Raw genomic sequence first — 89,965 nt, 5'->3', positions numbered from 1 at the left:
ATGTTGCGACAGATCTTGCATTAAGACGGTTCATAAGAGCCATTTTTAGTCCTTTCTTGTATAAATTTTACCCACACACCAGCCCCGCTTTTGATGTGCGAGCAAGTGATATGAATTGATTCAATCTGAGAGGGTTTAGAATAAGAAAATCTTACTATATTCGGGACTCTCATTCAATATGCAAAACAGTGAATTATCATTATAAATCAATGCGTTGCCTTGTGCATGCGCCTCTTCATGGGGTTTTTGATTTACTGAAAGCAGCATTGAAAACAGAGCTTGATGGTTCACTGAAAGATTTAGAGAAGCGCTTAGAGGCGTTAAGCGAAGAGCTTGAAGATTTGAAAGAGTGTTCATTGGATGAAGCCCTCTGAATGAAGGAATAAAACAGATGAAGATACCCGATCATGAACATGAATATTTGATACCTGTTGCAACGAAAGAGGAAATCAGAGAAGGGACTTCGCAAGACAGCGTTGTTGTTCCGAAGCTTTTAGGGACGGCCTCTTTGTATTCGTATGAAACCTTTGCGCCGTTAGAGCAGGTTGTTAATGCACGTCAAGAAGCAGAAAAAGCCATGTCGCGTGCGAATGGTGCGCAACAGGTTGCAGAAGAATCGAAGAGGGTTTCGGAACAAGCGCTTAGCGAAGTGACGAAAACAGTTCAAACAGCGACAACAGCGCTTACGACGTCTCATGAAGCGAAGGAAGAAGCTAAAGCAGCGACGACAACGGCTAGCTTTGCGAAAGAGACAGCGGATACAGCCAATGGCTTAGCAGAAGAAGCCAAGAATACTTCTGATGCAGCGAAGCGCATGGCAGAAGAGACAAAAGCAGCAGTCGATAGAGCCTCAGGGGAAATCAATAGTACGAAAGGTTCATTGGCTACGGCATTACAACGTTTTGAAGAGGTCAAACAGAGCAGTGAGAATGCTGTTAATTTATCGACCGAAGCCAAGAGGTTAGCCGATGAATCGAAGACCATTGCAACGCGTGCAGAACAAACAGCAAGAGAAGCTTCACAAACAGCAACAGAGACGACGCAAGTAGCAGCGACGGCGGTAGCAACGTGTCATGAAGTTAAGACTGTAGCCATGCAAGCAAGTCTAAAGGCAGATGGAGCCAAACAGGCAGCCGATGATGCCAAGGATATTGCAGAACAAGCAAAAGAGTTATCAGAAGGTGCGACATCTTCTGTTACAGAACTCACAAAAACAGCCTCACAAGTACAAGCGGGAGTAGAGACAGCATTAACAGCTTCAAGAGAAGCCAAATCACAATCAGAGGCAGCTGTAAGCACGTCAGAAGAGGCGAAAGGTTTAGCGGAAAAAGCGAATACGGCATCTACAGAGGCGCAAAAGGCATCAGAACAGGCATTAAGAGAAGCGACTTCTGCGAAAACAACAGCGGGCGGGGCATCTAGTATAGCCAATGATGCGAAAGGGAGTGCTGAGGCAGCTAAAACATTATCAGAAGAAGCAAAACGGTTGGCAGCAGCATCACAGGAGACAGCAGAAACAGCAAAGGCTAAAGCCGAAAGTGTAGAGGCAGTTGCGAATGAAGCAAAATCTACAGCGACTACAGCATTAACAGAAGCAAGAGAAGCTAAGAGTACGGCATCTGAGGCGAAGGGTTTGGCGGAGGAAGCGAAAAGCGCCGTTGATAAGGCGACAGCGAAAGTAGAGCAAGCTGTAAAAGAGGCTAGCGATGCGAAATCTAAAGCAGAAAATTTAGAGACTGTTGCGACTGAAGCGAAATCCACGAGTGAACAAGCAAGTCAAACCGCCTCTAGTGCAAAAAGCTTATCAGAAGAAGCAAAAGAAGAAGCAAGGAGCGCCAAAGCGACAGCCTTAGAAGCCAAAAGTGCGTTGGATAGTGCACAGACGAAAGCCGATCAAGCGCAACAGAGTGCAACAGAAGCAACACGAATAGCCAACGAAGCGAAGGTAGCAGCAGAAGCATCGGTGCGTTCAGGAGAAACGGCAGGTGAAGCGAGTGTGGAGGCGTTGAAGGGTATAGCTACAGCAGCAAAGAGTAAAGCGGAAGCAGCAGAGAAGGTAGCAGAAGAAACGAAAGGTGCTTTGGATGGTCTAAAACAAGTAGCAGGTAGTGCGAAGTCTATAGCCGAAGAGGCAAAGAAGGTAGCTGATGGAGCACAAAAGAAGGCATCACAGGTAGAGACAGTAGCGGGTGAAGCTGAAAAGATAGCAAAAGAAGCCAAACAGACAGCAGGTTATGCCAAACATGATGCGGAGCAAGCGCGTAGTGAGGTGGAAAAGGCAAAAAGTACAGCTCATGAAGGATGGAGTAATGCCAATAAAGCGCAGGAAGTAGCAGGTGACGCTAAGACTATAGCAAGTTTAGCGCGGATGTATTCAGACGAAGCCAAGAAAAAAGCCGAAGCAGCAGACAACAAAGCTCATGAAGCGTGGAGTAATTCCCACAGCGCGAATGAAACAGCGAAGGACGCCAAGGTTATAGCAAGATTAGCGGAAACAGCAGGTGAAGAAGCCAAGAAAATAGCGGAGAAAGCCAATAACTACGCGTATGAAGCTAAGGGTGAAGTAGAGAAAGCCAAGGAAATAGCTAATAGTGCAAAATATACAGCAGAACAAGCACAGAAAGCGGCAGAAACAGCGGGTAAAAAAGCCGCGTCTTTAGAAGCAGCCGCAGAAGAAGCACAAAAAATAGCAAAAGAAGCCAAACAGACAGCAGGTTATGCTAACCATGATGCGGAGCAAGCGCGTAGTGAGGTGGAAAAAGTAAAAAGCACAGCGAATGAAGCGTGGAGTAAAGCTTACGACGCGAATGAAGCAGCCAATAACGCTAAGACTATAGCCAGATTAGCAGAAATGGCAGGTGAAGAAGCCAAGAAAATAGCAGAGAAAGCCGATGACCGAGCGTATGAAGCCAAGAATGAAGTAGAAAAAGCCAAGGAAATAGCGAGTAATGCAAAATATATAGCAGGAGAGGCGCAGAGGGCAGCCGAAACAGCGGGTAAGAAAGCCGCGTCTTTAGAAGAAGAAGCGGAAGAGGCACAAAAAATAGCCAAGGAAGCCAAGGAGTCTGCTGGTTATGCAAGACATGATGCGACGCAAGCGCGTAGTGAGGTGGAAAATGCAAAAAGCACAGCGAATGCAGCGTGGAATAAAGCCCACAAAGCGAATGAAACAGCAGATAGTGCTAAGCTTACAGCAAGTTTAGCAGAAACGGCAGGCGAAGAAGCCAAGAAAAAAGCCGCGTCGGCAGATTCACAAGCCTATCAAGCCAAGAGCGAAGCCGAAAAAGCCAAAGAAGTAGCCGATAGAGCGAAAAGGACAGCAGAAGAAGCCAAAAAAACAGCCGATACGACGAAACAAGAGCTTGGAGGTATCAAGAGTTCCCTAGCAACGGCAACAACAGCCCATACAGTAGCTTCACAGGCAAAAGCGCTAGCGGAAGAGGTAAACAATTTACTGAAACAGTCCAATTTAACGGTTTTTTCAATTTCCACACCGTTTCTTGTAGCGACAGGGAAAAAACAACTCACATTGAAGAAAGGAACGCGTATAACCTTGGCATTAGGCAATGATACTTTGGTTGCAAGTTATACGGCAGATACAATAATAAACGTTTCTTCTATTTCGGCGGGGAAGGATTATTATGTTTATTTGGTTTCTGATGGAGGACAGTCTCATAAATTTGTTTTATCAGAAAACTCTACGTATCCAAGGAATTACACAGTGAGTAATTCGCGAAAGATAGGAGGGTTCCATACGCTCTGTGCGGATGTTGGTACGATTTCCGGTCATTCATTGTCTGGTTATAGAGCAGGGGATATTTTACCCAATTCAGTTTGGTGTCTCAATCACCGTCCGCATAGTTCACCAGAAGGTATGGTTTATGATCCTTTGCAAGATCTTTGGGTTGATATTTATCTTCAATCAGGGACGGGTGAAAATACGAAATCAATGTATCGTACCAATATAACAACAAACCGTAATTATACCGAACATGTAACAGATATGGCGCGTGTTAAAAAATCTTTACTGAGTGATGAAGCGTTTGCTTCTGCTATGTATGGAAGCAATGAAAAGACACATATTGTTGGCAAGAAAGAACCAACCTCTAAGGTTTCAGGTGGATATAAGGATACGGCGAATCGTCGAATGATCTCGCATATCGGTTGTGAGGATGGTTGCGGTTATGTTTGGCAATTTTTATCGGGCACGTTTCCTATACCCATAAGCCTTACGCAAAATACGTTTGAAATGAGAGCATTGTTAGGGGGTGGTAGCTGGAGTAATACAACGGATAATGGGCGTTTTACTCGAGCCACCATGATCGTCAATGGTGGAAATGAACAAGTTGCGGCGCGTGGATGTAGCCATACGCGTCATTTTGTTTAGGAGGGAGAGATGATAGAATATCCAGAACATTTAAATAGCAAAGAAGATTATCTGAACATGCTTTCTTTTGACAAAGTTGAAACAGTAAGAAGGCTAGAGATGCTTTTGACAACGCGTTTTTATTGGTTTTTTGTCAAAGAACTCAGTGAAGGGGAAGAGGGGGTAGAAGATGATACGCATAAGGTTTGTCGAACAACAGAAATACCGTTTGATTCAAATGGTGATTTTGTAGAAAAGCGTTGTCAGTATGAATTACAGGAAAGCGACTATGCGCCGCTCTTTCAACTTGGCTTTCGTGTTGAAGAAGTCGAGCAGCTGATCAAAGAGCATAGTCAATAGAGATCATAAGAAAACATTTTTATCCGGCTCCACTTTTGTGGGGCTTTTTTTATGGAGCGTCAGATGAGAAAGATATCGCAAGAAGGATTAGAGCTTATCAAACAATGGGAAGGATTGCGTTTAGAGGCATATAGAGACACGGCATGTATCTGGACGATTGGTTATGGTCACACCAGCAATGCGGGTCACCCCCTTGTCAAAAAAGGCATGCGTATTACGCAAAAGCAAGCGGAAGAAATCCTTTGTGAAGACTTAAAGCAATTTGAGAAGACGGTAGAGGAATCGGTGACGGTTTCGTTAACGGATTGCCAATTCGCGGCATTGGTCTCATTTTGCTATAATGTAGGAACAGCAGCTTTTTGCAAGTCAACCTTGTTGAAGAAGCTTAATCAAGGGGATTATGAAGCCGTACCCTTAGAATTACAGAAATGGAATAAGGTCGGTGGGAAGCCTCTTGCGGGTTTAGCCAACCGTCGAGCAGCAGAAGCGGGATTATGGGTAAAAGGGGCTTATGTTTCTTCGAATTATCAAAGGGTAGAAACGAAAACAGCAAGCGGTCTTTTAAAGATAGAAGCGCTTGCCCCGATTATAGGGTCTTGTTCTGGTTTTGGTGGCTTGTTAGCAGGCAATGGTCCGGTGCAATGGGCATTAGCAGGCATCATGGTTTTAGCGGCTGTAACGGGCATAGTGATTGTCGCCAAGCGTTTTCGGGAGCAACGCTTATGATTTTTTGGCTAAAGAAATATTCTCTTATGTTTACAGCGGCTTTAGCCGTTTTTTTTATGGCTTTAGCCAAGGCGTTTCAGCTTGGCAAGCAAAGCGAACGGCAAAAGCAAACAGAGAATGCTTTAAAGACAGCAACAACCCGTCTTGAGGTAGAAAATGAAGTTAATCGAAAAAGTGATGGTGGTGTGCGCTCTGAACTTTCTCGTTGGGTGCGCGGCAAATAGGTCTGTTTCTTGTGGTGGCTGGTTGCCCATTTATTTGGATAATCAGGATGTTGAGGTCATCAGTTCCAACCTTGCAAGAGATATTTTGAAGCATAACAAGCAGGGAGCCCATTTATGTGGTTGGAAAGATGGTCAAGAAACGAAGCAGCAAAGATAAAGATCTTACAGAAACAGAACAACAGCTTCTTCATGAGATGATAGAGACCTATCAAGGCTTAAAGATGATGTCACGAATCATGAAGTGGATTGCCTTCATTCTCTTTATGTTTGTAATAGATTTTTCCCGTTTTGTGGACGCCATAGAGAATAGCTTCTTACATCTTAAAAGATGGATAACAAAAAGTTAGAACTCACAAAATCTTTCCTTTAAAACATGACGAAACAAGAATTTACACAGACACTGTTTGCGTGGATGGGTGGTAAACACTATCTGCGTAAGAAAATTATACCGATTTTAAATAGTATTGATCATGAAACCTATGTTGAACCGTTTTTAGGTTCAGGCGTTATTTTTCTAAACAAGCGACCAGCAAAATATTCCGTGATTAATGATTTGAATGGAGAGATCACGAATCTGTTTCAATGTGTTCAAAATCATTTTGATGATTTAGCCAAACGATTGGAGTGGTTTATTTGTTCAAGACAGTTGTTTTTTGACCTTGCAGCGCTTGACCCCGAAAGCCTTTCCAAAGTTGAAAGAGCCGCACGCTTTTTGTTTCTCCAACGTTGTGTCCTTTATGGGAAAAAAGATTACGTTTCTTTTAGTTTTGGAAGAAAGAGACCCGCTGGTTTTAATCCCGAAAAGCTATTATCAAGGATGAGACGTGTAAGGCAAAAATTGCTTGATACAACCATATTAAATTTGTCGTGGGAACGGGTTATCGAGCTCTTTGATGCGCTCGATAGTTTGTTTTATTTAGACCCGCCTTATTTTTTGCAAAGGAAATATTACAGTTCTGGAGATTTTGTTGAAGAGGATTTTGTCAGTATGGCAAAAGTTCTCAAGGGTATCCAAGGGAAATTTGTCTTGAGTCTGAATGATTGTGATGCGGTTCGAGAGATCTTTAAGGATTTTGACTTTTTAGAAGTTGAGACCCTTTGGACCTCTGGTTTTGCTAAAAAACCACCCCGAAAAGAACTCTTGATTCGTAATAATTGAAGAAAATCATAAAAAGATTTGTTAGAATCAGAAGAAAATATTTCTTCTCTAATAGGACTTTTTATATGGTTACATCTTTTGGTAAAATTTTACGGAAACTTCGCATTGATCACTCCGAACGCCTCTTAGATATGGCTAAGAAATTAGACATATCTGTAGCATTTTTATCTTCTGTCGAGATTGGCAAAAAATCTGTTCCTGTAGGACTGGAGGAAAAGATCATAGAGCTTTATGGTTTAGATAAAGAGAAGGCTTCTCTCTTAAAAAAAGAAGCCTATTCTTGTCGAAAAAGTTTTACAATCAAGACTTCTGATCCGTTGAGGCGTGAAGCTGTTGGTGAGTTTGTTAGAAATTTAGAGAATTTTTCACAACAAACCGTAGCAGAATTAAAAGACTTTCTTGAGAAAGTTGGTAAAAAAAGAGGCGTCCTATAGAGATGTGTTGCAAAACCCTATTCCCTCACTTTTATTTACGCATCCCTCACTTAAAAAAACATATGGAAAATCAATAAATTATTGTTGATATAAAGTGCAATGGTGGGCGTGACAGGGATTGAACCTGTGACCCCTACGATGTCAACGTAGTGCTCTCCCGCTGAGCTACACGCCCATTCATTGATGTTGCATACACCATATAGAATGCCAAACGTCAATGCCTAATTTTATTTTCTCTTTCAACAGATGCAAATAACTTTAAAAAATACTTTTTAAGCAGCGATAAGGATCTTTTCAACTTCATTGACGAGTTCACGTAAGTGAAATGGCTTAGAGAGAACCTTTGCATCAGGAGGGGCATCACTATTTGAATTGAGTGCTACCGCTGCAAAACCTGTAATGAACATTACTCGTAAATCAGGGTCAATTTCAGTAGCACGTCGTGCAAGTTCGATTCCGTCCATCTCTGGCATCACAATATCAGTCAGGAGAAGGGAAAATGGCTCTTCTTGTAAACGTTCATATGCGCTAATACCATTATCGAAATCGGCGACTTCGTAGCCTGCACGTTCTAAGGCTTTTACGAGAAAGCGACGCATATCGTTATCATCTTCTGCGAGCAGGATTCGTTTCATGATTATGTTCCAATGGCTCCATTTGTCAGAGTTTTGCCGCATCAATTATACAATATAGAGTATTTAGAAAAAAGATGGTAAAATGCTCATAATTGAAATGAATGGCAAAATGGTTAATTCTTACATTCTGATTTACAATACAGCATATTCGTTGTGAGTTGGTTAAATTCGAAATATATGTGATTTTGAAAAAAGAAGGGGGGCATCTAAAACTTCTAAGATGATTCATTGCTATCTTTTCTTTTAAATTTGCTGATTATTATCAGAATTCCATTAAAAAAATTATGAAAACCATTATTGTAGGGACTTCCTATATCGAGAAATTAAAAGAATATTATGTTAATTTATTGTTTTTAAAAATTTCTCCTAAGAAATAAAAATTTTATATTTATTTGTTTTTATAGAGATTTGTAATAAATATTATAAATGCGCTTTATTTCCAGTTTTTTCCTTAAATGGATGAAAAGTATTATTTTCTAGATATAATATTAAATGAGTATTTTATAACAAATAAAAAATAGTATTTTGATGCTTTATTTGTAAATATGTATCATGTTATATTAAGATAGATTTATTATTTTTATTTATATAAATAGTTTTTTTATTAAGTTATTTTTTATGATGTAAAATAATATTTTTTAATGTAATGATATACTTTGTATATTAGTTTTTTATTAGAATGCGTGGTGAATATTTAGGTCATGGTTTGCCTGTAAAGGCTAGAAAACAAATCATATGAGTGGTTGGAAAGAAAAATCTATTATATTTAAAAGTGTTTGTAGATCCAATGCTCGTAGAAATTTTCTTTTTTGATGGGGCGAAGTGGAAATTAAGGTTTAGTTATTTTACAGATACATTATCGGGAATAAAGGCATCAAATGCAGCAAAAAATTGTTTTTTATAATCTTCGTTAACCATAATTGTATCCAGTTCAGCGCCTGTAATAGTAATACTTTCTGTTAGACGTGTGTGTTGGCATAATTGCCGCACTTCAATGTTGTTTGCAATATTGTTTTGATTGGCAAGAATAAAGAGTGTTGGGATTCGTAAATTTCCATGAAGTACATTTCTCTTCATAGAATCAATCGCATTAAATACTGAAGCCATCCATTGGGATGTTGGGGGCTTAATGGAAGGGAGCGGCACTTTATGTATGTGTCCCAATTGTATATTTTTTTGTTTTGTCTTGTTTAATTTTTTCCTATTTTTCACTGGTATAAAGCCAAGACCTATATCAGAAAGAAATTGTGTTAATTTATGTTGAAAACTATTCGTTTTATTGCCGAATGGAGCAAAAAGGGGAGAAACACAGAGCAATCTATTAAACTGATGATTAATGAGATCTAATCCGCTAAGTGCTATCAATCCACCTATGCCATAGGTGAGCATAGAGTAAGGCGGCGGACAATTAGGATAAACAATATTTTTAAAAAATTTATATAAGTCATTAATATCATTATTTATATCAAAACAATGATGTCGGCTTTGTTTTCTTATCTTGAAGGATGTTTTTTCTTGATCAAAGCAGTCAAATATTGCTGTATGAAAACCGCGTTTAGAAATTTCATTTATTAATAAAAAATATTTTTCTAAAGTATTTGCGTAGCTTTTGAGAATAACAATTGTTCCCTTAGATTTTTCCACCTCAGGATATGTTATAGCAAAACGAATTTCATGATCTATTGCTATTTTAAGAGTATCATGATGGATATTAAGAGAAGTGGAACCCCAGTCTATGGGATAAAGAGGTGTTTCCAATTGAAATCCTTTACATTGTATTTGTCGCTTAGTGCTTTGACATTTATGTAATGAAGAAAGAGGATTTAAAAAGGGGTATATTGCTTTTTAGATAGTTTTTATCAATTTAGGTCCCAAAGAGTTGAAATAAAGAAAAACGATTACTAGATAATATAGTGTGGTTGCCATGATGGGGCCGCAGGTTCACAAGCAAGTTTGCCATTTGGGAACTTTGTGAATCAATTATAAATTATAGTCGCTCTAGAGGAGGGCAATATTATGCGTCAAGTAGACTTTTCACCATTTTATCGTTCCACAGTAGGTTTTGATCATCTTTTTAATTGGTTTGATTCTAGAACCCAACCAGATGAAGTTTCTTCTTATCCCCCTTATAATATTGAACGTTTAACTGAAGATTCTTATAGAATTTCTATGGCTGTTGCTGGTTTTTCTCAAGATGAAATTGATATTGAAACACATTGTAACCAGCTGATCGTTAAAGGAGACAGAAAGCCTGAAAATGATGCTGAAGAACGAGAGTTTCTTTATCGAGGTATTGCTTCGCGTGCTTTTGAACGGCGTTTTCATTTGGCTGATCATGTTAAGGTTATTGGGGCAGAACTTGGAGATGGGCTTCTTCATATTCAGCTTAAAAGGGAAATGCCAGCTGAATTAAAACCAAAAAAGATAACCGTACAGATGTCACCATCCATTACAAAAAATGATAACAGCGACGTTATTGTGTAAAGAAAATTTAGAAAATATGAGATCGGATAATTATAAATTTTTCTGAAGAATAAAAAACGCGAGGCAAAAGGTCTCGCGTTTCGTATGTGTTTTCCTAAGAACGAAGCGCATTTTAATAAAACAGCTTATCTCAAATTTATGATAAAATATCACTGCACATTATTTTACGTTGAAGAAAAAGTTCATGTGTGTGCAATTAAAATGCGTAATAATCCACTTTTTAAGTAAGCTTATTTTATAGCATTTTAAAAATGGTCGGAGCGGCGGGATTTGAACCCACGACCCCTTGACCCCCAGTCAAGTGCGCTACCAAGCTGCGCTACGCTCCGAGTTCGTGTAAAACGATTAAATGACTGTTTCTTTAAAGGCAAGAGAAAAAATAAACAGAATAAAATCTAAAATGCTCTTGCACTTAGAGCTTTTGAAAGTAAAAATTTTGGACATCAATATTTTGTTGTTAATTCAAGATAAATAACGAATTTGTAAAATTCTTTGTGATCATTAAATTTTTAGCTCTATAGTTAATAGATGTATGCATTTAATTACTTTTGAGATTGTGAGGAGGGGGTAAGATTGGTGACTTTAGGGGTATGAATTGGAGCAAATGAGTGCGGAAGGTATATTTTTTCTTACCTAATCGTTACTTTTCTAAAAAGATAAAGATTTTCAAAAGAAGAGGAGTGAATGTATGGTTTTGAAAAGTTTTCGTTTTTTTAGAGTTTTATAGACGAGGTATTTTCATTTTATGTGGATAAAAAATTGTAAGTTCTGGATTGTATAATCACAAATCTCATTTTGCGGGTATGTATTTTTATCCAAATAAACAAGATCAGAATGCTTTAATTTATGTTTCGTTTTTTTTCTAAAATATCAGATAAAATATTATAGAGGAAAAACTTTCAAAGTGTCTATTGGACTAAGAAAAGAGTAAAGGATGAGCCGTTTTTCGGTAATAAATTTGACGCAAGCAGCAGTGGATCGTGTTAAAGCGATTATGGATGAAAAAGATGCACAGGGTATTCTTGTTGGTATCAAAAAAGGTGGTTGTGCAGGGATGGAGTATACAATTACTCTTGTCAAAGAAAAGGGGATAGATGCGGATGTTGTTGAAGTGAATGGTGCCCGTGTTTTTGTAGCACATGATGCGGTATTATTTTTATTAGGGACGCAGATGGATTATGAAGTGACAACGCTGCGGTCTGGTTTTGTCTTTAAAAATCCTAATCAAGTTTCAGCATGCGGGTGTGGAGAATCGGTGGAACTTCGTCCTGCTACGCAGGATCAATATAAAACAAATTAAACTAAGCTAAATTATAATTTAGTAATTTTAGAGGCGCTTGTTCTTTTAGGTAGAAGAAATCTACTATTTTTTATCGTTCATTTTTAGCTTGCTTCCAAAGTGCTTCCATTTCATTCAAGGATGCGTCAGTAAGTGTTTTAGATTGAGTGGATAGCTTTTCTTCAATATAGGCGAAACGATTTCGAAATTTTATATTCGTTTTTTTTAATGCTTTTTGTGAATCAATCGCTAAGTGGCGCGCGAGATTAAGGAGTATAAAGTAGAGATCTCCAAACTCTGCTTCTATCTCTGAGTTTTGTTTATTTTTGATGGCTTCTTTGAGCTCTTCCAGTTCTTCTTCTATTTTTTCAAAAACTTTATCACTTTTTTGCCAATCAAAACCTACTTTAGCTGCTGCTTCTTGTAAAGCAAGTGCCTCTTGGTTTGCTGGCTGGATTTGTTTTACTGTTGCGAGTATGCTTGTGGAGGAATTGTTGTTTTTTTCTTTATATAATTTTTTTTGTTCAGCCTGTTCTTTGATTTTTATATATTCCCACTCCTCTTTTATAACCCCCCGTTCTTTTTGCACAGCATTTCCAAAAACATGAGGATGGCGCCGAATCATTTTTTCCGTAATTGCATAAACAACATCTTCAAAAGTAAAACTGCCTTCTTCCTGTGCAATAGTAGCATGATAGACAACTTGTAAAAGAAGATCACCAAGTTCTTCACAGAGATTCCTTCGGTTTTTTTGTTCAATGGCATTGATGACTTCGTAAACTTCTTCAAGCATATAGGGTATGAGAGATTCAAAAGTTTGTTTTTTATGCCATATACAACCACTATCAGGATTGCGTAATGCAGTGATAATTGCGGTGAGATCTTTGATATCTTTTGAGGCTAACATTTTGCACTTCCTTTGTAAGCAATAGAGCTTATGTTAGATGTCCCAACGTCTATGTAACCACATCCATTGTCCAGGATATTCACGGACCCAAGTTTCAACAATATCATTTAATTTTTGCGTAGAAGCCGCTATATCGATATCATTTTTTTCATCACGTGGAAGTTCTACATGTTCATATAACTCTAAACGATGACGTCCTCCAGGTAGACGAATACAACGTGCTGGATAAATATCACAGTCATATTGTCGAGCAAGTTTTATAATTAAGGGGTTTGTTTTAAGAGGTCTGTTAAAAAATGTTCCCATGATACCGCGGCGAAATTTTTGATCAACGAGCATACCAACATTTTCACCTTCTTCTAATTTGGCTGCTAATGCCCATGCGGCACCGGCCTTGGAGGGAACAAGATGTCCCATAGAAGTTTGTCGTGCTTTAAGGATTCGTTTGGCAACATAGGGATTATTGGGTGGTCTAAATAATACCGTAACATTAAGATCAAAACTTTGTGCACAAATAGGCAGAAGTTCAAAATTGCCAGTATGTGCGGTGAAAAAAATATGTGGTTTTTTTTCATTTTTTAATCGCTCAAATATTTCAATGCCTTTAACCTCAATGAAACCTGGCTTGTCTGCATGAGGATCAAAATCAAAAATTTTATCAAGAAAAATATATTCAGCGAGGAAACGTCCTATATTTTCCCACATTTCTATTGCAATCGCACGGAGTTCTTGCTCTGTTTTTTCTGGATATGCACTCCTAAGGTTTGCAAGTGTGATTTGATGACGATGGATAAGGGGACCAATTTTTTTTGCTAACCAAGCAAAAAAAGAAATTCCCATTTTGGCTGGAAAACACTTTAGAATAAATAAAGAACCAAAGAGTAGATATGCCCATAACAAATAGGATATTTTTTTAGCTATAATTTTAATACTATATATGAGATTTTTAAGAGAAAGTTTCATCATGATTTAATCGATTTTAAGGATAATTTTACCAAAAACATCACGACTTTCCATTCGTTTTAAAGCTGTATCAATTTCATCCAGTCCAACAATTGTATCAATGACAGGATGTACGGCTTTTTGTGCCATTTTTTGCATGGCATTTTTCATATTTTCCATACGGCAGCCAAATGAACCGAATATCTTAAGCTGTTGCTGGAATAATTGCATGAGATTTATTGGTGCTGAAACACCAGAGGTAGAACCGCAAGTCACTAAGCGTGCTCCTTTTTTCATACATAACAGAGAACCGTTCCATGTATCGACACCAACATGTTCAAAAACAACGTCAACACCTTTTTTTTGGGTTAATTTCCGCACCACACCTTCAAAACGATCTTTACGATAATTAATCACATGATCTGCTCCAAGAGCGTGTGCTTTTGCAATTTTTTCATCTGAACCTACGGTGGTGATAACTGTACAGCCCATGTGTTTTGCAAGTTGAATAGCTGCAGAGCCAATACCGGAACCACCTGCTTGTATCAGGATTGTTTCTCCTTCTTGTAGTTTTGCGTTATCGAAAAGCATATGTTCTACAGTACCAAAAGTAATTGGAGCAACAGCTGCTTGCAATTCATTACATTGGGGTGGTGCTGGAACCAATAAACGTGCTGGCAGATTAACAAACTCACACGCAAATCCATCAAGATGAAAACCGTAGACTCCCTTTACATTACTGCAAAGATTATCCCGTCCTTCATGACAAGCTTTGCATACTCCGCAGGTTTGTGCACCATAAATTGAGACAATCTGTCCAAGTTGGAGATGTTCAACGCCATCTCCTATTTGTATAACCTCGCCAGAGGCTTCTGCACCAATGATGAGAGGCATTTTTCTTTTCGCAAAGGCCATGCCACGCCATCCCCATACATCAATATGATTAAGGGCAACGGCTTTTATCCGCACAGTTACTTCACCTAGACTAGGTGAAGATGGCGAGGGAATATTGGTGATTTCAAGTCGACGTTCATTAAAGAGTTGCAGTGCACGCATTATCAGCCCCCTTAAAAGACGTTATTAGGTTAGCGTTACAAAATTTTTATTATATAAAGGATTATCCTTTATAGGCTGTGATAACAAGACTCATATTTTGACCACCAAATCCAAAAGAGTTTGACAAAACCGCATTAACACAGGCTTTACGGCTATGATGAGGAACAACATCTAAAGGGATGGAAGGGTCAGGATTATCGTAATTTATTGTCGGTGGAAGTACCCCTGATTGAATGGTTAAAAGAGAAAAAACGGCTTCTATTGCACCAGCAGCAGTTAATGTATGCCCAATCATTGATTTATTAGAAGAGACTGGAATATGCTCTAACAGATCACTAAAGACAGTTGATAATGCAAGATATTCCATTTTTTCATTTTCAGGTGTTGAAGTTCCGTGGGCATTAATATAGTCAATTTCATTGATGGTTATTTGTGCATCGTCTAAGGCTTTACGAACGGATTCAATTGCTGGTGATGCATCGGGTTTTGAACGTGTACGGTGAAAGTCATCGGCGGTTTCTCCACAGCCAGCTAAAATTCCTAAAACTGTAGCATTACGGTTTAATGCGCTTTGAAGAGATTCAAGAACAAGAGCGCCTGATCCTTCTGCCATAACAAAACCATCTCTATCACGGCTAAAGGGCTTTGCTGCTTTTTCTGGAGGCTCATTTTGAGTTGAAAGAGCAGATAGTAACGAAAAACGAATAAGAGATTCTGCTGAAACTGATCCATCTGTCGCAATTATGAGCGCTCTATTTGTCTCTCTCCGTCTAATAGACTCAACACCTAATTGAATTGCTGTTGCACCAGATGCACAGGCAGTGGAAAGTGTAACAGGAAGTCCTTTTGTGCCAAATGTTTTTTGAAGTTTTTCTGCAATTGCACCAAATTGTGTGGTTTCAAAAAGTGCCTCATGGAGTTTATGCTTACAGACTTTAAGAAGATCTGCATAAGAAGGCTCATTATTGAATTTTTCCTCTTGATCAAGACTAAAACGTGCTTTCCATTCAAGCTCAACAGGAGGAGCAGCTAGAAAAAGTGGTCCATTAAAATTTGTTTTATCAACAGCTGCTTGTTCTAACGCTTCTTCAGCAGCAAGATGTGCAAGCTTTTCAGAAAGAGCTGAAGCACCAAACGTACTTTCTTTGAGGAAATCAATCGTTCCAGCAATATATGTGTTTAATCCCTCAATGGGAAAACGTGTTATTTTGTGGATTCCGCTTACACCGCTTGTTAATTTTTGCCAATTTTCATGTTTTCCTCGTCCTAGTGATGTGACAACGCCTACACCAGTTATTGCTACAAGTGGACGTCCAAAATGATCATGATATTTCACGATAGAAATTCCCCTTCAAACAGCTGTAAGACGCACGATACCTTCAGCTCTTTTTATACCAATAGTTGTAATAAATATTTCACGCACTTCTTTAGGAAAAGGTTTTTCATGAGGACTTAATGCTGGAAAACAGTGTTTTTTTTCAATTGCAAGTGCTGCCAGAGCAAGCGCTAGAGGAAATTGTGCTTCCCGCATATAACCAAATAATGTTGTAATACCGCGATAAGATAGATCAGCATCGTCAAGAGCATATTGTTCTGCTTTTGTTGCTTCGTGAGCACCTGAGGCTGCTGAAATGACTAAGGCAGATTTAGCGCCCACAGTTTTCAACATTGTTGCAATTGACTCTCTCAGTGAAGTTTTGGTTCTATCTGTTTGGTCTGTAACAATTTGACTAATTTCAGCATAAGCACGCGCGTTACGTTTTTTCGCATGCTCTCCACTTTCAAGAACTAGAAAGATACCACCAGAACCGGTTATAATACCGCCGCCGGGGTGAATTTCACGATTCCACACTGGGCTCCATCCATTATGGGTTAAAAGACCACCAAGTTCATGCGCCAACAACATATCATAACTTTGTGCATTATAAGAACTTCCTACAAGAGCATGGGTGCTTTGTCCTGATTTAATACGGGCTACAGCAATTTGAAGTGCAGAAAGCCCACTGCCTTCTTCTCCCATAAATGTACGAGAAGATCCAGTGACTTTATGAACGATTGAAATGTTTCCTGCCAGAAGGTTTGAAAGTTGTGCTAAAAATAATGTTGGACGAAGTTCGGTTGAAAGAGCAACATTTAACATAGAAGCATGATCGGCGATTGCGCGCGCTTTAGAAAGAATTTGTGTATCAACAGTAATATCACGCTCTCCTCCACTTGCCGCTACGATCATATCCATTGTTGAAGTGAGTTGTTCATTATTTTTCATGCCGGCATCATCAAGAGCAAGACCAGCCGCATAGGTACCAAGACGCTGCCATGTTCCCATTTGTCGTTGATCGCTTTTTTTAGGAATCTGTGAACCCCAATCAATTTCGGGCGCTTTATGAACCGTGTAGGGCGAAAAAGTTGTACAATCTAGATTTGGTGTACGGGCTTGATCATTTAAGAGATTCCAATGTTGATCAGTTCCTTCTCCCAGAGAGCTTATGAGGCCTATACCAGTGATGAATACAGATTGATCATGCATGGTGAAAAAAATTACTCCGCCTGTTTTAAGGCAACGAGATCATCAATTTTTGCACAAAGATTTTTAAGAACAAAGTACTCTTCCGTTGCAACTGTGCCTTCATTGACTTCTTGCGTCCATTGTTCTAGTGGAACCTTTATTCCGAAAGCTTTATCAATAGCGAAAACAATATCAAGAAAATCAAGACTATCGATTCCCAAATCGTCAATTGTATGACTTTCAGGCGTAATTGTATTGCGATCAATTTCACTGATTTCTGCAATAATATCAGCAACTTTATCAAACGTGGAAGGCAATGTACGGATTCCTTATTATAGAGTTAGTAAATTCAAAATATATTTAATACTATTCTTCTAGCCTTTTTTCTCTTTAAAAAAAAGAATTAATCCAGAATATAGCTGTCTTTTCTATAGAGAAAAGAGGTTTACAGTATATGAAGTACTATACCTCAATATTTAAAAAACTTTGAAATTTTATTGCACATTTATTTTACGAGACTATTTTTTCTATTTGCCGCAAGGACGGCAAGGGCTGTTATATTAACAACTCCCCGTGAAGTTACCGAAGGTGTTAAGATATGCGCGGGACGTGCTGCCCCGATCAAGATAGGACCAACATGAAGTGCATTTGTAAGGCTTCTAACAGTGTTGAGCGTGATATTGGCTGAATCAAGTGTTGGAAAAATAAGCAGATTGGCTTCACTTTTAAGACGAGAATCAGGAAAAACACGATCACGAAAAACTTTAGAAAGGGCAGCATCACCGTGCATTTCACCATCTGCTTCTAAATCAGGGTGTAATTGGGCAAGAATTTCTGTTGCACGTCGCATTTTACGCGCACTTTCTGTGTTTTTAGAACCAAAGTTTGAGTGTGATAATAAGGCTGCTTTTGGTGTTATTCCAAATGCTTCAACTTCTTTAGCGGCCAATACAGTCATTTCAGCGATTTCTTCTGCAGAAGGATTTTCATTGACGTAAGTATCTGTGAGAAAAAGAGTACGCTGTTGAGAGATAAGTAAACTCATAGCAGAAAAACGGTGAACATTAGGATCAAGTCCGATAATTTGTTCAATCAATTCAAGTTGACGTTCAAAACGTCCCTCTAAGCCACAAATCATTGCATCTGCTTCTTCTCGCATAACGGCGAGGGCAGCAATAGCCGTTGTTGATGTTCTTACTATTGTTTTTGCCATTTCAGGCGTAACGCCACGTCTTCCTGTATAATGAAAAAATAAATTAACATAATCACGAAAACGTGGGTCATCTTCAGGGTTTGTTAATTCAAAATCTATACCAGGACGAATTCTTAAACCAAAGCGTTTTAATCTAGCTTCTACGACATGTGGACGGCCGATAAGGAGCGGTGTTGCTGTTTGTTCTTCAATGACAACTTGTGCTGCTCGAAGGACGCGTTCATCTTCACCATTCGCATAAATGACGCGTTTACGTTTTGCTGTTTTTGCAGCAGCAAAAACAGGTTTCATCGTTAAACCAGAAAGAAAGACAAATCGATTGAGGATATCATAGTAGGCTTCCATATCTTCAATGGGACGAATGGCGACACCTGTTGCCATTGCTGCTTTAGCAACAGCGGGAGCAATACGCAGTATTAAACGTGGATCAAAAGGAGAGGGAATCAAATAGTCTGGACCAAAACTGGGAGGTTCTTTTGAGTATGCACGTGCTACAACATCTGAAGTTTCTTCACGTGCAAGAGCAGCAATCGCATGAACAGCGGCCATTTTCATTTCTTCATTAATTGCCGTAGCACCTACGTCTAATGCACCACGGAAGATATAGGGAAAACAAAGTACATTATTAACTTGATTGGGATAATCAGAGCGTCCTGTGCAGATCATTGCATCTGGTCGTATAGACTGTGCTTCTTCAGGCATAATTTCTGGTACTGGATTAGCCAGCGCTAAAATTAATGGGTTTGGAGCCATTCTTTTAAGATGTTCAGGCTTTAAAACACCACCCGCAGATAAACCTAGAAAAATATCTGCATTATCAATAATATCAGATAGAGTTCGTGCGTCAGTTTTTTGTGCGTAATTAACTTTCCAACGATCCATAAGGGTCTTGCGACCTTCATAAACAACGCCTTCCAAGTCACTAAGCCAAATATTTTCAACTTTTGCCCCAAGACGAACCAAAAGATTAAGGCAAGCGAGGGCAGCAGCACCTGCACCTGAGGTAACTATTTTTGCATTTTCAATTTTTTTTCCTGAAAGATTTAAGGCATTTAATACAGCAGCAGAAACAATAATGGCAGTTCCATGTTGGTCATCATGAAAAACTGGAATATTCATCTTAGCACGCAGCTTTTCTTCGATTTCAAAACATTCAGGGGCCTTAATGTCTTCAAGGTTAATACCACCAAATGTAGGTTCTAAGGTCGATACCGTTTGTACCATTTGTTCTACATTGGATGCATCAATTTCAATATCAAAAACATCAATATTCGCAAATTTTTTGAATAAAACAGCTTTGCCTTCCATAACTGGTTTTGAAGCAAGTGGGCCAATATTTCCTAAACCAAGAACAGCAGTTCCATTTGATATAACGGCAACTAAATTAGAACGGGAGGTATATAGAGCAGCAAGATTAGGATCTTCATGAATTGCAAGACATGGTGCTGCAACACCTGGAGAATAAGCAAGAGCTAAATCACGTTGATTATCAAGAGGTTTTGTTGCTTGTATTTCCAATTTTCCAGGTTTAGGGTATTGGTGATAAAAAAGCGCGGCACTGTCAAGTTCAGCTTTTGGTGACCTTAAATCACTATTTCGTTCTCTAGACATTTTTATGATATCCAAGTTAGTGTGTATTTATATGAGTGTTCTATCTACGTTAAGGTTTTGTCCACTAATAGATCCTCATTTCTCTGAATATCAAAATGCGTGAGCATGAGCAAATTCTTCTGGATCATAAAACCAGTTTGGTAATTCTTTTTGTTTGTGCGCATGAATAATTTCATGGTTAGTCGCACGTTTGTTTTTCTTTCCTTAATAAAATGCATAAAAATTGATTAGTTTACAAAAGAATAAAATATTTTCTAACGACTATATTACCAAGTCATTATTTTTTTTGCAATGCTTAGAAAATAAGGAAAGAACAGAAGAAATTTTCTTATTCATTTCATTCGTTTTTTATAAAATATATATTTTATTTAAAGTTTTATACGGAGGTAGAAAAAAATTAAACAACAATTTGACAGTTATAAATTGTTTATTCAGCTATTTAAAAGGAGTTTGGAACATTGAGAATGACAAATATGTTATTTTAAGCAATGAATATGTCACTAAAACAGCTGTAATTGCGCACTCTATACATAAAGTCCATTCCATTAACGCTTTGCTTTATAATTTATAATGAATCATCTCGTATATTGAATGGGAAAGTTGAGTACAATAAGATACATTCATTTCAAATTCACCTAATGTAATAAAAATATTTACTTAGATATTTCAAGTGCGCTTAATATGTGGATAAAAACATGTAAGAAAGGAATAGAAATCTCTCTTATGAGCCATTTTAATAATAACGCATGAAAAAATATTAAAGGCTAGCAAATAAAATAATTTTATTAAATCTTTGTGTTTTTATGAAAATATGAAAAATAAAGGAGTTAAGAAAAAAATAAGGAAATAGAAAACATGCTTTATCATTCTTAGAATGATATGTTGTTTGATAAGCCATTACGCTTCTTTAGGATTATTGCTTAGGATATCAAAGAAAACCGCATGCCAATTATCCCAACCTTTGAAGTACAAAGCTACAGTTGAAAGAAAAGCATTCTATGATGAACCATTAAAACGACTAGAGAGAGAAAGTGGAAAAAATATCTTTTTCCACTTTCTTATTTGTTATTGGATTCGACCACTTGCATGAGCAAGCATAGTATAAACTTTTCCGGTATCTGATATCAAGTACTTGCGAACTGAGTTGGAAGAGCCAGAACTGCGCGATATATCACGTAAGAGCTTTTCGAAATCTGTAACATATTGATTCACTGAACGTTTAAACCCAAAATCGCTCATATATTTTTTCTTAATCATTTCAAATATTTTTTGTCCATTTAAGGTATAAAGGCGTTCTGTTACGATGTTTTTTTGTCCACGTTGATAATGATCCCATAGCTCAACAATGGCATTGTGATTAATCGCTTGCACTATACCAGCAGCTAATGAATTAAGAGAGCAGTTTGCAGGAGATGGTTTTGTTTGCACTGATGTTAAAACAGCCTCACTAGGGGGAGCATCATAAAATGTTTCTTCACGTGAAGCTCTTTCTAAGAGATTTGATACCCATTTATTTGGTCTTTTTTTGCTTTGATCTTGTTGCAAAATAGGCTTAGGTGGCACAATCTTTTTAACAGACTCAGTGGAACTGTCACTTTTTTGATTAAACATTGATGATGTAGGAAATGCTGATATTAGCTGTTTTTGTGCGCTCTTTTGATCATTTTGTATAACACTGACTAAATCTTGTAACGCTGTAATCTGTTCATTCAAAGCTGTGCGAATTGTTTGCGTTGTTTCTTTTGTTTTTTCTGGAAGTTTTTTTACATTTTCATTGATATCATTATTAATCTTTGAAAGCTCTAAACGAACTTCATCAGCGGAGCGACGTATATCTTCTGCTGCTTCTGAAAAACGCGTTGATGCTTCACTAACAAGCTTATTAAGTGATTGTTGGAATGAATTTGTGGAGTTACGCGCATTCTTATCAGAGCGTTCAAGTGCTAAGTTGAAGATTTTTTCATAATGCCCAATCATTTGATTAATTTCATGAGACTTTGAAACAAGAGCATCGCTTAATACAGAAAGCGTATTATGTTTTTCTTCAAGTGTTGCACTAAGTGAATTTTCAGACTGTTCAAGAACATGAATAGTTTGGGAAAGTGTCTTTGCATGCTCACCAAAACTGCTCGTTATATGATTAATTTGTTCAAAGGTATTCTTTGAAAGTCCTTGTAGAATTTCAACATTAGTATTGAGCGCTTGATTTGAGGCTGACAAACGCTCTGCTACTTGGTCCGTGTTGCGGAAAAAATTATTCGTACTCTCATTAAACTGCCCATCAATATTTTGAACAGCCGATAATAAAACATTACTATTTTCGTGAAAATTGTAAATTGATTGATTCAACTGTGTTAAGATGGATGAGACATTATTAACAAGCTCTTCCTTCATAATCGTTATTGTTTGAAGTGTTTCAGAGTTAGCTTTGGTTAAGCTATTCACTAGAGATTCATTATGTGCATAAATTCTTTGTTCAGCATCTTGTGTGGAGAGAGAGAGTTGTTCACCGATATGCTGTGTTAAAGAATCAATTGATTCTGTCGTACTTTGCGCTGCTTGATTTAAGTGATTTGTTAGCTCTGTTATTTTTCCAACATGTTCTGAAATTTGTGTGGCTGTTTGATTTCTTGCATCTTCCAGACGGCTCGTTACATCAGAGAGCTGATGTCCTAAATTATTTTTAAGATTTTGCATAGAGTGATGAAGAACATCACAGCGTTCATTAAGAACTTGTTCTATTGCTGTTGTTGATGTGTGAATAGTTTCATTCAATAATGCTTGTGCATTATGACTGGCTGTTGTGAAAGCTTCGACAGTATGTGCTGTTTGTTCAGACAAAACGGACAGAACTTTTTCACTGGTATCATAAACTGTTTTTTTAACGTTTGATACAATGCGATTTCCTGATTCTGAAAGAATATTTTCTGCTTGTGCAGTAACATTTGTAACAGAAGAAAGAATTTGTTCACTTGTAGAAGAAAGAATGTCAGAGGCCTTTATAATCTGACTGTGCAGGTTATCTGTCACTGTATTAACAGAATCTTCTAAGGTGACACGCATATTGTCAACACTGTTTTCCAGCGCTTGTTGAATTATCTGACTTTGTTCATTATTAAGCATGAGAGATGTTTTTAAAGTGTCAGAACGTTCCTCAATAACAGATGTTTGTGCATCAATAGCTTCACATACTTGGCTAATTTTTTCAGATAATGTTTCTTCTAGCGTTGTTGTACGTTCAAAAATTTTGTGTGCACGAACTTCTAGATTTGTATCAAATGATTCCATACGCGTCTCAAGAGTTTCAAAGAAAACACCACTCGATTGAGAGAGAGTATTCTTTAAAGTTTCGGCCTGACTTTCAAGATTTTTGATATGATCTTGAACCGTTTCAGTAATATTTTTATTGTTGGCAACAATTGCGCTCTCAACTAAATCTATCTGTTGTTTCAATGCAACATCAACACGTATATCACTTTTTGCAATGAGATTATGGATTGTTTCCATGCGTTGCTCGAGTGTGCGTGCTTGATCGGCAAGAACTTCATTGAGAGAAAAACTATTAATCGCTAAAGAGTCACGTAGAGCATCAGCACGGATATCAATATTTCTCGCTTGTGCTTCTAAAGCATCTTGGGTTGTATTACAACTTTGTACAATGACATCTTGTAACTTTTCAGTGCATTGAATGATGTTCGTAATATGATTTTCAGCTTGTTTATCAACGACTTGAACATTATCAGCCAAAACTTTTTCAATATGAGAAGTATTTTGGGATAAAACATCAATTTGATTTCTTAATGTATCCGCAATTTTATTCTTCTCGTTATCGAGCATATCTGCCATAAGAGCTCGTTGATCAGAAAGTTGTACTTTAAAATCTTGTGAACGTTCTTGTATGATATCAACAATGGCATTGTCGACATATTGAATTTCTTCTCTCAGACTTTCTTTACTTTTATCAATTGCAGAAAGAATAGCTTCACGTCCATTTGTAAATACATGGGTAATGTCTGCTGTTTTTTCTTGGAGGTTCTCATTTATTTTCAAGACATGAGCTTCCAAGAAGTTACCAAGTTTTTCAGCGTTATCCTCTAAAGCCTGACTTTGTTCTATAAAGGAATCAATAATGGAATCACTATGTTTTTTAAGAGAATGATCAACAGTTGCTAAACGTTGTTCAAAGGCTCCAATCGCTTGCGAGGTTACGTTATCAAATTTAGAAGAGAGTTTATGTGCTTGGTCGTCGAGCTTTAAGATCTTCTCATCAAAATTCTGTATAGATTGATTATTACGATCAATAAGAGCTTTATCTAAGGCTTTAAACTTTTCATCGACAGCGTGCAAAGTTTGATCTGTTACTGTTTGTATATGTGTTGCAATTTTAGCAACATGCGCTTCCGCTTTTTCAGCTGTTTCATTAAAAGTTTTTTCTATTTGTTTTTCATTATGATCAAATTGTTTTGCAAAGCCATCAAAGTTTTTTCCTAATTCATGAAAAAATTCCGTGTTTTTTTGCTGAATTTGTGTTGTTGTTTTGTTAAATTTTTCAACAAGTTGATTTGTTACGCCATCACCGGCACAGGAAAGTTTTTCAACAAGGTCTTCACCTTGTTTTTGTAAAGTTTGAGAAAGGGTTTGTGCAAGCTTTTCAACATTGGTGACAATGTTAGAGGTAACCAACCCAAATTCATCACTCAGTTGTTCTTGGGTTCCTTTAATTGTTGATTGTACGCGATCTGCATGATTCAAAATGGCTATGCGTTCATTACTCAATTCTTTGATTAATGTGTGAATGCGTGATTCATTCTCAGCATAGGCTTGTTCTAGATTGTGAACTTCACCTTGTATGATTGCTTCAAGTTCAACAGCACGTCCGAGGGTACGCTCAATACCTTCGTTCATTGCCGCTACTTCTTCACGAATGGTTTGCCCTATAGCAATAGCTTGTTTTTCGGATAGATGTTGTGGTTCACTAAGGCGCTGTGCAGCATTGGTCATAAGAAGAGCAATATTATGCAAGTCGTTTGAGCGTTTTGTTAATTGAGCAACGCCCCAAGATATAAGGATAGGAATTGCTGTTCCGGCTGCTACAGCGAGGCCTGTTGGGGATGTAACAAAAGTGCTGATATTGGATAAGGAGCTGAGTCCGGTAGGTGCGAGTTTATGCGCAATAAAAGCTCCTCCCGTTGCCCATAAAGCACTAAGCGCTGTTGTATACCAGTAGACTCGAGAGGAAGAACGCTGCTTTAATGGTCCAAAATTTACAGGGGTTGTTATATCATCATTTGCAGGAAGAAGTTTTGTAGACAACAATGTATTATGAACAGTTCCACCTGAAATATCAGGTGAAGGTTTTGGAGCAAAAAGCTGTTCAACAACGGATTTATCAATAACAGCTTCATCATGAATATTAGAAACAAAAGTTGATGTACCGTTTTCAGCAAAAAATTCTTCTTCTGCCATTGCAATTTTTTGAATCAGATCATCGACATTAACAACATTTTCAGAATTATTGGATGATATCGTTTCAAATCCTGTGTTATCGAAATCAAAGTTCATAGCTTTTGTGAGGGCTTCTTCAACTTCAACTTCAAATGTTTGCAATTTTGTTCTGCGTGCCATACTCGCCTCGTACTCTTACAGCCGGAAAAGGGATACGTCCTCTTCCACATAATTTCTATATACTAGCTGTTAATTATTTAGAAAGGAATATGCTTAGGGAAAAATTTTAAAAACTTATCAAGATAAAGTTAACGCAGTTTCTTGTATCCTGTTTTAAAATATTATAAAATATAGTAAAAACAATTTATTATTTAAATCTAACTAAAACAAAAACACTGTTTACAACTTGTGTTTATAAAAAGCTTTATAAGCCGGCAATCTTTGAAATAAGGATAATTTAATAGCGGTTATATATACAGTAAGGTGCGAATGCCTCTCTTTAATATCGATAATCGTTAATAAATGTTGTTGTCCGCTTGCTTTTATTGATTCTAAACGAAGCAGATTCATCATCACATATAGTCTGTAATAGCTTAGGATGTATATTAGGATGTATAAAGTATGCCTTTGAATTGTAAGCTCATAAAAAAGTAAACGTGGAAAAATTTTTAATTTAATATAGATTTTCGTAAGTTGTACTTTATTATTGCCTTAAAGAGCTGTTTTTTCTCTGATTTCAGTTGTTTGTTTCTGAATTTTGAAGCTTCTACGTTGACAATTGGATATTTTTCAGTCGATATGCATGCACGAATATTTTATGCAATCTAGATAAAGGTGTAAGAATAATGGCAGAGCGATCACAACACCTGCAAGATGTGTTTTTAAATACGGTGCGTAAGCAAAAAATTTCCCTTACAATTTTTCTTGTCAATGGCGTTAAACTCACGGGTATTGTAACTTCATTTGATAATTTTTGTGTTCTTTTGCGCCGAGATGGACACGCGCAATTGGTTTATAAGCATGCTATTTCTACGATTATGCCTGGACAGCCTGTACAGATGTTTGAGGGTGAAAGTCCTGAGTAAGCACGTCATTTTAAGATAGACCTCTTATCCCATTTTAAAAGTACTTAGATTGCTATGATAAATGAAAATGAGAGATTAGGAGGGGTGTTTTCGCAGAATACAGAACAGGTGCGTGCACTTGTTTTGATACCGATTTTTCAAGAAAATAGAAGTGAAAGCTCTTTGAGAGAGTGTTCTATATCTTCTCGTGTTAAAGAATCATTGGGGTTAGCGCGTGCTATAAGGTTAGAAGTTGTTAATTATGAAACGATTAATATTGCAACGCCTCGCTCTGCGACACTCTTTGGAAAAGGTAAAGTAGATGCGTTAACCTGTTATATAGATGAATATTCTATTGAGCTTGCGATTGTAGATCACTTTTTAACGCCAGTACAGCAGCGTAATTTAGAAAAATTATGGAATTGCAAAGTTATCGATAGAACAGCTTTGATTCTTGAAATTTTTGGGGATCGTGCACGAACAAAAGAAGGAGTTTTGCAAGTAGAGTTAGCGCGTTTGTCCTATCAAAAAGGGAGACTTGTGCGGAGTTGGACGCACTTGGAAAGGCAACGGGGGGGGCGTGGCTTCCTAGGGGGACCTGGTGAAACGCAAATTGAAGCAGATAGGCGTCTTTTACAAGAAAAAATTATTCGTATTCGCCGCGAATTGCAAACGGTTATTAAAACACGTGCACTTCATAGAGCAAAAAGGAAAAAAACATCTTATCCTGTTGTAGCAATGGTAGGATATACGAATACAGGAAAGTCAACTCTCTTTAACCGTTTAAGCGGTGCAGATGTTTTAGCAAAAAATATGTTATTTGCAACGCTTGATCCGACTTTGCGCAAAGTTGTTCTTCCCCATGGAAAAACTGTTCTTTTGTCTGATACTGTAGGGTTTATTTCTAACTTGCCAACGAATTTGATTGCAGCTTTTAGAGCAACCCTTGAAGAAGTGGTTGAAGCGGATCTCATTCTTCATGTAAGAGATATGTCAGATCTTGATCATCGAGCACATGCCCAAGATGTTTTAGAAGTGCTTTCAAGTCTTGATATCGATATTGATGATATGGAGCACATCATAGAAGTTTGGAATAAGATTGATATGTTAGATGAGCAAGCATTGAATGTTTTACAAACAAGCGCAAAGACGCGATTAAATCCTGCTCTCATGGTATCAGCACTTAAGGGGGATGGACTCGATCAATTATTAAGAGCCATTGAAAAGCGAATTTTTGGAGACGTGCAAAGCATTGAATATCTTTTACAACCTCATGAAATGTCGCTTATTGATTGGTTTTATGAAAACTCTGCGGAAATAGTGCAAGAAGGGCATGATGATGGGTCTATTACCATTAGAGCGGTTGTTACTTCTGAAGCAAAAAAACAACTAGAGAGCCTCAAAAAAAATATGAATTAAGTTCTTTAAAGCTATTGTTGAACATTTTTGCTTAAATTTTATATTTTTATTATCTCAAAATAATATGACAGCAAGTTAAGAGGATAGTTACTACTTTCTCTTAATAAAACAATATGAAGAAGTATTTTGCTGGTTAAAATAAAGATGAGTCTTACATGTAATAAAAGACTATTCGTACGTACCGTATGGCGAAGCATTTTGATTGTTTTGCTATTACAAATGCTATGTGTATCTTTGATTTGGTTGTATTATTTTGTCCAGCCCCGTGGTTACCAAGCAACTTTAATATTTTCATTATCTGATTCTGTTGGAAAGCCATTACCAATTAAAAAGCAAGACAATGTTATCGCCTTTTTGTTTTCACAGCCTATAATTTCAAATGATTCTCCTTTTTCTTTAAGGGTTTCTTATAAGAAAAAAAATCAGGAAAATATCCGTTTATCGCGTCATGGTGAACTTATCAACCTTACTTTTGAAGCTGAGACACAGGAAGCAGCACAACGTGGGTTGGAAACTTGGTTTTCCGTATTTTCACAAGCAATCATAAAACAAAAACAATTCTTGTTAAATGATAAATCTGAAGACAAACAATATGATAACACTGCGATTATTAATATCGTGCAGGAATTTCGGTCCTCTGTTGATTCTTTTATTCAGCATAGTGTCAAACAAACAGAGCTTCATGATCTTTCGATGCAATTAATGCAAGCAACTTTAAAGCGTATTCATTTAACAAGTTTGAATTCAACGATTAACATGATACGTGAAAATGGACAGTCTTTACTGTCTTTATCGTTTATTGCAGATAATTCAGCAATTGTTTCTCTGGAATCTAAACGTGATCTCTTGGAAACGCAAAGAGCACATATGGCGGCGCAATTGGGGTGGACACATCCTCAAATTAAGGCAATGACTGCGGAGTTAGAAGCGGTTTCTCATCAATTAAACAATAAAATTTTACAGATCGTTTATCAAGTTCATTCAGATATAATTATTGCAACGGAGTTGGAAAAACAGCTCCAAAAAAGGGTGAGTTTTTTTGTAAAAGATCAATCCCAATCTTTGAATGAAATATTTAACGAGTTTGAAAATAAAATAAAAGCAGCGGTCGATGCACAAAATAAAGTGATGAGCAAATCTGCTCAAAGAGAAAAAGTTATTGGTTCATATTGGGGATTGAGTGATAACCCTCTTCTCTTACAAAATACAAAGATCAATGTGGTAATGCCAACAACATTAGCCCCCATTTCTTTTATGGCTCTTTATGGAAAAAATGTTCTTGTGGGTGCATTGGCCAGCTTCCTTACTCTTTTGCTAGGAATAATGTTATTTTATCCGTTCTTTAAAAGCAAAAAAGACCAACTTTCAGAAGAGGATGTGAGATTAAAAGAAAATGCTCTCAAGAAGAATGAGAGTCTTTTAGTCTCTCAAGAAATAAAAAATCTTGAAGCTTTTATTACGATAGAGGGATTATCTGATGTTTTGAAATGGCATGCTTCAACAGTTATTTCAATTATTGGACCAGAGGCTGCACGGACAGCGGCAAAGCTTTCACTTCATCTCACAAAAGAGAACAAAACAATTTTATTGATCGATATCTCTGGTCAACAAATAGAGAAAGTCATTGGCCCACATCGCGGACTGAGTGATGTTTTAACCGGCCATGCTCAGATGCATGATGTTATTTACCGCGATTACGATACGGGCGTTGATATTCTTCCTCAGGGATTAACAAGTGCTGTTTCTGCACAAGATTTTTCAAATAATATTTCTCATATATTACAAGAATTTAAAAAAGAATATGATTTTATCATTTTAGAGATGGCAAGCAAACCAAAATATGGTTTTGAACAATTTGCAGAGCTAACAGACTATTATATTTGTAATACTGTTCTTAATGAACAAGATTGGATGATGTGGATGGTAAGCAGCTTTCCAAAGACTGTTTATCGTGTTGTTGCATCATAAACTTCGTAAAAGAGAAAAGAAATATGTATCATATGCTATAGTGGTACGCTTGTTTTTTGCTGAAGTTATAGTACATACTAAAATTAAAGATTTAATGTTAATTTTAAAATGCATTTTAGTTGGAGAGAAGCGTGGGGCAATCAGAGATGGCAGTAAAGAGATTAAACGATAACTTTTTAACACCTGTGCAAAAGGAAAATAGAAAACATATACAGGTGTGGCTTTACTCTATTTTACTGCTTTGTTTGGCAATTGTCTTAGTGGGTGGCGCTACTCGTTTGACGGGATCAGGATTATCTATAACGGAATGGAAGCCAATACACGGTGTTATTCCACCGATTGGTGAGGATCAATGGCAAGAGGAATTTTTAAAATATCAACAAATAGCACAGTATAAGCTTCTTAATCGTGATATGACCTTAAGTGCTTTTAAGGTCATTTTTTGGTGGGAATGGGCGCATCGTGTTCTTGGGCGTCTTGTTGGTCTTGTTGCTTTATTAGGGCTCATTTGGTTTTGGGCAACTAAACGTATTGAAAAAAATATTTTACTCCAGCTTATCATTGTACCAGTCCTTATTGCCTTTCAGGGTTTTATTGGTTGGTGGATGGTCGCTTCAGGGATTGGGCAGAGTAATTTAACAAGTGTGAGCCAATATCGTTTGGCATTTCATCTTATAACGGCATGTTTTGTTATTGTTTTTGTTACTTATTTATCTCGAGGACTTGCAGAATACTCAGAAAAGCCAGCAAATCAAAAGGTGCAATATTTTGCGTCTTGGCTTGTTATTCTCGTTTTGATAGAGATTTATTTCGGAGCTTTGGTTGCAGGGCTTCATGCAGGAAAAGTCTATAATACATGGCCGCTTATGGATGGGCAGATTATTCCTGATGGATTGTTGCAGCATCGTCCTGTTTGGCTCAATTTATTCGAAAATTCCTTAATGGTTCAATTTATTCATCGGTTTTTTGCTTATTTTTTATTTATTGTCTCAGTTGTTCATGCTTTCTATGTACAAAAAAATGCTCCACATTCAACCCATTCTCGTCGTGCATTTCTTATCTGTGTTATGATTATTATCCAAGCAGTCTTGGGTATCTTAACACTGTTACATGAGGTTCCGATAAGTTTAGGGCTCATTCATCAAAGTATGGCACTAGCTGTGTTATGTTTTGCGGTTGCGCACTGGCGAGCAACGAAAGGGGCATATCGCGTTGTTGAATAAAAGTTTGTGGGTAGGGAGGTTTAGTCGCTTGAAAGCATTAAATCGAGGTTCTGGATAGCTGCAGCTGATGCGCCTTTTCCTAAATTATCGAATATGGCGCTGAGATTAAAAATGCCTTCGCGATCATTGCCAAATACGAACAGTTTCATACCATCTTTATTGGCTAAACACTCTGGATTAAGTCTTTCAAGTGAAACAGTTTCTTCTTGTGATGCAACTAAAATGGTATTTTGTCCATCGTAATGGTTTGCGAGAATTTCGCGCAAATCAGAACAGTTTGCTGATTTTGTGAATAAATGGCGATGCAGAGGAAGATTCACAATCATTCCTTGGGGAAAACGACCAACACTTGGTATAAAAACTGGGGTTTGATTGATTTGTCCATAGATTTTAATTTCTGGCACATGTTTGTGTGCAAGATTAAGACCATAAATAAAATAATTTTCCTTAATATTCTGTTGAGATTGATTTTCCATTTGTAAAATCAACTGTTTTCCACCACCGGTATAGCCGGAGATTGCATTAATCGAGATGGGATAATCGGCGTCTAGCAGTCCTGCTTCACGGAGTGGGCGAATCAAACTAATGGCACCAGTAGGATAGCATCCGGGATTGGTTACATAATGTGCTGCTTGAATGCGCTTTCTTTGTCCTGCTGTCATTTCAGGAAAACCGTAAACCCAGTCTGGTGTAACACGGTGTGCTGTCGAGCTATCAATAATCCTAATGTTTTTATTTTTTTTAAGCCAATGAACGGTTTCGCGTGCAGCATCATCTGGAAGACACAAAATAGCAATATCAGCTTGATTAAGATAGTCTTGTCGTAGATGAACATTATGGCGATCTTTATGAGAAAGAGAGAGTAGTTTTAAATCTGTACGCCTTTCTAAGCGTTTTTGTATTTGTAGTCCGGTTGTGCCATGTTCACCATCAATAAAAACTTTGGTTGCCATTCTTTTCTCTACTATATTCAGCTTTTCATATTATAAATTATTTTAAATCATTACCAACTTAAATAATAATTATTAAATTATTGAATTTATTTAGATTATAAATATTTTTTTGTAAAAGGTGTAAACAAATAAGAGCGTAAAAGAAGAAATTTAACCTCATTTTTCACCATTTTTATGAGAGACGTTTTTTGCTGTCTCTATGACAAGGAACAGGATAATTATTTGTATCATTATTTTTGAGTGTAAGTAGTTTAAAATGTTTGGTTTGCATGGTTTGCTGTGTTATCGTTTAATGACTTTATTTTTTAATGTTAGGAACGTATTTTATGACTCAGCAAAAAAATGACGCACAAGAGCGCTTTTTTAATGATAATTTACAAACTGTTGATGATGCAATCTTTGATGCAATTATGGAAGAATTTGAGCGTCAACAACATGAAATTGAATTGATTGCTTCAGAGAATATTGTTTCAAGAGCGGTCCTTGAAGCGCAGGGGTCTGTTTTAACCAATAAATATGCAGAAGGTTATCCAAGAAAGCGCTACTATGGCGGATGTCAATTTGTTGATGTCGTTGAAGATTTAGCCATTGAAAGGGCAAAACAGCTTTTTGGTGCTGCGTTTGCAAATGTACAGCCTAATTCTGGTAGCCAAATGAATCAAGCTGTCTTTTTAGCTTTACTTCAGCCTGGTGACACATTTATGGGGTTGGATTTAAATGCTGGTGGTCACCTTACGCATGGTTCACCTGTTAATATGTCAGGAAAATGGTTTAATGTTGTTTCCTATGGTGTACGTCAAGAAGATCAGATTATTGATATGGATGAGGTTGAGCGACTTGCAAAAGAACATAAGCCAAAACTTATTATAGCAGGGGGCTCATCTTATTCTCGATTCTGGAATTGGGAAAAATTCCGTGAAATTGCAGATGAAATCGGTGCTCATTTACTCGTTGATATGTCTCATATTGCTGGTCTTGTTGCTGGTGGCGTACATCCTTCACCTGTTCCACATGCGCATATTGTAACGACAACAACACATAAATCGCTTCGAGGTCCCCGAGGTGGTTTGATATTGACAAATGATGAGGCTTTATCCAAAAAAATTAATTCTGCTATTTTTCCTGGTCTTCAAGGGGGGCCTTTAATGCATGTGATTGCGGCAAAGGCTGTTGCATTTGGGGAGGCTTTGCATCCTTCTTTCAAGAATTATAGTGCCAAGGTGGTCACACATGCGAAAACTTTAGCAAAAACATTACAGAATAATGGTTTTAATATTGTTTCTGGCGGTACAGATAATCATTTATTGTTGGTTGATTTACGTTCCAAAAATCTAACAGGTAAACGTGCTGAATTGGCTTTAGGACGCGCTCATATTACCTGCAATAAAAATGGTATTCCTTTTGACCCTGAAACGCCATCTATAACATCGGGAATTCGTTTGGGCTCACCTGCTGCTACAACGCGTGGTTTTTTAGAAAAAGAATTTATTCAAGTTGGTCATTTGATTTCAGAAGTTCTTGATGGTCTTCGGAACGCAAAAAGTGATGAAGATAATCATGCTGTTGAAATGGCTGTTAAGAAAAAGGTGGAAGATATAACGAATCAATTTCCTCTTTACTCTTATCTCAGCGCTTGTTAAGGATATAAAAGAGATGCGCTGTCCTTATTGTCAATATGAGGATACACAGGTTAGAGACTCGCGTCCTGCAGAAGAGGGGGCAGTGATTCGACGCCGCCGTGTTTGTTCTGTTTGTGCTGGTCGCTTTACAACTTTTGAACGTGTTCAGTTGCGTGAGCTTTTAGTCGCTAAAAAAAGTGGACGATGTGAACCTTTCGATCGTGATAAGTTAATGCGATCAGTTGATGTGGCTGTACGTAAGCGCAATATTGATCCTGATCATATTGAACGAGCAATTTCTGGCATTGTACGCCAGCTTGAAAGTTTGGGAGAACCAGAGATTTCTTCAGAAAAAATTGGGCATCTTGTGATGGAAGCATTGAAAAGAATTGATGATATTGCTTATATTCGTTTTGCTTCTGTGTATCGAGATTTCCGTAATGCAAGCGATTTTCACGATGTTATAGATGAATTGTCAAAGGGTATCGCGGATACAGAATCTCGTTTTGATGAATAAAAAAGTGCAAGATGAACGGTTTATGGCTGCAGCTATTCGTTTAGCAGAACGTCATGTCGGTCTTACAGGTGAGAATCCTTCAGTTGGTACATTAATTGTGCGAAACGATAATGGTGGAGGGGCTTTTATTGTTGGCTATGGCGTAACAGCTATTCATGGGAGTCCTCATGCGGAAGTGCAAGCTTTACACATGGCAGGTTCTTTGGCTCAAGGAGCTACTGCTTATGTTACATTAGAACCTTGTGCGCATTATGGAAAAACTTCGCCGTGTGTGAATGCACTTATTGATTCAGGTGTTTCTCGAGTTGTTGTTGCGCTGACTGATTGTGACAAGCGTGTTGATGGTCATGGTATTGCTCTTTTGCGAGCGGCGGGTATTGAAGTGGTTGAGGGCATTTTAGCTGAAGAGGCTTTTGAATCCTTATGGACGCATTGGTGCATAAGAAAGATACAACGCTGTGCGGTCACTTTTAAAATGGCAATTTCTGCAGATAATGGTGTTGGAAAAAAAGAGAAGGGCAGCGTAAAAATTAGTGGAACACTTTCTCATGCCCATACGCATATTTTACGTGCTCAAAATAATGCTATCCTCGTTGGTATTGGAACTATACTCGCAGATGATCCACAACTCAATTGCCGCTTGCCAGGGATGGAAATGCGCTCACCAATTCGTATTATTTTGGATGCAGATTTATCTATCCCCCTTGATGCAAAAGTTGTCCAAACAGCAATAAAAATCCCTACATGGGTTATTTGTGATGTAGATCTTTCAAAGAAAAGCAAAAAAAATGCATTGGAGCAATATGGTGTGTCTGTTTATTCGGTCGAGATGAACAATGGTTGTGTAGAACCCTTTGCTCTTTTACAGATGCTTTATAAACATGGGATTAATAGTGTTTTATTGGAAGGGGGCGTCAAGACGGGGGAAAAATTTTTGAATGCTGGTTGTGTTGATTATTTGATATGTTTTCATACCCCCATTGTTTTAGGCAAAAATCGTATTGAAGCCCCTCATTTTGGAAATTATCTTTCGCAGTTTCATGAGATTGAGACAAGAATGTTTGGAAATGACCGTTTTTATAAGTGGAGACGTAAGACATTATGTTCACAGGAATTATAACGGATATTGGTTGTGTTGAAGATGTTCAACCTTTAAAGCAGGGGATGCGTTTAAAGATTTCCACACGCTATGCTATAGAAAGTTTAGCAATTGGCGCATCAATTGCTTGTTCGGGAATTTGTCTGACAATTGTAGAGCGAGGATTAAAGCAAGAAGATTCCAATTGGTTTGTTGTTGAAGCGTGGGAAGAAACATTACGTTTAACGAATCTTGCACAATGGATAAAAGGAACTTTTGTTAATTTGGAACGTTCGCTTCGATTGGGTGATGAAATGGGGGGACATTTGGTTTCTGGTCATATTGATGGTTTGGCTGAAATCATTGATCAAAAAAAGGAAGGGGATGCAATTCGCTTTTATTTAAAAGTTTCAAGACAATTTATGCCTTTTATTGTTAATAAGGGATCTATTGCACTTAATGGGACATCTTTGACTGTTAATGGTGTTGAGGATTGTGTTTTTGATGTTCTTATTATTCGCCATACACTCGAAATGACAACGTGGGGACAAGCTAAAATTGGAGATCGGGTAAATTTGGAAATTGATCAACTTGCTCGTTATGCTGCAAAACTTTTTACTTTAAAAAGAGAAGATGAATAAGCCAACACTCTATTGATCGTTTTCAGAATTTTATGCTTTATAACTTTGATTTTTTTGATTCGTTTTTTGTGGAATTTCATTATGATGAAAGAGATAGGTAAAAAGCCTCACGTATTGATTGTTGAGGCACGTTTTTATGAGGGGATTTCTGATGCGCTTTTGAGAGGTGCAGTGAATACTTTGCAAAAAGCTGAAGCAAGTTATGATGTTGTAACGGTTCCTGGAGCATTAGAAATACCAAGTGCAATAGCTTTTTCTAAACAAAACAAGATATCGTATGATGGTTATGTTGCTCTTGGTTGTGTTATTCGGGGTGAAACATATCACTTTGAAATTGTTGCTAATGGTTCTTGTCGTGCATTGATGGATTTAACTGTTCATCAACACTTGGCTATTGGAAATGGTATTTTGACTGTTGAAAACGAAGAACAAGCATGGGTGCGTGCAAAACTAGATGACAAAAATAAAGGTGGTTTTGCGGCTGAAGCTGCTTTATGTATGATCGCTCTAAAAAAGAGATTTGGAGATAATCGTTAAATATGGCTGATATAAAAAGCAGACATTTTCCGCGTTCAGCCAATAAACGTGGAGCAGCAAGACTTGCTGCAGTTCAAGCACTCTATCAAATGGATATCGTGGGTTCGGGGGTGATGGAAACTGCAGCTGAGTATGAGGCTTATCGTTTGGGAAAAGATATTGATGGAGACCAATATCTTGAAGCTGATTTTCAATGGTTTTTGGCTATTATAACGGGTGTTGTAAAAGATCAAAAGCAGCTTGATCCGCTGCTTCATCAACAGCTTTCTGCAGAGTGGTCTCTTTCACGTCTTGATTCTATCTTACGCGCAATTTTACGAGCAGGTTTATGGGAATTGATCAACCGTAAAGATGTCCCTATTGCAGTTGTTATGAATGAATATGTTGATATAGCAAAGGCGTTTTTTGAAGGTGAAGAGCCAAAACTTGTTAATGCAGTTCTCGACAGTATGGCAAAAAAAGTCCGACTCTAAGAGTTACAAATCCCCTCCATTATAGATCTGATATTATCAGACCTATAATATTGAAACGGTACGCAGACTATATGATTTAGTTATGGGGTGGCAAATTCGCAGGGCCTTTTATAATTTGAATTAAGAAAGGATGTTCTTTCGTTACAGTTGGCGTTGTTTGTGTAATAAAGTCAAACACTTGACCGTCTTGTAACCCGTAATTTGCAACTTTTGCAACCTGATTATTTTTATTGAAGTAAATAGCTAAAACTTTGCGATCAATAATCTTTGTTTTCATAAACTGCATCCCACGATAACGTGTCTGTGAGATGTAATAAAAAACTTCATTATCATATTTTGTTTTTAATGAAGGGGTCCCTAAAGTTAAAAGAACTTGCTCTTGACTTGAGCCAATAGAGATAGAACTTAGAGCATTTTTATCAAGAACATAGCCTTCTCTATAAATTTGGCTCGAACCTGAAGAATCAAGAAGACTACACCCAGCAAGCATTCCTATGCTTGCTATTGATAGACCAATCAATAATTTACGTTTGATTAAGGCTATTATGTGAGGCATTTGAAACAATGATATCTCCTTTTTATACTGAGATGTAGGACAAGAAGGCAACCTCAAGTTTTTTCTAATTTTAACTTAATCTACCGTAGCTTACACTGAGTTTCCCTGTTATAAAGCAAATTATGCCATATAGAATTTCTTTAGAAAAGAAAAAAATGCATAAATACTTGAGATAAATAAAAACATGGTGCTTTACGTGTTTTTATGTTTGGGAGTTGTCTATGAATGTTCAAAATGTTCCTCAAATGACATTTGCTTTGGCTTATCCAATATCTGTACGTTCTCTCCCTGCTAAAGGTATAAGGGTTCATTTTTGTGCAAACAAAAAAGAATGTACACATTTAGCCCAGAACCATGATTTAATTGAAGTAAAATCTTGTGAGGGAAAATTTCATATTTTCCCGTGGAAAAAACGCGGAGTGCGTATAAAAGGTCTGTTGCAAGCGCGTATACTACAGTTATGTGTTGTTACATTAGAACCATTAGAAAATATCCTTTGTGAAAATATTGAGGTTGTTTTTGTTCCTGAAGATTCAAATTTGATGAAGCCCAAAATATCAGAGGATACAGGGGAATTGTTTTTAGATGTAGAGGGGCTTGATACTCCTGAAGTGTTTTATGATGATAAAATTGATATTGGCGCAATCATGGAAGAGTTTTTTGAGTTGTCTATTAATCATTATCCACGTAAAGAAGGGATAAAGATGAATATGGTTGAAAATTTAGAAGAAGCAGAGCGAAAATTCTCTCCATTTTCTGTTTTGAAAAATTGGAAGTGATTGTAAAAAAATATAAAAAATATCTATTGTATGCTAAACGGTATTTTCTGCGGAGCGATTTTCGCAGGATATTCTGTGTGAGTATTCAGGAGCCAAAAATCATAATATGTATTTAAAGATGTAAATGAAAAGATGTGGGATATGCAAGCGTGATTAGAATTTCTGTGGATGTCATGGGCGGTGATTACGGTCCAGAAGCAGCTATTGCAGGAGCAGCAATTGTACAAAAATATTTATCAAATATTTATTTTCTATTTTATGGGGTAGAGGAGACTGTTTGTCCGGTTTTAAAAAAATATCCCTGTTTGGATTCTGTATCGCGCTTTTGCCCGACAGAAAGTTATACACGCATGGATGAAAAGCCAAGCCAAGCACTTCGTAACGGACGTGGTAAATCATCAATGTGGTACGCCATTGAAGCGGTAAAAAATGGTGAAGCTGATGCTTGCATTTCTGCTGGTAATACGGGTGCACTTATGGCCATGTCTTATTTTTGTTTGAAAATGCTTGCAGAGGCTGAACGTCCTGGTATTGCGGGTATCTGGCCAACACTGCGCAGTGAGAGTATTGTTTTAGATATTGGAGCAACAATTGGTGCCTCTGCTAGTCAGTTGGTTGATTTGGCGGTTATGGGAGCAGGTATGTTTCGCGCTTTATATCACACTGAAAGACCAAGTGTTGGGCTTTTAAATGTGGGGGTGGAAGAGGTTAAAGGACTTTATGAAATAAAAAAAGCAGGAATGATATTGCGTGAAGTGCAATTAGAAGGATTGGAATATAAAGGATTTGTTGAGGGCAATGACATTGGAAAAGGAACAGTCGATGTTGTTGTAACAGAGGGGTTTTCTGGTAATATTGCTTTAAAAACCGCAGAAGGAACCGCGCGACAGATAGGAGAGATTTTAAACTCTGCAATGCGCAGTTCTTTTTTAACATCTCTTGGTTATTTTTTATCGCGGGGTGCTTTTCGTATACTGAAACATAAAATGGATCCTGATAGGGTGAATGGAGGAGTGCTTTTAGGTTTGAATGGTGTTGTTATAAAAAGTCATGGCAGTGCTAATGCTAATGGCTTTGCTTCTGCTATCCGCGTTGGTTATGAGATGGTTAATAACGGACTTTTACAAAAAATAACGGCTGATTTACGGCGATTTCATGAAAATAAAGAAACACTTTTTGACCAAGAAGATGAAGCAGTGATGAATGGAGAGTCCTTATGATAAGCTCTTATAATAGAAATAAAAAATTTGAAGAAAAGGTAAGAGCTGAATGATTCGGTCAATTATACGGGGTGTAGGAAGTGCTTTGCCGAAAAGAAGTTTATCAAATGATGAGATTGCAAAGTTTGTTGAAACGTCAGATTCATGGATTGTTCAGCGTACAGGAATACGCCAACGTTATATTGCCAGTGAAAATGAAACAACTGTTTCTTTAGGAGTTGAGGCTGCGCAAGCAGCACTTACAAATGCTGGTTTAACAATAAAAGACATCGATTGTATTATTTTAGCAACGTCCACCCCGAATCGTACTTTTCCTGCTTCTGCTGTTGAAATTCAGCATGCTTTGGGAATGAGTCATGGATTTGCTTTTGATATTCAAGCTGTTTGCTCTGGTTTTATTTTTGCTTTAACAACAGGAGATTCTTATTTACGGTGTGGGGGAGCTAAAAGAATTTTAGTTATTGGATCCGATACATTTTCTCGAATTTTAGATTGGGAAGATCGTACGACATGTGTTTTGTTTGGTGATGGTGCTGGTGCTGTTATTTTGGAAGCACAAGAAACTGAGGGGGATATTGCTTTTGAGCGTGGTATATTGTCTGCGAAATTGCGCTCTAATGGTGCTTATATAGATAAGCTATATGTTGATGGTGGACCTTCAACAACACAAACGACAGGCTATTTGCGTATGGAAGGACGAGAAGTCTTTAAATATGCTGTTGGTATGATAACGGATGTGGTTGATGATTGTTTTGCAGCTGCAGGTATGGATTCTTCACAACTAGATTGGTTTGTACCTCATCAGGCTAATAAGCGCATTATTGAAGCATCTGCTAAAAAGCTGGGAATTTCACTAGATAAAGTTGTGATTACCGTTGATCAACATGGTAATACGTCTGCTGCATCAGTTCCGTTGGCTTTAACAACAGCTGTTTGCGATGGAAAAATAAAAGAAGGAGATCTTATCATGTTAGAAGCCATGGGAGGTGGATTTACATGGGGAGCAATTCTTATTCGTTGGTAAATTATGGCTACTTGACCATATTTTAAGAAAACGTATAAGTCATTTTGTAATTTTTAATATTTTAATAGGTGGTTATAATGACAAGTAAGACAGTAACGCGTGCAGATTTAGCGAGCGTAGTTTGTAAAAGAGTGGGCTTGTCACATACTGAATCAGCAGCTTTAGTCGAATTGGTTTTGGATGAGATTTGCAACTCACTTGTAAGAGGTGAAGCGGTTAAATTATCTTCTTTTGCAACTTTTCAGGTTCGCAGTAAAAATGAACGTGTTGGACGCAATCCAAAAACAGGTGTTGAAGCACCTATTCCGCCGCGACGTGTTGTGACGTTTAAGGCTGCCAATGTTCTTAAACAGAGAATTTTAGATTCGCATCGTGCAAAACAGAAAAAATGATATCTCATAAATAAATGCCATGGTATGTTTGGTATTTGTTAAAGAAATGTATAAAATAAAAGTCTTTGTTTTTTAGAAAAAGACTGGTGAGTAAGGTGTCAATGATGGTCTTATTTTTGACTAATTTTGTTGAGAAATTGAAACAGAATGAGTCATTGTAAAGTAATTTATTTTGTTTTAAATAAGGTGTTACAAAATGGATAAAAGCTCTGATGCTTTTCGCACAATTAGCGAAGTAGCGGAGTTATTGGAGCTTCCGCAGCATGTCTTAAGATTTTGGGAAACACGTTTTAGGCAGATTAAGCCAATGAAACGTGGGGGAGGAAGGCGCTATTATCGTCCGGTCGATGTTGATTTGCTCAATGGTATTAAGCAGTTACTATATGATCAGGGTTATACGATAAAAGGTGTGCAACGCCTTTTGAAAGAAAATGGTGTTGCTTTTGTGACTGCATTGGGTAATGGTGATCTTGATGCTATGAATGTGGTCATAGAGAAGAAACATGCAGGACAAACTTCTGAAAATGCAAGCAATAAGCCTAAAAAATCTTCTTTTGGGCTTTTGAGCTTCATGAGGAATGAGGGAGAAACATCTGTCGGTTCTGTGAATCTTTACAAAGACAAAACTGATAAAGCATTGTTACAAGAAATTTTGTTTGAACTCATTGAATGTAAGCGTGTTCTTGATAGAGCACGATAATAATAATATTTTTTATTTTATATGTGTTTCGTAGATATTTAGACGTTTTATGGATGTGCTCAGAGTTTAATACGTTCAACGAGAGGTCATGTATCGTATGTGTATATTTAACGAGTTTTTTATAAGAGTTTTTAATTTGGTAAAATATGAAGAGGAAAAAGAATAAACGCTGAGTTTTGCCATTTTTCTTTGATTTAGCTTTATAAAAATTAAGGCAATATCTCATCAGTGTAGATTGCGGGATGTAGAATGCCGTTGGCTTACCGATTCATGTGCTTGTTTTAAAGAGATGTTTCTTAAGCTTATTTTGCCATGATTCCTCGTGAATGATATAATGGTAAACTCTGCTGAATGTCGCTATTTTTACATTTATGAAGGAGCAAGTCGGCATCATCATTATAGTTATAGTCTGTCCTCAATGATTGCAACGATCCTTAGCACTTTAGGCGGTTCATTGTAGGCATTTTAAAAGTCCTTTCTCAATAATTTTTATCCACACATTTATTCCGCTTGTTTGGTGCAAGCAAATGATTTTGATAGATTTAACATAAACATATTTAAAATAAGAGAATCCTATGATATTCAAAGTCTTATTTAATATGAATAACGATATATTATGATTATAAATCAATATCTTGTCTTTTTTATAAGGGCTTATCTTATGAATAAGACATATCATTGTTCAGGTAATTTTACATATTTTTTATTAATAAATATAATCTTGTTTCCAGTTTTCTTGCTTGATATTGCTATCATTATTGTAATGATCTATCCATGATAATAGCAGAATCTTTTCATTATAAAGGTAAAAGATTAATGTTATTATTAATATTCAATTGGCTATGATTTTTTCATTTAAACAAGCTCATAGCTTACATTCAATTTTTTCACCAATCTACCTTGTAGAGAAAGAGCCGTTATTCTTTCTGATGATAGGTCATTGTGCATGAAACAAAAACACACTACAATATCAAATTATTTCATTTTGTACAAAAACTGAAGATTTATAGTAAAAAATTAACGTATTACAATTTTCTGTGATATTACGCATTTATTACGCGTTGCAAATCTGGAGGTGTTGCCTCATTTGAGAGTTGTTTAATTACATCTTCTACAGATAAAAGGGTTTGATTTGTACTTCCTAAGCGGCGCATATTTACGCTATTTGTTTCAGCTTCACGTTTGCCACATACCAAAATTACGGGGACTTTTTGTAAAGAATGTTCTCGTATTTTATAGTTAATTTTTTCATTGCGGAGATCTATTGTTGCGGAAAGCCCAGTAGCTTTAAGTTTTGCTGTTATTTTTTGGGCATATTCATTTGCTTCGGATGTAATTGTTGCAACAACAATTTGTTCAGGAGCAAGCCAAAGTGGCATATGTCCAGCAAAGTTTTCGATTAATATACCAAGGAAACGCTCCATTGATCCAAAAATAGCACGGTGGATCATAACAGGTTGACGTTTTTCTGAATCTTTATCAATATAGAATGCGCCAAAACGTTCAGGGAGATTAAAGTCTATTTGTGTTGTTCCACATTGCCATTCACGACCGATAGCATCCTTTAATGTATATTCAAATTTTGGACCATAAAATGCTCCTTCACCTGGAAGGATGCTTGTTTTGATTTGTCCTGCAAATTTTGTTTCAATCGTTTTAAGGACAGATTCCATGATACTTTCTGCGTGATCCCATAATGCATCAGATCCAACTCGTTTTTCTGGACGTGTTGAAAGCTTAAGACTGATTTCTTTAAAACCAAAATCAGCATAAGTTGATAAAATAAGATCATTAATACTGAGACATTCATCGGCTAATTGTTCATCAGTACAAAAAATATGCGCATCATCTTGTGTAAAACCACGCACACGCATAAGACCATGTAAAGAGCCTGAAGGCTCATAACGATGAACAAGTCCAAATTCAGCAAGTCTAATAGGCAAATCACGATAAGATTTTAAACCATGTTTAAAAATTTGCACATGACCAGGGCAATTCATTGGTTTAAGAGCATAAACATTCCTATGATCTGAATTTTCTACTGCTGGAATTGCTTTGAACATGTTCTCCTTATACCAGCCCCAATGGCCAGATATTTCCCAAAGTGACCTATCGAGAACTTGTGGCGCATTAACTTCAGCATATTGATGATCATCAAGGCGCCTACGCATATAGTTGATCAAATTTTGGAACATTTTCCAGCCTTTTTTGTGCCAAAAAATCATTCCTGGCCCTTCTTCTTGAAAGTGAAATAAGTCCATTTCACGTCCCAAACGGCGATGATCACGTTTTTCAGCTTCTTCTAGCATATGGAGATAGGCTTTTAAGTCATTTTCATTTGCAAATGCTGTTCCATAAATTCTCGTGAGCATTGGATTATTGGCATCGCCACGCCAATAAGCGCCTGCAACTTTCATTAATTTGAAAGCATTCCCAATTTGCCCTGTAGATTGCATGTGCGGTCCGCGACAAAGATCAAACCACTCTCCTTGATAATAAACTTTTAAATCTTGATTTTCAGGAATGCTATCAATAAGTTCAACTTTATAAAATTCCTTTTTCTCAGAAAAAACTCTTCTCGCTTTTTCACGAGACCAAATTTCTTTTCTAAAAGGTTTATTGCGTTGGATAATTTCACGCATTTTCTTTTCAATGACAGTGAGATCATCTAATGTGAAAGGTTGTTGGCGTGCAAAATCATAATAGAATCCATTTTCAATGACAGGACCTATTGTTACTTGCGTTTCAGGAAAGAGCTCTTGCACTGCTTCAGCAAGGACATGGGCGCAATCATGCCTTATGAGCTCAAGAGCGCGTGAGTCTTCTCGGGTAATAATCTCTACTTGACCAGATTGTCCCAATGGATCCGATAAGTCTCGCGTGATGCCATCAAGACTATAGGCGACTGCTTTTTTTGTAAGTGATTTAGAAATAGATTCTGCTAATTCCAAGCCTGTCATTTCGGGGGGGTAATTATGTTTTGAGCCGTCAGGAAAAGAAAGAGAAATAGAGCAAGACATAAAAACACCCTTTAAGTCCAATTCCGCCAACGATTGCGGATGGTTTCGTGACTAAGTAAAAACTTATAGACTAATCTTTCTATCAGTACATATAAAAAAAGAAAAGGATTATTTATTGTGTTTGTCAGAAATTTTCCAGTAACGCCAAGGTTTATAAAAACAGCAAGAATTTCCAAGTGATGGAGGGACTGGATCAAAGCCATCTGTTCCAAAGGGCCCACAACGCATGATACGAAAGAGTCCCATCCATGCACCAGCCCAAAGCCCATGGCGTGCAATCGCTTCATATGTATATTCTGAACAAGTCGGGGCATGGCGACATTGATTGCCTATAAGACTCGAAAGTGTTATTTGATAGAAACGTATTAAGAAAATACCCAATAATCGTCCGGGTGTCTTTTGCCAAGTGCCTGTGTAATTCCGAGTCAACTTTTTTTGTCTAGATTGTGATTTGAACATTTATTTTTCTTCAATTTTTTGAATGCAGTCTATCGTTGCATCAAAGGGTAGTAGTGTTGCTGCATGGCGCACTTTATAGTCTTTAATGGGCTGTAAGCAAGAAAAATCCTCAAATGGAGCTTGAGGAGAAGGACCATTTTGCGTTAGCATTTGGTAGATAACTTCACGCAATATTTTAAGATCTTGAGTTGTTTGTCCGATGATATGAGATGCTAAAAGTGAAGCTGAAGCTTGCCCTAGCACACATGCATGTATTTCGTGAGCAAAATCGGTAATGATACCATTTTCCACTTTTAAATCTACAGTGATTGTCGAACCACAAAGGTGTGCATGTTTTCTTGATGTTGCATCAGGATTATTAAGACGCCCAATTTTGCCTATATGTGCAGCATATTTAAGTATTTTATCATTATAGATAGTATCAATCATGCGCTATTGCCTGAAATTTTGAGAGTCGTGATTGTTTAAACTTTTAATTCGCTTATATAGAGATTATACAAAATGAGATAGGTATGGAGCAAATGCTTTGTATAGAATAAGCTTGGAGTTTTTGAATGCGTAATGTTGTTAAAGAGGACACAAATTTATCTGAAGAAAAGCGTCCGAGTATTGAAGAGGTGGAAGAGGCGATTCGTACATTACTCTTATGGATAGGGGAAAATCCAAATAGAGAAGGGCTTTTAGATACTCCAAAACGTATAGCCAAGGCATATCGCGAGCTTTTTAATGGTTATAGTCAATCGGTTAAAGAAACCTTAGGTACAGTTTTTGAAGAGGTTTCAGGATACAATGAAGCCGTAATCGTAAAGAATATATCTTTTTATTCACACTGTGAGCATCACATGATCCCAATTATTGGGAAAGCACATATAGCATATCTTCCTAATACAAAAATTGTTGGTCTTTCAAAAATTGTACGTGTTGTAGATATTTTTTCTCGTCGTTTACAAACTCAAGAAGCTATGACAGCGCAAGTGGCTCACGCGTTAAAAACGTATCTGAAGCCTCATGGTATAGCAGTATTGATTGAGGCTGAGCACATGTGTATGGCTATGAGAGGAATCCAAAAACAGGGCTCTACAACAATTACAAAAAACTTTCATGGTTATTATGAAAAAGATCAAGCGGCACAAGAACATTTTATGATGATGGTTCAAAGGTCATAGTAAAGCCCATATTTCTCGTAATCCCTATTAAGTTATAAAACATCCGGATAAAATAAATTATGAGAAAAAGAAAATTGGCTTGTACCTTTCTTTATGATTTGTTAAAGGCTAAAAACTAAGGTTTTTTCTTTCCACGTGCGGTCGTGGCGGAATTGGTAGACGCGCAGCGTTGAGGTCGCTGTGGGGCAACCCGTGGAAGTTCGAGTCTTCTCGACCGCACCAGTTAGCAGTGAGTTTCTCCATAATGAGATGAAGTTATGTTAGAGAGAGGGGATTTATAGGCATTATAGAAAAATCTTTTTTGTATGTTATTTGTTGGTGTGTTGCCAATAATGTTTCGTTTTTTATTACTTTATCTATGCATTTGAAATGTTATATTTTTATAAGGTGGGGTTAAGTTGCAGTGAGAAGTATAATGATTCTGAGATATTTAACACTTCTTATTTGTATTTCTTTATTATCAGCGTGTAGTGATTCACGTGCTGTACTTTGGCATGGGGTACATGCAACACCTTCTATGACTGCTGTAGAAAGGGAAGTTGAAGGGAAACCAGTTTCTCCAAAAGCCATCGTTCCAGTGTATGTTGCAACAAGTCGTATGATGCAAAATAATTACGCTCAACCTTATGGTGCAGAGCGATCAAATAAAGTTCATTATAATCGCGTTGACGTAGGAATTCCTCAGCAACATGTAAAGGGAGTTGTTGAAATAAATGCCTATAAACCTACGCATGATAAGTATTTTGCAGCAGTAGCATTGCAAAAATACGATAATAAAGAACAGTTTAAACAGCAATTAAATGCTGCTTTAGCAAAAAAGCCAAAAGGAAAAAGAGAAATTTTTCTTTTTATCCATGGGTATAATAATAATTTTGCAGATGGTACATTTCGTACAGCACAGTTTACACACGATTATTCTTTAAATGTTGTCGCTGTGCATTATTCTTGGCCTTCGGCCGGATCAGTTCCTCTTTATATTTATGATCGTGACAGTGCTAATTTTGCCCGTGACGGATTGATAGAGCTTTTAACACTTATTAGTGAAACCAATGCTGATCAAATTTCGGTTATTGCACATTCTATGGGCAATTTTGTTATAATGGAAGCATTTAGAACGTTAGCGTTACAGGGAAAATATAGGCCTATTCGTCGTATTACAAGTTTATTAATGGCTGCACCAGATATTGATGTTGATGTATTTGAGCGCCAACTTAATGATATAAAAAAACTCCCGCAGCCAACCGCTATTTTAGTATCCAGAGCGGATAAAGCTCTTGCCGTTTCAGGACGTCTTACGGGTGGACATCATCGTGTGGGCGATGGCTCAGATATCGAAATGTTGCGTAAAAATGGAATAGCTGTTCTTGATTTTTCTCATGTGGATGGGGGAGCACACAATGTCTTTGCATCTTCGCCAACGTTGATGGCTCTTTCTCGAGAAGGTTCTTTGGCTTCCACAATTATGCAAGGTACAGAATTGTCACCTAGTCAAGCCCTTCTTGCTGATGGTAGTAGTGTGTTGGAAAAAACAACACATCTTATCCTTTATACACCTGTACGTTTTCTCTCTCCACGGATTCCACGTTGATCGTGAAAAGAGAGAAAGGGCTCCATCGAATAATGTATTGGAGGTAATATTTTTTAGCACTTTCTTTAGAATGGTCTTGTAAAATGAAAAATAAATAGCGGGATGAATGTAAAAAACAGTCATTAGGTGAGTTTGTGATGATTGCACGGGAACGCTATGTTAATACGCCTACAGTTGTTGATTATTTATCTCATTCCGCAATTAAGTTATTAGACATTCATGCTATGCTTGTGAAGGTGAGAAAAGGTGATATGGGGGAAAAACCAAATTTATTGCGTCAAATTGATTCTACAAAAAAACAGTTAGATGAAATAAGCCATGCTCTTATTTTAGAATATCGTAAACGCCAAGAAAATGAGCGTTTTTTAAAACAAATTCTGCTATCTATTTCTGATCAACTTTTTGCACTTAATAATGGTTTTAAGGAAACAGGACGTCTTTTTTTTCAAGAAGTTAGAATACTTCAATCTCAGATGCAATGTTTATATGAGGGAAAGGAGAGGCTGCATTTGTTGAATAGCCAAGAATCTTTTTGTTCTCCGTCAAAGATTGATGAAGTCATTAAACAGTTACAAAAAGCACGAGAAAAGCTTATTCTTGAAAGTCCACATCTCTTTGAAAAAAGCACAAAAGCTAAACAATAAAAGTTCTTTAGTTGAGCAGATAGATAATTTGAATTTTACAGCAAAAACGCTGTTAGATAGAAGGCTACAACCTTTTTAAAGAAAAGAATTTGCTTTAATAAATGAAACACATGCCTTATGTCTTTGCTAAAGTTAAGGCTGATGAATTAGGTGGCTTTATTGAAAAAAATGTTTGTGGAAAGAATTTTACAAAAAACTTTCTGATTCTTTTAATAATAGCCCGCCGGATAATTTTACCAATGTTATGAAGTTGTTAGTATATTCATTAGAAACTTAAACTTTAATATTTTCCTTGGTAGAAATTAGCTGAATTTAAAGTATTAAAAAGAAGTTTGATAAAAATAACATATTTTGTAAATTCACGCTCACCTCTACCTTCTCTTGAATTTAAAAACACTCGGAAAATGAAAAGCTACACGTAATTAAAAAACATATGGTGCCCCCAGAGAGCGAATCAGGCCTTAGCAACAAGAATCAAGTTATGTAAATATGTGCAAGAGCATATTGATGTCTATAATTTTTTATGTTCCAATAAAAAAATTAAGAATTAAAGAAAAAATCTCAAATCAAAAAATTAAGGTGGTCTAAAAGGTGGACCCAAAAAGGTGGACGAGCAATGTGTGAAAAGGTGGACGAGAAGGGAAATTAAGTGAGGGGGATTCATAGATTATCAGCATTGCTTGTCAAGTCTGCTTCTCAAGGTAAATACTGTGATGGAGCAGGGCTATGGTTGAATGTTCGAAAAGACAATACGCGCTCTTGGTTCTTTCGTTATACATACCATAACAAACGCCGTGAAATGGGGCTTGGTCCAGTCGCACAACTTTCTCTGAAAGAAGCGCGCGAACTTGCCAAGCATTATAGTGCTATTCTCAGAGAAGGCAATGACCCTATTGTCTTTCGAGAACAAACCGTTTTAAAACAGCAAAGCAACATATTCAGTGAGATTGCAATTGCGGCTTTTGAAAGTAAAAAAGCAGAGTTAAAAAATGAAGGCAAAAATGGGCGTTGGTTTTCTCCGCTGGAATTGCACGTTATTCCACACATAGGCAGCCTCTCTATAGAAAAATTAACGGCTAATATCATTCGCAATGTTCTTGCGCCCCTTTGGCATGAAAAAGCAGATACAGCACGAAAAGCGTTAAACCGTATTAACATTTGCTTGAAATATGCGGCGGCTCTTGGTTTGGAAGTTGATCTACAAGCTTGTATGAAAGCACGCGCCCTTTTGGGAAAGCCCCGTACTACACCAACAAATATTCCTGCTATGCCATGGCAAGAAGTTCCGGCATTTTATCAGAATTTAGATGATAAGATTCTTTCAAATTTAGCACTGAAGTTGCTTATTTTGACGGGGGTACGGTCATATCCATTGCGCTATTTGCGTCTTGAACAAATAGATAAAGATATATGGACGATACCCAAAGAAAATATGAAGGGTATTGTAGGGAAAGTTTCAGATTTTCGCGTGCCATTGAGTAATGAAGCTTTAAAAGTGATTGAAAAATCTCTTCCCTTTGAAAAAAATGGTTTTCTCTTTTCTGGTCTTACCGGCAAACCAATTTCTGATGCAAGCATGGCAAAATATATGACAATTTGTGGTTTGACTTATCGTCCCCATGGTTTTCGTTCCAGCTTACGGGATTGGATAGCAGAGACAACGTCAACACCCTTTGAGATTGCCGAAACTGTTCTTGCACATTCAGTTGGGAGTTCAGTGACAAAAGCTTATATGCGGACAGATTTTTTAGAACAACGCCATGCTCTCTTGGAACAGTGGGCTGCATTTATAACAGGAGATACTTGACAGGATTATAACAATGTGTCTATTGTCGAAGCAGGTGCCTAGAAAACACCTTAGACACATAGCGGATAGATTGCCGATACAATCTTTTCTCAGCACATTAAAGGCTTTGACTCATTGTATGTTACACACATATAATGGCTTTGCCGGGTGTGGTTATGCTATACAATACCCTTTTGGGGAAGGCATAACGACGGGCTATGTGCCGTGTTTTCTAGCACCCGGCGCTCTTCTAGAGTGTCAATAGAAGACATTTAAACACATAGGAGTTCATTATGAACACGCTTATAGAAATTAAAGAAAAAATCGTTGATCAGGAAACTGTTCAAACGGTAAACGCTCGTGATTTGCATGCGTTTTTGGAAATAGGGAAAGATTTTTCTACCTGGATTAAAGATCGCATTCATCAGTATAAATTTGAAGAGGGTAGTGATTTTATAAAAACACAAGATTTGCGGTCCCCAAAATTGGGGAGCGCAAAATCTAGAGCTATTACAGCAATAGATTATCACCTTACCTTAGACATGGCTAAAGAACTTTCAATGGTTGAACGCAATGAGAAAGGTAGACAGGCCCGTCGTTACTTTATCGAGTGTGAAAAAAAGTTAAAAAGCCAATCTGTTGATTATGATAATGATACACGCTTTGATTTGCCAAGTTACTGGGAGGGTATGAGTGCTGGTGAAAAAGCTTTGTATCTTTTAGGTCCAATCCATGTTCGTCTTATTGACGCTTTTAGAGTGGATGAAGAGAATAGAAAATATAAAGCTCTCATTAAAGAAGCTAAGCGGGTTTTAGCAAGATCTGTTACGAAAGCTGCTTAAGTAAACGACATGACTCATCTCCCCGTTTCAAAAGCGGGGAGAGGATAAGGCTTTCAGCTTTTGAAAACCACTGTTTGAGATGTGTAAAACGATATTATCTCTCGCATCTGTGAGGCGCGCGAAATTGACAATTCATTTGCTAAACAGTTTCGCACATCTCAGAATGTATTTAGAGTCGGATATTTGGTTTTTGTGTAAAAACACTTACCAATGCGTCCATAATACGTGAAAAATCAAGCGCTAATAAGATTATAATGAGTACAATCCATTTCGTATAACGAGACATCACTTTTACACTTTTGTAGGTCATGATGATTTCTTGAAGTATTTCTTTTTCTCCTTCTGTAAGTTCTATATCGTCTTGTGTTCTTTTTCTAGCCATGTTTCCACCCACACACACGTTCACCCTGCTTGTTATGCTTTAAGATCTCTCTTGCTAAATTGGAACTGATGACGTTAACATCTTGCCTCTCTAAATAAATTGGCAACCAACCAACACAAGAGACATACTTATTTGTCCCGCAACCAACGAGAGAGAGCAGTACGCACATCAGTATCATTTTTCTGATTAACTTCATTTTCCACCTCCAGCCGTGTTGTTGCTGCCTTTAAGGTTTTTTCTGTTTGCTTTTGCCGTTCTGCCTTTTTTCCAAGGGTAAAAGCTTTTGCCAAAGCCATAAAAAAAGCGGCTAAAGCCGCGCCTGTTAACAGCAGATTTCTTTTCATCCATAAGATCATAGGCGGTGTTCCTGAAAACGTTTAGCAACAAAGAAAATGCCAGCACATGCGGCTAAAACCATGATAGTGGCGAGCGCCCATTGCACTGGACCATTGCCTGCTAATAAGCCTCCAAGCCCTGAAAAAGAACCAATAATCGGTGCAAGAGCTTCGGCTTTGAAAACCCCCGTTGGTGCTTGCGTTTCTACTGTTTGATAATTGGAGGAAACAAAAGCCCCTTTCGCCCATAAGCCTGTTTCTGCTGCACGCCGGTGTGCGAGACCTTCAAGACGCTTACCGCCTGCTTTGGTCCATTTCTGTAGCTCGGCAGGGACAGCTTCATATTCACCTTGATTGAGCTTTTTTAACAGTGTCGAGTTACAAAAGGCTCCTGTTCCTACATTATAGCAAAAGGACACTAACGCCGCGAATTGTTCATCTGTTAATGAAACTGTAACAGCGCGTTCAACAGCATTTTCAAATTGTCTTAAGTCTTGGCAAAGAAGTTCTTCTGCTTGCTTTTCAGTGATTGTCATGCCTTCGTAAATAAAAGGTTTTCCAGCACTGTTTGTATGTCCATAACCTATTGTCCACACCCCAATGGCATCTTTATAGGCGTTTAAACGCAAACCTTCCCATTGTTTGATAAGTGCAAGTCCTTCTGATGATATTTTTCGCATATGCTTCTCCATAAAAAAAGCTCCGCAAAAAGCAGAGCTGGATTAAAAAAATTGACATCTTTCTCATTCGGAAAGATAGCTTGGTTAAGCTTCATGTCGCTTTTTCATTGGAACAAAAGAATGTATTTGACATTGTAATAATTGTATCTTATAAGTTACAAATGTTTACAGTATACAAAACAGAGCATTTTATAAAATGGCTAGATTCTTTAAAAGATGAGATTGCGCAAGCGCATATTGTTAAACGGATAGCAAGAATAGAAACGGGATTTCTTGGAAATGTAAAATTTTTCCGTGGAATTGGAGAGTTAAAAATACATCATGGTCCTGGCTATAGAATCTATTTTGTAAAACAAGGTAAACAAATCATTTTGTTATTAAATGCGGGTGATAAATCTACACAACAAAAAGATATCGAAAAAGCTCTTCAATTAGTAAAGGAAATGAAACATGGAAATTACTAAATTTGACACAAGTGAATATTTCAAGACACCTGAGACACAAAGGATTCTTTTAGAAGATGCTCTTGAAAGCAAAGATAGTAAGTATCTTGCCCATGCTCTTGGTATAATAGCGAAAAACCAAGGAATGAGTAAAATCGCCCAAAATACAGGGCTATCAAGAGAGTCTCTTTATCGTTCTTTAAGCGATAAAGGTGATCCACGCCTTTCTACTTTTCTTAGTGTTTTGAGTGCTTTAGATTTGCAAATGAGTTTAACACCTATTCAAAAGAATTGTAAGGAGCAGAAAGCTTTAGAAGAAGCATCTTAACCACCTCCCCACCTTTGAAGTGGGAAAGGGGCATATATTTTACTTAAGCAACTTTTCTAATAGGGTTCTCTAAATTTGGTTCGTAAGCTTTCAACAAAGAATCCATGCTATGTGGCAGTTCGGAAGCTCCAAAATCTGTTAGAACTGTTAAGATTTTAAGCATACTTGGAACCTCATTCTGAAGTTTTAAAATCAAAACCTTTTCTATTACACTCATAGTGTCAACCAGAGCAGTACAATCTTTGTCGCTCACATTTTCATCATTAGAAAATTGAGATAATGCTATCCATAAATCGCATAAGAAGTTGGTATCTATCTTCATTGCACACCTCCATGGATTTGTTCTCTTAAACATGCCAATCCTCTAGATGTGATTTTCGTTGAAGGAAGCACCTTTTCTGTACCATCCGGTCTTTGAATGGTAATAGCAGGGCAGTCCATAAAGCCTTTCTTGATTTTATCCTGATAAGGTAACAGAGGTGCTCCTGGAGCTCGTCGATAGACCCAATCATGTTTACGCAAGTAATCAGTTAAATCCTTTGGTCGCACCTCCAACATTTTCGCTGCTTCAATAAGACCAAACAAACCATCAGAACGCTTTAGACCTTCCAAAGCTTCAGCTTTTGGAGCTAATTCTGCAATAACATGATCTTTCTGCTCAATTTGACTTTGTAAGTGATTCAAAACACCAAGTAATGCTTCGGGTTTGGAATAGTCAACTTGTGGTGTTGTTATTTGTCTTTCCAATTCTTGCCAACGGTCAATGATTTTAGCACGTAAAGCAGTACTGTAACCAGATACGAGAATTAAACATTCACGCTTAGGTAAGTTATAACAAGGGCGGCTTTCACCTTTTGCATCAACGTAAGTACCGATAAAATCAACCAATCCAAATTTGGAGCCGTTAAGTTCTTCAAGCATTTTCTTGATATCACGCATAATATGTGCGTGCTGCTTTTTACACAAATCAGCAATTTCACGACTAGACATAGTCCGAGTGGTAGCACTATTAGCAGTGCTTTCTTTAGTTTCTATGAGATTGTTCATAAAGAACTCCTTGCTACTTAGAGGTTTCTTATTGACACTCTACAAGAGTGTCGGGTGTTAAGAAACACGGTAGCAAGTCCGCCGTTATGCTTTTCCCAAAAGGGTATTTTATAGCGTAACTACACCCGACAAAGTCATTATATGCGTGTAACATACAATGAGTCAAAGCTTTTTAATGTGCGGAAAACTGATTATTTCGACAATCAATCCGCTTGCTATCAAGGTGTTTCTTAGGCACCTGATTCGATTATTCATATTGTCGCAATATTGTCAAGTGGCAATGTAATGTTTTTATAAAAGTAATCAGCTAAATCCTTTGGTCGTACCTCTAACATCTTTGCTGCTTCGATAAGACCAAACAGACCATCAGAACGTTTTAGACCCTCAAGTGCCTCTGCTTTTGGTGCTAATTCTGCAATAACATGATCTTTCTGCTCAATTTGACTTTGTAAGTGATTCAAAACACCAAGTAATGCTTCGGGTTTGGAATAGTCAACTTGTGGTGTTGTTATTTGTCTTTCCAATTCTTGCCAACGGTCAATGATTTTAGCACGTAAAGCAGTACTGTAACCAGATACGAGAATTAAACATTCACGCTTAGGTAAGTTATAACAAGGGCGGCTTTCACCTTTTGCATCAACGTAAGTGCCGATAAAATCAACCGGCTCAAATTTGAGCTCGTTAAATATTTGCTTGATATCGCGCATAACATTCTTATGCTGCTTACTACACACCTCCGCAATTTCAATGCTAGACATAGTTTGAATGGTAGCTCCACTAGAGGTACCTTCTTTAATTTCTATAAGAGTGTTCATGTGAACTCCTATGCAGTTAGACGTTTGTTAATGACACTCCATAAAGAGTGCCGGGCGCTAACAAACACGGTGCATAGTCCGTCGTTACGCTTTCCTCGTGAGAGTATTGTATAGCGCAACTACACCCGACAAAGTCATTATATGCCACACGCATACAATGAGTCAAAGTCTTTAATGTGCGGAGAAGAGATTGTGTCGGCAATCCATCCGCTATGCATTTAAGGTGTTTGTTAGGCACCTGATTCGATTATTCATATTGTCGCCACAATGTCAAGCTGCTTTCGAGATTTTCTTACATTTTTTCTAATTTGACTTATCTGTCTTCCTCGTCCATATGGATAACGCCTTCGCCTTCGTTGCATGCGTTTGGTGGAGCGTTTGGATCAAGGGTATCGTCCTTGTCTGGTGTAGTGTTTGCAACGTTTCCAGCTGTGTCTTCTTGGGCTTCATCAAAAAGTTCGCACTCTATTTTTGTGGTGTAACCACCCGTTTTATCAAGTTTGTGTTTAACGCTTTTGATGCGCCATTCTGCTGGAATATAGGGGCGGAAAGGGGGCTCCTGAACAAGCTTTGCTTCCGCTTGTACAAAGGGATCACCACCAATATCACATGAGAAAGAAGATTTCCCACGCGATGATTTATTGCGATAAGCCGCAATGGCTGCAACAGCTTCTGATTGATTGTGGTAGGTATATTTGAGTTCATGAAACGGTGCTTTACCAACTTTGACTTCCTTTTTTTCACCAGTGCGAATATCATGATAGCTTGCGATAACACCGCCTTTTTTCTCTTCTTCTTGTTCTTGTTCTTCAGATGTTTCGGCTGCTGTCTCTACTTTAGACAAATTGGGGGCGTCATTTTCATCCATATGGATAACATCTTCGCCTTCTTCAACTTCTTCTGGTTCTCGTGCATCAGCGGCGGCTTTTTGATCATCTCCTGCCTCTGTTGCTAAGCCGTTTGCTGCTCCTGCTTCATCACGCGCACTGTATTTAAAATCCCAAGAGGTACAGAGTTTTTCATGGATAATAACAACGGGGAGTGTTTCACCAGTGATGGCTTTGCCTTCCCCCCGTCTAGCCAAAACAAGCTTGCCATCAACGGGTTTTGCTACCGCATCATAGTCTTCTGCAAGGCGCGTGGCAAAAGCCATATCGCTTTCAGAAGTTTGATCAATGTGACGCACAACAATTTTAGCAAGAGCAGGGTCAACTTTTGGTGTATAGCCATTGCGCTCTGCTATCTCTTGAACAATACTGCCAAGGGTTTGTTGGTGATAGGATTGGCTTTTGGGTGTTCTATAAGACGTATTCATAGAGGCGGCGCGTCCGGTCACGCTTAGGCTTTGAGGCGGGCTGCTTACAGAGATTTCATCAATCAGATAGGCTCCCATATCGCGGTTTTTGCCGCCTTCATAGCCAAGTGTGACAGAAATGATTGTTCCGATGAGAGGAATATCGAGAAAGCCGTTATCACTGTCACGGGCGCGGTCATCAAGCTCTATGGTAATGCGGTCACTTTTGTCTTCTGCTTCATCGGTAATTTCAATCGACAAAACATAGTCCATCAGCGTTCTTGTGATGTCCTCTCCATTTGCCATCACTGTGCAAAAAGGTTTCATGACTGGCTACCCCAAATTCTAATCACCGGTGTGGCTTTAGGATAGGGGAGGGTTGGCAAAACGATTGTGATGCCTGCTTTTAAAATGGGTCCATAGTCTGCAAGACCAAAATTCGCTGCATAAACGCGTTCAACAGCAAGGGCTTGTTGACCCTTGGCATAGTATCTCCAGCAAATGGCATCAACCATATCACCTTCTTTTGTTACGTAAAGATCACTCATAGCTCTTCACCATATTCTCTCAACTTTATCGTAAATTCTTGTTTTTTGGGGGACCCGTTATAGTGAAAAATGCTTTGTTTTTCCTCTACAGAAAGGATAACAAACTTGCCTAAAATTTTCCCCTGACCGGTTACAAGGATATGAGGACCATTATGCGCCATTTGTCGCAAATACTCGATTTGTCCGTGACCGCCTTTAAAATCTGGATAGATCACACCGGTTAAAGAAAATTCCGCATTTGCCACAGCAGGCAATTGAAGCGCTGCTTTGCGCCCCAATCGCCCTTGCTCGACCCATGGAATGCCATAAGACATGTCAAGGGTTTGATAAGCAGCTGTTTCAATGGAAAAGATAAAACCACCCAAAGCTAACATCATGGCGCTTAATCCGAAAGGCTAGAGGCTATAGCCAAGCGTTGCTGCTTGGCATAGCGTTCAAGGGCTTGATTGACTGCGTCTCTGATTTCGTCCTTGAGACCATTGGGGACAGAAATATTTAAATTTGAAATCATCACGCGGGCATCTACTTCTACCGGCTTATGAACGGTAATGGGCTTGGGAGCTTTGAAGGCGCCCACTTTTGCATTTGTAGCCTGCATTTGTCCTGTTTCGACTACGCTTGTATTAAAGCCACTTTTGCGTTTTTCAGGGGGGGTATTTGTAACCACTGCTGTATCCAGCATTCTTTTTGCCCGTGTATTAGTTTCTTCGGTAAAGGTTTTAATGGTCTTCGTTGAAGTTTTGTCTATTGAGACATTAAACCCTAACTTTTCTTTCATCCAATTAGGCATCCAACTGGTTAATTTACTCATCATGCCGCTAAGCCATTCAGACAGAGCATTCCATTTGCTTTTGATGCCGTCCCAAAGCCCATTAATAAGATTGGAGCCTACTTCCATTAAATCGACACCAAACAGCCATTCAATGAGTTCATTGATTTTTTTCGAAATCCAAGAGAGTGGTGAAAAGTTTTTAAAGAACGTCAAGAGGTTATTGAAAACATTACTACATAAGCTGTAAAAAGAATCCCATAACTTGCTTATAAAGCTTATGACTGTATCCCAATGTTTGTAGAGCAGATATCCGGCAGCAACAAGAGCTGCAATACCAGCCATTATCCAGCCTATGGGGGTTGTCATGATGGCAATACCAAGCGATATAAAAGCAGAACCAACGGCGGTTATTGCTGGAATAAGTGACGCTACAAGAACTGCCCCAACCGCGGCTAAAGATGCTGCTACCCAACCATTGAGTTTGTCCCAATATTGATAGAGGACAAAGAGCGCTGCAATGCCACCCATTAACCAGCCTATGGGGGTCGTCATAATTGTGATACCAAGGCTAACAAACGCTGTTCCCACGGCTGCTAATGCGGCAATGAGTGGACCAAAAATGAAGGAACCAAGAGCTACAAGCCCCACCTTAAAGAGGGTTATTTCACCAATCAATGGCTCTAGCCATTGGAACCAGCCTTTAATCCTCTCTGTGAGATCACTGATGCTTTTTCTTAAATCAGAGGTAGGATTAAGCAAATCATTAAGGACTTTTTTTAAGGTCTTTGCCCAACTCGCAACGGTTGTTTGAATGAGATCACGGTTTTCATCAATCAACTTTGAAAAACCGTCGATCATATCATTGATGACGGGCATAAAACGGGCGCCAATAAAGCTCGCGATACCGCCTATTTTTTTCTTAAAAGCACCAAGCTTATCACTCAAATCTGCTGCATAGCGTGCAACATCGGCGCCTATGAGCCATTTTCCTTTCCGGGCCTTTGCAAACAGTTCTTTGATAGGCGCCATGCCTTGTGCAAGCATGGTCGCCATTTCTTTACCATCACCCCCAAACAGCAGAGCGGCAATATGCTGTCTTTGTGCTTGGCTTTTCATCTTACTCATCTTGTCGGTAATTTCTTCTAACAAGACAGAAGTGGATTTGAGTTTTCCAGAAGTGTTTTTGACAGAAATGCCAAGCGCTTCAAAACCCATCATGCCTCTTTTTTGTCCAGCATAGGCTTGTGCCGAACGCCTATTTAAAACCGCTAAGGATTGTTGAAAAAGTTCGGCAGAAGTGCCTGAATTATCGGCTGCATCACCCCATAATTGAAGTGCCGTAACACTCATATTTAAATGGTGTGATGCGTGATAAAGACTATCTCCCAGATGCATGGTTTTCATGGTGAGGGCGGTCACACTTGCCACAAGACCACCCCCGGCAAGCCCTAAGACACCGGTAAAGACTGAAGCACGACTTGCCGCCACTCCAAGAGCACTTTGAACGCCATGAAGGCTTTTTGTCATGTTTTTGACAGCAGCAGAAAAGCGCGGAATACCCAAACTATGTGAGAGTGTTTTTGACAATGTATCGAATTGTTTTTGAACACGTTTGAGAGGTGCCGTGAGTTTATCTTCAAGAGACAATTTTACCTTTGCATCAGCAACTTTTTCACTCATTTTGTCTTACACCTTTCTGCTGCTTGGTTTCGCCAGAATATGAGTTCTTGTGGTTCCATTTCCATCATGTCTGAAAGGGACCAATGGAACACAATGGTAATATCGGCTATGAGTTTTGCGGCGGTTTCCCAGTCGAGGTATCCCGCCGTTTGATAAAAGACTCCAAGATCTCTCCAATATTTGTCAAATCATTGATGTCGAGTTCGCTGATAACCTCATGCGGCCATTCAGAAAGGCGTGCGATCATAGTGATTGTTTGCTCTATACCTTCTTTTTTGTCGATTGCTTGCAAATCTTTTGTTTTGGGGCGCCGTAAGGTAATTGTGGTGTGCTCTTTTCCTTCAAATGTGAGAGGTTCAAGCAATTGATATGTAACATTTTTTTGTAGTGTCATTTTTATAATCCTAAATTGTTTCTATGGTCTGCGAGTTGATTGACACCATTGAATTTTCTCACCAAGTTGAGGACGTCTATCTCAACGATTTCAACGTCCTTCTGGACATATTTGAAATACTGCAATGTGAATGTAGCCGTAGAAGTTGCTTTTCCTCCCGGTTGCCATTCTGCCATTTCAAAGCCTTTGCAAAGCCCTCTCATGGTAATGACAACACCTTCTGCGGGGGTGCCTTGAGCTTGCATTGAACTGCGCAATGAGATGTTGACATCGGTGCGCCCTAACAGTGCCATCAACTCTGGAGAGCAATCAGAAATGGTCATGCTAAGCGTGAGGGTTTCAAGACCAAGGTCAACTTCAATGGAGCTATCCATGCCACCGCCGCGATAACTTTCAACAACCAAACTCAAATTCGGTAGGGTGACACTTTCACATTTTGCCTGATAGGGAATACCATCGACAAAAATATTAAAATATTTCAAGACTCTGGGTAAAACAGGTACGGTCATTAAAAGATCTCCTCTAAGTAATCATTCACAATGCGTGAACGGAACGTGATATGTTCTGCAGGTGTTGTGGGGGTGAATTCGACATTGAAATAGACTTTGCCGCTCTCAATGGCGCTTGCTGTATTAAGCTCTAGATCAGGCGTACAGCGCCCACCAAGAATGGCGCCTTGTGCTTTTAAATCACGCAAATAGGCATTGACGCTTTCACTGACATCATTCATGTAGGTTTTTTTGATATTGCGGTCGACAGCCCATAGATGTCCGCGCAAAATAGCATCATTGATCATATCTGCGGTGCGCACCACCGATAAGAAAGCAAATTTTGTATCGCTTGAGAGTGTGCGATTGCCCCAGAGGCGATAGCCGTTTTCACGGATAATTGTTGTGATATTTTGTTCATTGAGAAGGTTGGCACGGCTCGATCTGTCCCCAATGGAAAAATCAATAGGGCGTGCAGTTCCCACAATGCCATTGATCACTTTATTGGAAGGAGAATGCCAAAAACCGTTGTCAAAATCTGTTTTGGCAATGACACCAGCAACCGCTGCACTTGCCGGCTGTTCTATGATTTTTCCATCACGATTTACCTTTACAAACGGGTCAATGAGAATGGCGCGTTTTGAATCAAAATCCTTTGCTGTGCTAAGAGCTGCTTCATCTGTTGTGTTGGGTGCATCAAGCACCACAATGGCGCGCAAACGCTCTGCAATGCCAATCAGTTCTGCTGCTACAGGATTAGAGGTTGCACTGATTTCGGCTTTGGCTGTCGCTCCAGTGCCATCTCCTTCAATCGTCACATTTGGGGCGCTGTGATAATCAAAGCCACCGTTCTTAATGACAACAGAAGTTACTTTTCCATCTTTCAGGATTGCTTCTGCTTCTGCACCGCCGGCAATTTTAACTGTTGCTTGAGTGTAACCACTTCCTTGGTTCGTCACATCAATCTTGCTAAGACTGATAGGGCGTTTGTGTGTAAAGCCTGAAGCGATGAGAATGCGTGGTGTTTGTCCCACAATGGATTGTGCTCCAATCAAAGCATGGACGCCTTCATAAGCACCATTTGCGTTCACACCCCCTAGAATATTAGTGAGTGTTGCATTTTCGTTGTCACCTTCTTGCACGCGTACGACAACAACAATGGCACCCACTTGCTTGAAAATAAGATCAAGGGCATTGGGTAAAGTGCCGCGTCGTTTACCTGTTGTATCCAGTTTTGCGGTTTGTGAAAGAGAGCCGGCTACCAAAACTGGTGTGTTGAGGGGGAATGCTCGTTCATCGGCATCGGGTGCTGTGCCAACAATTCCGATAACGGCAGACTGAACCGCGCGAAGGGGGCGGGTGCCGTCGTCAACTTCAACGACTTCAACACCGTGTAAAAAACCTGTTGCCATACTTTATGCTCCTTTGAAATATTGGCTAATGAAATGAATGGAAAAAATGAGAGGCGAAAGCCGTTCTTGCGAGCGACTTGACAAAATGTTTAAAACCGTTAGATTCATACAAAGGTGCCTAACAAACACCTTAAAACAACAAGCGGATTGGTTGCCGAAATAACTAATCTTCCGCAGACTAAAGACTTTGACTCATTATATGCGCGTAGCGTATAATAGTGTTGTCGGGTGTGGTTATGCTATACAATACCCTTTTAGGGGAAGGCATAACGACGGGCTTGTTGCCGTGTTTGTTAGCACCCGGCATTCTTCATTGAGTGTCATTAACAAACATTAATCAACAAGGAGTTCACCATGAACAATTTAGTGACAATCAACAATGCTGGTATTGCTGTCACAACCTCTTTAAAAATTGCCGGTGGTGTGGGGAATAGCCACGCTACAGTTATAAAGCTGGTACGTCAAAACATTGAAGACTTTGAAGAATTTGGAAGGGTTGGATTTGAAATCTCACCCTTTGGGACAAAAGGCGGAAGACAAAAGAGAGAAGTTGCTATCCTTAATGAACCGCAAGCAACTCTACTCATGACCTATATGCGCAACAATGATATGGTGCGTGCATTTAAAAAAGCCCTTGTTAAAGCTTTTTATGATTTAAAAAACAAGTTAATGGATAATGACCGCGATACACGGTTTGATTTTCCAAGTAACTGGGATGAAATGGGAGCGACTGAAAAGGCTGTTTATATTTATGGACCGCTTCACATGCATCTTGTTAGAGCCTTTACGTTAGTAGAAGAGAGCAAACATTATAAAACGCTTGTTGAAGAAGCCAAGCAAGTTTTAGGAAAAACTATTGTAAAAGCTGCTTAAGTAAAAAACATGACTCATCTCCTCGCCTTGAGGCGGGGAGGTAGTTAATGCCGTAAAATATCTTTACATAATACATATTGTACGTATAATACGTATTATACATTAAAGATAGGATGTGCATATGAAAAAATATAGTTTTACAGATGTAAACCGCGGGGCAGGCGATATTTTAGATGAGGCTATGTCTACACCTGTCGCTTTGACAAAACGAGGGCGTGAAAAAATCATTATGCTTCCTGTTGATTTATATCATGAATTAATAAAATCCCGTTCTAGTGTACAATCTTTTGTTTACGCAGATGCACCGCAAAATATATTAGACGATTTAGATCGTGGTTTAGATGACATTTTGAATAGTGATGAACATGTTTAAAGCAGGGGATGTTGTTCAATATTATTATTTATGGCACGAACAAGCGCAAAAAGGTGAACATTTGGGACGTAAAGCGCGTCCTTCTTGTGTTATGGTTAAAACTGAAAGCCATTTCTTTTTGTTTCCTATCACTTCTCAAGAACCTATTAATTTGCAATTTAGCTTAAAAGTACCTGAGATAGAATGTAAACGTGTGGGGTTGCAAAAGCAATCTTGGGTACGTGTTGATGAATTTAATGTTGTTTCTTGCGAATCTTTGTTTGACTTTGAAGATTTAAAACCTCAAGGGCGTTTTAGTCTTTCTTTCATGCGTAAAATTGCACTTAAAATTAAAGAAGTTAAAACAATAAAACCACTTGGAAAAGTTTCTAGAGACTGAGTTATACAATTAAGCAGTATGGAGTGTCGGAACTTTGCTAACATCTGTTTCACGCTCTGCATGCCAAGCATCATAATTGGCTTGAAGCTGTAGCCAGAGGGCTGGTCCATTTCCTAACAATTTACCAATGCGAGCTGCTGTTACGGCTGTAACTGGACGTTCTCCTTTAAGGATTCCGTGCAAGTGCTGGCGTGATATTTGAAGAATCCTAGCAATTTCGGTTTTGCTTGCATTTAAATGTTCTAAGGATTCAGCTAAAACTTCTCCTGGATGAGTAGGGCAGCGATTATGATTACGTGTGGTCATAGATAGTTTCCTTTACAATTAATTTTAAAGACTATTACAATTTAGATAGTATGTTATCAATGTTGTGTTATTTAAAGGAATTTAAGAAATGAATATCAAACCAATTCGTACAGAGAGAGAGATTATCAAGAAGCTTTAGAGATTGTGTCTACGATGTTTGACAATCAACCTAAAGAGAATACTCCAGAATTTGATCAAATGGAGGTTCTTGTATTGTTGATTGAAGCGTATGAAGCAGAGCACTATCCTGTTTCTCCTCCTCATCCTATTGAGGCTATTAAATTTAGAATGGAACAAATGAACTTAAGTGCTAAAGATCTTGTTCCTGCGATTGGTCATTTAAATCGCGTTTATGAAATCTTGAGTGGTAAAAGAAAATTAACACTGCGCATGATTAAAAACTTGCACCAACAGTTCAATATTCCACTAGAAAGCCTAATAGCCTAGACTTGATTATCTTTCTCTTGTGGTTCTTTTATGAGCTCTACGGGTGCGTCTATTTCTGCCATTTCAGTAGATGAGAGCTGTTTTGTGTTTTCATCAACAACGGGAGGAGAAAACACTCCGTCCTTATAAGTCCAGCCAATTTGTGCTTCACTTGAGGGGATCGCTTCACCATCAAAGGCGTGAACATAATCTTCTGAGGCTACAATAATATTTGTTACCACACCATTTTCAACAACTGCATATTCCATGAAAAACTCCTATATAAAAAATCTAAACAATACAGCGCCATTCCCGCCATCACCGCCGTCGCTACCAATTTGTCCTGGGAAATAGCCACCACCCCCACCAGATTTATTGTTGTAACTTCTTCCTCCTTTCCCTCCTTTTCCACTGAAACCTCCCTGTGCGGTGCCATCACCACTAGCACCGCCACCGCCGCCAAAAATAGAGTCGCCACCATTTCCACCAGCCCCTGATTTTTCTCCATAGCTACCACCGCCGCCGCCATTAAAAGTAGCATCACTTCCATTTGAACTGCTGCTATTGGATGAATAATAACCTCCATAACCACCACGTGAATCTCCTTGAACGCCACCAGAAGAGCCCGTGCTATTATGTCCGTTAACAGCGCCACCACCGCCACCACCTGCTGTTATAAAGTCTAAAGCACATGTAAAACCACCAGAACCAGCAGTATCCTTGGGTTGACCGGTATAAAAACCTTTACCACCGCGACCAATGACAACTCTTCTTGGACTTCCGGTTATTGAATTTTTGAGATGTGAGCCTTTTATTTTCATGTGTACGCAACCGCCTCCACCACCGCCGCCGCCTTTATAATTACCGCCACCACCTCCACCACCCCATGCCCATACTTCAATATTAGTGTTATCGGTAACACCATCAGGTATGGGGGCTGGACCACTTTCTGTCATCAAAATTTCGAGTGGTTTTTTGTTTAATAAAGCTATCAATTTATCTATTTCACTTTTCGTATAAACAGCTTCTCCATCGACTTTAAGCGGTCCTTTCAACGTGCTTCCCGTTGCGCTTAAACTTGTCACCACTTTGTTATTGTGTATGAGGCTAAGCGACGAACTGCCTATGAGTTCCACATCACCACTCATGGTGACTTTGCTGGTAAACTTATTATAACCTTGCCATTCATTGGCTTGTTGTAGGCGCCCATAACTGGTCAGACCTTCGTTAAGCTTGGCTCTAAATTCATCTAAACCCACAATATCATCAATTCTATGCTGGTGTGCTCCTAATAGTGAGACAGCACTACCAAAGGTGAAGTTGTTATTGCTTGATTTGTAGAGAACATAATTGTTAGCCGCATCCTGTGCACCTTCAATATCGCGTAAATCGGCAAAAGTGAAAGTTTTGTCTGCTGCCATTTTGCCTTTGAGAGCCGCTTCAAGGTCTGTGACTTCGCTTATGCTATGCATATGCTTTGTAGACGCTTTGCTCTCTAGCTTTTCCTCAACATCCGCTAGTGCCTGATCAATCTTGGTGAGGTTTTCCCGCAAGATTGGGAATTCAGAACTGATAAAACGCCCTTCTTGTGGCAATTCCATTTGTAGCTTTTTTGTCTTGGTCATGTCTGTTTTTCCCTCATAATATGCCAGCGCCAAAATCACTCACCATGGACCGCGCAGCAGGTCCACCGGTAAGCGTGAGTTTGAGGCGCGCTTGTTTGGCTGTTTTGTCACTGCTCACAAATTTTCGTTCTGTCCAAAGTGGTTCAGCGAGTTGTTCTGTTTCGTCAAGTTTCAAAGGGGTGAAGCCACCATCATCTAGTTGCATCTCCAGTGAAAAGGTTGCACCACCCGGTAAAAAGGTTTTGATATAGCTGGTCAACCTTGCCTTTTCGCCAAAGGCAAAAGCACGCGTGACATAGGTCGCTTCCTTATGGATTTTTCCCGCAATCAACTGAATAGGGGCAAATAACACCGGTGAGAGTTTCTCGGTGCCTTTAAGAATAGCGCGAAGCTTGACCTTTTCACTGATATATTCAGTAAGACTGAGCAATTGAAAGGGAAGAAGTTGATAAATTGTGCCATTGTTTCGTTCAATTTCAAAGATGACAGAACACTCACTTGAAGGCAACTCAATGGCTGCGCGTATTTGCAAATCAGAGCAGTCTACAAGGTCAAAGGTGCCTAAATCGACAATCTTTTCTGTTTGTGTGTAGCGTGCAGCGAGCACTCGAAAGGCTAAAGCCTCATCTTGATGGGCGCTCCAACTTTGTGCGTTAACAGAAGAAAAGCGTGGACCGGTCACGTAAGGGTGACTTGAGACAAATCTTTGGTGTTCTGCATCAAAATCTCCAAGCTTTGCTAGTGAGATGGCATGATCAGCATCATCGGTTTTAATGATAAAAGCAGTGAGACGATCATTAGGGACTAACAAGGGGACATCATAGCGTGCCCCAGCCCAACCTAGCTTTGCGCCCTTCATAGAATAAAAGCTTTGTGCTTGAATATCGGCGGTAGGATAGCCGTTTTCGGTTGTCACCAAATCAATCACCAGATCATGGTTCTGATTGCCGATTTTACAAAGATGAAAGTCAATTCCAGTGATTTGCCGTGTTTCATCGGGGGTAAAGACTTGCGCTTGTGGGTCAAATTGCGTCCATATCTTCACTGTTGTGGTGCGCCGCATCACTTTCACATCAATCAGACCTTGTCCGGTAAAAAGTCCCGTTGCAATGGTGCCCCCTTTCCCCTGTGCCACGACATTTTTTGTACCAGCGGTAATATTTTGTGGAATCGTGAAAGTGCCCTCAAGGACGCCTTGTCTATCGGCAACAAGGCGGCTCGCTGGCAAAATATCCACACCATCAAAGGTAAGACTTTCCAAGATTTCGCTACTGCCAAAACCTTCAATTTTAAAGTGAAGGGTAATTTGTCTTAAAAAGTCGATTTGTTCTTGGTGTGTGTTGATGAAATTATCGCTTACTTCTGTTCTACGTATGGTACTGCCGCGATGTTTTCCCATAATGATTTGATTGGTCACGCTTGAGAGCCAATCGGTGCGTTGTTCATGCCAAAAGTCTGTTGCGGGTTCAAGGGTTACTGTACCAGGCAAGGGTGCAAAATTTTGATAAGGATTGATCTTTTCGCAAGCCGTTGTCAACTCTTGCGCAATGATCACTTCATTTGTCCAGTCAAGGGTGACAGGCGCTTTTAAAGGAGCAGTATAGAATGTTGGGTCAATGGCAAGCTGCAAAATGCCGTTGCCTACAGCTCCCGTTTGTTGAAAGCCTTCATCTCTGTAACTATCATCAAGAAAGGGATCAGCGAACATGCCTTTTTTGGCAACGGGCTCTTTAGAGTCTACATTGCTTTTAATGCGCTCTAACTGCATCAACCGGTCAAGGGAAAGCACCCGTTGAAAATAGCGCCACATCTCATCATAGGGGGCAACACGGGTGCCATCATTGACCACAAGGGGGGTACTAAGCCAATTGTTGGTAATGGTTGCGAGCGACAACACCTCATCAGGGACACTAGGTGCCATGGGTTGGTCTGAAGAAATCCCTTTGATATAGACGACATTTCCCCCTGTGTTGAGACCAATACGGTCAATGCGGGGGAGTTTGTAAGTGTAACTGACAATGATATCACCACCCTCCGCACCCCCTGATACTGTAATTTCCTGCGCTGTTACCTTATCAGCCGTGATTTTTGCACGATAGCGATAAGTCACCTTATAGCTGCTCCCTGCTAAAGGTTCGTCTCCCACCGGTGCCCAATCAATGGTGTCTCCGGTTTTTTTAAAATCCGTTCCTTCTTTAAATTCTTTAGTTCCTTGAACAATTTTGATAAACGCGGTGATGCTTTTATCCGGCACGCCATCACGCCCTGCGGCAACGGCACCGCGGGTGACGGTAACGGTTTTTTCTTTTGTCAACAAAAGAGACTGAATATCAGCAAGAGGAAAATAATAGGGTTTAAAGGTAAAGCTTGTTTTCCCTTTTGGGGGCGAAAAAATATGCGTTTCGCTAGGAACAACGCTTGTCGAAAAATCTTCCATCTCTTCATGGCGCAAGGCGGCAAGGCGTTTGCGTTTAAAGCCATTGATATTGGCTTCTCCCTCTTGAATACTAAACACTTGGCAACCGTTATTTGCTCCCAATGCACTTACACGGCATCCCCCCACGATATAATGCCCATGGGCGCGGTCGTACGTCGCAATGGCTTGCATGGCCGGTTCAAGGAGTGAGGGCGATTTTTGATCAATCAAAACGCCATCTTGTAAGATATAGACCGGAAAGAAAGCCCCTTCCTGCTCATCATCTTTGAGAGCCCAGACAAGTTTTGCGACTTCGCGTGCCGCTCCGGGCTCTCCTTCTGCCAAACTGCCGGCAACTTGCCCCAACAGCTCTGGATCATCCTCATATGTCACCCATTTCTTTTGTAGCTTTACACCAATTTCCACACGCCCAATCATGGAAATATTCTCCAAGACAGCATTTGAGACAGGAAAGATATCGCCTGCGATATAAATTTTGCCCTCTGTTAACGTGACAGTCCTTGTCTCTTTATTCACAAAAGCATCAGCGCGTTCAACACGGTCTCCTTCTTTAGCCACAAGGCGCCCCAAACGGTCATGACGCCCTCTGATGATGGTTTGAACCTCATTGAGTTCACCCGCTTGAAGAAAAGGGCGCTGTCCATAAAACACCACGCTTTGTTGTTCGTCTTTGCCTACCGATCTGTCAATTGCAAAGGGTAAACCACTTTCATGCTTCATGTTAAAACCTCAATAAAATTTTGAATTGTTCGCGAACATCAGCACGCAAAGGAATGTTGACCGGTGTTTTAAGAATTTCTACACCATCACGCAGTTCATGAGCTTCAAGCCAAAGCTTGCCAGGAGGGGTTTGTTGTGCAAGAGAGCCATGAACGAGAAGGGAAACAGAGGTGGCTTGTTTGTCCGCAACATCATGAAAGTCTGTGCGAGCTGCCAGAAACAACAGAGTGCCGGTTGGGGAAGGGTTAAATTTGTTGCCACAATGGTTATAAACACCCTCTAAAACCTGCTCTACAGGCGCTACAGCATAGCATCGGCGATACCCAATCAGAGTGTTGTTTGCGTCTCTTAAAGCCAAATAAAGGGGACGATTTTGGAACCATTCTGCCATGAGTATGTCGCGTTCATGTTTTTTGACCGAACACCACGGAAAATTTGCCAAATCCCAAGGGTAATCAATTTGGTTCCAGCTTAACTCCTCGTCAAAGTCATCTATCCAATTGCCAATAAGCTTGCCTTCTTCTTTTGTGAAGGTATGATTGATTTCTGTTGTGCGTTCAAAGGAAAACAAAGTTCCCCCAGCTGTAAGACAGATGCCACTCTCGAAGTCCAGCATGCACTCATCAAGGTGTGACATATTGCATTCAACAGCTCCAACATCATAACCATAAACACCACGACGAAAATCAGAGCGCAAACTTTTGGAAAGTCTCACGATTGCTTCAATGGCTTCAAGCTGTGTTCGTTCAGGCAAGTGATCAAAATCAAGTTGAAAGGAATTCCACCATGCACGCCCAGACCATGCGGGCTTAAAACGCGCGGAAAGCTCTAACCATCTCAACCCCATCTCTATTGCCGCAAGGGAGCCGCGAATATTTTGCCATGCAAGTCCTTGGTCAATCAAATCATAGAGGTTTGGAACATAAGGTGTGAGTTCACCAAGTCCATATTCTTCAATCAACCATGGCAAAAAGCGGGGAGGGCGTGTGATCAGTTTTGCACGTGAAATCCCCAAAACAGCTCCATCAACATCTTGATGAAAGTTGCAAGCATCGGCAAGGCGTTTTTCAAATTCTGTTGCATGTGAGGGGAGGAGCGAGCCAACCATTAGCGCGCCCGCCCTTTAAAGTTTAAGGTGATTTTGCCAATCGATAAGATTTCTTCGTCACAAACTGCTCTGTCCTTTGTGGGTGTAATGGCAATCACTTTCTGGACACCAGGGATCATCAGTTTTGAAACCCACCACGAGAGGCTTAATTCACGACCAATGGCTTGTTCTTGTCTCCATGCTGCTCTTAAATTTGCCTCCATTGTCGTGAGAATTTTCAAAGATGTTTCCGGTAACAGCCAAACATCTGCTTCTAAATCCAGCACTTTTTTGACAGCAGCATGCACAATAATCGTATCATTGGTCATGATGATATTTTTTCTGTGAAGAGCTTGTGAAACTGTTTGTAAGAGATCTTCAGAGGCTGTTCCTTCTTCATTATTACCAAAAAGAGCAACATAGATGGTTGGGTCTTTGCCTTTACGATAGATAATGGCATCTTTCACTCGACTATCGGCTGTTAAGGCGATAAGCTTGTAATAGGGTTCTGTTCCACTTCCGTTTCCTCCACGGGCATGAAGCTGTATGCGTTCACGATATCTCTCGTCACTTTCTCCTTCCATGCGGGCAATACCATGCCAGGTTCCCAAGGCATCAAGAGATTCACCGATTGCAAAATCAAGAATGTTGTTGCGTGCTGCCTCATTAATACGCTGTCTTAAAAGCAATTCTCGATAGCTAAAAGCCTCTATAACTTTTACGGCTGGATCACTTTCCAAAAATGTATATTCGGGTAAAAGTTTTTTTAAATGAGCAAGAGCCGCAGCGCGGATTTCCTCGAAAGAAAGTTCTGTAATAATTTCCGGTTTTGCAAGCGCTTTACTCATTTTATCAGTAATCCTTCCATGGTAATGGGCTTGCCCGATGGCAAATAAATGCCTTCAAAGGATAAAGAAACGTGTCCATTCTCACCCCTTTTAAAATCGATTTTTTTCACTTTAAAACGTGGTTCCCATTTGTCTAAAGCCTCAGCAACGGCGGCATAAAGGGCAACGGCAAAAGCATTATTCACTGGCGCATCAATGAGTTCTGCAACGCGTGAACCATAATCACGTCGCATCACCCGTGTGCCAATGCGTGTTGATAAGATATCAATAATCGATTGCCGCAAATGCTCTATGCCAACCAAGGACTTTCCCGTTGTACGGTCCATTCCACTGTTCAATTGGGACCTCCTGTCATCGAGCCACCAGAATAAACACCTCCATGAACATGGGTTGCTCCTACATTGGTGCCGTTATGCTTTAAGCTACTTGAATGAAGAGAAACACTATCTTGCGAATGGAGTGAAATGTTCCCGTCTGCTTTTACAGAAATGTTGCCCTTTGCCTTTAAACTAAAGTCACGTTCTGAAGTGATTTTTATGCCCTCCGGTGCGCTGAGCTCTAACTTACCAGCATCTCCTTTGAGTGATACGCCATCAGAGATTGTTAGGATAAATTTTCCACCCGATTTTATATTAAGGGCATAGGTGTTTTGTTCATCATCATATTCAAGGCTGGTTCCATCAGGGTATATCGTTCGGTGAATGCTGCCCTTATCGGCTGCTTGATTAGCATCTGTATGAATGGAACCCACAATCATCCCTTGCGATAAATCCCCTGATGATGAAACAACAATCACTTGCTCTCCAACATCGCGCCCTTCATAAGAGCGTGTTTTACCGGCGCGGGCTTGTGTGTCTGGAATCCAGTCACTGATAAGACCTCCAGTTTTTACTCGATAGCGTGCGTTTTTATGGTCGACATGGCTAATTTTCCCCACCACAACCATATTGGCTACGCGTCTCTTTAAATCGGTGATCTCCTTATCGCGCCGCTCTAACATAGTCACCTTCAATTTTATGGTATTTGTCTTCGTTTCCCACACCTGTTTCTGGTTTAAAACCGACAAGGGGTTTAACAACTCTTGCGGTTGCATTTCCTTCATCAGGGCAGGGGATATTGGTTATGTGCGTCACGTCAAAGGTTAAAATTGCACCGTGGAGTGCTAAAGCGCCATTATCACCAAAGGCAAAAGCAATATTTTGCAGGCGGCATGTCTCAACGGTGTTGTTAAGATTGGGGTTGGCATGGAAAATCTCTTCAACTTCCCATGCTAATTGGTCAACAAAGCGTGCACCCTCTTCACATGTTGCATAGCATTCAACATCTACTGTTAAAACACGCCGCCTTAAGCCAAAATCATGTCCATCTTCGATGATTTCACTTTGCGTTGAGATATTAATAGCTGGCATTGCTTCAATAAATAAATTGAAATCGCGCATATTGAAAACATTATCACCAGCTACTGTTTTTGCTGCCTTTATCAACGCAACAAATGTTTCTCTTATCGTCTCACGGGGATGTATCAATGTTTCTGTCATTCAATATTTATCCTTTTCTTAAAACTGGTATCATGTTATGATACATAAAAGAACGAATAGAGGTGATTTGGTGATTGAATCTTTTGCGGATAAGCGGTGTAAAGATCTTTTAGAAGGCAAGACGCCCAAAGGTTTTCCTGCAACATTGGTACGCATAGCACAAAGAAAATTGTTTATGCTCGATAAAGCAGTTGATCTTAAAGATTTACGCAGTCCTCCAGGAAATCATTTAGAAGCATTGAAAGGAGAGCGTAAAGGTCAATATTCTATTCGTATTAATAACCAGTTTCGTCTTTGTTTTGAATGGCGTACTAATGGCGTCTATGAAGTTGAAATTGTAGATTATCATTGATCTATAGGAGGTTGAGATGAAAAATTATATTGCAATACATCCAGGAGAAATTTTACGGGAGGAATATTTAAAAGAATATGCTTTGTCTGCTTATGCTCTTGCAAAAGCATTGAATGTTCCACGCACGAGGATAGAACGTATTGTTGCGGAAAATAGTCCAATAACTCCTGATACGGCTCTCAGACTGGCTTCTTTTTTTGATACGACAGCTGAGTTCTGGCTTAATATGCAAGCTGCTTATGATGTTCATATTTTACAAGCAGAAAAAGCAGATGAATTTGCCAAAATTAATAAATTTGAATGTACAATTTAACCACCTCCCCACCTTTGAAGTGGGGAAGGAAATGTTTCACCTTAAGCAACCTTTCTAATGGGGTTCTCGAAATTTGGTTCATAAGCGCGTAACAAAGAATCCATGCTATGCGGTAACTCTGAATCTCCAAAATCTGTAAGAATTGCTAAAATCTTTGTAATATTGGATAGTTCATCCTGAAGTTTTGAAATCAAAGCTTTTTCTATTACACTCATAGTGTCAACCAGAGCAGTACAATCTTTGTCGCTCACATTTTCATCATTAGAAAATTGAGATAATGCTATCCATAAATCGCATAAGAAGTTGGTATCTATCTTCATTGCACACCTCCATGGATTTGTTCTCTTAAACATGCCAATCCTCTAGATGTGATTTTCGTTGAAGGAAGCACCTTTTCTGTACCATCCGGTCTTTGAATGGTAATAGCAGGGCAGTCCATAAAGCCTTTCTTGATTTTATCCTGATAAGGTAACAGAGGAGCCCCTGGAGCCCGTCGATACACCCAATCATGTTTACGTAAGTAATCCGTTAAATCTTTTGGTCGCACCTCCAACATCTTCGCGGCTTCAATTAAACCAAACAAACCATCAGAGCGTTTTAAACCTTCCAAAGCTTTTGCTTTTGGCGCTAATTCAGAAATGGTGTTATCCTTTTGCTCGATTTGGCTTTGTAGATGTGTCAAAAAGCCTATCATTGCTTGAGGACTTGAGTAGTCTATCTGTGGAACAGCTACCTGCTTTTCCAACTCTTGCCAACGGTCAATAATCTTTGCTCGTAATGTAGTGCTGTAACCAGAAACAAGAATTAAACATTCACGCTTAGGAAGGTTATAACAAGGGAGAGTGCGACCTGTTGAATCTTTGTATAACCCTGTAAATTCACTCAATCCAAATTTGGATTCAGTACTTTCAGAGTATAATTCTCCTAACATTTTTCGAATATCACGCATAATATGCGTGTGTTATTTACCGCACAATTCAGCAATCTCACGACTAGACATAGTCTGAGTGCTAACACTATTAGCAGTGCTTTCTCTAATTTCTATAAGATTGTTCATTATGAACTCCTATTGGTTAGATGTTTGTTAATGACGCTCTAAATAGAGTGCCGGGTGCTAACAAACACGGCCAATAGTCCGTCGTCACACTTTCCCCGTTAGGGTATTGTATAGTGTAACCACACCCGACAACATTATTATATGCACGTAGCATACAATGAGTCAAAGTCTTTAATGTGCGGAGAAAAGACTGTATCGGCAATCTATCCGCTATTGGTTCAAGGTGTTCGTTAGGCACCTGATTCGATTATTCATATTGTTACAACATTGTCAAGTTGTAATGTGATATTTTTATAAAAATAATCAAAACTGCTTGTTAGACAAAGATGCCTTATTATTTCTGTTCTCGCAAGATAAGCTTATACATACCGGATTCAGAGGCTTGGACATCTGTGATCACGAATTGCTCTTGAGAAGAGGGGTCTTTGTTGTTTTCAGGAGAGATGATCACAATACTATCTTGAGGTTTTGGTGGGACTCCCCTGATATCATTAATACAAAGATCAAGTTCCTTTCTTGCAATTGTGGTAGAGATTCTGCCACCGGCGTCCGATTCCGAATGTTTAATGGTGTAAATCGCTGTAATTTGAAATGATTGTTGATTATCCTTTCGCGTGTAGATGACGGGTTGCCCAAAAGTGTTGCGCACGTCTTGAATCATTTTATTAAGCAACCCATGCCATCGCATGTTATTTTCCTCCACTGACCGCTTTAAAGAGCATTTCAGGACGCGTGCAAATATAAAGCGGATAGCTATAGACCTCCGGTTTTACCCATGCATTACGGTCGTGGTCGACGATAAGCATCGTGTAGAGGGGTTTTCCAACCGTGTTGGCAAAATCCAAGCTTTCTCCAGGAGAAAAGGTTTTTTGAAACACTCCCGGTGCATTGGCAGGCAAGAATTGACATTCATCAGGCTTAATGCCTATGGCGCGCTTTGTTCCAGCCTTCGCACTCACATTATAGTTATGAATACTCCGGTAATTAATGAAAGTCACACCCGCAAAGTCAAAGCTACCAAAGCTCCCCGAACCAATTGCGCTTGGTGTTGCAACTCCTCCAGCACTATTCAAAGTTTGTGCAAGAGCTGTGTTGAGATAAGTCTCACGAATTGTTTTATGGTTTTTCAATTTGGAGAAAAACTCATTTCCACAAAGCCCAATAATGCGTGAACGATCAGTGAATGCTCCCTTTGAAGCTTCAATCATTTTCATAATGACTTGATCAACATGATCAGCAACATTGGTTGTTTCATTATTTAATTTAAAGTCAATCGGCTTTGGTGGTGCGATTTCCCATTCCTTGTACCAATCAACAATCACTGAACCATCGGCATCAAGAACCACCCCTTGAACAGCGCCAAGTTGCATGTTTTCCCATGTCAATTCGATTTCAGAAATCAGTTTCTTTTGTTTTCTGGCAATATATTTCATTGCCGTCTCGAGTTGATCTTCTGTCCCAAATTCACGCCGGTTTTGGATTTCCTCTGATTTCACCGTGTCACTTTTGGCAATCCGTGTTGTTTTGAAAAACCGAAGATTACGCCCATCTCTATCACCTTCTGCCAAAGGTGCGCCACGTTCACTGGTTTGAATCAAGGACAATGTATTGTCACGTCTTTCAATACCAACCACTGTGGTGCTTGTTTCCACTTCCTCAAAAAGATCAAGAGAACTAATAAGTCCCGGTTGAAACTCATAGTTTTCAATCGCTTTCATCATTGTGGTGGCAGAGAAAGCGTCGTGTTTAAAAAAGTTCATATCCATGTGCGCATTCTCCTATCGCAATAAAATATTGTTATGATCTTCGAGAGACTGAATGGCAGCACTTTTTTGTTCATCTGTAATGGCATCTGGCCATAGCAATTCAGAAGCTTTTACAGTGCATAAGCGTGCTGTAATCACGGCACGTTGATCGGCTTGAGAGGCATCAACAGTGGCAAAAGAAATTCCAGCAGGGATTTGGCTGCCATCTGATGCTGCTGGATTAAGGGGGGCATATTTTTCTGATGCTGTAATTTTCCCCATGACAGTTCCTGCTTCAATGAAGGCTCCTGATGCAAAAACCACTTCTTCGTTTGACATATCCGTATCGTAGGGTCCAAGATAAGCGCCATTGCGTACGTCTTCATAAATAATATTATTCATTTTATTGCCCTCCAAGCTGTTTCCCATTTTGTATGAATTTTTGCCTTGCTCGTTCCATCACTGTGAGGGGTATAAGGCGAGACTTTTAAAGACGCGCTTTGAGAGCTAGCAGCCGTCAATACACACTGGCGTGCTTTCTCAACACTCATACCGTTTTGAATAGCTTTTGCTGCGTCAAAAGAAACGCCTAAGTGCTTTGCTTGCCTTTCAAGGGTTGTTAGTGCCTTGCCACGTTTTCTTTCCTTTTCAAGAGCAGCTTTTATGCTTTCTTGTTTATTTTCGTCCTCATCTTCGTCTTCGTCCTCTTCCTCGTCATTGATGATGTCGACGATCTTTTCGTCATCCTCTTCTTGGGCGCGGTATTGTGTGCGTGCCATGTGTTTTTTCCTTCTTTTGTTGATGTTGGGTTTTGTGATATGGAATCCGTTAAGGCTTCCAAAGCTTGCGCAAGGGTGCCCTGCGCATCTGCTAATCCAAGCTCTAAAGCTTGGGTGCCTATAAAAGTTTCTGCTTTTGTGTCACGAATTGCGTCCGCACTCAGAGGTCTGTTTTTTGCAACCCAATCGACAAACATTTCGTAGAGCAGGGCGCAATCGGCTTGCATTTTTATTTGTGCTGTATCGCTCAAGGGTTCGTGAGGATTGCCATGGGTTTTGTGATCACCTTCAAAAACGAAGGTCCATTTAAGCCCGTGTTGCTCATCTGCACGAGATTGGTCAAGATGGGCGCAAACAACCCCAATCGAGCCTACAACACCGGTGCGTGCAACCCATATTTGAGAAGCCGCACAAGCAATGGCATAAGCTGCAGAACAAGCAAATTCATTGGCATGCGCCCAAATGGGTTTGTTATATTGTTTTGAAAGGGTTTGAAACTCTTCAACCAAATCAAAGATGCCACCGGCTTCTCCACCACCACTGTCAATATCAAGTAAGACGGCATGAACATCAGGCTGTGCCATGGCTTCACGAAAAGAAGCCCTTAACCCTTCATAAGACGTCAATCCCGTTAAAGCTCCAAGCCATGCACCGCGGCGTACAAGCGTGCCATGAACCGGTATTATAGCAACATTGTTTTGCACCACATAGGTTTCTGGTGGTCTTAAAGCTTCTGTACTCCCTTGCGAATAAGCTTCAATGGGAAACTTTTCACTTGCAAAAAGCCGTGGAGCAAGAGCATTGAGAATAATATCAAGCTTTGTGGAGGCAAGCATGTGTGGAACTCCAAAAAGCCGTGATGCCAAAAACGGCATGTCGAGATTATTCACCATTTGTCTGCGCCTTACTGTCTTGGTTGTTTTCATAAGTCTCAGAAGTCTCTGAATCTTCATCACCAATCGCTTGATTTTCACCAGAAGGCGCTGCCATATCCGTGTCAAAAGATAAGCCGCGTGCACGAGCGTCTGTGTGCTCTTCTTGCAGTTCGGCATGAATGCTGTCGATATCAAAGCCGCGCTCGGCAAGCGCCATGCGTCGTGTTTTCAAGCCAGCACGAATTTCTTCTTTTTCTGCCGTGATATCCTTGTTTGGATCAATCATTTCAAGCGGGGGCGCAAAGCTTTCACATTGAAGCCATGGCAAGGAATTTTCTTCCCATCCGGGTAAGTGAACGCGTCCAGAAAGTACTGCCATTTCAACAAAACGTTCCCAAACAATGCGGTTAAACTGAAAGGCAATGATATGTTCACGCCATTGTTTGACATGCCGTCTAAACTGAATGATAGAGGTTCGCACATTGGAAAAATTACCGCGCGTAACGTCTCCAGTCACAACGGCATAAGGCATATTGAGAGCCGAGCAAATTTTTGAAATATTGCGAAATTGGAAAGCCTCATAAGAACCTCCAACCTCAACAGGGTTAGAGAATGTAACCTCTTTATTCTCTCCTAAATAAAGAGATGCACCGGGTGCAATGGCAGGTGCTTCGTATTCTTCTTCAACGTCGTTTTTATCACGATTATCGGATAATTTTGCGACGTTTGGGGAATTGTCCTTGACAAACGCCGCGAAAAGAGCCGCCATCCTTTTTCGATCAAGTTCTGCATCATCATAGGATTCGAGTTGAAAGATCTTTGTCATACAGCGCGTTATTTTGGGAGAACCGCGCAATTGTCCGGCAATCCGGCGTTCTTTGATATGAATGACCATTTCAGTAGGCACACGTATGCGCTCTTGGCTCTTAAAGGCTCTGTTTGCAGGACAATCATCATAGGGATGATGTTCCCAGAAATGATAAGCAACGCGCTTACCACTGGCATCGAATTCAATTCCCATACGAATGTAATTGCCTTCAATTTCAGCAGGTCCATTATAGGTGAGATCCAGCATTTCAGTAGGATAAACTTGTAATTGAAGCGGCACACCAGAGCGCCCATAAAGGTCAACATAATGCAATCTTACAAAGCATTCGCCGGTTAAAAAGACCTCTCGTGCAATGGTTGCTTGCAGCCCATAAAAGCTGGCATCTTCGTCGTAGTCTGCTTCATCAGCCCATTGCCACCATAAGTCTAAAAGCTTTTTCTTTTCTTCTTGAAAACCTTCAATGCGAGGATAAGGTTTAATCCCATCACTGACAGCCGCAGAGACCCATTCTTCAGTCGCAGAACCGTAAAGAGCTTCATTGTCATAAAGCCATCTTGAACGGGCAACAATGGTATCACCGCATTCTTCAATCGCTTTATTGATATGTTTTTTTGCGGGATCAAAACCACCCATGCGACGGCTTTTGCTTGCCGCTTCAAAAGGCGGATTGTGTTGACGAGAAATTGTAAAAAAGCCTGTGAGTTTATTGAAAAAACCAGCCATTAATAGCCTCGTGATATATTAAAATAGAAAACGCGTGAACGCTTGCGCCCTTCAAGGTTGGCTATTTGTATGTTCAGCATCTCAAGCGCTCTGCGAAGTTCCTCAACAGAACGGTTGCTTACTTGCTTATCGCCATGGCGCACCGATTGTGCACCCGAATAAAGAGCTTCTTCAATTTGTTCACGCCGCCTTTTTAAACTTTCCAGTCTGTCAATTTTGCTGTTAATTGGTTCTAAAGTTTCACCCACAAATTACCTCCAATCCCCTCGCATATAAGGATTTATCACTGTTCTGAATGGCTTCTTTTGAGGCTGTGCTGCCTGCGATTTTCTTGGAGAAGGAGAGGGCACATTGTCTGATGTTGGCTGCTCTAAAGCGCCTTCAACTTTAAGTTTTTCCAAACGCTCTTCTAAGATATCGACTTCTCGATTAAGGTTTATTCCTGCCGAAATCAGACCTTGTAAAGCAGCATAAGCATAGACCCTACAGTCCAAGGCTTCGTTTCTTGCCTTTTCACTTTTTTGCCATTCAATACGCTTGAAGCCTTTAAAATATTTGATGACTTTTCTTTCAGCGGTTAGCTGGTCAAAATATTCCAGGTCAAGGCTTTTGTGAAAGTGTGTTGCACCAGCCCCCGTTGCTTCAGGACCCGATTTTTTAAATCGTGCTGTAATGATATCTTTTGCGGCATCAACCCCAACAATATAAAGATTAATCTGTCCTTTATTGTTTCTGCTTGGTCGGCGTGGCCATACCGCACGCCATCCCGCCTGTCCTTTAATACCCCAGATGCGCCGCCCCTCACGCGGGCGTACATAATTATAAACTGCCTGTGTATGTCCACCACCGGTATCAATGCAAGCCGCTGTTATCCTAATCCCTTCTTTATAGCCTGGATGTGGCCAGCGTTTTGCAAGATATTCATCCAATTGGTCCCACACTTCAAAAGAAGAGGGATCACCAAGGATCACTTGATAATCAATATGCCAACTTTCTTCACTACGCCCCCATCCCACCACTTCAAGCTCTAAACGATCATTTTGCACATCAATGCCTGCTGTCAACACGACGGCTTGTTCTGGTGCAAGGGGATACTCTTCGCGTTTTGCATAAAGGCTGTCTGGATCAACAACTTCGCCTGTTCTATCCTCCCATGGCTCTCCAAGTACTGTATTAATAAAAACTTGCAAAAGAGCAGGGTCTTCTTTGGCTCTTAAAAATTCGCGCGCACAATCGCCCCAAGTCAGCCATGGGGAATAAAGCGCTGAAATATGGTAAGAACGCAGACGAGGCTTACTTGACTCCTGTGTTGCGATCCAGCAAGCACCGTTTTCTTCTGCCATTAAGGTGGACTTACGATGTTCGGCATGTTCATGACCACAATGCGCACAAACAAAAACAGCTTTTTCGGGGGCGCCTTTTTGCCACTTGATTTGTGACCAAAAAATCGGTTGTAGCGTACCACACGCATCACAAGGAACATTGTAATATCTCTGGTCACCAAGCATAAAATCCTTGGCGATACGGCTTGTGTCACGGTGTGTCGGCGTGGACAATTTAAAAATTTTACGTTGAATAAAAGCAGAAGTTCGTTTTTCAGCAATTGTTACAGGATCGCCTTCATTATCGACATTCAATGGGTAAGCATCGACTTCATCCAAAACCAAATAGCGAATAGGAGAAGAACGCAATCCAGCAGCACTATTTGCTCCTGTAATCATCAATGTCCCCCCATAAAATTCCTTTGAAAACATTGTATTTCCACTGTCTCTTGCACGAGCAGGAGCAATGCGTTCACTTAAAGCAGGGCTAGCTGAAATCATCGGATCAAGACGAGACTTTGACAGTTTCTTAGCGGTCTCAACGGTCGGCATCACATAAAGGGCAGGTCCTGGACTATGATGAATGGCATAACCACAAAAGTTCAACGCTGCTTCCGACATTCCAATCTGAGCCCCCTTCATCACAACCGTTGTTTCAGTCGGATCATAAACAGAAAGATTATCCATGATCTCTCGTAAATAGGGGGTACGTATAGTCCTCCATAACCCAGGCTCAGCACTCGTAACTGTGCTCAAATAACGATTTTTATCAGCCCACTGGGAAACAGTATAAGGCGGGTCAGGACGGCGTCCTTCATTCGCATAGCAAAAAAAGAGCCCAGCATCAGAGGACGAGGGCGAAGCATCACTTATCATGTTCTGGATTCTCTTCTAAAATGTTGGGATCGTGAAAAGAAACAGGGACGACATTTTCTACTAAAGCTTTGCGCATATGATGATCGATAGCTCCAATAAGGCTCGCAGCATCACATCCCACTTGCGCCGCAATTTCAGTACCAAAGCGATAGGCAAAATTGAGCATTGTATCTCGATGCGCTCTTCCAAAGTTCCATGCTTCTTTTCTCACTTCTTCACGATCAACAGTTGTTTCACGCAATCGTTCAAGTGCAATCTTTTCTTTTGCTAGCGCAACTTGCATTCGCTCCAGTTTAATCTTGTATTCATTGGCACCCTCTGTAGAGACTTGTTTGATCTTTGTTCGCGGTTGGCCATCCGGTGCTAAAAATGGAGCAGGGCGTTTTGTTGGATTCTCATTCCAGATAGCTGTTGCAAGCGCTTCATTAACAGAACCATCTTCAAAAAGAGCCTTATCAAACTTCCCTGTCTTAAGACGAGAAACCACTGCATTAGGAGAAACACGCATCTTTTTGGCAAACGCACGAAGCGATAAACCTTTACGCGTTTTCTTATTCATAGTTGCTCCATTTTGAATGGTTTATACGAATTATTGTACACTTTAATTATTGACAAGGTTTTATTTTTCGTGTACATAAAATATATGAAGATAGTGTGGGATGAACCAAAAAGAGCTTTAAACATTGTTAAACATAAGCTTGACTTTGCTGATGTTATTTACTTTGACTGGGAACATGCTTTTATTGATGCAACCCATTCAAACCGCATGAAGGCTATTGGACATTTTGCGGATGGCACAACAGTTATTGTTTTTGCAAAGCTTGGCAATGAAGCAATATCCATTATCAGCTTTCGTCGAGCTAATAAAAAAGAAAGAGAGGTTTTCAATGACTATCAAAAAAACCTTTGAAGCAGGATGTGATTACGCAAAAGAAGATTGGGACGCTGTGGATTCTCCACCATTGACAGATGAAGAACTTGCACGCTTAAAGCCAGCTAAAGACGTTTTACCAGCCTCCTTTTTTAAGTATGTAACAGAAGAGCGCCGTAAACGTGGGCGTCCCCCCGTTGAATCTCCTAAACAAGCGGTTACTCTCCGCCTCGACCCAAACGTTATTGCCTCTTTTAAAAAACAAGGAAAAGATTGGCGCACACGTATGGGTGAAGTTTTAAAAAAAGCAAGCGGTTGTTAAGATAACCCTCTCCCTATTTTTGAGAACGGGGAGGGGACTTCTGTTTTTGAACTTAAGCAACCTTTTTAATAGGGTTATCGAAATTTGGTTCATAAGTGCGCAACAAAGAATCCATACTATGCGGTAATTCTGAGGCTCCAAAATCTGTAAGAATTGCCAAAATCTTTGTAATATTAGGCACGTCATTTTGAAGTTTTAAAACTAGAACCTTTTCTATTGCATTCATAGTTTGAACTAGAGCACTACAATCTTTGTCGCTCACATTTTCATCATTAGAAAATTGAGATAATGCTATCCATAAATCGCATAAGAAGTTGGTATCTATCTTCATTGTACACCTCCATGAATTTGCTCTCTTAAGCATGCTAATCCTCTGGAGGTAATTTTTGTTGAAGGGAGTACCTTTTCTGTACCATCTGGTCTTTGAATGGTGATAGCAGGGCAATCCATGAAACCTTTCTTGATTTTATCCTGATAAGGTAACAGAGGCGCCCCTGGAGCACGACGATAGACCCAATCATGTTTACGCAAGTAGTCAGTTAAGTCCTTTGGTCGTACTTCAAGCATCTTTGCTGCTTCTATCAAACCGAACAAACCATCAGAACGCTTTAAACCTTCCAAAGCTTTTGCTTTTGGAGTCAATTCGGCAATGACATGATCTTTCTGCTCAATTTGACTTTGTAAGTGATTCAAGACACCCAGTAATGCTTCGGGTTTGGAATAATCAACTTGTGGTGTTGCTACTTGTTTCAAAAGCCGTTCACATTTGATAAAGTATTGACGTGCTTCATGTCCTTTATCATTACGTTCGATCATGGAAAGGTGTTTAGCCATATCTAAGGTGATATGGTATTCTTTAGAAGGACGCCCACCTGAACTTTCGCTCAAAAAAGAGCAAAAGTCATACCCTTCTTTAAATTTACAGTCTTGAATACGTCTGATAATCCAGTCTTTAAAGCTGGTTTTTACTTCTAAAAACGCATGCAAGTCACGTGCATTTACCGTTTGAACAGTTTCTTGATCAATCGTTTGTTCCAATATTGGAATAAGAGTGTTCATGAGAACTCCTTGTAGTTAGAGGTTTTCAATTGACACTCAGTAAAGAGTGCCGGGCGCTGAAAACACGGCTACAAGTCCGTCGTTACACTTTTCCCGTGAGGGTATTGTATAGTGTAACCACACCCGACAAGGTCATTATATGCATGTAGCACATAATGAGTCAAAGTCTTTAAATGCCCAGAAGATTGATTATTTCGGCAATCAATCCGCTTGTAGTTTCTAAGGTGTTTTCAGGCACCTGATTCGATTATTCATATTGTTGCTATATTGTCAAGTGGTAAAAACTTTTTTCTAAAAAATAATCCACTATTGTACAAGGTGTATATTAGTGCACATTAAATTCGTTATTTATCAATGTGTTATATGTACAATGTACAGTCGATTTGAAAATTCTGTCGCTAGCGATAGTTCGCGCTGGCCTGCCCCGCAACGAAGCCAACCCGCTGGGAAGTACCTTTTGCATTGATTTTATTTACTTTTTTATGGAAAAAGAGAGGCATAATTGGCAATTTTCTTTAAATTAACATCCTCTCCACTCTGAAAGTGGAGAAGATGAGATCATATTTTAAACTTAAGCAGCTTTCGTAACAGACCTTGCTAAAACCTGCTTAGCTTCTTTAATGAGAGCTTTATATTTTCTATTCTCTTCATCTACTCTGAAAGCATCAACAAGACGCACATGGATAGGACCTAAAAGATACAAAGCTTTTTCACCAGCATTCATACCCTCCCAGTAACTTGGCAAATCAAAGCGTGTATCATTATCATAATCACCAGATTGACTTTTTAACTTTTTTTCGCACTCAATAAAGTAACGACGAGCCTGTCTACCTTTCTCATTGCGTTCAACCATGGAAAGTTCTTTGGCCATGTCTAGTGTGATATGATATTCTTTACTTATAACATTTTTACGTTTCTCATTTTTGAGAAACGTAAAACCATAATCTTGATTTTCCAAAAATCCATATTCTTTAATACGGCGTACAATCCAATCTGCAAATTTAGAGTTAACTTCTAAGAACATATATAATTCACGTGCGTTAACAGTTTGCACAGTTTCTTGTCCAACAGCTTGTTCTGATATTTTAATTAGAGTGTTCATCTTATTAGTCCTTTGTTTTATAAGTTAAAGTATCCAGGGCTAAAACAACCGAACTAATACAGTCCTTCGTATCTTTAGGTTATCCTTGGACATACACACGAAGACCCTGGACAAAATTTCTTATGATGGGCAACAGATCTTTCGGGATACTGTTGAACCGATTAGTTACGAGGTGTTTTAAGCCTGCCAATCAGACTATAGCTGTTCACAGAAACTGTCAATTATTTTTTGAAAAATCCTAAAAGTATTGACAACCAACAAAGGATGCCGGGTGCTAGAAAACACGGTAGATAGTCCGTCGTTATGCTTTTCCCAAAAGGGTATTGTATAGCATAACTACACCCGACGAGATCATTATATGCGACGAGCATAGAATGAGTCAAAGCCTTCAATGTGCGGAGAAGAGATCGTTCCGGCAATCTATCCGCTATCTATCAAGGTGTTTTCTAGGCACCTGATTTAACGATATATGTTTTTTGTGAATCTTGTCAAGCAATAAGATTTCTGTGTGTAACATATAGATAAAGCGTGAGAACATGATCTATCCTTTCTTATTAGCGGCGTATTCTTGACGTTTAAGTTGTCTCTGTATGTTTTTGATTAGTCTTTCATTGGCTTCTTTTACAATAGCACTTGCAATCTCTGGCTTGGACATCACTTTAGCAATTGAAGGTCCTTCTTGTTTTGCAATGGGGAATTGATCTCCGTCATCTCTTTGAAACACATTCCCTCCCATTTTCAAATCAACGCGCTTTGGAAAACTCCCACCCTTAATAAAACCATGAGGCAAGATTTCTTTCTTTCCAAATAGTGTGTAAGCCACGCCGTGTTTTGTTTCTTTTGCTTTAAAAAATTTAAGAGGTATTGGTGTTCCAGAACCAATGATATCTGTCTCAAGAAACTTTGCTGTCGCCTTTTCTTTAATATAAACACCTTTTCTTATACCCTTTATTTGGGCTGATGAGATGTCAGCAACTTGCTTTTCAGTAAAGCGTTCAACTTGTTTTGCTGCAGTGTTTAGAGCATTACGCAAAGCCCAATTAAGGCGAGGGGCTTGAAGGCTTGTGAAGGTATCTTTTGCCTGTTGAAGATACCATTTTTGGTGGATGATTAACTTCAACTTTTAAGCCTTTTTTGGGGTAGGTGTTGATGGCTTGGAAGTTTTAGGTGTTTTGGGTTGTTCGAGTGGAATTTCCTCAGCTGCTGATTCAGTTGATGTTTGTACGGCTTCTTGTTCTATCTGCTTAATTTGTTCAACTACCTTGTCAGGTTTTATTTTTGTTTTAACATCAACAAAAGGTTTAGCAGCATTTGCACGCTTGAGACGTGCGTAGACTTGATTGGAAATCTCCACAAATGGATTATTGGGAGTTGAAGTTTCAAAACGAACAGTGCTTTTATTATCGCCAACAACACACATTGGCTTGGTGATGATTGCTTTCATCATTGCTCCTTTTGAGTCATAATTAATGACATAATTAGTCAAATATTGATTTTTATTTTGTGAAAAATTAATTAGCCAGAATTAGCAAGAAAACAGGGCTTTCTAGCCACGCTTCAAGTTAACATTTTGCTGAATTTTTGGAGATATTTTTGAATTTTAGACGCAATACAACTACTGCCATGCTGTCATTAAATACGATTTTTTACACTATGTCAACAAAAAAATCATGATCTTGTATTTTTTTTATTTTTTTACCTAAATATGGTGTTTTAAAAGATGTTCTTTATTTTCCTTCAATACAACATTTATGTTGTATTGAAACATTTTAGATGTTATATTATTATAATGAATAGTCAAGAATTGAAAAGATATCTTACAAAGCATGGTTGCAGTTTTACCTCAGGGAAGGGAGGGCATTTGCTTGTAAAGCGTGGTTCTAAAAAGTCCGTTTTACCTATGCATGGTACGCGAAAAGAATTAGGAACAGGATTAGTCCAGAAGATTCTTAAAGATCTTGACCTAAAATAAGCCTGAATATGGAGGTGTAAATGAAATATGCAATCAAATTTATCAAAGATGACAATGATACTCTTCTAGTCGTCTCTAAAGACTTTCAGGAATTTATTACCTATGGTAACGATGAAAAAGAAGCTTTGGAACAGGCTAAAAATGCACTTTTAACAGTCATTATGGGGCGTTTCCAAGATCGTGAATTTATTCCCTTTGGACATCGTGATATTGCCTATCCTTTTGTTGAAGTATCTTCATTGGTGACTTTAAAAATTGCAATACATAACGCTATGATTGAAAAAAACTTACGCAAAGCTGATCTCGTACGTCTTTTAAAACTTCATCCAATACAAATTGACCGATTGTTGGATTTAAACCACGCAACCAAATTAGATGCCTTAGAATCTACTCTCATTGCTCTTGGAAAAGAGATCTCTATTAATATTCAAAATGCTGCTTGAATTTAGCGGTTTTGTGTAAAATGCTTATGAAGCGCATTAAGAACGACACACAGTGAATTAACAAGATATGGTAACGATTGCTCTTCTACAACAATGTATTGTAGTGCGGCATAAAGATTATGCTGTCTATAAAGGCATTGTGCTTCTTTTAGCACCTCTTTCATTGCTTCATAGTAATGAGTAGTTTTTTCAATCCATTGTTTTTTTGCCTCTTCATTTAAAGATGGAGTAAAGTCATCATAAATTGCATTTGGTAAGGCTTTTGCACAGAGGTAATTATTTCTCACTTCAAGATATTTTTGTGCAGCATCATACTGATCTTGATTAATCACACCTTGCAGATAAAGCCGTCCGATATAGGTAGCGGAAAGCGGATTTTTAGCATCTTCTATGGTCAAACCAAATCGCTTGGCACGCATTTCAATTGCCAATTTATCAATCGGTTCACGCGGTATTTTTGCTCGCGAGATACGACCATTGGGTTCTCTGAGACATCCATTAATACGAGGACGTCCACGTTTTGCATGTTTTTTTCTTTTAGCCATATTTTTTCAATCAGAATGGCATGCTATCGTTAAGAGATGTGCCATGATCAGTAGCACCTGAAGCGATAGCATAATTTTGAGAAGTAATGGGTGAAGGGAATGCCGATTGCTCTTTTTTGGCATCAAGCAAATACAACTCGCCTTTGAATTGTGGTAAGACAATCTCTGTTGTGTAACGGTCATGACCATTTTTATCTTGCCATTTACGTGTTTGTAATTTGCCTTCTATGTAAACCTTTGAACCTTTACTGAGATACTGAAGAGCAATTTTTGCTAAATGTGGATTAAAAACCACAATGGAGTGCCATTCTGTCTTCTCTATTTTTTGATTGGTCTTTTTATCTGTATAGGTTTCAGAAGTTGCTATACTAAAATTGACTATTTCAGCTCCAGAATTCATTGTTTTGCTTTCGGGATTAGCACCAAGGCGCCCGATTAACGTCACTTTATTTAGCATATTTGTAGCCCCATTAGATTAGCAATTTATACATAAAAAATCTTAGCATAATTTGCATATTTATGCAATTATTTCAGTTTATTAATAACAGTTTTTTAAGTATTACATTATAATATTATTTGACAAATTATTCATCAAAAAAACATGTCACACAAATGGCACCGCTTTCTTATTACTGCTTTTAACTTTTTAATAAATATCCTTTCATTTAAGAGTCTGTATCAAACTTTTTTGTTCGATTTATTGTTGACCATCGAACCTTTTTGTGCGATATTCATTTTATGCAGAAAGGGGAGGCTAAATGAAACGAGAAGCACTGCTTAGAGAATTACGTAAAGAAGCCAGAAAAAGAGGCATTCATTACAGTGAAGCTCCTGATGCAGGTAAAGGGTCACATTATTTGGTAACTTTTGGAGACAAGACAACCGTTATAAAATCTGGTGAATTGACCCCACTTTACGTGAAAATAATAAAAAAGCAGTTGGGGGTATGAGTTACTCTCTCAACGGCTTTAATTTTTCGTTTCAAAAGCATTTCGATCATGGCGAGGAGACCTAAATATGGAATACACGTATCAAGCAAAACTGGAATCTGATCCAGATGGTGGTTTTATTGTAACCTTTCCAGATGTACCAGAAGCAATAACAGCTGGAGAAAATAGAGCAGAGGCATTAGAGAATGCTGTTGAAGCTTTAGGGTTAGCATTACGGAGCTATCCTATGCGTGGTTTGCCTTTACCAATGCGACAACAGTATAAAGGTCTTGTAGAGGTTACGGTAGATGCATGGAATGCTCTTAAACTTGCAGTGGTAGAAGCCTTTAATGAAGCGAATATCACAAAAACAGAATTGGCACATCGTTTGGGTAAAAAAGAAACAGAAGCAAGACGCATTCTTGATCCCAATTATCCAACGAAGCTTCAAACATTAGAGCAAGCACTGAGTGTTCTTGGCAAGCAAGTTGTTATCACAATCAAAGATGCGGCTTAACTTCCTCCCCACCTTTAAAGATGGGGAGTTATGTTTTTAAATCTAAGCAGCTTTTACAACAGATTTTGCTAAGACCTGTTTTGCTTCTTCAATGAGTGTTTTATACTGTTTGCTTTCTTCTACCAATGTAAAGGCTTTAACAAGATGCATGTGGAGAGGTCCATAAATGTAAACAGCCTTTTTAGTTGGAGACATTTTATCCCAATCTTTTGGGAAATCAAAGCGTGTATCACGGTCATAATCAACAGATTGGCTTTTTAGTTTCTTCTCACACTCAATAAAGTAACGACGTGCTTGACGTCCTTTCTCATTGCGTTCAACCATTGAGAGCTCTTTTGCCATGTCTAGAGTGAGATGATATTCTATTGCTGTAACAGCTCTAGATTTTGCGCTTCCCAATTTTGGGAACCGCAAATCTTGTGTTTTTATGAAGTCTTTACCTTCTTCAAATGTATATTGATTAATACGATCCGTAATCCAAGTAGCGAAACGTTTTCCTATTTCCATGAATGCGTGTAACTCACGCGCATTGACCGTTTGCACAATTTCTTGATCAATAATTTTTTCTGATATTTTAATAAGAGTGTTCATAATATTGGTTCCTTTGTTTTAAAAGTTTAAGTATCCAGGGCTAAAACAACCGAACCAATTCAGTCCTTCACATCTTTAGGTTACCCTTGGACATACATGTGAAGACCCTGGACAAAATTTCTTATGATGGGCAACAGATCTTTCGGGATACTATTGAACCGATTGGTTACAGGTGTTTTAAGCCTGCTTCGTAACCTAATGGCTTTTAAAAATTTGTCAAGTTGTTCCTGATATGAGTTAGCATCTAATCATTGTTTTTTCAGAAGCTTCTGATAGTTTTTTGATCTCTCTGTTGATCTCGTCTATAAGAGGCTCGTAATCGAGAACGCTTTTTGGCAATTTTCCCCCATAAACCCATGCTTTTACTTGCGCTTTGGTACTAAAATCTGCCTTCTCTGGTACGGTGTAGTACTGACCACCGTCAAACTTTTCACACTCTCTTGTGCCGTCTTCATATTCATAGAGGTTGTAAAAATACTCCTCTGCTCCATCTCCCCA

At 39.1% G+C, this 89,965-nt stretch carries 102 protein-coding genes, 3 tRNA genes and 1 pseudogene; 45 read left to right on the top strand and 61 right to left on the bottom strand.

The window, feature by feature from the left end; all coding sequences use genetic code 11:
- Positions 1-221 precede the first annotated feature (221 nt).
- The 8 genes from ACFIM8_RS06385 (at position 222) to ACFIM8_RS06350 (ending at position 7,269) form a co-directional block, all read left to right on the top strand.
- Positions 222-374 (top strand): hypothetical protein, encoded by a 153-nt coding sequence (locus ACFIM8_RS06385; RefSeq protein WP_375614668.1) that lies wholly within the window; start codon positions 222-224, stop codon positions 372-374.
- 17 nt (positions 375-391) lie between these two features.
- Positions 392-4,387 carry a hypothetical protein gene (locus tag ACFIM8_RS06380; protein WP_375614667.1) on the top strand — a complete coding sequence of 1,332 codons (3,996 nt, stop codon included), beginning with the start codon at positions 392-394 and terminating at the stop codon, positions 4,385-4,387.
- Positions 4,388-4,396: 9 nt separating this feature from the next.
- The gene (locus tag ACFIM8_RS06375) at positions 4,397-4,726 is read left to right on the top strand and encodes a hypothetical protein (protein ID WP_375614666.1); all 330 of its coding nucleotides are present in this window, start codon (positions 4,397-4,399) and stop codon (positions 4,724-4,726) included.
- A gap of 63 nt (positions 4,727-4,789) precedes the next feature.
- A complete protein-coding gene (locus ACFIM8_RS06370) occupies positions 4,790-5,452 on the top strand; it encodes a lysozyme (RefSeq protein ID WP_375614665.1) in 663 nt (220 codons plus the stop codon).
- Entirely contained in the window at positions 5,449-5,676 is a 228-nt protein-coding gene (locus tag ACFIM8_RS06365; protein WP_375607551.1) for a hypothetical protein, read from the top strand. The genes ACFIM8_RS06370 and ACFIM8_RS06365 overlap by 4 nt, the downstream gene beginning before the upstream one ends.
- Before the next feature lie 116 nt (positions 5,677-5,792).
- Entirely contained in the window at positions 5,793-6,023 is a 231-nt protein-coding gene (locus tag ACFIM8_RS06360) for a hypothetical protein (RefSeq protein ID WP_375607550.1), read from the top strand.
- 26 nt (positions 6,024-6,049) lie between these two features.
- Positions 6,050-6,835: a DNA adenine methylase gene (locus ACFIM8_RS06355; protein ID WP_375614664.1), complete on the top strand. Its 786-nt coding sequence runs from the start codon at positions 6,050-6,052 to the stop codon at positions 6,833-6,835.
- Between the two features lie 65 nt (positions 6,836-6,900).
- Complete coding sequence (locus ACFIM8_RS06350; RefSeq protein ID WP_375614663.1) at positions 6,901-7,269, top strand: helix-turn-helix domain-containing protein; 369 nt, start codon at positions 6,901-6,903, stop codon at positions 7,267-7,269.
- 100 nt (positions 7,270-7,369) lie between these two features.
- On the opposite strand, the gene ACFIM8_RS06345 is transcribed toward ACFIM8_RS06350, so the two are convergent.
- The 3 genes from ACFIM8_RS06345 to ACFIM8_RS06335 all read right to left on the bottom strand — a co-directional run bounded on the left by ACFIM8_RS06345 (position 7,370) and on the right by ACFIM8_RS06335 (position 9,662).
- Positions 7,370-7,444: transfer RNA gene (locus ACFIM8_RS06345), tRNA-Val, on the bottom strand.
- A 97-nt stretch (positions 7,445-7,541) separates the two neighbouring features.
- Positions 7,542-7,904, bottom strand: a complete 363-nt coding sequence (gene cpdR, locus ACFIM8_RS06340; RefSeq protein ID WP_005773448.1) for a cell cycle two-component system response regulator CpdR — start codon at positions 7,902-7,904, stop codon at positions 7,542-7,544.
- Positions 7,905-8,744: 840 nt separating this feature from the next.
- Positions 8,745-9,662: a serine aminopeptidase domain-containing protein gene (locus ACFIM8_RS06335; protein ID WP_375614662.1), complete on the bottom strand. Its 918-nt coding sequence runs from the start codon at positions 9,660-9,662 to the stop codon at positions 8,745-8,747.
- Positions 9,663-9,920: 258 nt separating this feature from the next.
- On the opposite strand from ACFIM8_RS06335, the gene ACFIM8_RS06330 reads away from it, so the two are divergent.
- On the top strand, positions 9,921-10,388 hold the full coding sequence (locus ACFIM8_RS06330; protein WP_375607095.1) for an Hsp20 family protein: 468 nt from the start codon (positions 9,921-9,923) through the stop codon (positions 10,386-10,388).
- A gap of 252 nt (positions 10,389-10,640) precedes the next feature.
- Here the strand turns inward: ACFIM8_RS06330 and ACFIM8_RS06325 are convergent.
- Positions 10,641-10,717: transfer RNA gene (locus ACFIM8_RS06325), tRNA-Pro, on the bottom strand.
- A gap of 605 nt (positions 10,718-11,322) precedes the next feature.
- Here ACFIM8_RS06325 and ACFIM8_RS06320 point away from each other — a divergent pair.
- Positions 11,323-11,688 carry an iron-sulfur cluster assembly accessory protein gene (locus ACFIM8_RS06320; protein WP_375607096.1) on the top strand — a complete coding sequence of 122 codons (366 nt, stop codon included), beginning with the start codon at positions 11,323-11,325 and terminating at the stop codon, positions 11,686-11,688.
- 70 nt (positions 11,689-11,758) lie between these two features.
- Here the strand turns inward: ACFIM8_RS06320 and mazG are convergent, their stop codons facing one another.
- From mazG to ACFIM8_RS06280, 8 genes are all read right to left on the bottom strand, one after another.
- Positions 11,759-12,574, bottom strand: a complete 816-nt coding sequence (gene mazG, locus ACFIM8_RS06315; RefSeq protein WP_375614661.1) for a nucleoside triphosphate pyrophosphohydrolase — start codon at positions 12,572-12,574, stop codon at positions 11,759-11,761.
- Between the two features lie 33 nt (positions 12,575-12,607).
- Positions 12,608-13,537 carry a lipid A biosynthesis lauroyl acyltransferase gene (locus ACFIM8_RS06310; RefSeq protein WP_375614113.1) on the bottom strand — a complete coding sequence of 310 codons (930 nt, stop codon included), beginning with the start codon at positions 13,535-13,537 and terminating at the stop codon, positions 12,608-12,610.
- Between the two features lie 6 nt (positions 13,538-13,543).
- Positions 13,544-14,572, bottom strand: a complete 1,029-nt coding sequence (locus tag ACFIM8_RS06305) for a zinc-binding dehydrogenase (protein WP_375608307.1) — start codon at positions 14,570-14,572, stop codon at positions 13,544-13,546.
- Between the two features lie 61 nt (positions 14,573-14,633).
- Positions 14,634-15,908: a beta-ketoacyl-ACP synthase gene (locus ACFIM8_RS06300; protein ID WP_375607099.1), complete on the bottom strand. Its 1,275-nt coding sequence runs from the start codon at positions 15,906-15,908 to the stop codon at positions 14,634-14,636.
- 15 nt (positions 15,909-15,923) lie between these two features.
- Positions 15,924-17,099 (bottom strand): beta-ketoacyl-ACP synthase, encoded by a 1,176-nt coding sequence (locus ACFIM8_RS06295; RefSeq protein WP_375614660.1) that lies wholly within the window; start codon positions 17,097-17,099, stop codon positions 15,924-15,926.
- A gap of 11 nt (positions 17,100-17,110) precedes the next feature.
- Positions 17,111-17,395, bottom strand: coding sequence for an acyl carrier protein (locus ACFIM8_RS06290; protein ID WP_005773457.1), 285 nt, complete (start codon positions 17,393-17,395; stop codon positions 17,111-17,113).
- Between the two features lie 188 nt (positions 17,396-17,583).
- Positions 17,584-19,902 carry an NADP-dependent malic enzyme gene (locus tag ACFIM8_RS06285; protein ID WP_375608305.1) on the bottom strand — a complete coding sequence of 773 codons (2,319 nt, stop codon included), beginning with the start codon at positions 19,900-19,902 and terminating at the stop codon, positions 17,584-17,586.
- Between the two features lie 1,065 nt (positions 19,903-20,967).
- Positions 20,968-25,527: a hypothetical protein gene (locus ACFIM8_RS06280; protein WP_375614659.1), complete on the bottom strand. Its 4,560-nt coding sequence runs from the start codon at positions 25,525-25,527 to the stop codon at positions 20,968-20,970.
- Between the two features lie 665 nt (positions 25,528-26,192).
- Here ACFIM8_RS06280 and hfq point away from each other — a divergent pair.
- The 4 genes from hfq (at position 26,193) to ACFIM8_RS06260 (ending at position 31,021) form a co-directional block, all read left to right on the top strand.
- Positions 26,193-26,432 carry an RNA chaperone Hfq gene (gene hfq, locus ACFIM8_RS06275; RefSeq protein WP_005773461.1) on the top strand — a complete coding sequence of 80 codons (240 nt, stop codon included), beginning with the start codon at positions 26,193-26,195 and terminating at the stop codon, positions 26,430-26,432.
- Between the two features lie 54 nt (positions 26,433-26,486).
- Positions 26,487-27,830: a GTPase HflX gene (gene hflX, locus ACFIM8_RS06270; RefSeq protein ID WP_375607103.1), complete on the top strand. Its 1,344-nt coding sequence runs from the start codon at positions 26,487-26,489 to the stop codon at positions 27,828-27,830.
- Between the two features lie 144 nt (positions 27,831-27,974).
- The gene (locus ACFIM8_RS06265; RefSeq protein WP_375614658.1) at positions 27,975-29,798 is read left to right on the top strand and encodes a hypothetical protein; all 1,824 of its coding nucleotides are present in this window, start codon (positions 27,975-27,977) and stop codon (positions 29,796-29,798) included.
- A gap of 131 nt (positions 29,799-29,929) precedes the next feature.
- On the top strand, positions 29,930-31,021 hold the full coding sequence (locus tag ACFIM8_RS06260) for a COX15/CtaA family protein (RefSeq protein ID WP_375610401.1): 1,092 nt from the start codon (positions 29,930-29,932) through the stop codon (positions 31,019-31,021).
- A 20-nt stretch (positions 31,022-31,041) separates the two neighbouring features.
- On the opposite strand, the gene argC is transcribed toward ACFIM8_RS06260, so the two are convergent.
- The gene (gene argC, locus ACFIM8_RS06255) at positions 31,042-31,974 is read right to left on the bottom strand and encodes an N-acetyl-gamma-glutamyl-phosphate reductase (RefSeq protein WP_375608301.1); all 933 of its coding nucleotides are present in this window, start codon (positions 31,972-31,974) and stop codon (positions 31,042-31,044) included.
- Positions 31,975-32,300: 326 nt separating this feature from the next.
- Here argC and glyA point away from each other — a divergent pair, with 326 nt between their 5' ends.
- The 6 genes from glyA (at position 32,301) to nusB (ending at position 36,839) form a co-directional block, all read left to right on the top strand.
- A complete protein-coding gene (gene glyA, locus ACFIM8_RS06250; RefSeq protein ID WP_375614657.1) occupies positions 32,301-33,614 on the top strand; it encodes a serine hydroxymethyltransferase in 1,314 nt (437 codons plus the stop codon).
- Between the two features lie 13 nt (positions 33,615-33,627).
- The gene (gene nrdR / locus ACFIM8_RS06245; RefSeq protein WP_375607108.1) at positions 33,628-34,110 is read left to right on the top strand and encodes a transcriptional regulator NrdR; all 483 of its coding nucleotides are present in this window, start codon (positions 33,628-33,630) and stop codon (positions 34,108-34,110) included.
- Positions 34,103-35,230, top strand: coding sequence for a bifunctional diaminohydroxyphosphoribosylaminopyrimidine deaminase/5-amino-6-(5-phosphoribosylamino)uracil reductase RibD (ribD, locus tag ACFIM8_RS06240; RefSeq protein WP_375614656.1), 1,128 nt, complete (start codon positions 34,103-34,105; stop codon positions 35,228-35,230). Before nrdR ends, ribD begins: the two co-directional genes overlap by 8 nt.
- Complete coding sequence (locus ACFIM8_RS06235) at positions 35,212-35,829, top strand: riboflavin synthase (protein ID WP_375607110.1); 618 nt, start codon at positions 35,212-35,214, stop codon at positions 35,827-35,829. Before ribD ends, ACFIM8_RS06235 begins: the two co-directional genes overlap by 19 nt.
- A gap of 81 nt (positions 35,830-35,910) precedes the next feature.
- Positions 35,911-36,366, top strand: a complete 456-nt coding sequence (locus tag ACFIM8_RS06230; RefSeq protein WP_375610397.1) for a 6,7-dimethyl-8-ribityllumazine synthase — start codon at positions 35,911-35,913, stop codon at positions 36,364-36,366.
- A gap of 2 nt (positions 36,367-36,368) precedes the next feature.
- The gene (gene nusB / locus ACFIM8_RS06225) at positions 36,369-36,839 is read left to right on the top strand and encodes a transcription antitermination factor NusB (RefSeq protein ID WP_375607112.1); all 471 of its coding nucleotides are present in this window, start codon (positions 36,369-36,371) and stop codon (positions 36,837-36,839) included.
- A gap of 76 nt (positions 36,840-36,915) precedes the next feature.
- On the opposite strand, the gene ACFIM8_RS06220 is transcribed toward nusB, so the two are convergent.
- Positions 36,916-37,395, bottom strand: coding sequence for an outer membrane protein assembly factor BamE (locus ACFIM8_RS06220; RefSeq protein WP_375607172.1), 480 nt, complete (start codon positions 37,393-37,395; stop codon positions 36,916-36,918).
- Between the two features lie 221 nt (positions 37,396-37,616).
- Here ACFIM8_RS06220 and ACFIM8_RS06215 point away from each other — a divergent pair, with 221 nt between their 5' ends.
- The 5 genes from ACFIM8_RS06215 (at position 37,617) to ACFIM8_RS06195 (ending at position 41,510) form a co-directional block, all read left to right on the top strand.
- Positions 37,617-38,174 carry a DUF177 domain-containing protein gene (locus tag ACFIM8_RS06215; protein WP_375607113.1) on the top strand — a complete coding sequence of 186 codons (558 nt, stop codon included), beginning with the start codon at positions 37,617-37,619 and terminating at the stop codon, positions 38,172-38,174.
- 149 nt (positions 38,175-38,323) lie between these two features.
- Positions 38,324-39,394: a phosphate acyltransferase PlsX gene (gene plsX, locus ACFIM8_RS06210; protein WP_375607114.1), complete on the top strand. Its 1,071-nt coding sequence runs from the start codon at positions 38,324-38,326 to the stop codon at positions 39,392-39,394.
- A gap of 49 nt (positions 39,395-39,443) precedes the next feature.
- Positions 39,444-40,418 (top strand): beta-ketoacyl-ACP synthase III, encoded by a 975-nt coding sequence (locus tag ACFIM8_RS06205; RefSeq protein ID WP_375607115.1) that lies wholly within the window; start codon positions 39,444-39,446, stop codon positions 40,416-40,418.
- A 77-nt stretch (positions 40,419-40,495) separates the two neighbouring features.
- Complete coding sequence (locus ACFIM8_RS06200; protein ID WP_273791377.1) at positions 40,496-40,810, top strand: integration host factor subunit alpha; 315 nt, start codon at positions 40,496-40,498, stop codon at positions 40,808-40,810.
- A 196-nt stretch (positions 40,811-41,006) separates the two neighbouring features.
- On the top strand, positions 41,007-41,510 hold the full coding sequence (locus ACFIM8_RS06195) for a MerR family transcriptional regulator (RefSeq protein ID WP_375607116.1): 504 nt from the start codon (positions 41,007-41,009) through the stop codon (positions 41,508-41,510).
- Between the two features lie 1,043 nt (positions 41,511-42,553).
- On the opposite strand, the gene thrS is transcribed toward ACFIM8_RS06195, so the two are convergent.
- The 3 genes from thrS to ACFIM8_RS06180 form a co-directional block, all read right to left on the bottom strand.
- Positions 42,554-44,530 carry a threonine--tRNA ligase gene (gene thrS / locus ACFIM8_RS06190; protein ID WP_375607117.1) on the bottom strand — a complete coding sequence of 659 codons (1,977 nt, stop codon included), beginning with the start codon at positions 44,528-44,530 and terminating at the stop codon, positions 42,554-42,556.
- 108 nt (positions 44,531-44,638) lie between these two features.
- Positions 44,639-44,989, bottom strand: coding sequence for a membrane protein insertion efficiency factor YidD (yidD, locus tag ACFIM8_RS06185; RefSeq protein WP_375607118.1), 351 nt, complete (start codon positions 44,987-44,989; stop codon positions 44,639-44,641).
- Positions 44,990-45,418: an iron-sulfur cluster assembly scaffold protein gene (locus ACFIM8_RS06180; RefSeq protein ID WP_375607119.1), complete on the bottom strand. Its 429-nt coding sequence runs from the start codon at positions 45,416-45,418 to the stop codon at positions 44,990-44,992.
- 125 nt (positions 45,419-45,543) lie between these two features.
- Between ACFIM8_RS06180 and folE the strand changes: the two genes are divergently transcribed.
- The 6 genes from folE (at position 45,544) to ACFIM8_RS06150 (ending at position 51,015) form a co-directional block, all read left to right on the top strand.
- Positions 45,544-46,155, top strand: coding sequence for a GTP cyclohydrolase I FolE (folE, locus tag ACFIM8_RS06175; RefSeq protein WP_375607120.1), 612 nt, complete (start codon positions 45,544-45,546; stop codon positions 46,153-46,155).
- Positions 46,156-46,292: 137 nt separating this feature from the next.
- Positions 46,293-46,377, top strand: a tRNA-Leu gene (locus ACFIM8_RS06170).
- A gap of 193 nt (positions 46,378-46,570) precedes the next feature.
- Entirely contained in the window at positions 46,571-47,743 is a 1,173-nt protein-coding gene (locus tag ACFIM8_RS06165) for an alpha/beta hydrolase (RefSeq protein WP_375607121.1), read from the top strand.
- A 137-nt stretch (positions 47,744-47,880) separates the two neighbouring features.
- Positions 47,881-48,387 carry a hypothetical protein gene (locus ACFIM8_RS06160; protein WP_375607173.1) on the top strand — a complete coding sequence of 169 codons (507 nt, stop codon included), beginning with the start codon at positions 47,881-47,883 and terminating at the stop codon, positions 48,385-48,387.
- A gap of 649 nt (positions 48,388-49,036) precedes the next feature.
- The gene (locus tag ACFIM8_RS06155; protein ID WP_375614655.1) at positions 49,037-50,194 is read left to right on the top strand and encodes a tyrosine-type recombinase/integrase; all 1,158 of its coding nucleotides are present in this window, start codon (positions 49,037-49,039) and stop codon (positions 50,192-50,194) included.
- A 272-nt stretch (positions 50,195-50,466) separates the two neighbouring features.
- A complete protein-coding gene (locus tag ACFIM8_RS06150) occupies positions 50,467-51,015 on the top strand; it encodes an antA/AntB antirepressor family protein (RefSeq protein ID WP_375614654.1) in 549 nt (182 codons plus the stop codon).
- A gap of 169 nt (positions 51,016-51,184) precedes the next feature.
- Here ACFIM8_RS06150 and ACFIM8_RS06145 read toward each other — a convergent pair whose 3' ends face one another.
- Genes ACFIM8_RS06145 through ACFIM8_RS06130 form a run of 4 tightly spaced genes read right to left on the bottom strand, consistent with a single transcriptional unit; the run spans position 51,185 to position 52,412 of the window.
- On the bottom strand, positions 51,185-51,397 hold the full coding sequence (locus tag ACFIM8_RS06145) for a hypothetical protein (protein ID WP_375614653.1): 213 nt from the start codon (positions 51,395-51,397) through the stop codon (positions 51,185-51,187).
- Positions 51,390-51,593 (bottom strand): hypothetical protein, encoded by a 204-nt coding sequence (locus ACFIM8_RS06140; RefSeq protein WP_375607124.1) that lies wholly within the window; start codon positions 51,591-51,593, stop codon positions 51,390-51,392. Before ACFIM8_RS06140 ends, ACFIM8_RS06145 begins: the two co-directional genes overlap by 8 nt.
- Positions 51,526-51,753: a hypothetical protein gene (locus ACFIM8_RS06135; RefSeq protein ID WP_375607125.1), complete on the bottom strand. Its 228-nt coding sequence runs from the start codon at positions 51,751-51,753 to the stop codon at positions 51,526-51,528. The genes ACFIM8_RS06140 and ACFIM8_RS06135 overlap by 68 nt, the downstream gene beginning before the upstream one ends.
- Complete coding sequence (locus ACFIM8_RS06130) at positions 51,750-52,412, bottom strand: lysozyme (protein ID WP_375614652.1); 663 nt, start codon at positions 52,410-52,412, stop codon at positions 51,750-51,752. Before ACFIM8_RS06130 ends, ACFIM8_RS06135 begins: the two co-directional genes overlap by 4 nt.
- A gap of 161 nt (positions 52,413-52,573) precedes the next feature.
- Here ACFIM8_RS06130 and ACFIM8_RS06125 point away from each other — a divergent pair, with 161 nt between their 5' ends.
- Entirely contained in the window at positions 52,574-52,876 is a 303-nt protein-coding gene (locus ACFIM8_RS06125; protein WP_212113015.1) for a type II toxin-antitoxin system RelE/ParE family toxin, read from the top strand.
- Positions 52,863-53,183, top strand: coding sequence for an addiction module antidote protein (locus tag ACFIM8_RS06120; RefSeq protein WP_011180241.1), 321 nt, complete (start codon positions 52,863-52,865; stop codon positions 53,181-53,183). The genes ACFIM8_RS06125 and ACFIM8_RS06120 overlap by 14 nt, the downstream gene beginning before the upstream one ends.
- Positions 53,184-53,226: 43 nt before the next feature.
- Here ACFIM8_RS06120 and ACFIM8_RS06115 read toward each other — a convergent pair whose 3' ends face one another.
- The 11 genes and pseudogenes from ACFIM8_RS06115 to ACFIM8_RS06065 all read right to left on the bottom strand — a co-directional run bounded on the left by ACFIM8_RS06115 (position 53,227) and on the right by ACFIM8_RS06065 (position 61,633).
- Complete coding sequence (locus ACFIM8_RS06115; protein ID WP_375614651.1) at positions 53,227-53,505, bottom strand: hypothetical protein; 279 nt, start codon at positions 53,503-53,505, stop codon at positions 53,227-53,229.
- Complete coding sequence (locus ACFIM8_RS06110) at positions 53,502-54,230, bottom strand: phage antirepressor KilAC domain-containing protein (RefSeq protein ID WP_375614650.1); 729 nt, start codon at positions 54,228-54,230, stop codon at positions 53,502-53,504. The genes ACFIM8_RS06115 and ACFIM8_RS06110 overlap by 4 nt, the downstream gene beginning before the upstream one ends.
- A 287-nt stretch (positions 54,231-54,517) precedes the next feature.
- Positions 54,518-55,045 (bottom strand): annotated as a pseudogene (locus ACFIM8_RS06105) (Rha family transcriptional regulator); the annotation flags it as partial.
- Positions 55,046-55,358: 313 nt separating this feature from the next.
- The gene (locus tag ACFIM8_RS06100; protein WP_375614649.1) at positions 55,359-56,666 is read right to left on the bottom strand and encodes a contractile injection system protein, VgrG/Pvc8 family; all 1,308 of its coding nucleotides are present in this window, start codon (positions 56,664-56,666) and stop codon (positions 55,359-55,361) included.
- Entirely contained in the window at positions 56,663-56,887 is a 225-nt protein-coding gene (locus ACFIM8_RS06095; protein ID WP_039760481.1) for a tail protein X, read from the bottom strand. The genes ACFIM8_RS06100 and ACFIM8_RS06095 overlap by 4 nt, the downstream gene beginning before the upstream one ends.
- On the bottom strand, positions 56,884-57,264 hold the full coding sequence (locus ACFIM8_RS06090) for a phage tail protein (RefSeq protein ID WP_375607132.1): 381 nt from the start codon (positions 57,262-57,264) through the stop codon (positions 56,884-56,886). The genes ACFIM8_RS06095 and ACFIM8_RS06090 overlap by 4 nt, the downstream gene beginning before the upstream one ends.
- Positions 57,265-57,269: 5 nt before the next feature.
- Positions 57,270-59,339, bottom strand: a complete 2,070-nt coding sequence (locus ACFIM8_RS06085; protein ID WP_375614648.1) for a phage tail tape measure protein — start codon at positions 59,337-59,339, stop codon at positions 57,270-57,272.
- A complete protein-coding gene (locus ACFIM8_RS06080) occupies positions 59,336-59,398 on the bottom strand; it encodes a hypothetical protein (RefSeq protein WP_375609601.1) in 63 nt (20 codons plus the stop codon). The genes ACFIM8_RS06085 and ACFIM8_RS06080 overlap by 4 nt, the downstream gene beginning before the upstream one ends.
- A gap of 47 nt (positions 59,399-59,445) precedes the next feature.
- Positions 59,446-59,733, bottom strand: a complete 288-nt coding sequence (locus tag ACFIM8_RS06075; RefSeq protein WP_375614647.1) for a phage tail assembly protein — start codon at positions 59,731-59,733, stop codon at positions 59,446-59,448.
- Between the two features lie 2 nt (positions 59,734-59,735).
- Positions 59,736-60,242 carry a phage major tail tube protein gene (locus tag ACFIM8_RS06070; protein WP_375608785.1) on the bottom strand — a complete coding sequence of 169 codons (507 nt, stop codon included), beginning with the start codon at positions 60,240-60,242 and terminating at the stop codon, positions 59,736-59,738.
- Positions 60,242-61,633, bottom strand: coding sequence for a phage tail sheath subtilisin-like domain-containing protein (locus ACFIM8_RS06065; RefSeq protein WP_375614646.1), 1,392 nt, complete (start codon positions 61,631-61,633; stop codon positions 60,242-60,244). The genes ACFIM8_RS06070 and ACFIM8_RS06065 overlap by 1 nt, the downstream gene beginning before the upstream one ends.
- 354 nt (positions 61,634-61,987) lie before the next feature.
- Here ACFIM8_RS06065 and ACFIM8_RS06060 point away from each other — a divergent pair, with 354 nt between their 5' ends.
- The 3 genes from ACFIM8_RS06060 to ACFIM8_RS06050 all read left to right on the top strand — a co-directional run bounded on the left by ACFIM8_RS06060 (position 61,988) and on the right by ACFIM8_RS06050 (position 63,258).
- Positions 61,988-62,506, top strand: a complete 519-nt coding sequence (locus ACFIM8_RS06060) for a Rha family transcriptional regulator (RefSeq protein ID WP_375614645.1) — start codon at positions 61,988-61,990, stop codon at positions 62,504-62,506.
- Positions 62,507-62,627: 121 nt separating this feature from the next.
- Positions 62,628-62,879 carry a type II toxin-antitoxin system prevent-host-death family antitoxin gene (locus ACFIM8_RS06055; protein ID WP_375607138.1) on the top strand — a complete coding sequence of 84 codons (252 nt, stop codon included), beginning with the start codon at positions 62,628-62,630 and terminating at the stop codon, positions 62,877-62,879.
- Positions 62,872-63,258, top strand: coding sequence for a hypothetical protein (locus ACFIM8_RS06050; RefSeq protein WP_375614644.1), 387 nt, complete (start codon positions 62,872-62,874; stop codon positions 63,256-63,258). Before ACFIM8_RS06055 ends, ACFIM8_RS06050 begins: the two co-directional genes overlap by 8 nt.
- Before the next feature lie 9 nt (positions 63,259-63,267).
- On the opposite strand, the gene ACFIM8_RS06045 is transcribed toward ACFIM8_RS06050, so the two are convergent.
- The gene (locus tag ACFIM8_RS06045; protein ID WP_375614643.1) at positions 63,268-63,564 is read right to left on the bottom strand and encodes a HigA family addiction module antitoxin; all 297 of its coding nucleotides are present in this window, start codon (positions 63,562-63,564) and stop codon (positions 63,268-63,270) included.
- A 153-nt stretch (positions 63,565-63,717) separates the two neighbouring features.
- Here ACFIM8_RS06045 and ACFIM8_RS06040 point away from each other — a divergent pair, with 153 nt between their 5' ends.
- Complete coding sequence (locus ACFIM8_RS06040) at positions 63,718-64,011, top strand: type II toxin-antitoxin system HigA family antitoxin (RefSeq protein WP_375614642.1); 294 nt, start codon at positions 63,718-63,720, stop codon at positions 64,009-64,011.
- Here the strand turns inward: ACFIM8_RS06040 and ACFIM8_RS06035 are convergent.
- Genes ACFIM8_RS06035 through ACFIM8_RS06000 form a run of 8 tightly spaced genes read right to left on the bottom strand, consistent with a single transcriptional unit; the run spans position 64,008 to position 72,230 of the window.
- Entirely contained in the window at positions 64,008-64,259 is a 252-nt protein-coding gene (locus ACFIM8_RS06035) for a hypothetical protein (RefSeq protein ID WP_375614641.1), read from the bottom strand. The two genes, ACFIM8_RS06040 and ACFIM8_RS06035, sit on opposite strands and share 4 nt — an antisense overlap.
- 9 nt (positions 64,260-64,268) lie before the next feature.
- Positions 64,269-65,615, bottom strand: a complete 1,347-nt coding sequence (locus ACFIM8_RS06030) for a Bgr_08870 family protein (RefSeq protein ID WP_375614640.1) — start codon at positions 65,613-65,615, stop codon at positions 64,269-64,271.
- 13 nt (positions 65,616-65,628) lie between these two features.
- Positions 65,629-68,772, bottom strand: a complete 3,144-nt coding sequence (locus tag ACFIM8_RS06025; RefSeq protein ID WP_375607143.1) for a DUF4815 domain-containing protein — start codon at positions 68,770-68,772, stop codon at positions 65,629-65,631.
- Position 68,773: 1 nt separating this feature from the next.
- Positions 68,774-69,880 (bottom strand): phage tail protein, encoded by a 1,107-nt coding sequence (locus ACFIM8_RS06020; RefSeq protein WP_375614639.1) that lies wholly within the window; start codon positions 69,878-69,880, stop codon positions 68,774-68,776.
- Positions 69,880-70,707 (bottom strand): baseplate J/gp47 family protein, encoded by an 828-nt coding sequence (locus ACFIM8_RS06015; RefSeq protein WP_375614638.1) that lies wholly within the window; start codon positions 70,705-70,707, stop codon positions 69,880-69,882. Before ACFIM8_RS06015 ends, ACFIM8_RS06020 begins: the two co-directional genes overlap by 1 nt.
- Positions 70,704-71,045, bottom strand: coding sequence for a GPW/gp25 family protein (locus tag ACFIM8_RS06010; RefSeq protein WP_375607146.1), 342 nt, complete (start codon positions 71,043-71,045; stop codon positions 70,704-70,706). Before ACFIM8_RS06010 ends, ACFIM8_RS06015 begins: the two co-directional genes overlap by 4 nt.
- Complete coding sequence (locus ACFIM8_RS06005) at positions 71,042-71,707, bottom strand: phage baseplate assembly protein V (RefSeq protein ID WP_375614637.1); 666 nt, start codon at positions 71,705-71,707, stop codon at positions 71,042-71,044. Before ACFIM8_RS06005 ends, ACFIM8_RS06010 begins: the two co-directional genes overlap by 4 nt.
- On the bottom strand, positions 71,688-72,230 hold the full coding sequence (locus ACFIM8_RS06000) for a hypothetical protein (RefSeq protein WP_375614669.1): 543 nt from the start codon (positions 72,228-72,230) through the stop codon (positions 71,688-71,690). The genes ACFIM8_RS06005 and ACFIM8_RS06000 overlap by 20 nt, the downstream gene beginning before the upstream one ends.
- Positions 72,231-72,282: 52 nt before the next feature.
- Between ACFIM8_RS06000 and ACFIM8_RS05995 the strand changes: the two genes are divergently transcribed.
- Positions 72,283-72,597 (top strand): type II toxin-antitoxin system RelE/ParE family toxin, encoded by a 315-nt coding sequence (locus ACFIM8_RS05995; protein ID WP_375614636.1) that lies wholly within the window; start codon positions 72,283-72,285, stop codon positions 72,595-72,597.
- 16 nt (positions 72,598-72,613) lie between these two features.
- Positions 72,614-72,910 carry a HigA family addiction module antitoxin gene (locus tag ACFIM8_RS05990; protein WP_120100579.1) on the top strand — a complete coding sequence of 99 codons (297 nt, stop codon included), beginning with the start codon at positions 72,614-72,616 and terminating at the stop codon, positions 72,908-72,910.
- A 41-nt stretch (positions 72,911-72,951) separates the two neighbouring features.
- On the opposite strand, the gene ACFIM8_RS05985 is transcribed toward ACFIM8_RS05990, so the two are convergent.
- The 11 genes from ACFIM8_RS05985 to ACFIM8_RS05935 form a co-directional block, all read right to left on the bottom strand.
- Entirely contained in the window at positions 72,952-73,230 is a 279-nt protein-coding gene (locus tag ACFIM8_RS05985) for a hypothetical protein (protein ID WP_375614635.1), read from the bottom strand.
- Entirely contained in the window at positions 73,227-73,859 is a 633-nt protein-coding gene (locus tag ACFIM8_RS05980) for a phage antirepressor KilAC domain-containing protein (RefSeq protein ID WP_375614634.1), read from the bottom strand. Before ACFIM8_RS05980 ends, ACFIM8_RS05985 begins: the two co-directional genes overlap by 4 nt.
- A 442-nt stretch (positions 73,860-74,301) precedes the next feature.
- On the bottom strand, positions 74,302-74,655 hold the full coding sequence (locus tag ACFIM8_RS05975; RefSeq protein ID WP_375614633.1) for a hypothetical protein: 354 nt from the start codon (positions 74,653-74,655) through the stop codon (positions 74,302-74,304).
- 1 nt (position 74,656) lies between these two features.
- Complete coding sequence (locus ACFIM8_RS05970; protein ID WP_375614632.1) at positions 74,657-75,733, bottom strand: major capsid protein; 1,077 nt, start codon at positions 75,731-75,733, stop codon at positions 74,657-74,659.
- Positions 75,734-75,745: 12 nt separating this feature from the next.
- Entirely contained in the window at positions 75,746-76,114 is a 369-nt protein-coding gene (locus ACFIM8_RS05965; RefSeq protein ID WP_375609570.1) for a head decoration protein, read from the bottom strand.
- Complete coding sequence (locus tag ACFIM8_RS05960; RefSeq protein ID WP_375614631.1) at positions 76,111-76,491, bottom strand: hypothetical protein; 381 nt, start codon at positions 76,489-76,491, stop codon at positions 76,111-76,113. The genes ACFIM8_RS05965 and ACFIM8_RS05960 overlap by 4 nt, the downstream gene beginning before the upstream one ends.
- Positions 76,374-77,384, bottom strand: coding sequence for a S49 family peptidase (locus ACFIM8_RS05955; protein ID WP_375614630.1), 1,011 nt, complete (start codon positions 77,382-77,384; stop codon positions 76,374-76,376). The genes ACFIM8_RS05960 and ACFIM8_RS05955 overlap by 118 nt, the downstream gene beginning before the upstream one ends.
- Entirely contained in the window at positions 77,374-78,918 is a 1,545-nt protein-coding gene (locus ACFIM8_RS05950; RefSeq protein ID WP_375614629.1) for a phage portal protein, read from the bottom strand. The genes ACFIM8_RS05955 and ACFIM8_RS05950 overlap by 11 nt, the downstream gene beginning before the upstream one ends.
- Positions 78,918-79,166: a phage head-tail joining protein gene (locus tag ACFIM8_RS05945; protein ID WP_375612364.1), complete on the bottom strand. Its 249-nt coding sequence runs from the start codon at positions 79,164-79,166 to the stop codon at positions 78,918-78,920. The genes ACFIM8_RS05950 and ACFIM8_RS05945 overlap by 1 nt, the downstream gene beginning before the upstream one ends.
- 3 nt (positions 79,167-79,169) lie before the next feature.
- Positions 79,170-81,116, bottom strand: coding sequence for a phage terminase large subunit family protein (locus tag ACFIM8_RS05940; protein ID WP_375614628.1), 1,947 nt, complete (start codon positions 81,114-81,116; stop codon positions 79,170-79,172).
- A complete protein-coding gene (locus ACFIM8_RS05935) occupies positions 81,106-81,675 on the bottom strand; it encodes a hypothetical protein (protein ID WP_375614627.1) in 570 nt (189 codons plus the stop codon). The genes ACFIM8_RS05940 and ACFIM8_RS05935 overlap by 11 nt, the downstream gene beginning before the upstream one ends.
- Positions 81,676-81,759: 84 nt before the next feature.
- On the opposite strand from ACFIM8_RS05935, the gene ACFIM8_RS05930 reads away from it, so the two are divergent.
- Both ACFIM8_RS05930 and ACFIM8_RS05925 read left to right on the top strand, forming a co-directional pair.
- Positions 81,760-82,026, top strand: coding sequence for a BrnT family toxin (locus tag ACFIM8_RS05930; RefSeq protein WP_212112989.1), 267 nt, complete (start codon positions 81,760-81,762; stop codon positions 82,024-82,026).
- Positions 82,004-82,309: a BrnA antitoxin family protein gene (locus ACFIM8_RS05925; RefSeq protein ID WP_212112990.1), complete on the top strand. Its 306-nt coding sequence runs from the start codon at positions 82,004-82,006 to the stop codon at positions 82,307-82,309. The genes ACFIM8_RS05930 and ACFIM8_RS05925 overlap by 23 nt, the downstream gene beginning before the upstream one ends.
- Before the next feature lie 52 nt (positions 82,310-82,361).
- Here the strand turns inward: ACFIM8_RS05925 and ACFIM8_RS05920 are convergent, their stop codons facing one another.
- The 5 genes from ACFIM8_RS05920 to ACFIM8_RS05900 all read right to left on the bottom strand — a co-directional run bounded on the left by ACFIM8_RS05920 (position 82,362) and on the right by ACFIM8_RS05900 (position 85,914).
- Positions 82,362-82,640 carry a hypothetical protein gene (locus ACFIM8_RS05920; protein ID WP_375607160.1) on the bottom strand — a complete coding sequence of 93 codons (279 nt, stop codon included), beginning with the start codon at positions 82,638-82,640 and terminating at the stop codon, positions 82,362-82,364.
- A complete protein-coding gene (locus ACFIM8_RS05915; protein ID WP_375614626.1) occupies positions 82,637-83,368 on the bottom strand; it encodes an antA/AntB antirepressor family protein in 732 nt (243 codons plus the stop codon). Before ACFIM8_RS05915 ends, ACFIM8_RS05920 begins: the two co-directional genes overlap by 4 nt.
- A gap of 571 nt (positions 83,369-83,939) precedes the next feature.
- Positions 83,940-84,470 (bottom strand): antA/AntB antirepressor family protein, encoded by a 531-nt coding sequence (locus tag ACFIM8_RS05910; RefSeq protein ID WP_375614625.1) that lies wholly within the window; start codon positions 84,468-84,470, stop codon positions 83,940-83,942.
- A gap of 541 nt (positions 84,471-85,011) precedes the next feature.
- Positions 85,012-85,590: a hypothetical protein gene (locus ACFIM8_RS05905; protein ID WP_375608670.1), complete on the bottom strand. Its 579-nt coding sequence runs from the start codon at positions 85,588-85,590 to the stop codon at positions 85,012-85,014.
- Positions 85,591-85,593: 3 nt separating this feature from the next.
- Positions 85,594-85,914 carry a hypothetical protein gene (locus ACFIM8_RS05900; protein WP_375607176.1) on the bottom strand — a complete coding sequence of 107 codons (321 nt, stop codon included), beginning with the start codon at positions 85,912-85,914 and terminating at the stop codon, positions 85,594-85,596.
- Positions 85,915-86,259: 345 nt separating this feature from the next.
- Here ACFIM8_RS05900 and ACFIM8_RS05895 point away from each other — a divergent pair, with 345 nt between their 5' ends.
- Positions 86,260-86,442: a type II toxin-antitoxin system HicA family toxin gene (locus tag ACFIM8_RS05895; protein WP_019220217.1), complete on the top strand. Its 183-nt coding sequence runs from the start codon at positions 86,260-86,262 to the stop codon at positions 86,440-86,442.
- 20 nt (positions 86,443-86,462) lie between these two features.
- Positions 86,463-86,885 (top strand): type II toxin-antitoxin system HicB family antitoxin, encoded by a 423-nt coding sequence (locus ACFIM8_RS05890; RefSeq protein ID WP_375607163.1) that lies wholly within the window; start codon positions 86,463-86,465, stop codon positions 86,883-86,885.
- Between the two features lie 2 nt (positions 86,886-86,887).
- Here ACFIM8_RS05890 and ACFIM8_RS05885 read toward each other — a convergent pair whose 3' ends face one another.
- Positions 86,888-87,430, bottom strand: a complete 543-nt coding sequence (locus ACFIM8_RS05885; RefSeq protein ID WP_375607164.1) for a hypothetical protein — start codon at positions 87,428-87,430, stop codon at positions 86,888-86,890.
- Between the two features lie 10 nt (positions 87,431-87,440).
- Positions 87,441-87,887 carry a single-stranded DNA-binding protein gene (ssb, locus tag ACFIM8_RS05880; protein ID WP_375607165.1) on the bottom strand — a complete coding sequence of 149 codons (447 nt, stop codon included), beginning with the start codon at positions 87,885-87,887 and terminating at the stop codon, positions 87,441-87,443.
- Positions 87,888-88,188: 301 nt separating this feature from the next.
- Between ssb and ACFIM8_RS05875 the strand changes: the two genes are divergently transcribed.
- Both ACFIM8_RS05875 and ACFIM8_RS05870 read left to right on the top strand, forming a co-directional pair.
- The gene (locus tag ACFIM8_RS05875) at positions 88,189-88,380 is read left to right on the top strand and encodes a hypothetical protein (RefSeq protein WP_004859817.1); all 192 of its coding nucleotides are present in this window, start codon (positions 88,189-88,191) and stop codon (positions 88,378-88,380) included.
- Between the two features lie 67 nt (positions 88,381-88,447).
- The gene (locus tag ACFIM8_RS05870) at positions 88,448-88,876 is read left to right on the top strand and encodes a type II toxin-antitoxin system HicB family antitoxin (protein ID WP_375607166.1); all 429 of its coding nucleotides are present in this window, start codon (positions 88,448-88,450) and stop codon (positions 88,874-88,876) included.
- Positions 88,877-88,918: 42 nt separating this feature from the next.
- Here ACFIM8_RS05870 and ACFIM8_RS05865 read toward each other — a convergent pair whose 3' ends face one another.
- On the bottom strand, positions 88,919-89,467 hold the full coding sequence (locus tag ACFIM8_RS05865) for an antA/AntB antirepressor family protein (RefSeq protein ID WP_375607167.1): 549 nt from the start codon (positions 89,465-89,467) through the stop codon (positions 88,919-88,921).
- A gap of 237 nt (positions 89,468-89,704) precedes the next feature.
- Positions 89,705-89,965: hypothetical protein (locus tag ACFIM8_RS05860; RefSeq protein ID WP_375614624.1), on the bottom strand; the 261-nt coding region annotated here is incomplete at its 5' end.

This window comes from Bartonella sp. AC535YNZD (genome assembly GCF_042196625.1).
Lineage (GTDB): Bacteria > Pseudomonadota > Alphaproteobacteria > Rhizobiales > Rhizobiaceae > Bartonella.
This window is presented reverse-complemented; position numbering and strand designations above follow the sequence as displayed.

Coding starts and splice junctions, on each gene's coding strand:
- ACFIM8_RS06380 (WP_375614667.1), top strand. CDS start 392: ATGAAGATACCCGATCATGAACATGAATATTTGATACCTGTTGCAACG.
- ACFIM8_RS06375 (WP_375614666.1), top strand. CDS start 4,397: ATGATAGAATATCCAGAACATTTAAATAGCAAAGAAGATTATCTGAAC.
- ACFIM8_RS06370 (WP_375614665.1), top strand. CDS start 4,790: ATGAGAAAGATATCGCAAGAAGGATTAGAGCTTATCAAACAATGGGAA.
- ACFIM8_RS06365 (WP_375607551.1), top strand. CDS start 5,449: ATGATTTTTTGGCTAAAGAAATATTCTCTTATGTTTACAGCGGCTTTA.
- ACFIM8_RS06355 (WP_375614664.1), top strand. CDS start 6,050: ATGACGAAACAAGAATTTACACAGACACTGTTTGCGTGGATGGGTGGT.
- ACFIM8_RS06350 (WP_375614663.1), top strand. CDS start 6,901: ATGGTTACATCTTTTGGTAAAATTTTACGGAAACTTCGCATTGATCAC.
- cpdR (WP_005773448.1), bottom strand. CDS start 7,904: ATGAAACGAATCCTGCTCGCAGAAGATGATAACGATATGCGTCGCTTT.
- ACFIM8_RS06330 (WP_375607095.1), top strand. CDS start 9,921: ATGCGTCAAGTAGACTTTTCACCATTTTATCGTTCCACAGTAGGTTTT.
- ACFIM8_RS06320 (WP_375607096.1), top strand. CDS start 11,323: ATGAGCCGTTTTTCGGTAATAAATTTGACGCAAGCAGCAGTGGATCGT.
- mazG (WP_375614661.1), bottom strand. CDS start 12,574: ATGTTAGCCTCAAAAGATATCAAAGATCTCACCGCAATTATCACTGCA.
- ACFIM8_RS06310 (WP_375614113.1), bottom strand. CDS start 13,537: ATGAAACTTTCTCTTAAAAATCTCATATATAGTATTAAAATTATAGCT.
- ACFIM8_RS06305 (WP_375608307.1), bottom strand. CDS start 14,572: ATGCGTGCACTGCAACTCTTTAATGAACGTCGACTTGAAATCACCAAT.
- ACFIM8_RS06295 (WP_375614660.1), bottom strand. CDS start 17,099: ATGCATGATCAATCTGTATTCATCACTGGTATAGGCCTCATAAGCTCT.
- ACFIM8_RS06285 (WP_375608305.1), bottom strand. CDS start 19,902: ATGTCTAGAGAACGAAATAGTGATTTAAGGTCACCAAAAGCTGAACTT.
- ACFIM8_RS06280 (WP_375614659.1), bottom strand. CDS start 25,527: ATGGCACGCAGAACAAAATTGCAAACATTTGAAGTTGAAGTTGAAGAA.
- hfq (WP_005773461.1), top strand. CDS start 26,193: ATGGCAGAGCGATCACAACACCTGCAAGATGTGTTTTTAAATACGGTG.
- hflX (WP_375607103.1), top strand. CDS start 26,487: ATGATAAATGAAAATGAGAGATTAGGAGGGGTGTTTTCGCAGAATACA.
- ACFIM8_RS06265 (WP_375614658.1), top strand. CDS start 27,975: ATGAGTCTTACATGTAATAAAAGACTATTCGTACGTACCGTATGGCGA.
- argC (WP_375608301.1), bottom strand. CDS start 31,974: ATGGCAACCAAAGTTTTTATTGATGGTGAACATGGCACAACCGGACTA.
- glyA (WP_375614657.1), top strand. CDS start 32,301: ATGACTCAGCAAAAAAATGACGCACAAGAGCGCTTTTTTAATGATAAT.
- nrdR (WP_375607108.1), top strand. CDS start 33,628: ATGCGCTGTCCTTATTGTCAATATGAGGATACACAGGTTAGAGACTCG.
- ribD (WP_375614656.1), top strand. CDS start 34,103: ATGAATAAAAAAGTGCAAGATGAACGGTTTATGGCTGCAGCTATTCGT.
- ACFIM8_RS06235 (WP_375607110.1), top strand. CDS start 35,212: ATGTTCACAGGAATTATAACGGATATTGGTTGTGTTGAAGATGTTCAA.
- ACFIM8_RS06230 (WP_375610397.1), top strand. CDS start 35,911: ATGATGAAAGAGATAGGTAAAAAGCCTCACGTATTGATTGTTGAGGCA.
- nusB (WP_375607112.1), top strand. CDS start 36,369: ATGGCTGATATAAAAAGCAGACATTTTCCGCGTTCAGCCAATAAACGT.
- ACFIM8_RS06220 (WP_375607172.1), bottom strand. CDS start 37,395: ATGCCTCACATAATAGCCTTAATCAAACGTAAATTATTGATTGGTCTA.
- ACFIM8_RS06215 (WP_375607113.1), top strand. CDS start 37,617: ATGAATGTTCAAAATGTTCCTCAAATGACATTTGCTTTGGCTTATCCA.
- ACFIM8_RS06205 (WP_375607115.1), top strand. CDS start 39,444: ATGATTCGGTCAATTATACGGGGTGTAGGAAGTGCTTTGCCGAAAAGA.
- ACFIM8_RS06200 (WP_273791377.1), top strand. CDS start 40,496: ATGACAAGTAAGACAGTAACGCGTGCAGATTTAGCGAGCGTAGTTTGT.
- ACFIM8_RS06195 (WP_375607116.1), top strand. CDS start 41,007: ATGGATAAAAGCTCTGATGCTTTTCGCACAATTAGCGAAGTAGCGGAG.
- thrS (WP_375607117.1), bottom strand. CDS start 44,530: ATGTCTTGCTCTATTTCTCTTTCTTTTCCTGACGGCTCAAAACATAAT.
- yidD (WP_375607118.1), bottom strand. CDS start 44,989: ATGTTCAAATCACAATCTAGACAAAAAAAGTTGACTCGGAATTACACA.
- ACFIM8_RS06180 (WP_375607119.1), bottom strand. CDS start 45,418: ATGATTGATACTATCTATAATGATAAAATACTTAAATATGCTGCACAT.
- folE (WP_375607120.1), top strand. CDS start 45,544: ATGCGTAATGTTGTTAAAGAGGACACAAATTTATCTGAAGAAAAGCGT.
- ACFIM8_RS06165 (WP_375607121.1), top strand. CDS start 46,571: ATGATTCTGAGATATTTAACACTTCTTATTTGTATTTCTTTATTATCA.
- ACFIM8_RS06160 (WP_375607173.1), top strand. CDS start 47,881: ATGATTGCACGGGAACGCTATGTTAATACGCCTACAGTTGTTGATTAT.
- ACFIM8_RS06150 (WP_375614654.1), top strand. CDS start 50,467: ATGAACACGCTTATAGAAATTAAAGAAAAAATCGTTGATCAGGAAACT.
- ACFIM8_RS06145 (WP_375614653.1), bottom strand. CDS start 51,397: ATGGCTAGAAAAAGAACACAAGACGATATAGAACTTACAGAAGGAGAA.
- ACFIM8_RS06140 (WP_375607124.1), bottom strand. CDS start 51,593: ATGAAGTTAATCAGAAAAATGATACTGATGTGCGTACTGCTCTCTCTC.
- ACFIM8_RS06135 (WP_375607125.1), bottom strand. CDS start 51,753: ATGATCTTATGGATGAAAAGAAATCTGCTGTTAACAGGCGCGGCTTTA.
- ACFIM8_RS06130 (WP_375614652.1), bottom strand. CDS start 52,412: ATGCGAAAAATATCATCAGAAGGACTTGCACTTATCAAACAATGGGAA.
- ACFIM8_RS06125 (WP_212113015.1), top strand. CDS start 52,574: ATGTTTACAGTATACAAAACAGAGCATTTTATAAAATGGCTAGATTCT.
- ACFIM8_RS06120 (WP_011180241.1), top strand. CDS start 52,863: ATGGAAATTACTAAATTTGACACAAGTGAATATTTCAAGACACCTGAG.
- ACFIM8_RS06115 (WP_375614651.1), bottom strand. CDS start 53,505: ATGAAGATAGATACCAACTTCTTATGCGATTTATGGATAGCATTATCT.
- ACFIM8_RS06110 (WP_375614650.1), bottom strand. CDS start 54,230: ATGAACAATCTCATAGAAACTAAAGAAAGCACTGCTAATAGTGCTACC.
- ACFIM8_RS06100 (WP_375614649.1), bottom strand. CDS start 56,666: ATGAAACCTTTTTGCACAGTGATGGCAAATGGAGAGGACATCACAAGA.
- ACFIM8_RS06095 (WP_039760481.1), bottom strand. CDS start 56,887: ATGAGTGATCTTTACGTAACAAAAGAAGGTGATATGGTTGATGCCATT.
- ACFIM8_RS06090 (WP_375607132.1), bottom strand. CDS start 57,264: ATGATGTTAGCTTTGGGTGGTTTTATCTTTTCCATTGAAACAGCTGCT.
- ACFIM8_RS06085 (WP_375614648.1), bottom strand. CDS start 59,339: ATGAGTGAAAAAGTTGCTGATGCAAAGGTAAAATTGTCTCTTGAAGAT.
- ACFIM8_RS06075 (WP_375614647.1), bottom strand. CDS start 59,733: ATGACACTACAAAAAAATGTTACATATCAATTGCTTGAACCTCTCACA.
- ACFIM8_RS06070 (WP_375608785.1), bottom strand. CDS start 60,242: ATGACCGTACCTGTTTTACCCAGAGTCTTGAAATATTTTAATATTTTT.
- ACFIM8_RS06065 (WP_375614646.1), bottom strand. CDS start 61,633: ATGGCAACAGGTTTTTTACACGGTGTTGAAGTCGTTGAAGTTGACGAC.
- ACFIM8_RS06060 (WP_375614645.1), top strand. CDS start 61,988: ATGAACAATTTAGTGACAATCAACAATGCTGGTATTGCTGTCACAACC.
- ACFIM8_RS06055 (WP_375607138.1), top strand. CDS start 62,628: ATGAAAAAATATAGTTTTACAGATGTAAACCGCGGGGCAGGCGATATT.
- ACFIM8_RS06050 (WP_375614644.1), top strand. CDS start 62,872: ATGTTTAAAGCAGGGGATGTTGTTCAATATTATTATTTATGGCACGAA.
- ACFIM8_RS06045 (WP_375614643.1), bottom strand. CDS start 63,564: ATGACCACACGTAATCATAATCGCTGCCCTACTCATCCAGGAGAAGTT.
- ACFIM8_RS06040 (WP_375614642.1), top strand. CDS start 63,718: ATGTTTGACAATCAACCTAAAGAGAATACTCCAGAATTTGATCAAATG.
- ACFIM8_RS06035 (WP_375614641.1), bottom strand. CDS start 64,259: ATGGAATATGCAGTTGTTGAAAATGGTGTGGTAACAAATATTATTGTA.
- ACFIM8_RS06030 (WP_375614640.1), bottom strand. CDS start 65,615: ATGACCAAGACAAAAAAGCTACAAATGGAATTGCCACAAGAAGGGCGT.
- ACFIM8_RS06025 (WP_375607143.1), bottom strand. CDS start 68,772: ATGAAGCATGAAAGTGGTTTACCCTTTGCAATTGACAGATCGGTAGGC.
- ACFIM8_RS06020 (WP_375614639.1), bottom strand. CDS start 69,880: ATGGTTGGCTCGCTCCTCCCCTCACATGCAACAGAATTTGAAAAACGC.
- ACFIM8_RS06015 (WP_375614638.1), bottom strand. CDS start 70,707: ATGAGTAAAGCGCTTGCAAAACCGGAAATTATTACAGAACTTTCTTTC.
- ACFIM8_RS06005 (WP_375614637.1), bottom strand. CDS start 71,707: ATGTTAGAGCGGCGCGATAAGGAGATCACCGATTTAAAGAGACGCGTA.
- ACFIM8_RS05995 (WP_375614636.1), top strand. CDS start 72,283: ATGATACATAAAAGAACGAATAGAGGTGATTTGGTGATTGAATCTTTT.
- ACFIM8_RS05990 (WP_120100579.1), top strand. CDS start 72,614: ATGAAAAATTATATTGCAATACATCCAGGAGAAATTTTACGGGAGGAA.
- ACFIM8_RS05985 (WP_375614635.1), bottom strand. CDS start 73,230: ATGAAGATAGATACCAACTTCTTATGCGATTTATGGATAGCATTATCT.
- ACFIM8_RS05980 (WP_375614634.1), bottom strand. CDS start 73,859: ATGCGTGATATTCGAAAAATGTTAGGAGAATTATACTCTGAAAGTACT.
- ACFIM8_RS05975 (WP_375614633.1), bottom strand. CDS start 74,655: ATGCGATGGCATGGGTTGCTTAATAAAATGATTCAAGACGTGCGCAAC.
- ACFIM8_RS05970 (WP_375614632.1), bottom strand. CDS start 75,733: ATGGATATGAACTTTTTTAAACACGACGCTTTCTCTGCCACCACAATG.
- ACFIM8_RS05965 (WP_375609570.1), bottom strand. CDS start 76,114: ATGAATAATATTATTTATGAAGACGTACGCAATGGCGCTTATCTTGGA.
- ACFIM8_RS05960 (WP_375614631.1), bottom strand. CDS start 76,491: ATGGCACGCACACAATACCGCGCCCAAGAAGAGGATGACGAAAAGATC.
- ACFIM8_RS05955 (WP_375614630.1), bottom strand. CDS start 77,384: ATGGTGAATAATCTCGACATGCCGTTTTTGGCATCACGGCTTTTTGGA.
- ACFIM8_RS05950 (WP_375614629.1), bottom strand. CDS start 78,918: ATGGCTGGTTTTTTCAATAAACTCACAGGCTTTTTTACAATTTCTCGT.
- ACFIM8_RS05940 (WP_375614628.1), bottom strand. CDS start 81,116: ATGATAAGTGATGCTTCGCCCTCGTCCTCTGATGCTGGGCTCTTTTTT.
- ACFIM8_RS05935 (WP_375614627.1), bottom strand. CDS start 81,675: ATGAATAAGAAAACGCGTAAAGGTTTATCGCTTCGTGCGTTTGCCAAA.
- ACFIM8_RS05930 (WP_212112989.1), top strand. CDS start 81,760: ATGAAGATAGTGTGGGATGAACCAAAAAGAGCTTTAAACATTGTTAAA.
- ACFIM8_RS05925 (WP_212112990.1), top strand. CDS start 82,004: ATGACTATCAAAAAAACCTTTGAAGCAGGATGTGATTACGCAAAAGAA.
- ACFIM8_RS05920 (WP_375607160.1), bottom strand. CDS start 82,640: ATGAAGATAGATACCAACTTCTTATGCGATTTATGGATAGCATTATCT.
- ACFIM8_RS05915 (WP_375614626.1), bottom strand. CDS start 83,368: ATGAACACTCTTATTCCAATATTGGAACAAACGATTGATCAAGAAACT.
- ACFIM8_RS05910 (WP_375614625.1), bottom strand. CDS start 84,470: ATGAACACTCTAATTAAAATATCAGAACAAGCTGTTGGACAAGAAACT.
- ACFIM8_RS05900 (WP_375607176.1), bottom strand. CDS start 85,914: ATGAAAGCAATCATCACCAAGCCAATGTGTGTTGTTGGCGATAATAAA.
- ACFIM8_RS05895 (WP_019220217.1), top strand. CDS start 86,260: ATGAATAGTCAAGAATTGAAAAGATATCTTACAAAGCATGGTTGCAGT.
- ACFIM8_RS05890 (WP_375607163.1), top strand. CDS start 86,463: ATGAAATATGCAATCAAATTTATCAAAGATGACAATGATACTCTTCTA.
- ACFIM8_RS05885 (WP_375607164.1), bottom strand. CDS start 87,430: ATGGCTAAAAGAAAAAAACATGCAAAACGTGGACGTCCTCGTATTAAT.
- ssb (WP_375607165.1), bottom strand. CDS start 87,887: ATGCTAAATAAAGTGACGTTAATCGGGCGCCTTGGTGCTAATCCCGAA.
- ACFIM8_RS05875 (WP_004859817.1), top strand. CDS start 88,189: ATGAAACGAGAAGCACTGCTTAGAGAATTACGTAAAGAAGCCAGAAAA.
- ACFIM8_RS05870 (WP_375607166.1), top strand. CDS start 88,448: ATGGAATACACGTATCAAGCAAAACTGGAATCTGATCCAGATGGTGGT.
- ACFIM8_RS05865 (WP_375607167.1), bottom strand. CDS start 89,467: ATGAACACTCTTATTAAAATATCAGAAAAAATTATTGATCAAGAAATT.